Consider the following 115,343-nt stretch of genomic DNA (forward strand, 5'->3'; position numbering starts at 1 on the left):
AAAAGCATCGTGAATTTTGAAGGCATATATCGTATTCAGCCTCTCCATATTCAGGGTAAATGGTCGCTTATCAATAGTGCGTCAGATGATAAGCACTATATCCAACGGCTGCTCCGGCAATATCCCAGGTAAAATCTTTCCAGCTCCATCCACTTCCTCCCGTGCGGCTATCATAAAGCTCTTTTGTTGCTCCTAGACCTACTGAAAATAACAAGCCGAATGAACGACTGCGTGCTTCATTCCAACCCTGGTTATCTGCGTAAGCCGTGCCAGCCGCCGCTAATACCGCTGAGCCAACAAAGTGTTCGGCTTTGTCTTTACCGGTCCATTGATCATTCGCGAAATGGGTGCAGCCGGTGCAAAAAAATATAAGGCTGATGGCGGAGAGTCTGACAGAAGAGGGGAATAATGGCGTCATAAAATGGAATTCCAGATATAAAAAAGCCCGATCAGGATGATCAGGCTTTCAGTATAGCCAATTACAGAATTCGGCTGATTAATCTGTCGATTCGAATCCGCCGCAAACGGCGAATAAGCTTACGCACTTTAACCGGATAATTCGGAATACTTTCCAGTTCCATATAATGAGAGACAATTTGCGTATGCTGGCGGATCTCATCCAGTTCTTTTTGACGCTCAGTTGCCATCTCTTTATGTGGATCGTGGATCAGAATGGCATTCTCAAGATCAAGTCGCCAGGCTCGCGGATTCAGGTTATTCCCGGTAATCAGCTGCCAGCGGTCATCCACCCACATACCTTTCAGGTGGTAACTATTATCCCCATCTTTCCAGAGGCGGACAATTAATTGCCCGCTGTCGACAAAGCGTTGTAAACGGCTCAGGAAGCGGCGCAGATTGATTTCATATAAATAAGGTAAGGCACCGATGATTTTAAAAGGCTGATCTTGCGGAATATAAAAATCGTTAGCGGTTTTATCACCCACAATAATTTCAACCTGCTTACCACGACGCAGCAGATGAATGATATTACGTGCCAGCATCGCCGGCATATTGAAATAAGGGGTACACAACGTCAGCTTGTGATCGGTGCTGGCCATTAAATGGTGAATCGTGCGATTCAATTCATTCTGTTTGCCCAACCCTACAATGGGCGTGACCGCCAGTTCATCGTTACCGGCGCTGTCTTTGAAATGATAACCACTGGTGCGCAGGGTTTGGCGAAACTGACGCGTTTCGTTTTTAATCTCAATACTTTTCGGACGATCTTCACGATCCAGACGCTGAACTGCTGCAGCCGTAAGGATCGATTTCTTCATAAAGTCGACCATCGTATTTGCCAGCGCTTCATTGGTCAGCATCTGATAACGGTCATAACGATATTTTTCGTGGCGATGCAGATAAACATCATTGAGGCTCGCCCCGCTGTAGATGACCTGATCGTCAATAACGAAACCTTTAAGGTGCAGAACACCCAAAGCTTCACGTGTATTAACGGGAACGCCATAAACCGGCACAGAAAGTTCTGGGTGTTCCTTAGCCATACGACAATACCAGTCAGCATTGGTATTTGATGCCACCGCACCGATACGGCCACGCTGAGCGCGGTGCCAGTCAACCAGCACGCAGATCTCCAGCTCAGGTCGTAGCTGCTTTGCGGCATACAGAGCCGACAACACGTCACGTCCGCCATCATCGTTCTCTAAATAGAGAGCAACCAGATAAATCCGTTGGGTGGCGTTGGCAATGGCTTCGAGCAGCGCCTTACGGAAATCTGTAGGGCAATAGAGCGTTTTTACAGCACCAACTGTTTGGGGGAGTTTTGGCAGTTGAGCAAGGTGTTGTTGATGTTTATTACGTTTAAATTTTGACAACATCACAGTGCGCTTCTTCTCTTTTCAGGTAATGATTTCAGCGGCACAGATAGACTGTGGTGACCGCACAATCGGTCGATAATACCATTAGTCCTGCCGCATGTGCGCATCTTTTGCCTGTTCATCGCTCAGGCTCACGGTTTTCTGCTATAAATTCCGGCGTTTTTCCAGTGCCAGAAACAGATTAACGATTCCGTCCTGAATCTGAATATCGACATCAAATCCCAGCTTTTTGGCCAGTGTAATCATGCCGCGGTTGTTGGGCATCGTGATACCGGTCAGACGTAGCAGGCCGTGCTCTGCGGCGTAATCAATCATCTTATCCAGCAAACGTCGCCCGAGCCCCAGGCCTTTCAGATCAGAACGCACCAGTACGGAGAATTCGGCATCGATATTGTCGGGGTCAGAAACGGTTCGCGTGACTCCAATAATTTCACTTTCTTCATTCACTGTTCGAATAGCCACGAAAGCCATCTCGCGGTCATAATCAATCTGCGTCATGTTCGCCAAGTCTTCATGAGTAAACTCGTTAATCTCACTGAAATAGCGGTAATACAGATCTTCTTTGGTGACCTTCAGGATAAAGGCTTTCAGCAGCGGCTCATCTTCCGGAAGAATCGGGCGGAATAACACAGGGACACCATTCTTGAGTATAACGCGCTCTTCCAGTTCGCGTGGATAAGGCCTGATTGCCAGGCGTGAAGGCGCATCCCGGTCGCGCGTGGAAAGCTCCATCGACACATCAAGCAGGCTCACTTCACTGCCGGAAATCAGCAACGGATGGATGTCCAGCCGTTCGATTTCCGGGCAATCAATAATCAGGTTAGACACGTTAACCAGAAGCTGACTCAGGGCGGGAATATTGAGAGGATGCAGCGCATTCCGATCGCGTATTTTACCGCTCTTCAATGCCTGCACGACCTGATAGCGCGCCAGCGTCATGTTCAGGGGCGGCAGCGCAATCGCCGCCTGTCTTTCGGGGCGCCAGTCAGTTCCGCCTTCGGCCAGCATAATCAACGGGCCGAAGACAGGATCCTGCTCGACGACTACCCGTAATTCCTGAGAGCCGGGGCGGTTGGCCATCGGCTGCACCAGCAAACCCAGAATTCGTGCCTGTGGAAACGCGAGTTTAGCCCGGTCGAAGATGGCATTGGCCGCCTGTTCGACTTCACTGGGCGTGCGCAGATACAGCATGACGCCCTGAACTTCAGAGTTATGCGGAATGTCCGGCGAACGCAGTTTCAACGCGACGGGATAACCAATCTGGCTGGCAATATTTACGGCTTCAGCGCTGTCACTGGCGATCCAAGTCGGCAGCACATTCATTCCGTACGCCTGCAAAATAGCGCGGACTTCATGCGTATCAAGCTGTGTGGTGCCTTCCGCTAATGTTTGTGCAATCAGTCTGTGAGCCTGATCGGTATTCTGTTCAAGATCTGCCGGCAGCGCAGGCGTTTCTTTCAGTTGTTTCTGGTTGCGGCGATATTCCACCATATGCATAAACGCTGTCACCGCCCCTTCCGGGGTCCGGTAAGTCGGGATCCCGGCACTGCTGAACAGCTTGCGTGCTTCCTGTGAGGAAAATTCGCCGCACCAGTTTGTTAGCAGCGTAATGTATTTTCCTCGCGGATGTTTACGAACCGCTTCTATCAGCTGGCTGCCGGTGACCGTGCCATGCGCTGCCGCGCTCGGGGCGTGTATCACCAATATGGCGTCGTAATCCGTACTGTCGAGCAGCGCTGTTATGACCGACTGATACAGCTGAGGCGTGGCGTCGTCATGCAAATCTAGCGGATTAGAGGCGGTAATCGTCTTCGGCAGAACGTCAGCCAGCGCTTTTCCTGTTTCATCCCCCAGCTTTGCCAGTTTCCCGTTACGCAACAGCAGTTGATCTAACGCCATCGCCGCCGGTGCTGCGCCGTTACTGATAATGAGTAAGCGCTCACCGCGCAACGGGCGCATATGGCTCAGGGTCTCTACAGCGGAGAAGAGTTCATGCGTATCTTGTACGCGCAGCAATCCCGCACGCTGAATGGCGGCATCATAAGCTGCGTCGAGGCTGAGCGGGCTGTTCAGGAGATGCTGAGCCTGCCCGCTGCGGCCACTTTTGATGACCAGAATAGGCTTGTTGCGTGATGCGCTGCGCGAAGCAGAAAGAAAACGCCGGGCATCGCTGATATGCTCCAGATAAAGAAGGATGGCGCTGGTTTTTGTATCGCGGGCGAGGAAATCGAGCAGATCATCGACGTCGATATCCAGACTGTCGCCCAGTGAGACGAAATAGGAAAATCCGACGGCACGTTGCTGCGCCCAGTCAAGAATGGTATTGGCCACGGCGGCCGATTGCGAAATAAACGCGAGTTTGCCGGGCAGGATCGGCACCGGAGAAAAACTGGCATTCAGCTTTTGCCAGGGAGCGAGAATACCGAGACTGTTTGGCCCAAGAAGCCGCATTGTAAAACGCTGAGCGCAGGCTTTCAGTTCGGAGAACTGGCCGGGTTGAGAGGAAAGTACGATGACAGTTTTGCAACCGCGCTCGCCCAGCTGTTCCAGCAGCGCCATATTACGGTCTGCGTGCGTGCAGAGAATGGCGAGATCAGGCGACATCGGCAGACTGGCGACATCCTGCCAGGTCAGAACGCCACAGACTGCGCGGTAAGCCGGGGTGACCGGCAAAACAGGGCCGTTAAATCCGCTGTCGAGCAGATTGCGCATCATCAGATATCCCGCGCGCCCCGGTTTATTACTGGCGCCGACGACTGCAATCGACTCAGGTCGTAATAGTGCTTCTAGTCCGCGTTGGCTCATCGTCTCTCCGATTCATCATGTTCCCATGATTCTAGAGGTTTTCTTCGTTTTTTGCTGTGAGCTGATGCACCGGATGATGGGGTTTTCCTGCCAGATATTGCGTGCGGAAATGGGTAAAGTGTCGTGATAAACCTGCAGACGCCTGTGTGTCCCCGGCTTTTTCGAGTAACGCGGCGGCCACTTCAACTGTGCAATGTAATTCCGGACGCGAGGCTTCACGCAGGATATAACCGGAGCTGGCACTTACATCCAGAGAGAATACCGGCAAATTATCCAGATACGGACTTTTGCGGAACATTTTGCGTGCTTCATTCCAGGTGCCGTCCAGCATGATAAACAGCGGGGGTTTACTGCCTTCGGGGACTTCGGTAAAGACCTGACGCGGCGGTGTTGCGAAAGACGCCGGAAAAACCACGTAAGGCTGGCGCGACGGGTCAGATATGGCATCCAGCAACGCCGGATCGGTTTCGGTACGCGACCACAGGAATGCCTGCGTATCCGGTAAAACGTCCGCAATCAGGCGACCGGTATTGCTCGGCTTCATCGGTTCGGTGTCAAACATCACCAGACAGAAACGGCTGTTCGCCTGATGTATCTCACGCGTGGCGCAGATGCAGTGACGTTGAGGTAACAGGCATGCCTGGCAACGAATCGCACGGGATCCCCGGGCCAGAAAAGGGCGGGTCGAGCGGGCTAAACGCTGCTCACGCAGGCGAAGGACGGCGTTGGCTGACATAAGCATTCCGGTATTCGAAAAGCGGCTATTTTAATCACCCGCCGTTCGCTGGCAAGCAGCATCTGCTGAACGTACAAAATGGCCCGCGCTGAGGCGGGCCATCGGCAGGGCTTTATAACGGCTTATGCGTTACAATGATTCATTAAGCCAGTTATTGAAAGGTGCCTTAGGCATGGCGCCGCTCAACATATCGACCATTTTGCCTTCATTAAACACCATAATGGTCGGAATACTGCGAATACGGAACCGCGCGCTCAGTTCAGGTTCTGCTTCGGTATTAACCTTAATGAAACGGATTTTACCGGCACGTTCCTGCGCAACATCTTCAAAAATAGGCGCGAAGTTCACGCACGGGCCACACCACGGTGCCCAGAAATCGATGACAACCGGCAGGTCGTCCTGCAGATATTTGTCCAGCGTGGCGGCAGTGGCGTGAACCACATCGCCTTCAAAAAGTGCATGACCGCAGCGGCCGCATTTTGCGCCGTCGTCGATACGATCCTCAGGCAGGCGGTTGGTGGCCTGACATGATGAACAAATCGTATTCATAAAATAGCCTCTACATTGCTTAACGTGAGAATGGTATCAACCAGAACCCCGGCTTTACGCATAAAGCGGTAAACAAAACGGCTGATATGTTACTTGTATGTTGTAAGTATGGGGGCGCCACGTCACGTAAACAACGCGGTTTATTCAATGAATATGATAGTTTTTAGCTTTTGGTCGAAAGCCTGTGGCTTAGCTCACAGACATCAGGTAATCTTCGCGCCCTGCGCGTAGGTGGAGAGAAAAATGAACGATTCATTCAGTGGCAAGAACGGCAAAGTCAAAGTGATGTACGTCCGTAGTGACGACGACGGCGATAACCGCAACAACGATAAACGTCCTTCCAACAATAAAGGACGTCCGGGCGATAAACCTCGCCAGGGTTCCCGTCCTGACGATGCCCGCCGCAATGAGCGTCGCAGCAGCGATTCCCGTGGCGATTCACGCGGCCCTGCACCTCGTCGTGGTGATGATCGCCCGCGTCGTCCGGCACGTGAAGACGACGGTCCGTACTCTTCACCGTGGAAAACTGTTTCCCGTGCACCGGCGGATGAATCTGTACCGGATCACGGTGGTATCAGCGGCAAAAGTTTCATCGACCCTGAACAACTGCGTCGTCAGCGCCAGGAAGAAACACGCGTTTACGGCGAGAATGCCTGTCAGGCGCTGTTTGCCAGCCGTCCTGACGCGATTGTTCGCGCGTGGTTTGTGCAATCAGTCACTCCGCGTTTCCGCGAAGCGTTGCGCTGGATGGCGGCAAACCGCAAAGCGTATCACGTGGTAGAAGACGAAGAGCTGGTGAAAGCTTCCGGCACCGAACACCATGGCGGCGTGTGTTTCCTGATTAAAAAACGTCAGGGTCTGGATGCAGAAACCTATCTGCAATCTGCTCCTGCGAAAGACTGTGTGCTGGCGCTGGAAAACGTCGGCAACCCGCACAACCTCGGTGGTATCATGCGTTCATGTGCGCATTTTGGTATCAACGGGATGATGGTTCAGGATCCGGCTCAGCTGGAATCCGGTGCCGCCGTGCGTACCGCTGAAGGCGGCGCAGAACACGTTAAAGCCATCAGTGCGGATAACTTCCTTGATGTGCTGGCGACCTTCCGTAAAGCCGGTTACACCATCGTGACCACGTCCAGCCACAAAGGGACGGCGCTCGGTAAAGCTGAGCTGCCAGCCAAAATGGTGCTGGTGCTGGGCGAAGAAAGCGACGGCCTGTCCGACAGCGCATGGCAGCAGGGCGACCTGAGCGTGTCTATCGGCGGTACGGGCAAAGTGGAAAGCCTGAACGTTTCCGTTGCGACCGGTATTTTGCTGGCTGAATGGTGGCGTCAGAATCAGGCGTAAATCCTGATTTTCACCCATAAAAAACGGACGCCCTGAGCGTCCGTTTTGCTTTCCGATGTTTACTGATTCGTGTTAACTGACGACATGAAATCAGTGCGCACCACCGCCGCCGCCACCGCTGCTGAATGGCGGACGGGCGAACCAGATTAAGATCAGCAGTACCAGGAATGCCCCGCCGGATAACCAGAAAATCTCGTTAGCAGAGATGATGAGCCCCTGATTCGTAATTTCCCGCGCTATCCACCCGGAAGCCTGCTGATGGCTCATGCCAATCCCTTCCAACTGCTGATAAGTCTGTGTCGCTGCCGGGTTATACGGTGTGATGTTTTCGGTCAGCTGCGCATGGTGCAGCGATTCCCGGTTCGACCACATCGTCGTGGTGATTGACGTCCCGATAGACCCCGCCAGCGTACGGATAAAGTTCGACAAACTGGAGGCTGCCGCCATACGTTCCGGCGGTAATCCCGACAGAATAATGGTGGTCAGGGGCATGAAGAAGCAGCCTACCGCAAAGCCCTGAATAAACTGCGGCCATGCAGAAGCACCAAAATCCATCCCCGGTTCGAAGGTATAAGCACGCCAGAAGAAACAGTAGGCGTACATGATAAAGCTGAACGTCACCAGTTTTCGCATATCCAGACGGTGTGCGAAGCGGCCGATAATCGGCGACATCAGCACCGGCAGAATACCGACTGGCGCGGACGCCAGACCCGCCCAGGTGGCGGTATAACCATAGACCTCCTGCAACAGCTGCGGCAGCAAAACAATCGCGCCGAAGTAAAGCATGTAAGCCAGGCTGATACACAGCACGCCGATGGTGAAGTTTCGCGATTTAAACAGCGACAGGTCGACTATCGGGTGGTCATCGGTCAACTCCCAGACGACCAGGAAGCACAACGCGACCACCGCCACGACCGCCAGCACGATAATTTCTGTCGAGTTGAACCAGTCCAGCTCCTTGCCCCGGTCGAGCATCACCTGCAATGCGCCGATGCCCAGCACCAGCAACACCAGGCCAACGCTGTCGATCGGGCGGATCTGTGTGGCAGTTTCGCGGCCTTTCAGGGTTCTCAGCGTCAGCACCACGACCACGATGGCGATCGGTACGTTGATGAAGAAGATCCATCCCCAGTGGAAGTTATCACTGATATACCCGCCGAGGATCGGCCCGCAAATCGGGGCGACGATCACCGTCATCGACCAGAGTGCGAGCGCGGTACTTCGCTTGGCCGGCGGATAGTTATTCAGTAGCAAACTTTGTGATAAAGGGATCAGCGGACCTGCTACCACGCCTTGCAGCACACGGAAGAAGATCAGCATTTCCAGGCTGTTGGACATGCCGCAAAGCCAGGAGGCGAGCGCAAACAGTATCGTGGACCACAGGAACAGTTTGACTTCACCGATGCGCTTAGCCAGCCAGCCGGTGATGGGGATTGAGATGGCGTTAGCGACCCCGAACGACGTAATCACCCAGGTGCCCTGTGAGTTCGATGCACCCAGATTCCCGGCGATGGTCGGGATCGCCACGTTGGCGATCGTCGAGTCCAGCACCTGCATAAAGGTGGCCAAAGACAAAGCCACCGTCATCCAGGCCAGCGGGGCGCCTACCAGCGGTTTATTTGCCACAGAGGCCTCCGGAGGTTTTAGCCCGCATTTGCGTGAATAACATCAGCAATGATGGCATTAGCCGGAGCCAGATCCAGTGTCAGAGCTGAAGTCTGATACAGCGGTTCGGAACGCACGGTATTAGCCAGCACCAGACCATCACGGTTCTGAGTATCAACCGTCACCAGCGTGGACAAACCAATGCGCAGCGGATGTTCCGCAACTTCCTGATCGTTAAGCTCAATGCGTACCGGGAGGCGCTGAACCACTTTGATCCAGTTGCCGGTCGCATTTTGTGCCGGAAGCAGCGAGAACGCGCCGCCGGTACCCATATCCATACCGACCACTTTGCCGTGATATTTCACGTCATCGCCATACATATCACTGACCACGGTCGCCACCTGACCAATACGCATATTCGCCAGCTGTGTTTCTTTAAAGTTGGCATCAACCCAGATGTGATGAGCAGGCACAACGGCCATCAGAGACGTGGACGGGCTGATTTGCTGTCCGATCTGAACCGCGCGACGGGAAACAAAACCGTCAATCGGGCTGCGGATTTTGGTACGTTGCAGGGCGAGCCATGCGTCACGAACCTGCGCGGCGGCCTGCAAAACTTGCGGTTGCTGATCAACTGGCGTGTTCAGCACCATCGCCTGATTTGCGTTGTACTGCTGCACGGCGACATCATATTGCGCTTTCGCGGTATCCACGGCATCACGGGCGTGTTGCAGTTCTTCACGTCCAATGGCGTCAACGTTGCCCAGCACGATACGACGTTTCAGGTCAGACTGCGCCTGTTGCAGTTGCGTCGCACGCAGCGCGATATTTGCCTGGTACTGTTTGCCGTTGATGATCAGCTGATGCGTCTGGCGCACGCTGTTAGCCAGAGCCGTTTTAGAACGTTCAAACGCCTGTTCCGCATCGGTCGGATCGATAGTCACCAGCACATCGCCTTTTTTGACAAAGTCGGTGCTGTCGAAATTGACGTCAGTCACGCTGCCTGACACCTGCGCCATAATCTGAACCTGATTACCGGCAACATACGCATCATCGGTAGACTCGAAGTGACGTAATACCAGCAGCCAGTAAAACAGGTAGGCGATGGCGATAATAATGAAAATCCCGGTTAACAAGAGCATCGCGACTTTGCGCGTTTTCTTCTTATTTTTCGGAGCTTGCGGCGTTGCCTGAGTTTCGGCATTTGCGCTCATGGTCTTCTCCACACTGAGTCTTTTATTATGATTTTTGGTTCGCAGCCGGGGCCTGATAGCCTCCCCCGAGCGCACGAATGAGACTGATTTTTGCCTGCATCAGCTGACTGCTGGCGGTAAGTTGCGCCTGTTGCTGTTGCAGGAGTGCTGACTGGCTGGTTAACAGCTCATCCCGTCCGATGACGCCAGCGTTGTATCTTGCATCCGAAACGCGATACACCTCTTCCAGCGATTTAGCGGCAGAAGAAGCCTGCTGCAATTGTTCAACGCTGCTTTTCGAGAGGGTAATGGCATCCGCAGTTTGCTGGATGGCGCTCAGGATGGTCTGGTTATATGACTCAACGGACTGGTCATATAACGCGGACTCTTCGCCCAGTTTGGAACGCAGTGCGCCTGCGTGGAAAATCGGCAGCGAAATTGCTGGTGTGATATTCCAGGCTTTGCTGGCTGCTTCCAGAAGATTCGGGCTGGTGCCGCCGTAATTGGTGGTCGTCAGACCGCCAAAGGCGCTGATCGAAAGGCTTGGGTAGAACTCTTTTTTGGCCGCACTGACGCGCTGGGAATAAGATTCCACCAGATCACGCTGCGCAGTGATGTCCGGGCGTTTGCCCAGTAAATCGAGCGTCAGCTCGCCTTTCGGCGCCAGCGCTTCAGCCGGTGGTAATGCCACGGCGTGCAGCCCGTTCATCGCATCCGGCCCCTGCCCAGCCAGCGCGGAAAGCTGATGTCTCAGCTGTTCTGTCTGGGCTTTCAGGTTGATGATTTGCTGCTTAGCACTGTCGGCCTGAGCCTGTGTTTGTTGCGGAATTTCAATGCCGTAGACACCGGCCTGATACTGCGCTTTACGCAAATCCGCCAGATGCTGATTGTTATCCACTTCATGTTGCAGAACATCCTGCAAAGCCAGATTGGCCTGCAACTGATAATAGGCTGACGCGACCGAACTGGTCAGCGTCAGCGCGGCTTCTGCCTGCTCGGCGCGGGCGGAATCCACCTGTGCTTTCGCGGCATTTACCTGATTGCGATACTTACCCCACCAGTCAAACTCATAGCTCAGATTCAGCCCGAGGCTGTTGCTGCTGTCGTAAATGGGCGCTTCCGGGTAGCTGGTCAGGAACGGCGGGATCGTGTTTTTCGCTACACGTTCACGACGCGTCGAACCATTCAGGTCCAGATACGGGCCATTGGCCGCATCGGCTTCGCCCATCACGCTCTGCGCTTCGCGCACGCGAGCCGCGGCCTGACGCAATGATGGCGAGTTTTGCAACGTCGTGGTCATCAGGTTATCAAGCTGCGGATCATTAAGACTACGCCACCACTGTGGGCCGATGGTCAGAGAACTGACTTTTGCCTGCTGCAGATGAAGCTGTTGGGTATCCAGCAGCGACGACTGAGGAGCGATATTATTACTGGAGGCGCAGCCAGCCAAAATCAAAACGGCAAACAGCGGCGTAAGCCTCCAGCGAGCTTGGAGTGACATGTGTGGTTTACCTGAACAGAAATTTAGAATTGTTGTAGTGCTGTCGCATCCATCTGATCAAGGCGAGTTAACAGTTTGCGCGTCAGGGTTTCTAACTGCTTCTGCTCATCTGCGTCCAGGGTTGACCAGAGAAAATGCAGGCTCTTATGTTGAGGCGGCAGTAACTTCTGGATAAAAGCTTCACCATCGGCCGTCAGGTGTAAATGCAGACACCGGCGGTCATTGTCGCTCTCACGACGTTCAATCCACCCGCGCTTTTCCAACTCATCCGCAATACGGGTGGCATTGGTGCGGGAAGAACCCAGCGCTGAGCTTAGCTCCGATGGCTGAATACTGTGGCTTTCCTGTGCATCAAGTGTGAGCAGGGCCATAAAGAGCGTTTCGTTGATGCCTTGCGCTTTCAGCATCTTATTGCGGTTTTCCAGCAATTTACTTTGCATGTGCATACACAGGCGGGTCAGCAATATTTCCTGATAAGGAAAATCTTTTTGCTTTTTAGCCCGGAAATTTAACATGTTTTCAATTGGCGCGAACGAACTGTCCATATGAGTAGCCTCATTAGTTACAGATGACATAGTAACGATGGTAATTAATAATATCAATGTCATGAATCACCAATTCTTTAGCAATTAGTGTGTTTCATAACTCCGGTGAATTATTCGATGTTTAAAGTATTCGGCAAAGTTTGCCTGGTTGTTGCCTTACGGTAAAACACGGCCTCAGCCCGCCAGCAGCATCACCTTGAACACCAGGCCGTAGACCACGGCACCCGTCAGCGTTGCGATAATAATGCTTTTGGTTCGCCAGAAAATCAGTGCAAGCAGCGCAAAACCGGCCAGCGAAGGCAGCAATTTTTGCGTGTCACGTAGAATTTCCGGGGTGCTTGAAACGACCAGTAACGCACAAATCGAGGCGATACCGATGCTGTCGAGCACGCGGGACAGCGGGCCGCTTTTCAGCGTCCCCGACTTTTGCCGTGCGCCCAGGCGCAATGGCAAATATCGAAAGAGGTAATTGACGGCGCCGACCAGCAGACAAACCAGAATGACATTAGCGCTCATCCGGGGTGACCTCCGTGGCGCTCACTGAGGCTGCGGGTTGCAATAGGGCGGCCAGACATCCGGCACCGAGGCCGCATCCGATAGCGGCAGGAATCGACCAGAATAACAGCCCACCGAGCGCGCCGGCCAGCGAGGCAACAAACACCATGCTTTGCTGGCGCTTAAAAGCGGCGAGCAGGAAACTCATGAAAAGGGCGGGCAACATGAATCCGAGCGCAGCTTCAATGGCAGGGTAATTTTCCAGCGGGCCATTGCCGAAAAGTGCGCCGATGGCGGTGCCAAAAACCCACGAAAGCCAGGAAGAAAGCGCGATGCCACACATCCAGTTCTCGCTCCAGCTGCGTTTATCACGGACGAGTTTGGCGGTGGCGGCGGCAAAAACTTCATCGGTCAGGCCAAACGCCCAAAGTGCGGTTTTTTTACCGCTGAGTTTTCCCACAATACGGTTACGCAGCGAAGGGCCGTAGAGAACATGGCGAACGTCCATGGCCATCACGGTAAGAGCGGAAACCCAGAGAGACATCCCGGCGCTGAGCAGCGCGGTGATCACAAACTGACTGGCGCCAGCATAGATAAGTATGGAGAACAGCAGACTTTCAGCGGGCGTGAAACCGAGTTTGACGGCGCTGAGACCAAACGCAAAAGCGATAGGAAGATAACCCATCACGATAGGAAGGCTATCGGTAATACCTTGTGCGAAAGTGGAAACGCGGACGGGGTCAGGCGCTTCAAGATCAGGGTTGCTGTGCATGGTGTTTAAAACATTGTGAAAACCGGGAGGATACCGGCGAATAATTTATGGCGTAAACATTACCAGACTGTAAGTATTGTTAACACCCTTTGGTACAAATAAATTTCTAATATGATTATTCGCAAGCTAATCAGGAGGGGTGATGATTCCCTCCTGATGTAATTTCGTACGTTATCAGGCCAGCTTGTGTTTATGCCCCTTCTGCCAGACCAGTAAATTCAGTACGCACATGATGGTGCCTGCCACCGAGACCCCATACCAGCCCGCCGTTTGATAAGCCGAAGCCGACACCAGGGACCCTACCGCGCCGCCAATAAAATACGTTGTCATGTAACCTGCTGTCAGGCGGTTACGCGCTTCCGGCATCGATTTGTAAATCACGCTTTGGTTAGTAATGTGCACGCCCTGAACCGAAAGGTCCAAAATGATGATGCCGACGATCAGGGAAATCACCGAATGCTGACCGTAAGCAATCGCCGCCCAGGAGAGCAAAAGCAGCACCAATCCTGCCGTTGTCGTCAGATGCGCTTTGCCTTTATCGGCCAGATGTCCGGCGCGTGTAGCCGCCAGTGCGCCCGCTGCGCCGACCAGACCAAACAGGCCAATCACCCCTTCGGAATAGTGATACGCCGGGCCAGCCAGCAGGAACGCCATCGACGTCCACAAAATACTGAAGTTAGCAAAACAGAACATACCGATCAGCGCGCGGGTGCGTAAAACTGGCGTGTGGATAAACAGGGTGAAAATGGATTTAAGCAGTTGCGGATAGTTCAGAACCGTATGTTGCTGATGTTTTGGCAGTTTGCGCCACAACACCAGTGCCATGATAATCATCAGCGCACTGGCAACCCAGTACACCGTCCGCCAGCCGCCGAGCGTCGCCAGCGCACCGGCAACCGTCCGGGCCAGCAGAATACCCAGCAACAGGCCGGACATAATCAGCCCGACTACTTTGCCGCGCCGTTCCGGTTCAGCCAGCGTCGCCGCCAGCGGCACCAGAATCTGCGCCACCACTGAGAACAGCCCGGTCAGCGCCGTCCCCACCAGCATGATAGTCAGCGTTGGTGCCATCGCGGTGATCAGCAATCCGGCGGCGGAAAGCAGTGTCATCAGCACAATCAGGTTACGACGTTCAAACATATCGCCCAGCGGAACGATAAACATCAGCCCGCAGGCATAACCCAGCTGAGCAACGGTGACGATAAAACCGGCCTGATTAACGGAAAGGCTGAATGCACGCGCAATGGTTTCCAGCAGCGGTTGCGGATAATAGTTACTGGCAACGGCAAGCCCGGTGGCCACCGCCATCAGCATGATCAGCGCCGGGCTGAGCGTGACAGGTGTTTTTGAGTTTTTCATTATGAAAGTCAGTCTTTTTTATTGGAGATAGCGATAAGCCGCTGGTGTGAAACTTCAGGAATGCAGCAGAGGCCCAGTATCGTTCACTCTTAAATATTAAACCAATGTATAGTTTTGATTAAAACTATCTCATTTTGCGATTGATCGATGAACCTCAAACAGATCCGATTTGCCCTTGCCGTGGCGCAGGAACAGAACTTTACCCGGGCGGCGCAGCGCTGCCATACCGTGCAGTCTGCACTGAGCCACCAGATTGCAAAACTGGAGGAAGAGCTGGGCAGTACGCTGTTCGAGCGGACGTCCAGACAGGTCAAACTGACCACCGCTGGCCGTGCATTTCTGGCCCCTGCAGAGAAATTGCTGGCCGCGCAGGGGGAATTGCTCGACACCATGGAAGCCCTGAAAGGCGAAATCAGCGGTACGCTCACGGTCGGGACGATATCAACGCTGAACGCGATAGATGTGGTCGGTCAGCTGGCGCGTTTTACGCAGCGCTATCCGCGAGTGAATATCCGGCTCTACGTAGGAATGAGCGAAAAGCTGCTGGAAGACGTGCAACAGAGCCGGACCGACGTGGCCTTTGTCGGCCTGTGGCCGGGTGACAGAGCGTCGATCAAACTGCCACACCGCCAGCTTTGTGATGAACCGCTGGTGGCGCTGGTCAGCCCGAACCATGTTTACGCGCAACGTGGGACGGTGGCGTTAAGCGAGCTGGCGCAGGTGCCGCTGGTGGATTTCTATGCCGGTTCCGGTGCGCGCCGCCAGACTGATAACGCCTTCAAAGAAGCCGGAATTACCCGCCATGTCAGCTTTGAAATCGATCATATCGAGTGGCTGGAAAATATCGTCCGCCGCTCGCTCGCCGTCGGCATTGTGCCGCTTTCACGGATTCAGGCCGGCAGCGATCTGGTGTCGATCCCAATCGAAAACGCGCCGCGCCGTCAGGTTTTTTGTGTCTGGCAAACCACGATGTCCCTGGCCGGGCAACGCTTTCTTGCAATCTCCGAAGACGACACGCTGTAAACACAAAAAAACGGGCGGAGATTTCTCTCCGCCCGCGGGTTTTACTGCGTTATTTTTTGCTTACTTCGCGGCCGCAGCGGCTTCTTTCACCCAGCCATCGAACTCTTCCTGATGGGCTTTAATCCAGCCGTCGGTCTGTGCATCGATATCAGCATCCGAGTTTTTACCGGCGTGCATCGCAGCATTCTGCGCATTGATGTCTTTCAGCGGTAATTTCATGATGGCAAACAGCTTCGCGGCGGCCGGGTTTTTCTCAGCCCAGGCTTTGTTTGCCACGATATGCATAGTACTCACCGGGAAACCGTAGTTCTTGCCGTTTGGCAGTTTGGTATCGGCGTTTTTATCACCCGGCACGACGGAGAACGGCACCTGCATCCACAACACATCTTTGCCCGGGATCAGCACATTGCTGACCCAGTACGGCGTCCAGGTGTAATAGAAAATCGGTTTGCCTTCTTTGTATCGTGTAATGGTGTCGGCGATCATCGCGGAATAGTTACCCTGATTATGTGTCACGGTTTTTTCCAGACCGTACGCTTTCAGCTGTTCATTCAGTGCAGCTTCACAGCCCCAGCCCGGCGTACAACCGGTCAGATCGGCTTTGCCGTCGCCGTTGGTATCAAACAGCTTGGCGAGTTTCGGATCTTTAAGCTGTTCGATGTTGGTAATGTGATACTGCTCGGCGGTTTTCTTATCGATAAGCCAGCCCTGCGCTGCGCCGGTCACATACGTCCCTTCACGATAGAAAACTTTATCGCCACCCGCGGCTTTGTACATTTCATCATGCAACGGCGACCAGTTCACTGCGGTAAACGTGGCGTCACCGGCAGCAATGGTGGTGTAGCCGACGTTGTAATCCACTTCACGGGTCGGCTGAACGTCGTAGCCCAGTTTTTCCAGCGCCTTGTTCACCAGTTCCGTCTGAAAAGTTTCTTCGCTGATGGTGCTTTGAATCGGTGTCACGCTGACGCCTTTGCCCGGAAGATCGGCGGCGAACGTTGTGGCTGTGGCAAATGTGGTGAGGGCGGCAACCGCCCAGATTCCTGTCTTTTTCATAAATTCCTCTGAGATTTTCATCGGTTATTTCGTGGCGGCTGCGGCGGCCGCTTCTTTGATCCAGCCATCAAACGTGGCCTGGTGTGCTTTGATCCAGCCGTCAACGTGCTGCTGGATATCATCAGAAGAGGATTCCCCTTCGTGCATCTTCAGGTTTTGCGCGTTCACATCCGCCAGCGGCAGTTTCATGATGGCGAACAGTTTCGCGGCGGCCGGGTTTTTCTCAGCCCAGGCTTTGTTCGCCACGATGTGTTCGTTGTTGACCGGGAAACCGTAGTTTTTGCCGTTCGGCAGTGTGGTATCCATGTCTTTCAGCGAGCCCGGATTGGCCGAGAACGGCACGGTCAGCCAGACCACGTCTTTGCCCGGTTTCATCTCGTTGCTCACCCAGTAAGGCGTCCAGGTGAAATACAGCACCGGTTTGCCGGATTTATAGCGGGTCAGCGTATCGGCAATAATCGCCGAATAGTTGCCCTCGTTCTGTGTCACGGTGTCGCTCAGGCCGTAGGCTTTAATCTGCGTATTGATGACGGAGCCGCATACCCAGCCCGGATTACAGCCGGCCATATCGGCTTTGCCGTCACCGTCGGCGTCAAACAGCCTGGCGATTTTTGGGTCTTTCAGCTGCGACAAATCGTGGATGTGATATTTGTCGGCGGTTTTTTTGTCGATCAGATAACCCTGCGCTGCGCCGCTGATATAAGTGCCCTGACGGTAGAATTTCTGGTCGCCACCGGCGGCGTTGTACATATCTTTTTGCAGCGGTTCCCAGTTCACCGCCATGTACGTCGAATCGCCGCTGGCGATGGCGGTGTACGCGACGTTGTAATCCACTTCACCGGTTTGCTGAACGTCATAACCCAGCTTTTGCAGGGCGCGGTTAACCAGTTCGGTCTGGAAAGTTTCTTCTGCGATGGTGCTTTGCAGAGGTTTCACGACCACGCCTTTGCCCGGTAGATCAGCGGCCAAAGCGGCGGGTGTAGCGATCGATAATGCGAGGACGAGTGCCTTTAGTTGTGTTGTGCGCATGGTGAACCCTTATTCTTTTCCCCGCCATCCTTTGAGCTGCTTCTGTGTTGGCTGTCTTCATTCATCCCAGTCACTTACCTGTGTAAGCTCCCGGGCTTTATTCAGTTGCCGCCTTGACCCAGCACAAATGATTTTGGGGATTACTTTGAAATACGTAAGAGTGGACTGCGTTGTTTTAGCTTTTGAGAGTTCCCGGCAGCGAGCCGCCGGGAAAAGTGCAGTATGTGTGAATCAGGCTTTTTTAACGAAAGGCTTCATCACCAGACCAACCGGTCCGCGGGTGAACCAGCGGTGACCGCCTTTGCTGCGGCTGTCGCGGCCCATAGACTGCGTCAGGCGGTCGAGAATGATGGCGAGAATAACGATACCCGCACCACCGACCGACGCGAGGCCCATATCCAGACGACCAATCCCGCGCAGAACCATCTGACCCAGACCACCGACGGCGATCATCGAGGCGATAACCACCATCGACAGCGCCAGCATCAGCGTCTGGTTTATACCGGCCATGATGGTTGGCATTGCCAGGGGAAGCTGAACTTTAAACAGCATCTGACTCGGGCTGGATCCGAAGGATTTCGCGGCTTCGATCAGATCTTCCGGCACCTGGTTGATCCCTAGAATCGTCAGACGCACGACCGGTGGCAGGGCGAAGATAATGGTGACCACAACGCCCGGCACGTTACCGATACCAAACAGCATCACGATCGGCACCAGATACACGAACGCCGGAGTGGTCTGCATGGCATCGAGTAGAGGCCGTATAATTTTTGCCGCCCGCTGACTGCGCGCCAGCCATATTCCCATCGGTAAACCGATCAGAATACAGAAGAACAGCGAGGTCAGAACCAGTGCCAGCGTCACCATGGCCTGTGACCATGCGCCGATTGCCCCAATCAGAACCAGAGAAACCAGCGTGGCGGCACCCATGCCTACACCCGCCATCTGCCAGGCGAGCAGGGCGAAAATCAGAATGGCAATAGGCGCTGGTAATGATTCCAGACCGCTTTGAAAGCCGCTCAGCACGAAATCGACCGGCACGCGGATCCCCTGGAATACCGGACGGAAGTTGCCAACCAGCCAGTCGATCCCGTTGGTTACCCAGTGGTCGAGCGGGATCAGCGTGCTATGGAACGGATCCAGAATATTGAAATGCTGATGCTGTTCCGGTGCGACGCTCAGCCAGTCGTTGGCCTGTGCGGCGGCGTGGTGTGTGGTGTCCGGTGCGCTGGTCGCGGCATCGCTGCTGCCGCCCCACGGATCGCCACCGGCATCGGCGGGTGCGGAACTGGCTGCTGCATCAGGCTGAGGCGCAACGCCACCGCTGGCGTTATCGGCACTCCATGGATCAACGGATGCATCCAGTGGCTGAGCCTGAGCCGCCTGCGCGTGCTGAAGAATTGTATTGTTTACGGTTGAGTTGCTCATTCGTTACCCCCTTCTTTATCCAGAGCCTGAAGCAGCATGGCTTTGGAAATGATGCCGATATAGTTATTGTCCTCATTGATCACCGGTACGGCACAAGGCGCGGCGGCAACATGAGAAATCAGTTCGCTGAGCGGCATATCTGCCTGCACCGGCGCCGGAGATTCCAGCAGGGCGCTTTCCAGCGGCTGATTGGCTTTCAGCGCGGTTTTCAGGGATTCAATCGACACGACGCCGATGAATTTCTGTCCGCGTTCCAGCACATAACCATATTCGCGGTCTTCGTCTTCGAGCAGCTTGAGCGCCGCACGTGGACCAAAACCGGGGGTTTTACGAATGAGCGCGCCACGACGGCGGGCAATGTCTTTGGCGCTGAAGACCTGACTGATATCGACACCGCGGAAAAAGGTGCGGACATAGTCATTGGCCGGATTATTGAGGATATCTTCCGGCGTACCGACCTGAACCACTTCGCCGCCCTGCATAATCGCAATGCGGTCGCCGATGCGCATGGCTTCGTCGAGGTCATGGGAAATAAACACGATGGTGCGCTGATGCTGTGCTTGCAGCTTCACCAGCTCATCCTGCATTTCGGTGCGGATTAACGGATCGAGCGCTGAGAAGGCTTCATCCATCAGCAGAATGTCAGGGTTATTGGCCATTGCACGGGCTAAGCCGACGCGCTGACGCATCCCCCCGGACAATTCATCCGGATAAGAGTTGGCATAGTTTTCCAGCCCGACCTGACGCAGTGCATCCAGCGCTTTGGCATTTCGCTCTTCCACCGGCACACCGGCCAGCTCCATACCAAACGCCGTATTATTCAACACGGTGAGGTGTGGCATCAGCGCAAACGACTGAAATACCATACTGATTTTACTGCGACGCACCTGGCGTAATTTTGACTCTGAGATTTTGGCGATGTCTTCGCCGTCAATCAGCACTTCGCCGCGGGTGGGCTCTATCAGACGATTGAGAAGGCGTACCATGGTGGATTTACCGGAACCGGATAACCCCATGATGACGAAAATCTCGCCTTCTTCAATGGCCAGACTGGCATCTTTAACGCCAAGTGACAGACCGGTTTTCTCAAAAATTTCTTCTTTACCCTTGCCTGCGTCAATCATCTTGAAAGCGCGATCCGGGTTCTCGCCAAACACCTTATAAAGATTTTTTACTTCGATTTTAATTGCCATGCAATATGCATTCCTTGGATATAAATAGCCGTATCGGCTTGATGTCTAATTTTTCTGTTGAAACGTATAGTTTTTTGCCTGTTACAAAATAGTGAACGCTTTATACCCTAACACACCAAAATTCTGAGACAAGTCTCAATGTTTCTCATGAATATTCATGGTTGTGTTTCTGGTGGCGTATTTTTATGTATTACGCGCGTCTAATTTTCGTCAGCGCGGGTTGACATTTAATGACAATTTTAAGGGCTCTGTGATTATTGTTGACTACCTAATTATCTGATGCGCGTATTTCGCTAAATATATAATTAATTAATTGATTTTTAATGATTTAATGTCTTCTTATTTTGTGGGGTTTTTGGTGGTTTAAATAGTGTCAACTCGGCGGATTTAATGCAAATTTCATGGCGGTATTTGCAATGTGTAAATAGTGATTTCCGCGTGCACTGAAAGCCCTGTATTTACCTGTTGTCTGAAAGGTGAATATTTTTGGAAATAATCGCACTGTGCTGGGTGAAATGTGGGAATTTGGCCAGCGGAGCCGCTGACCGTGCAGGCTAAATTCAGAGGGGCAGAACGCCATAATTCGGGTTCAGGAAGAGGATTTTTCCTCAGTCACTATTTTCCGGTACAGGCGCCTCGGATGGCCGATATTTCCGTACTGCATCTCGACGCCGATAAAGCCAATTTCCACACAATATTCCAGATACCGGCGGCCGGTGGTTTTGCTGATCCCAATTTCTTCAACCACCTGTTCTACCGACCAGCTGACGTCGGGTTTTGCGGTGAAAACCCGCTGAACCAGCTCGAGCGTATTCGGCTCAATCCCTTTCGCTGACGGGGCTGGTGGTGTGTCGCTGGCGGGCAGATTAAACAACTTATCCAGCGCCCGCTGATCGACCACTTTCACATTGCGCAGGGTTTGCACCAGTTGCATGAAACGCTCAAGCGAGCTGCGCAGGCGGTGAAACGACACCGGCTTAATAATGTAGTCAAACGCGCCGCTGCGCATGGCGTGGCTGCACGTTTGCATATCGCTGGCCGCGGTAATGAAAATCACCGAACAGTCGAAGCTTTTGAGCAGCGGGCTGTCGATCAGATCCACGCCCTGGCCGTCTGGCAGATAATTGTCCAGTAAGACCAGCCTAGGCTGATGCAGCCGCAATAACGAACGGGCCTGTTCCAGCGTGGCGGCAATCCCGACCACGCGCAGGTTAAAATTTTGTTCGATAAAATCACGGTGCAGACCGGCAAGGTGCGGCTCGTCTTCCACAATCACGACATCGAGTGCGCTGCTGTTATTCATGTTGCTGTCCTGTTGACCTCTCTGACGGATACGGGATAAACACTGAAAATATCGTACCTTGAGGCGCATTGTCTGAGATTTCGATGCTGCCGCCCGCCTGACGGACGTAGCCGGCCACCAGATAAAGCCCGATACCGTGTTCTGCACCGGTCATCTCATCGCCGCCGGAGGGCTTCGAGGTGACACCCTGCTCAAACAGATTCGGCTTCAGGGCGTCATCGACGCCGCCACCGCGATCGGCCACCTCAATCAGCAGCTCGCGGTTCCTGTCTGAAATATACAGTTCTACCGGCGAAATCGGTGCGCCGGCTTTCAGCGTGGCGTCCACGGCGTTATCAAGCAGATTGCCGATCACAGACATCAGCTCGGTTTCGCCGATGACCGGCGGAATACGGATTAACTGGCAGGCCGGGTCAAACACCAGCTCCACGCCTTTCTCGCGCGCACTGACGAATTTCCCCAGCAGCAGCCCGCAAAGGGCAGGCGACGTGAAGCGTGCCGATACGAAATCCAGCACCGCCTGCGCGCCTTCCGACTGTGCCTGAATGTAATGCATCGCGTCATCGTAACGCTGCATTTGCAGTAAACCGGCCAGCGTCGCCGTCCAGTTCAGTTGTTCATGGCGCATGATGCGCAGACTATCGGCGTAGCGTTTCACCTGACTCAGCTGGCTGCTCAGCGTATTAATGTCATTTTTATCGCGGAAGCTGAATACCCATCCGCTTTCTTTGCCAGGCTCCAGTTCAATCGGTACGCGGTTCATGATCACCTGTCGCTGGTTGAGCACGGTTATCTGATCATGGCGGCTGTTGTTGTCCTGAATGCCGCTTTGCGTAAAGAACGCGGGCGGCGTGTGGAGCACTTCTTCCAGTGGTTTGCCGATCAGCTCGTTTTCCGGCTGACGGATATCGAGTAACTCCCGGGCGGCGCGGTTAATGGAAATCAGCTTCTTCTCAGCATTAACCGCAAATACGCCTTCATACATGGCTTCCAGCAGGGCTTTTTGCTGGCGAACCAGCAGCGCAATATCTTTGGGTTCAAGCCAGAACATCTGTTTTTTGACGTTGCGGGTAAACATCCACGAGAAAATAAACAGCAGCAATAAAAGAAGAAGACCGTATAAACCGGCCTGCGCCAGACGGTGACCGTTAATATTGTCGATGTAAGACGTGAGATAACCCACCGACACAATGCCGATGACCTGATTATTTTCGTCGAGAATCGGCGCTTTGCTGCGTAATGACACGCCGATGCCGCCCTGGCGCACCGATATAATGGTTTTCCCGGCCAGCACTTCTGCGTTATCGCCGCCAATCATCGGCAGATCTATTCTTTCCGGGGATTCCGAGTGATAAAGATGCCGCTCACGGACGTCACCAATCACGATATAGCTGGCATCACTCTTATCGCGTAACGGCTGGATAAGGCGTGCAATTCCCGGCACATTGTGACGGGCGACTTTCTCTGCCAGCCCTGGCATCAGCGCGATTTCGCTGGCCTGAACTCTGGCGCGCTGCCCCAGATCGTGATGCAGCTGGCGGTCTATGATATGAAATAAAATAGCGCCCAGCAGCGCCAGCAACAGGCAGGAAAATACCACCAGAGATAAAAAGAGCTTTACCTGAAAAGGTAATCTTAATTTCATACATCCCGCCAAAAGCCAGATATGAGGCACACATCGAATAAGCGTATCACGGCGAAAACGCCGCCGTAATCTGACATAAGCGAAGTTGTGAACGAAGAAGATAAATAGAACGCAGTTCACACAGTGATTGCAGGGTTAATAACGGAATTTACTACTTATCTGATAATCCTTATAAATTTGGACGCATTAACTCCATAAACACCATAACAACCTTTATCCCTGCGGTTTTAATTTGAACAACCTCACATCCGCCTGGCCAGCCATTTTCATATGCTCAGACCATCAATAAGAAAAGATTTCAGAACAAAGAGGCAATGTCATGAGCACAACCGACGATTCCTACATCGCTGTCAAAGAAACAAAAACTTCCGGTATGTCTGCCCGCCAAAAATGGTGGCACATTCTGGATAACTACAAGATAGGGATTATCCCGCTGCCGTTTTTCCTGCTGGCGGGCGTGCTGATCCTGCTCGATTGCCTGAACGGCAAACTGCCCAGCGATATCGTGGTGATGGTCGCGACGCTGGCGTTCTTCGGCTTTGCCTGCGGTGAATTCGGAAAGCGTCTGCCGGTGGTCGGCAAACTCGGCGCGGCGGCGATTTGCGCCACTTTTATTCCGTCCGCGATGGTGCATTATGGCCTGCTGCCGGACGTCGTGGTTGATTCAACGGTCAAATTCTATAAATCCACCAACATTCTCTATCTCTACATCTGCTGCATTATTGTCGGCAGCATTATGAGCATGAATCGTCAGGTGCTGATCCAGGGCTTTATGCGGATCTTCGTGCCGATGTTGTGCGGTGAAATCGTCGGGATGATCGCCGGAATGGCGATGGGTACCGCGCTAGGTTTACCGCCAATGCAAACCTTCTTCTTCCTGATCCTGCCGATCATGGCCGGTGGCGTCGGCGAAGGCGCGATCCCGCTGTCGATGGGCTACGCGACCATTCTGCACATGGAGCAAGGTGTGGCGCTCGGGAGGATCCTGCCGATTGTCATGCTGGGTGGCCTGACGGCAATTGTGCTGGCGGGTGTACTGAATCAGCTCGGAAAACGTTATCCGCATCTGACCGGCGAAGGTTCGCTGATGCCAGCCAAAGAAGGCAATATTGGCAGTGGAACCGATGAGTTTCAGGGCAATCCCGGCGTGAACGCCCTGGCTTGCGGCGCGCTGCTGGCGATCCTGCTGTATATGGTCGGGATGCTCGGGCAAAAATGGATTGGCCTGCCTGCCCCGGTCGGGATGTTATTTGCGGCGGTGCTGGTGAAACTGGCGAACGGCATTTCGCCGACCATCCAGCACGGTTCGATGACGGTGTATAAATTCTTCCGCTCGGCCGTCACCTATCCGGTGCTGTTTGCCGTTGGCGTGGCGATTACGCCGTGGCAGGAGCTGATCAACGCATTTACCGTACAAAACCTGCTGGTGATCGTCACCACCGTGCTGGCGCTGGTCGGCACCGGTTTTTACGTCGGGAAAAAAATCGGTATGCATCCGATTGATGTCGCGATTGTTTCCTGTTGTCAGAGCGGGCAGGGCGGCACCGGCGACGTGGCAATTCTGACCTCCGGTAACCGCATGACGCTGATGCCTTTTGCCCAAATCGCCACCCGCATCGGCGGTGCGATCAACGTTTCCGTCGGGCTTTTCGTACTGGCGAAGTTCTTCTCCTGATGTCTTCACCAACCCCTTCCGGCGCAAGGGGTTGGTTCTGCTGTAAAAAGAGAGGGAGTCTATTTTTGGACTCTTTTTAGGGTGGTTAATTTTCACGCATCGGTTATTATTTGCGCACTCAACGACGAGTCACCCGCCCTTTATGCTGGTCAACAGGTAAGGAAGAATTCTATTTTTGAGAACTGAAAAAGCGTATGTTCCGTATTAAAAATCTTGTCTCCGCATTATTATTCATCGCGTCTTTTGTATTTAGCATGAATTCCTTTGCCTTCGAATTGCCAAAGGAATTCACGTCTTTCGGGAAAAAAAATTATTCCCATGAAGAACTTTTTAAATTAAAAGACAATGTGCCTCTGTCGGATAAGAAGGGTAATCCTGACGATATTAAATCGGCATTATTGTCACAATACTCCCACTGGAAAGGTACGCATTATCACCTGGGCGGCACGACGCGCCACGGGGTTGATTGTTCCGCGCTGATGCAGCATCTCTTTAAGGATTCCCTTCATCACCCGCTACCACGTACGACGTTAGAGCAAATTAAAAACGGTAAACAGGTGAATAAAAATAACCTGCAACCGGGCGATTTGGTCTTTTTCAAAACCAATTCAGCAGAGCGCCACGTTGGGGTTTATGTCGGGGACAATCAGTTTATTCATGCGTCTAAAATTGAAGGTGTCACTATTTCATCGCTGGATAACCGGTATTGGGTTGATCATTACGAAACGGCACGACGTCTGGAATTAATGAGTTAAATCTTCTTTATTTGAAATGGCGAATAACAATTTTACTCGCCATGATTTATTAATGACGTATCAGATTATTTATCTGACGACGCCTGCCATAAATTTAATTGCCCATCCGCAACATGTTGATCAATCGCCGCCAGCTCTTCATCAGTGAAGTGCAGGTTTTCCAGCGCCCTGACGTTCTCTTCCAGCTGTTCAGGGCGGCTGGCCCCGATCAGTACGGATGTCACGCGGTCATCTTTCAGCAACCAGCTCAGTGCCATCTGCGCCATGCTCTGGCCTCGCGTTTGCGCCATGTCATTGAGCAAACGCAGGCTGGTAAGGTTTGCATCGGTCAGCATTTTTTCATTCAGCCCGCGCACTTTATTACCTTCCACCTGCATCCGGGAACCGTCCGGGATCCCGTTCAGATACTTACCGGTCAGCAGCCCCTGCGCCAGCGGCGTGAACGCGATGCAGCCCGCGCCGTTTTGTTTCAGCGTATCCAGCAGGCCGCTTTTATCTACCCAACGGTTCAGCAGATTGTAAGACGGCTGGTGGATCAGCAGCGGCACTTTCAGTTCGCGCAGCAATTCCGCCATCTTCTGCGTACGTTCCGGCGAATACGACGAAATTCCCACATACATTGCCTTACCGCTTTGCACGGCGAAAGCCAGCGCGGCAGCGGTTTCTTCCATTGGCGTTTCTTCATCGACGCGGTGCGAATAGAAAATGTCCACGTAATCCAGCCCCATGCGTTGCAGGCTTTGATCCAGACTTGCCAGCAGATATTTGCGCGAGCCGCCGGAGCCGTAAGGGCCGGGCCACATGTCGTAACCGGCTTTGGTGGAGATAATCAGTTCATCGCGGTACGACGAAAAATCCTGACGCAGCAATTTGCCAAAATTCTCTTCGGCGGAACCCGGAGGCGGCCCGTAATTGTTCGCCAGATCAAAATGCGTGATGCCTAAATCAAAGGCTTTTTGCAGCAGGGCGCGCTGGGATTCCAGCGGGCTGACATGACCGAAGCTGTGCCATAAACCGAGAGAAAGTGCAGGGAGTTTTAAACCACTCTGACCGCAGCGGCGGAATTGCATGGTTTCATAGCGCGAAGGTGAGGCCTGATACAACATGATGTTTCCTTCTTTGTTTCCTCGTCATATTTCAAGTTGCAGATGCGTTGGCTACGCTCACTCACCCTGGTCACAGAGTTCACTATGCTTCCAGGATGAGCAAGCTTGCCGCCTTCCTGCCACTCGAACTATTTAGAGAAAGTAGGGTTATTTTTGAAACACTGTTTCTATTGTAACCCTTGAAGACATTACAGCAACATCAGAAATCCCAGTCCTCGTCTTCGGTGTTGACCGCTTTACCGATCACATAGGAAGAACCGGATCCCGAGAAGAAGTCGTGGTTTTCGTCTGCGTTTGGCGATAATGCCGAGAGGATCGCCGGATTGACGTCTGCCATGCTGGCCGGGAACAGCGCTTCGTAGCCGAGATTCATCAGCGCTTTGTTGGCGTTGTAGTGCAGGAATTTCTTCACATCTTCGCTCCAGCCTACGCCGTCGTACAATTCTTCGGTGTAGCGGATCTCGTTGTCGTACAAATCCTGAATCAGATCAAAAGCCTGCTCTTTGATCTGCCGCTGACGCTCTTCACTTTCCAGCGCCAGTGCTTTCTGGAATTTATAACCGATGTAGTAGCCGTGAACCGCTTCGTCGCGGATGATCAGGCGGATCAGATCCGCAGTATTGGTCAGTTTGGCGCGGCTCGACCAGTACATTGGCAGATAGAAACCGGAATAGAACAGGAACGATTCAAGGAACACGCTGGCGACTTTCTTCATCAGCGGATCCTCACCGTCGTAATACGACAAAATGATTGCCGCTTTATTTTGCAGCGCGACGTTTTCCTCGCTCCAGCGATAGGCTTCGTCTACATCCACGGTGGCGCACAGCGTCGAGAAAATCGAGCTGTAAGAACGCGCATGCACCGCTTCCATAAAACATATATTCGAGTAAACCGCTTCTTCGTGGGGCGTCACGGCGTCTTTCATTAGCGTCGGTGCACCGACTACGTTTTGTACGGTATCAAGCAGCGTCAGGCCGGTAAATACGCGAATTGTCAGCTGTTTCTCTTTCGCACTCAGCGTCGCCCAGGACGGAATATCGTTGGATAACGGCACTTTTTCCGGCAGCCAGAAGTTGGACGTCAGACGGTTCCAGACTTCCAGATCTTTATCGTCCTGGATCTTGTTCCAGTTGATCGCTTTACTGACCGGCTGCGGCACTAACAATTGTTTTACTGCGCTCATCTTTAAGTCCTTTCAATCGGTTACAGCGTGCAGGAAACGCAGCCCTGAACTTCGGTGCCTTCCAGCGCCATCTGGCGCAGACGGATGTAATAAATGGTTTTGATGCCTTTACGCCAGGCGTAGATCTGCGCTTTGTTGATGTCGCGCGTGGTGGCGGTATCACGGAAGAACAGCGTCAGCGACAGCCCCTGATCGACGTGCTGCGTGGCTTCGGCGTAGGTATCAATGATCTTTTCCGGGCCGATTTCATACGCATCCTGGTAGTAATCCAGATTGTCGTTGGTCATAAACGCCGCCGGATAATATACACGGCCAATCTTGCCCTCTTTGCGGATTTCCACGCGGGACACGATCGGGTGAATACTCGACGTCGAATTATTGATGTAAGAAATCGAACCGGTCGGCGGCACTGCCTGTAAGTTCTGGTTATACAAGCCGTGCTGCATCACCGAGGCTTTCAGCTCCGCCCAGTCTGCAAGCGTCGGAATGTGAATGCCGCTGTCCGCAAACAGTTCACAAACGCGCGCAGTTTTCGGCTGCCATTTCGTGGCCAGCGCGTCATCGACGTATCGATCAAAGTAGGCGCCGCTGGCGTAGGTCGAATCGGCAAAGCCTTTGAAGGATTGCTGGCGTTCGATGGCAATCTGGTTCGAGGCACGGATCGCATGGAAAGCGACGGTACAGAAATAGATATTGGTGAAATCCAGCCCTTCTTCCGAGCCGTAATAAATCCGCTCGCGGCACAGATAACCATGCAGGTTCATCTGCCCGAGGCCGATGGCGTGGGAATCCTGATTTCCCTGATCGATAGACGGCACTGAGCGGATATTGCTCATATCCGATACCGCCGTCAGTGCTCGCACCGCCATTTCCACCGTATTCCCGAAGTCCGGTGAATCCATCGCCGAGGCGATATTCAGCGAGCCGAGGTTACAGGAAATGTCTTTGCCAATTTCCTGATAAGACAGGTCTTCGCCGTACACCGTCGGCGAGTTCACCTGCAAAATTTCCGAACACAGGTTGCTCATATTGATGCGACCTTTGATCGGATTGGCGCGGTTTACCGTGTCCTCGAACATCATGTACGGATAGCCGGATTCAAACTGAATTTCCGCCAGCACCTGGAAGAATTCGCGCGCGTTGATTTTGCTTTTGTGAATGCGTTTGTCATTCACCATCTCGCGGTATTTCTCGGTGATGCTGATTTCGGACATCGGCACGCCGTAAACTTTCTCGACGTGATACGGCGAAAACAGATACATATCTTCGTTGTTTTTCGCCAGCTCGAATGTGATATCCGGAATGACCACGCCGAGAGACAGCGTTTTGATGCGGATCTTTTCGTCGGCATTTTCACGTTTGGTATCGAGGAAACGCAGAATGTCCGGGTGATGCGCGTTCAGATACACCGCGCCTGCGCCCTGGCGTGCGCCGAGCTGATTGGCGTAAGAGAACGCATCTTCCAGCATTTTCATGATGGGAATCACGCCGGAAGACTGATTTTCGATGCGCTTAATGGGCGCGCCGACTTCGCGGATATTGGTCAGCATAAACGCCACGCCGCCGCCGCGTTTTGACAATTGCAGCGCCGAGTTCACCGAACGGCCGATGGATTCCATGTTGTCTTCGATGCGCAACAGGAAACACGATACCAGCTCGCCACGCTGTTTCTTGCCGCAGTTCAGGAAAGTTGGCGTGGCAGGCTGGAAGCGGCCGGAAATAATTTCATCTACAAACTGCCCGGCGAGCTGAATATCCCCGCGCGCCAGCGTCATCGCGACCATACACACGCGGTCTTCGTAACGCTCGAGATAGCGCTTGCCGTCGAAAGTTTTCAGCGTGTAACTGGTGTAATACTTGAATGCGCCCAGAAAGGTCTGGAAGCGGAATTTGTGGGCGTAAGCCCGTTTGAACAGACGCTTGATATCTTCGAATTCGTAAAGGTTCAGCACGTCGGCTTCGTAATAGCCTTCTTCCACCAGATAACGCAATTTCTCCGCCAGATCGTGGAAGAAAACCGTGTTCTGATTGACGTGTTGCAGGAAGTATTGGCGCGCGGCCAGACGGTCTTTATCAAACTGGATCTGGCCGTTAGCGTCGAACAGATTCAGCATCGCGTTAAGTGCGTGATAGTCCGGGCTGCGGGTGCCGGGGTCGGTGATTGCTAGTTCTGTCGCTGCCAAAATTCTGTTACTCCCTGTTTAACCTTTGCAACGTCTTCCGGCGTTCCCAGCAACTCAAAACGGTACAGGTAAGGAACCTGACACTTCTGGGAAATAATGTCACCGGCAATGCAATACGCTGCGCCGAAGTTGGTGTTGCCAGCGGCGATAACACCGCGGATCAACGAACGGTTATGTTCGTCATTGAGGAATCGGATCACCTGCGTGGGCACCGCGCCTTTTGCCGACCCGCCGCCGTAGCTCGGGACCAGCAAAATATAGGGTTCATCGACACGCAGTTTTGCGCCTGCTTCGCCAATCGGAATGCGAATTGCCGGCAAATCCAGCTTGCCGACAAAACGGTGAGTGTTTTCCGAAGAACTGGAGAAATACACTAACGGATGCATCCGTCAGGCCTCAGAAGGCGGTTTGCAGCTGACGCAGGGCGGAGATTTTGTCCGGACGGAAACCAGACCAGTGGTCATCGCCGGCCACAATCACCGGAACCTGCTGATAACCCATTGCACGAACCTGCCCGAGCGCCTGCTCATCCTGAGTCAAATCGACCACTTCATAAGCGATACCTTGTTTATCTAATGCACGGTACGTCGCGTTGCACTGGACACAGTCTGGTTTACTGTAAATAATAATGCTCATGATTCGTATTTCCATTTAGTAAGAAATCAGAGACAATTTTTGCCTCACCCGCTGCGCCACTGCTTCAGCCGGGAAGAGGCGCGAGATTCGGTGCCATCTTGGCGTTCCGATGCATTGAATACTAGATGTGGTGATTATAATTTTCAACCACACAATATGTAGATTTTCTAAAAATGCTTATTGCAAAAACGACAAAGCCCGCAGGAAGCGGGCTGGCGGGGAGAAACTTTTTTCTTCTGATTTTCGCGCAGAGATGTGTTTAAAAAATGCACTGTGAAAAGTGTGAAACTTACTGGCGCATACCCACAGCCAGACGGTTAAACGCATTCATCAGGCCGATAGCAAAAGTCAGTTCTGAAATTTCCACATCGCTGAAATGTGCTTTCAACGGCTCAAACGCGCTGTCCGGTGCGCCGGTGGCGGCAATCAGCGTCAGCGATTCTGACCAGGCCAGAGCGGCACGTTCGCGCTCAGAATACGCATGGCTTACCTGCCATCCCGCAAGCTGATCCAGTTTGGTCTGATTCACGTCCATTTTGCGCAGCGCTTTGGAATGCATATCCAGGCAATAAGCGCAGCCGTTGATTTGTGAAACACGCAGGAACGCCAGCTCAATAATCACGCTATCCAGCGGGCCGTTTTCCAACGCGCCGAGCGCGACTTTCATGGGTTCCATGACAGAAGAAGACAGGGAGTAGTAAGGCAAGCGAAGCGTATTCATGGTGATTTCCTGTGGTGAAATTGGATGATAAATGGATGCGCCTTGCATCTCAATGACGGCTACTTTACGCAGTATATGGTCTATACTACAGGGCCATAAAAACTCTCTTTAAGCAGGTCATGATGAGCCGCTTTAGCCTCGTTTTTTCCCTCGATCCGCAACACAAAGAACCGCTTTACCGCCAGATTTATCAGCGTGTGAAAAGGGCGATCATGGAAGGGCAACTGAAGCGCGGCAGCCGCGTGCCTTCCGTGCGAGCAATGGCCAGTGATCTGGGCGTGGCGCGTGCGACCGTTGAAAACGCCTACGGCCTGCTGACGGCGGAGGGGTTTCTGCAAAGCCGCGGGCAGGCGGGAACGGTGGTCAGCGCGCCGGAAAGTTTATCCGCGCCTGTGCCGTCGCCAGCGGCGAAATCTGCTCCGCGCAAACCGATTAACCCGATGTTGCCTTCCGTCTCGTCGTTACCTTTCCAGCTTGGGTTGCCTGCGCTCGATGCTTTTCCGCGGGCGATCTGGTCACGTATTGTGGCGCGTCAGAGCCGTCATACCAGCATGAACGATCTGGGTCATCCGCCGCTCACCGGTATTGACGCACTGCGGGCGTCGGTGGCGCGATACCTTCAGCTTTCCCGTGGCTTTACCTGTCGTCCCGAACAGATTTTTATCTGTGGCGGTTATGCGCCGGTGCTGGATCTGATTATAGGCAGCCTGCTGCAACCGGGCGACGGTGTCTGGCTGGAAGATCCCGGCTACCCGGTCACGCAGGCATTTTTCCGCGCCGCTGGCGCAGTGCCGGTTGCGGTGAATGTCGATGAAGAGGGCATGAACGTACCGCAGGCCGTAGCGCACAATCCGCACGCCCGTTTTGCCGTCGTGACGCCTGCCCATCAAAGCCCGCTTGGCGTGACAATGAGCCTCTCGCGGCGCATGGCTCTGCTGGACTGGGCTGAAAAACAACAGGCGTGGATTATCGAAGATGATTACGACAGCGAATTCCGCTATCACGGCCAGCCGTTACCGTCGCTGAAAAGCCTCGATACGCAGGGGCGCGTGATTTATGCCGGGACATTCAGCAAAGTTATGTTTCCGGCACTGCGTTGCGGTTATGTCGTGGTGCCAGAAAGTCTGGTGGAAAAAATCGAAGCCTATTGCCCGCTGCGGATCTGCGGCACACCGCCGCTGATTCAGGCGAGCATCACCGAGTTTATCGATCAGGGGCATTTTTACCGGCATCTGAAACGGATGCGGCAGCTTTACGCCGAACGGCGCGGTTATCTGGAACAAGCACTGACGGCGGCATTTCCAGCGGATGTTTTACAGGTTAGCCAACAGGCTGGTGGGATCCAGCTTTGCACCACGCTCAGCCGCGAGCTGGACGATGCGCTTATTGCCAAAAATGCGCGGGAACAGGGGCTGGCGGTGCAGGCGCTTTCCGACTGGCAGGTTCAGCGCCGCGAACGTGAAGATGCGCTGCGACCTAACGGTTTACTGATGGGCTTTCCCAATATCAGTTCTCAGGACATGGCAGAAAAGTGGGTAGTGCGGCTGGCGCAGATGGTTTCCGCTTCCGCCGACGCGGTATCATCATCCACAAAGCCAGCACCCACAAAACCAACATCTGCAAAATAGAAAACGGAGCCCGAGGGCTCCGTCATCTTTTTAGCAATCGCGCGGCAATGAGGGAGCCACGCGGGTGTTTCAGAGAATCCCGACACAGGAATGAAACACCGCAAATTGCCTCTTGCGTTATCGACGTCCCAGCAGGACACCGATAACAATACCGATAGCTGCACCGGCACCCACGCCATACCACGGGTTATCTTTCACGTAGTCGTTCGCAGACGCGGCGGCGTCACGGGCATGCTTCGTCAGCGTTTCACCGTTGAAACGTGAACGGGCATCGCGTAAAACGCCTTCAGCTTTGCTGCGGAGTTTATCCAGTTCGTCCTTGGATTTATTTCCCGCAGACTGAAGCACTTCATCCAGCGTGTCTGCCAGCAGGGTTACGTCCTGATCAATTGTCTGTTCTGATTTCTTAGCCATTCTGTCTCTCCTTGTTGTGAACTGTAGTTTTCGTTTTGCTAATGCCTTCGTTTAGCTTATTTATAAAAGCATAGACCAAAATGTTGTACCGGATGGTTCTTTGAGAACATCGGGCTATGATTCGGGGGGTTTTCAGGCCATGTGGCTGTCAGGAGAAATCAGGCGTGGCGCGGCTTTGCGTGACGCGGCTCAGATTTCTCTGCAAATGCTTTTGAGCGTTACAGCCAATAACATTTTTTGCGCCGTTTTACGTTTTATCCTCCCCGAAACCTGTTTATGCTATTGATTCCATTCGCAGCGTTTTCATCCCGGTTTTGCCCATGTCTTTAAGTACGTTTCGCTCTAACGCAATGCTCAATAAACGCATTCTGTCGTTCATGCTGTTTACTTTCGTTGTCTATCTGACCATCGGTTTGCCGCTCGCGGTGTTGCCCGGTTTTGTGCATAACACGCTGGGGTATAACTCCGTGCTGGCCGGACTGGTCATCAGTGTTCAGTATTTTTCGACCCTGATCAGTCGTCCGCATGCCGGGCGCTATGCCGATCTTCTGGGGCCGAAACGGGTGGTGATTTTCGGCCTGATTTGCTGCGCAATGAGCGGCGTTTTCTACGCTGCGGCGTTCTTCCTGACGGACTGGCCGCTGGCGAGCCTGCTTTTACTGTGTCTGGCGCGCGTTTTTCTCGGTGTAGGGGAGAGTTTTGGCAGCACCGGCACCACGCTGTGGGGCATTGGCGCGGTGGGCGCGAAGCACACCGCGCGGGTGATTTCATGGAACGGCGTGGCGACCTACGGCGCGATGGCCGTGGGCGCGCCGCTCGGCGTCATGCTCAATCATGCGTTTGGCCTGATGGGCGTGGCCGTGCTGATTGTAGTTGCCGCCGCCATTGCCGCCCTTTTGGCCTGCCTGAAAGCCGCGATTTCTGTCACCGCCGGCAAACGCATTGCCTTCAAAGCGGTGGTCGGGCGCATCTGGCTTTACGGTCTCGGGCTCGGTTTTGGCACCATCGGATTCGGCGTTATCGCCACCTTTATCACGCTCTATTATGCAGAAAAAGGCTGGAGCGGCGCGGCGTTTACCCTCACATTATTCAGCCTCGGTTTTGTCGGCGCGCGGCTGGTGTTTGGGAATATGATTAACCGCTTTGGCGGCTTGCGGGTTTCGCTGGTGTCTTTCGTCTTTGAAATCGCGGGCTTGCTGATGATCTGGCAGGGGCACGATCCGCTGTCTGTTCAGTTGGGTGCATTCCTCACCGGTTCGGGTTTTTCACTGGTTTTCCCGGCGCTGGGCGTCGAGGCGGTGAAACAGGTTCCGCCACAGAATCAGGGCACCGCTCTGGGGCTGTATTCCGCGTTTCTGGATCTTGGATTGGGGATTACCGGGCCGGTTGCCGGTTTGATTATTTCCCATCTCGGCACGCCTTCTATTTATCTGGCGGCAGCCTTTATGGTGGTGGTGGCGTGGCTGCTCACCCTCAAAATATGGATGCAAACCGGCACGCAAAAGCCCGCCGAATAGCCTTTTTCAGAGCAGGGTTTTGGGGTTTAGATAAATCCTAAATACGCTAAAACTCAGGATTTAGGCATTGTTTGGCAGGCTTATTGCGGTAAGGTCGCCTTGCGGTTAAAGAAGCGAGGAGCAACCATGTATTTACGGCCAGATGAAGTGGCGCGCGTTTTAGAAACATCCGGATTTGAACGCGATTATATTGATGATAAAGCCTACGGTTATCGCCGTGGCGAACACTATGTGTATGTAAACCGGGAAGCGCGGTTTGGCCGGACTGCCCTGGTAATACACCCGGCGATGAAAGAACGCAGTGAGCGTTTTGCCGAGCCGACGGCATCGTTTCGCAGCAGCGGCGTTTATAAAAATTTCCCGCTGGATGTCTCGAGCGATAGCGAAACGTATTACGGCATCTGCCACGGTTTCAGCTCGCGGCAGATCCTTGCAAGTTATCTGGATAACGTGTTCAGATAATCCGGGACAAACAGCGCTGCCGTTCAGTATCAGTCGGGGCAGCGCTTCCTGATGTTCCTTTCCTTATTTCAACGGCAGCAAAATATCGGTTTGCTGCGCATGTTCCGGCAATTCCTGGTCAAGATGCAGATAGCGAAAATACACCGGAAAATCCCGCAATTCCTCTGCGCTGTGCGGCAACCATTCACGGTAAAGGTAATAGACGCTGTCGCTGATGCGCTCATAAGCCCCCACGTGCCGGACCACAGCGCAACGCCCGCCCGGCAGGTTTTTCGCCACCACGCCTTGTGGATTTTCAGGCACACGTCCGTCCGATTCAGGGTCTAACTCCCCGCAAACGTCAAAGCGAAAATCTTCACCCGGCGTCACCAGCGGATCGTTGTAGGGAATACCGTATGTCCCGCGTACAGTGTAATCCGACAGCCCCGACGCTTTTCGCCATTCAATGAATTTCGCGACGGTATTGTTCACCGTCATCGGATCACCGCGATGCTCCAGCACCGCAATGCTCACTGGCGCAACCTCAATAATTTTCACATCCATATTTTCCAGCCTCTGCTGATTTTCCCTGCCGGGAAATTGAAAATGCACATGCCAGTCAACCCAGACGGGAGTTTTGCGAAACTCGCTGGGCGTCAGGCCAAAGGTGTTTCTGAAGGCACGGGAAAACGACTCCGGATTTTCAAATCCGGCATCAAATGCAATCTCAATGATCTTCTCCAGCGGGTTTTGCACCAGCCGGAAAGAGGCTCTTTTCAGCCGCATCAGCGTGATATAACGGCTGACGCTGACGCCGCAAAACTGGCTGAACTGGCGGTGAAAGTGAAACTGCGAAAAGCAGGCCACTTCACTTAACTGTTCAACCGTCATCGGGCTGTCCAGATGCGCCTCGATATAAGCAAACACCTGCTGAAAACGCCGCTGATAAAGATGAGTTTTCTCGTGATTCATTTCCGCTCCTTCAAGGCACTTACTTTGCACGGGTCGCCGCGGGCTTTCCTGACTGAGATTGCTTTTTCATCGTGAAGGCAAAAAAAATGGCCCCGCCAGGGCCATGGGTGAAACACTTCTTAACATCAGACCAGATGGATCTGATTGTAGGTTTCGTTGTAATCGCGACGAAACTGCGCCAGTTCAAAAGGCTCGATATCCAGTTCAGCAAAGTAGAACAGCGCCAGTTCGGCGTGCTCGCTGCTGAGCTGCGGCGGCAGGTGCGCGCGCACCAGAATGTTCCGCCAGCGGACAATATTTTCCGGCGAAGCATCTTTGATAAATGTCTGATAAATAAAAACAACGTAGGCCGCTTTGCGGATCTCTTCAGCATAGCCACCGCTGATGGAGCGGATAAACATCTGGCTCTGTCTTTTGCCCATTTCCAGCAGCATTGAATCAATGTAAACCGGCTTAATTTTCAACAGACTGGCGAGAGAAGCGTTCGCTTTACGGGTGTCTGCCGTCATAAACCAATAACCCACAATAAAAACCACAACAATTGCAGCAAGCATAATCCATATCATTCTGGACTCTGGCCTCCGGCCTTTTCTGGCGTGATGTGAAAGGTGCATGCAACACCCGATGCTGCGAGTTTATCTGCTAATGAAAGGAAATACGTGAAGGTGTGACAAAGAATTTACGCTCCGCGACGCCGGGAGACCTCGCGGAACGTATTCAGGGCATTAATGTGCCAGTGTTTGCTGGCATAAATACTGATAAATCTGCTGAGTATCTTTATCCGAACACAACCGCGTGCCGATGTTCAGCGTCGCTGCGCTGCCCGCAGCAACACCGAATCGCACGATGTCGTGCAGATCAGCACCGGCGGCGAGTTTGAGCGTCATCGCGCCCACCATGCTGTCACCCGCACCGACGGTACTCATTTTTTTCACCGGCGGCGGAACTACCTGGAATGCACCTTGCGCATCAACGGCCAGCGCACCCTGCGGCCCGAGTGAAACCACGACGCGCTCGGCTCCGCCTTCGCGGATAATTTTCTGCGCCGCGGCCAGCACGTCACCCGGATTTTCCAGAGGCCGCCCGACCAGGGCAGAAAGCTCATTCTGGTTTGGTTTCACCAGCGCCAGACCGCCCAGTTTCAGGCCCGCGGCCAGTGCATCACCGGAACTGTCGAGAATGCAGCGCAAACCGGCGTCCTGCGCTTTGCGGATAAGATCGGTGAGCGCGTTAATGTGCGTCCCGGGTGGCAAGCTACCGCTGATCACCAGAATTGAACCGTCAGGAATATTTTCAATTTTTGCACTCAGGCTGGCGAATTCAGATTCCGTCAACCGCGCACCGGGCATGACAAACCGGTATTGCTCACCGGTATTTTCGGTATGAACATGCAGGTTTTGCCGCGTCCAGTCCTGGGTTTGTACTGTTTCCGTGGCGATCCCTTCATCAAGAAGTAACTGCTTCAGATGCTCTCCTGTCGGGCCGCCAATCGGGAACAGCGCCGTCGCCTGCCCGCCGAGATAGACAATAGCGCGGGCAACGTTAATGCCGCCTCCGCCCGGCTCAAAGACCGGCGCGGTACAACGCAGTTTCCCTTCGGGATAAATCTTAGGTGTCAGTGTGGCACTGTCGAGTGAAGGTGCCAGAGTCAGCGTAAAAATTTTGGTCATCATCGTTCCCTCAGTTTTCCAAAAACTCCCCTGAGGTTAGCACCCTGAACTGATTTTGCAGCCTCTGAGTGCGTATTTAGTAAGCGAGATCAAACCTCCTTGCCGCGGAGCATTCTGTCACGGTAAGGTCAACGCATGTTCATCAAAAACACGTAAAAAAGAGTCAGCTTTTAAGGGAGTAAGCGATGGCCAGAAATATTGAGATTAAAGCGAAGGTTGATGATTTTTCCGCACTGTACGAAAAGATTGCGCTGATATCCGACGGGCTGCCGGACATTATCGGGCAGGATGACACCTTTTTTATCTGCCCGCACGGACGCCTGAAACTGCGCACGCTGGCGGCGGATCGTGGCGAACTGATTTTCTATCAGCGACCGGATCAGGCAGGGCCGAAAACCAGCTTCTATACGCTTTCTGAAACTCACGACCCTGACAGTCTGCGCGAAACGCTCACACTGGCCTACGGTGCGGCAGGCAGGGTTATCAAGCAGCGCACGCTTTTCATGCTCGGCCAAACCCGTCTGCATCTCGACCGCGTAAAAGGGTTGGGCGATTATCTGGAGTTTGAAGTAGTGCTCGAAGATAGCGAAACACCGGAGCAGGGCATTGCGATTGCCGAGGCGCTGCTTGAACGGCTGGGGATCGACCGGCAGGAACTGGTGGATCAGGCTTATGTCGATTTGCTTAATCAGAAAGGCAAACATCACCACGCGTAAGCCGGAAATCACGTTATGACTTGCCGCCTTCTTTTAAGCATTCGGCCATGAAGAAGGCGGCAAAGAGCGCACCGGATTACTTCGTCTCTTCCAGTGAATACGGCAGCGGATGGATACTTAAATGGCTGGTTGTATCATCGCGAACGCGCAGGCTGGCGTCGGCATCCAGATCGTTGTTAAGAACGGCCTGAACCCAGACGGTGCCATCACTGAGCTGAACCGCGGCCAGCACGGTGCCGGTTCGACGCCAGTTTTCACCAAGTTGCAGTTCAAGATCGTCAGCCGGAGCCGGTACTTTTGAGGCTTTACCGGATAACCAGTAAAGCGCGCGCTTGTTCGCGCCACGGTATTTTGCCCGTGCGACCATCTCCTGACCTGCGTAGCAACCTTTGGTGAAACTGATCCCGTCCAGCGCCTGAATATTGGTGGCCTGTGGGATAAACTGCGCGGTATTGGCGGTATCAATAACCGGGAAACCGGCTTCAATATCCAGCGCCAGCCACTGCTGGCTGTCGTTGCGCTGCGCCTGCTCACCCAGTTCTTCCACTACCTGACGGGCTTTTTCCGGGCTGGTGACAATAAGAAAACGTTCAGCGGGCAGGGAGAAATGCAGCAGAGTCGTTTCATCCTGCTGTACGACCGGCTGTTCTGCTGTTGGCAGCGTCGAGAATAACCCCGTCAGCGCAGCGCTGGCCTGAAAACCGGCCACACCGAGCAGCACCACGTCATCATCGGCGGTAAACGTAATTTTCGAAAACACGGCGTATTTCTTTATTTCGTTCAGCTGCGTGTCGCGCAGATTGCGACGCTCGATATAGGCCATGCCATCGCCACGTGTGAACAGACGCAGGTTGCTCCACATTTTCCCTTTGGCGTCGCAGTGGGCGCAAAGAATGTGATGATCGACTGGCAGAGCATCGATATCTGCCGTCACCTGACCTTGCAGGTATTTCACCGTATCGGCGCCGGTCATGGTCACCAAAGCCCAGTCTTCCAGTGAAATCAGGGTCAGCGGCAGATGCGAAGACGCTGAAGGTTTTTGCGGTGGAAAGGGGAATGCGTTAGCCATTTTCTTATCCCGGTCAATGAAATGTGACTGATGCCTCATGGTAAAAGAGCCCACAGCCTTTGAAAACAGTTATTGGTGCCTTTTACGGGATGCCTTCCAGAGAATGTAAAGCCAGTGACAGGTTTGCAGCAGGTTTTACGGCACATCACGTAGATTGACAAAACAGGGCACTGAAAAGTTACTTATGACGGCTGACGGCTGATAGAATCGCTTTCTATATAAAAGAATTCTCATTCTGTATCCCAAAAAAGAGTCTCATTATGGAAAGCAAAAACCAACTGGATATCAATAATCGTTCCCGTATTCACTGGGCCTGTCGTCGCGGTATGCGCGAACTCGATATCTCCATCATGCCGTTTTTTGAACATGAATATGATTCGCTGCCCGATGCCGACAAAGAACTGTTTGCCCGTCTGCTGACCTGTGACGACCCGGATTTGTTCAACTGGCTGATGAATCACGGCGAGCCGCAAGACACAGAATTGCAGCGCATGGTGGCCCTCATTCAGACTCGAAATAAAGCCCGTGGCCCTGTGGCGATGTGACCTCAGGGTGTCCTGGCGCAGTCAGCTCATTTCACTGGGGTCTTACGGTGGTGTGATGTTACTGATTTTGCTGGCACCCTGGCCTGCCGGCTACTGGCCGGTATGGATGACATTACTTTTGCTGGTGCTGTTTGAATGCATCCGCAGCCAGCGCCGTATTACGGCCCGCACCGGCGAAATTGTCCTGCTTGAGGATAACCGCCTGCTGTGGCGTGGCCATGAATGGCAAATTAAGCAGCCGGTCTGGATGATAAGCAGCGGGGTGCTGCTGACATTGCGTCGTGAAAAACGCAAAGGCGGGCTGGCGCAGGCGATGCGCAGCTCAAGACAGCGGCTATGGCTGGCGTCTGACAGTATGGGGCTGGATGAATGGCGGCATTTGCGCCAGATCTTGCTGAGCGGAGATCCCCGTAGCCCGGCTGAACCGGGCTGAGGTAATGACTGGTTCGTTCGCGAACAGCTACAGCAGGGCGTCCATTTCCAGCAGGATCTGCTCGCACCACTGTTGCAGGCGCTCGTCGGTGAGATCAAACTGGTTTACGTCGTCGAGCGCGAGTCCGACAAAATGTTTACCGTCGGCGCTGAGCGGTTTCGGGCTGGTGAATTCGAAACCTTCCGTCGGCCAGAATCCGATGAAGCGAACGCCCATCGGGAGCAACTGATGGTAAAGCATGCCGAGCGCGTCGAGAAACCACTCGCTGTATCCGAGCTGATCGCCCATGCCGTACATGGCGACAATTTTTCCGCGCAATTTTAGCGTAGGCAGCTCATTCCAGACGGCTTCCCAGTCTTCCTGAATTTCGCCGAAATCCCATGTCGGGATGCCGAGGATCAGGATGCTGTAATCTTCCATCTTATCGGGATCAACATCTTTAATGTTGTGCAAATCAACCAGCTCTTCGCCCAAAATATCGCGAATTTTCTCCGCGGCCATTTCGGTGTAACAGGTGCTGGAACCGTAGAAAAGTCCAATTTTCATGCTTGCTGCCATAACGTCATCAGAATACGAATGGCAGGCAGTGTAGCAGATTTGGGCGAATGAAAGGCATAATGGCGGGTGTAGTCTGCACGCAAGCAACAGGAGTCGGGATGCCAAAACAAGATAATGCAGGCCATCAGGAGATAACGCCTGAACAGGCTGCGCAAGCCGTCAATCAGGCCGATCAGAGCCTGACGGAACAGTTTCTCGATATGCTCTGGATTGAGCGCAATCTCGCAGAAAACACGCTCTCGTCTTATCGTCAGGACCTGAAATCATTGCTGGGCTGGCTGCATCACAACGAAACAGATTTGCTGCACGTCAGCGCCGAAGATTTACAATCTTTTCTGTCTGAGCGCATTGAAGGCGGCTATAAAGCGACAAGTTCTGCGCGTTTGCTCAGTGCGATGCGTCGCCTGTTTCAGTACATGAACCGCGAATCGGTGCGGCAGGATGACCCGACGGCGCTGTTGTCCTCGCCGAAACTTCCGCAGCGTTTGCCCAAAGATCTGAGTGAAGCGCAGGTTGATGCGCTGCTGGCCTCACCGGTGGTGGATGTCCCACTTGAGCTGCGTGATAAAGCCATGCTCGAATTGCTCTACGCCACCGGTTTGCGTGTCTCCGAACTGGTCGGGCTAACGCTCAGCGATATCAGCCTGCGGCAGGGCGTGGTGCGGGTTATCGGTAAAGGCAATAAAGAACGGCTGGTGCCGATGGGCGAAGAAGCGGTGTACTGGCTGGAGAATTATTTCGAGCACGGAAGACCGTGGCTGCTGAACGGTCAGTCTCTGGATATTGTCTTCCCCAGCAACCGGGCGCAGAAAATGACGCGGCAGACATTCTGGCATCGCATCAAACACTATGCGATCCTTGCCGGTATTGATGCGGAGCGGTTATCCCCCCACGTGTTGCGCCACGCATTTGCAACCCACTTGTTAAACCACGGTGCAGATCTCCGCGTTGTGCAAATGTTGTTAGGCCACAGTGACTTATCAACAACTCAAATTTATACCCATGTAGCGACTGAACGACTCAAACTGCTACATCAACAACATCATCCTCGCGCGTGACGTGCCAGGGAAAAAGGACGAAATGATGAAAAAAGGTTTAATGCTGCTGACCCTTCTGGCTGCGTGTATAAGCTCCGCGGCGCAGGCTGACGATGCTGCAATCAAAGCCACGCTGAACAAGCTGGGAATGAACAATGCCGAAATTCAGACGACACCGGTCACCGGCCTGAGCGCGGTTTCCACCGACAGCGGCGTCATTTACATCACTAATGATGGTAAACACGTTTTGCAGGGCCCGATGTACGACGTCAGCGGCAGCCAGCCGGTCAACGTGACCAATAAAGCGCTGGTGAAAAAGCTCGATGCGCTGCAAAGCGAGATGATTATCTACAAGGCCAAAAACGAGAAGCACGTGATCACCGTCTTTACGGACATCACCTGCGGCTATTGTCACAAATTGCATCAGCAAATGCAGGACTATAACGACCTCGGCATTACCGTGCGTTATCTGGCGTTCCCGCGTCAGGGGCTGAATTCCAAAACTGAAAAAGATATGCAATCCATCTGGTGTACCGGCAACCGCAAAACCAGTTTTGATGCGGCGATGCGTGGCGATGACATCACGGAAGCGACCTGCAAAAGCAGCGATATCGCGAAACATTTCGAGCTGGGCGTGCAGTTTGGCGTGACAGGCACTCCGGCCATTGTGCTGGAAGACGGTACTTTGATCCCGGGTTATCAGCCGCCAAAAGAAATGGCCGCGATGCTTGACCAGCGTGATCCTTCACATAAAACCGGTGGTTGATTTTTCGTGACCTTGCAGACTCAACTTCGCCGCCGTGAGGTGGCGACTGGCGTGGATCTTCCCGCTGAACTTTCCCCGTTATTGCGCCGGTTATATCTGGCCCGTGGCGTTAAACAGAGCAAAGAGCTGGAGCGCAGTGCGGCAGGTTTGCTGCCGTATCAGCAACTTGATGGCATCGATACTGCGGTGAAATTGCTGCAAAAAGCCCTGAGCGAGCGGATGCGCATTATTATCGTCGGTGATTTTGATGCCGATGGCGCAACCAGCACGGCGCTCACGCTGCTTTCTTTACGCAGTATGGGCTGCGGTAATCTGGATTATCTGGTGCCGAACCGTTTTGAAGACGGCTACGGCCTCAGCCCGGAAGTGGTGGAACAGGCTGCATCGCGCGGTGCGGAGCTGATCCTGACCGTCGATAACGGGATTTCATCGCACGCCGGTGTTGAGCTTGCTCACGCCAAAGGCATTCAGGTGCTGGTTACCGACCATCACCTGCCGGGCGAAACGTTGCCGGATGCTGAAGCGATCATTAACCCCAATCTGCACGGTTGTGAGTTCCCGTCGAAATCTCTGGCGGGCGTTGGCGTCGCGTTTTATCTAATGCTGGCGCTGCGCAGCGCGTTGCGCGAAAGCGGCTGGTTTGAGCAAAACAATCTGACGGTGCCGAATCTGGCGGAGCATCTGGATCTGGTGGCGCTGGGCACGGTGGCGGACGTTGTGCCGCTCGATGCCAATAACCGCATCATGGTTTATCAGGGGCTGAACCGCATTCGCGCGGGGAAATGCCGTGCGGGTATTCGTGCGCTGCTGGAAGTCGCCGGTCGTGAAGCCCGTACGCTTTGTGCCAGTGATCTGGGTTTCGCGCTCGGGCCACGGCTGAATGCTGCCGGTCGCCTCGATGATATGTCCGTCGGCGTGGCGTTATTGCTCAGCGAAGATATCGGTCAGGCACGTGCGCTGGCCAGCGATCTGGATGCACTGAACCAGACTCGTCGCGAGATAGAGCAGGGAATGCAGGTCGAAGCGCTGGCGCTGTGCGACAAACTTGAGCGCAGCACCGACGCATTACCGTACGGGCTGGCGATGTACCATCCTGAATGGCATCAGGGCGTTGTGGGTATTCTGGCTTCTCGCCTGAAAGAACGCTTTAACCGGCCGGTGATCGCGTTCGCGCCAGCGGGCGATGGCATTCTCAAAGGTTCTGGCCGCTCGATTGCCGGTTTGCACATGCGCGATGCGCTTGAACGTATTGATACGCTGAACCCTGGCCTGATGATGAAGTTTGGCGGCCACGCGATGGCGGCAGGTTTGTCTCTCGAAGAAGGCAAGTTCGACGAATTTCGCGATCGTTTCGCTGAGCTGGTCGGTGAATGGTTAGATCCGTCACACCTCGAAGGTGTGGTCTGGTCGGACGGCGAACTTTCCGGGCATGAGCTGACGATTGATACCGCAGAAATGCTGCGCAATGGCGGTCCGTGGGGACAGGCATTCCCGGAACCGACGTTTGACGGCACTTTCCGTATCCTTCAGCAAAAGCTTCTGAAAGAGCGCCACCTGAAACTGATGATTGAACCGCTGGGTGGTGGTCCGCTGCTCGACGGCATCGCGTTTAATATCGATCCGACCTTCTGGCCGGACAGCAGCATTCGCGAAGTGCAGTTGGCATACCGTCTCGATATCAATGAATTTCGGGGAAATCGCAGCGTTCAGCTGATCATCGAACATTTGTGGCCGAAATAAGCGGTTTTCATCCCGAATAAACCCTGCAAAAAAACGGCTCGTTGCTGTAAAAAGACCGCTAATTCCGTTAGAATCTGCGGTTCGAATGGCATTGGGCCAACTCCGAATCTAACGTAAGACGCGAAAAATCATGTTTGAAATTAATCCGGTTAAAAACCGCATTCAGGACCTGTCCGAGCGGACAGTCGTTCTTCGGGGGTATCTTTGACTATGATGCCAAGAAAGAACGTCTCGAAGAAGTAAACGCCGAGTTGGAACAGCCGGACGTCTGGAACGAACCTGAACGCGCACAGGCGCTGGGTAAAGAACGTTCCTCTCTGGAAGCTATCGTTGAAACCATCGATGAGTTGTTGCAGGGTGCCGAAGATGTGACCGGCCTGCTGGAACTGGCGGTTGAAGCCGACGATGAAGACACCTTCAACGAAACCATCGCTGAACTCGATGTGCTGACCGGCAAACTGGAACAGCTTGAATTCCGTCGCATGTTCTCCGGCGAATACGACAGCGCCAGTTGCTATCTCGACATTCAGGCGGGTTCCGGCGGTACGGAAGCGCAGGACTGGGCAAGCATGCTGCTGCGTATGTATTTACGCTGGGCTGAAGCCAAGGGCTTCAAAACGGAAGTGATTGAAGAGTCTGACGGCGAAGTCGCAGGCCTGAAATCCGCGACCATCAAAATTATCGGCGACTATGCGTTTGGCTGGCTGCGTACTGAAACTGGCGTTCACCGCCTGGTGCGTAAGAGCCCGTTTGACTCCGGTGGCCGTCGTCATACGTCTTTCAGTTCCGCGTTTGTGTATCCGGAAGTGGACGATGACATCGCAATCGAAATTAACCCGGCAGACCTGCGTATCGACGTATACCGCGCGTCCGGCGCGGGTGGTCAGCACGTCAACAAAACGGAATCTGCGGTACGTATTACCCACCTTCCGACCAACATTGTGACTCAGTGTCAGAACGACCGCTCCCAGCATAAAAACAAAGATCAGGCCATGAAGCAAATGAAGGCGAAGCTTTATGAGTATGAGATGCAAAAGAAAAATGCGGATAAACAGCAGCTGGAAGACAACAAGTCTGACATCGGCTGGGGCAGCCAGATTCGTTCTTACGTGTTGGATGATTCCCGAATAAAAGATTTGCGTACGGGCGTCGAAACACGAAATACGCAGGCCGTGTTGGATGGCGACCTGGATAAATTCATCGAAGCCAGTTTGAAAGCCGGGTTATAAGGAACCAACATGTCTGAACAACAACAAGCCGCTCAAGGCGCAGAAAACGTACCAGATCTTAATAACGAGCTGAAAGCACGTCGTGAGAAGCTGGCTTTACTGCGCGAATCCGGTATCGCTTTCCCTAACGATTTCCGTCGTGACAGCATCTCTGATGAACTGCATGCGAAATACGGCGAGAAGACCAACGAAGAACTGGAAGCCTTAAACGTCGAAGTCACCGTGGGTGGCCGTATGATGACCCGCCGTATCATGGGCAAGGCGTCTTTTGTGACCCTGCAAGATGTTGGCGGCCGTATCCAGCTTTACGTTGCGCGTGATGACCTGGCAGAAGGCATCTACAACGAGCAATTCAAAAAATGGGATCTGGGCGATATTCTGGGCGCGACCGGTAAACTGTTCAAAACTAAGACCGGTGAGCTGTCGATCCACTGTTCTGAACTGCGTTTGCTGACCAAAGCGCTGCGCCCGTTGCCGGATAAATTCCACGGTTTGCAGGATCAGGAAGCGCGTTATCGTCAGCGTTATTTAGATCTGATCGCCAACGACGATTCCCGTAAAACCTTCAAGATCCGTTCTCAGATCATGTCTGGTATCCGCAGCTTCATGGTGGAAAACGGCTTCATGGAAGTCGAAACCCCGATGATGCAGGTGATCCCGGGCGGTGCAGCGGCGCGTCCGTTCATCACTCACCACAATGCACTCGATATCGATATGTACCTGCGTATCGCGCCGGAACTGTATTTGAAACGTCTGGTTGTCGGTGGTTTTGATCGCGTATTCGAAATCAACCGTAACTTCCGTAACGAAGGCGTTTCTCCGCGTCACAACCCAGAGTTCACCATGATGGAACTCTACATGGCGTACGCGGATTACAAAGACCTGATCGTTCTGACTGAAACCCTGTTCCGCACCCTGACTGAATCCGTTCTGGGTAGCAGCGTTGTGCAGTACGGCGACCAGACTTTCGATTTCGGCAAACCTTTCGCCAAGCTGACCATGCGTGAAGCAATCTGCAAATACCGTCCTGAAACCAACGTGGCCGATCTCGACGACCTGGCGAAAGCGACTACGATTGCAGAATCTATCGGTATCAAAATCGAGAAGAGCTGGGGTCTGGGACGTATCGTGACTGAGATCTTCGAAGAAACCGCCGAAGCTCAGCTGATTCAGCCAACCTTCATTACTGAATACCCGGCAGAAGTTTCTCCGCTGGCGCGCCGTAATGATGAAAATCCTGAAATCACTGACCGTTTCGAATTCTTCATCGGTGGTCGTGAAATCGGTAACGGCTTCTCCGAGCTGAATGATGCAGAAGATCAGGCGCAGCGTTTTGCTGATCAGGTTTCTGCGAAAGACGCAGGCGATGATGAAGCGATGTTCTATGACGAAGACTACGTGACAGCGCTGGAACACGGCCTGCCACCGACAGCGGGTCTGGGCATCGGTATCGACCGTATGGTGATGTTGTTCACAAACAGCCACACTATCCGTGACGTGATCCTGTTCCCGGCAATGCGTCCACAAACGCAAAAATAAGCTTCGCCGGAAACAACAAAGGGCGCTCCGGCGCCCTTTTTCGTGTATGAGATCACGCCAGATGCTAACTGCTTAAAACTCCAGCGCTTATCCGCAATCACGCCTTGCTCCGTTGTCGTAACCGGTTATAATGCCAGTCGCACACCAAAGCGGGTGTAGTTCAATGGTAGAACGGCAGCTTCCCAAGCTGCATACGAGGGTTCGATTCCCTTCACCCGCTCCAAAATGTCCTCCAGTAGTATCTCAGAAAGTCCTCCAAACCCAGTAAATACGCGCTTTAAGCCACTTTATCGCTCTAGCCTTGTCCTCTGCTATCTATTGAAATCTTCCCTTGTCTGGGGGTATATATGGGGGTATCAGGTTGTTCACCCTGTAAAAATACCCCCAGCAGAGCGATGCTTTCCCCACGAGATACCCCCAAATGAAACTCAACGCCAGACAGGTAGAGACTTCCAAGCCGAAACAGAGCGGTTGCGCCTCGGCCCTAATGGCGGTGACGTGATCGTTGTTCATCATGCGCTGGCGGTGCCTGGTGCCCTCAACGATTCAAGCGAAGTTTAAGCGCTTAACCGTTCACGCCTTCTGTTACTTACCCTCGGCTATCGCCATTTTTAGCCCTGAACTGAATTCAGTGCTTGAAGATGAAAAATCCCAAAATACTAAATGCGTGGCTCTTATTGGCTAAAAAAATTTGGCTTAAGAATTCATGACTATAAGATAGCCGCTCTTATCCATTGGTTTCATGAGGGATTATGGCTAGAGCATTAGTTTGTCTGGGAGATAAAACCACGTATGGGGCGGTTTTGTCTGCGTCGTCGTCATGTTACGAAGGTAACCGGGCGCTGGCACTCACGGGGGATATGGCCTCATGCAGCAAGTGTGGCGGGGTTTATCAGATAATAGGAACCGTCTTCGATATGTCGGAGGATGGTAAGGCGTTTGTGGCGACCGGTGACCGCGTTCTCTGCGGATGCCCGAACAATGTCGTTTTTGGCTCCACGACCCAATATGTTTCCCCTGCGGGTGAGGCTTTTAGCCAGAACGCGCCAACCGGGACCGCAGCACTAAAAACCGCCGCGCCGGTTTCCCCTCCTGCGCCTCCGGCTGCCCCTGTACCGGTATTTGCAAAATCTGGCGAGCGTGGCGCGGGTAACACCGACGCGGGCACGACAGATGAATCTCACTATAATTTCGGTCATCTGTCTTTTGGTACTCCTGCCCAGCTCGAGACGGCGAAACCAGAACCAGTGCAACACGCACAGGCGGCGAAACGTAAACCAGCCAGCGGTAGCCAGAAACCGGATACCGGCTTACCCTGGTACAAACGGATGTTTGGCGCTAAACCTGACGCACCGGCGCAGGCTGGTATGCCGCTGGTAATTCCGGTGGCAACTGGCGGCGGGGCAGAACTGGCAGCGGCCGGAATGAACGCCTTGCGCGGGCTGAGTCACTTTATCGGCTCTGGCGCCGTGTTTGTTAACCCTGTCACGGTTGGCGTGGTCGGAACGTTCTATTCCAGCAAACTGAATGCCGGAGAAGACGACATACTGGCGGATAGCCAACTGGCAGCGCTGGCGGGTAAATCGGCACCGACACGTATCCGGTTTCAGTGGGTGAATGATAACTACGGGCGCTTAAAGCCGGTGGCGTATCACACTGGCGCTCATAGCGGTCTGGATCAGGTGCGTGTACGCTCGATGGAGCGAAACCGTTTTACCGGAAACTATGAGTTCTGGGCAGATGGCGCCGATAAGCCAACGATAGTCTGGACGCCGGACGAAGTGGAGTTTAAAGCGCCAGCCAATACCGGCAACCGGGACGAACCGTATTTACCCTCGACTATTACAGTATTGCCGCTACCAAGCGCTGGGGAAGTAGGCAGCACGTCAACCTCACTGCCGATCCCGGATGAAAAATCGTTTGATGATTACATCCTGGTGAACCTGCCTCACGGTATGCCGCCGATTTATATTTATCTGAGTAATGACCATAAATATTATACTCCACCAAAAGGGACTCCTCCTTTAGCTGCATTCCCAGACGCCAAAAAAGCGGTAAGTAAGACACCTATAAAGGGTGGGGGGAAGCTTCGTTATCGTTGGAAAGACTCAAAAAGCAGAATTTATGAATGGGATTCTCAACATGGAACCGTTGAAGTTTATGATAAAAGTGGGCGTAATCATTTAGGTGAATTTGATCCCGTAACTGGCAAGCAAACTAAACCTGCGGATCCCACAAGAAAGGTAGAAAAATAATGATTATTTACACTATTGATCTGTTTGATAAAAAAACAGAAGACTTAGCTTTAGAGGTTAATATTCCAGAGCATAATTTAGAGCCTATTGCAAAAATAATGAAATGGAACGAGGAGGATAAAATGGATTTTATCAATGGCATTGCTGTTTTTAGCGTAAATAAGGAGCAGGCCGAATCCTTAAGTAAGCTATTTGACACAATCTTTGATACTGATAATTACATCGTCCAGATGTCCGCAGGGGAAAACAATGAGTGATGAATCCCTGTGCCCGTGCTGTGGTGAAAAAGTATTTGAAACTTTAGGTGAGCATGACATCTGCCCGAACTGTAATTGGGAGGATGATCCCTTTCAGTCAAGAAATCCAAATCGAGGCGGAGGAGCTAACAAAATGAGTCTTAGCGAAGCCCGAGAGGCTTTTAAACAAGGCAGGAAAGTAAAGTAGGCATAAGCCAACGTCACCAAGCCCCTGACCGAATGGTAGGGGCTTTTCATTTTCCCTGTCTGAAAGAAGAGAGTTCAGGGCGCATAAGTTAGTACAAAAAACATACGGAAAAAATTCAAGCAGAAATGTTTGTGTATAGAAATGTGTATAGAATTGTCTTTTAAAACTCTTGGTTTCCCATTTTATCTGGGTTTGTTTGTGTTAGTTCTACTCCCTTTACCGCTCCAAAAGATTCTTCCTCTAAATCTAGTCATTACCAAAAAATTCACTACCCAATCACTTTTCTTCGTATTTTGTGTACGTTGCTTTTGCCTGTCAAAAATTTGATTGAATAATAGAAAAGTAAAGTAAAACAGGTGATTACTACGAGAAAGAGAGTATGAGCGGCGGGCGGGGGAATTTGGTTTAGATCAAGCAGGCTCAGGTAATTCACCCGAACCTGCTTCATTCTATGCTAACAATAATTACTTGTTCTTAGCCTGCAATCCGCGCGCGGGCAGATTATTGTTATCGACCTGCGGTAAACCGGTAGAGGCAGAAGAGGTCAGCAATCCGGTCTCAACATAGTTTTGCAGCTTCTCGCGGGTATCGGTGATATCCAGATTGCGCATGGTCAGCTGACCGATACGATCGTCAGGTGAAAATACGGAATCACCTTTCTCCATTGTCAGGCGCTCGGGTTTGTAAGTCAGATTCTCAGACACCGTATTCATGATGGTGTAGTCATTGCCACGACGCAGTTCCAGAGTCACTTCACCGGTAATTTCGCTGGCGACCCAACGCTGAGCGGAGTCACGCAGCATCAGCGCCTGAGGATCGAACCAACGGCCCTGATACAGCAGACGTCCCAGAACACGGCCATTCGCATGATATTGCTCGATGGTATCTTCGTTATGAATACCGGTCAGTAGGCGTTCGTAGGCGATGTGCAGAAGTGCCATCCCAGGGGCTTCGTAAATGCCACGGCTTTTGGCTTCGATAATACGGTTCTCAATCTGGTCGCTCATGCCCAAACCGTGACGGCCACCAATGCGGTTGGCTTCCATCATCAGCTCAACGCTGTCGTCAAAGGTCACGCCATTCAGGGCAACAGGGTAGCCGCGCTCGAAGCGGACGGACACTTCTTCCGCTTTCACGACAACATTCTCGTCCCAGAATTTAACGCCCATAATCGGGTTAACGATTTTGACGCCGGAATCGAGGAACTCCAAATCTTTGGCTTCGTGCGTTGCGCCCAGCATGTTGGAGTCGGTGGAATAGGCTTTCTCGGTCGACATTTTGTAATCGAAACCGGATTCAACCATGAACTCTGACATCTCATGACGGCCACCGAGTTCATCGATAAAGTCGGTATCCAGCCAAGGTTTATAAATTTTCAGTTCAGCATTGGTCAGCAGGCCGTAACGATAGAAACGCTCGATATCGTTACCTTTGTAAGTACTGCCGTCACCCCAGATGTTCACACCGTCTTCTTTCATCGCGGCAACCAGCATGGTTCCGGTAACGGCACGGCCCAGCGGTGTGGTGTTGAAATAAGTGACACCTGCCGTGGTGTTATGGAATGCACCACATTGAATGGCCGCAATCCCTTCCGCAACCAGTTGTTTACGGCAATCAATCAGGCGAGCTTTCTCTGCGCCGTACTCCATCGCTTTACGCGGAATGGCATCGTAATCTTCTTCATCAGGCTGGCCCAGGTTGGCCGTGTAGGCATAAGGAATCGCCCCTTTCTTCTGCATCCAAAGCAGCGCGGCACTGGTGTCCAGACCGCCGGAGAAAGCAATGCCCACGCGCTGGTTGATAGGAAGGTGCTTAAGAATAGTTGTCATCGATAAAATCCTGTATGAATTAGGTCAGTCTGGAAAAGGTCTCAATGCCTATATTAATATCGCAAAACCTACGCCGCGTAAAAGATATTTTGCATATTTATGCGCTTTTAATTGCATGACTATTTAGTAATCACGTGTGGGAAGCGTTGTTTCATTCAAAATCTCTTAAAATGTTGATGCGATATCTTTACCGGTTTTGTCTTGCAGCTATCAGGTTAAAATTTAAAGCGGGAAGCCACCAAAGTAAACCGACACAATAGGTCTTAGCTAAAAGATGCATATAAAATGCATCTTTTTAGAGAAACACGTTTCTGAAAGTGGTTTAATACTGACAGACCCTGAATTGTTTGATTAAGGAGAAACGATGCTTCGTATCCCGCAAAACTTTATTCATACGCGTTCTACGCCGTTCTGGAGCAAAGAAACTGCGCCTAAACCACTGTTTACGCATCACAACACCAAGTCTGGTGTGTACGGGCGGTTGTCGGTTATGCAAGGCGCAGTGAAGTATTTTGGTTTTCCAGACGCTGAAGCGACCGAGCCAGATATAGAAGTGATCATTGAGGCCGGAACTTTTGGTATCTCTCCGCCGCAGAAATGGCATCGCATCGAACTGATGACGGAAGACACTTATTTCAACATCGATTTCTTCGCCGATCCGCAGGTTAAGCTCGAAGGTGCTGGTCTTGGGGAAGTGGTGAATACGCATAAGGGCTGAATTATGTCTGACAGCACAAGGGCCGGGCATACATTCCTGGCAAGTCTGGGCAAAACGCGGTTGCGCCCTGGCGGCAAAGAAGCGACGGAATGGCTTATCTCCCGTGCCGGATTAGACCCGCATTCCCGCGTACTCGAAGTGGCCTGTAACCGGGCCACGACGTCGACTGAACTGGCGGCGCGTTTCGGTTGCAGTATCTTTGCCGTTGATATGGATAAAGAAGCACTTCACGTTGCGCAGGAAAGGATCCGTGCCGCCGGGCTGAGTGACAAAATTCAGCTGATAGAAGCCAACGCCACGCGCCTGCCTTTTCCCGATAACTGCTTTGGTGTCGTGATCAACGAAGCGATGCTGACGATGTATGCTGATAAAGCCAAAACGAAGCTAGTCCGTGAATATTGCCGGGTACTTAAGCCCGGCGGCATCTTACTGACGCACGATATTATGCTGACCAACGAAAAGCTCAGTAAAACAGCGGATGACGATTTACAAAAAGTCGTGAAATCCAACGTCAGCCCGATGAGCGAGCAGGAATGGAAAGCGTTGTTTCTGAATGCAGGATTTGATTCTGTTCAGACACAGCATGGCGCGATGTCCCTGATGTCACCACAAGGACTCGTCAGAGATGAAGGCCTTTTGGGGGCCGCCAGAATACTTTTTAACGGGCTGAAAAACCCGGAGAACCGGTCGCGTTTTCTCGGGATGTTCCGCTATTTTCACGCGCAGCGCCACAGGCTGAATTACATCGCCTGTTGTTCACAGAAGAAATAACGTTGCCCGGCACCTGCCGGGCATAATGCTATAAACCGTCCAGCGGCAACGCATCCAGCGGTTTGACTTCCCGCAGCACGAACGATGTTTGCATCTCTTTAATCCCCGGTAAACGCCGCACGACTTCCATCGCAAAACTGGAAAAACTGTCGAGATCTTTCGCCACCACCTGCAACAAAAAATCAGCGTCACCGGCAATCGCATAACAGGCGATTACCGCAGGCAACGCGCCGACCTGCTGCTCAAAACGCTGCGCATCTTCCTCGCTGTGGCTGTCGATTTTCACGCGGATAAACGCCAGCATTCCGAGGCCGATTTTTTTTCTGTCGATATTGGCCTGATAACCGCTAATCACGCCGCTTTCTTCCAGTTGTTTCATCCTCCGCCAGCAGGGCGACGCCGCCATGCCGACTTTTTCAGCCAGCTCCTGATTGGTCATGCGCCCCGATTTTTGAAGTTGCCTGAGAATGCGAAGGTCTGCCGGTAAAAATTCTGATGTGGACATAATCCGCCTGTTTTAGAGAATTTTTAGAAAGGAATAACCGGATTAGGGCATTTTACGGCGATAAAAGAAAGCACCTTTCAGCCGCAGGCGGTTATGATTTTTGCATCAATAATGATGAAAAAGGGCGCAAACATGGCAGACATTCTCCGGGTGGCAATTATCCTCAATCCTGATCTTCCGCCCGGTTTACTGGCGAATAGGGCGGGAGTCATTGGCATCGGTCTGGCGGCTAAATTCCCGATGCTGGCAGGTCATTCGCTGTGTGATGCAAAAGGGATGACCACTGACGTTATCTCGAAATATCCGCTGCCAATTTTACAGGCGACGCCGGATCACATTAAGGCGCTCATGTTTAAAGCACTTGAGGCACAAGGGGAGCGCAGCGTGGTGCCTTTCCCTGTGTTTGCCCGCACGATGCATACTTTTGAGGAATACGAACAGGCTTTCCCGTTGAGGGATTTATACGATGAAGTGCTGGATGGCGTCGGTTTTGTCGGACCGGAAAAGTGGATTAAATCGCTGACAGGAAATCTGAAGTTATTACGTTGAAACGATAAATAAAAAGCCCGAATGCAGGGACCGCATTCGGGCTTTATAGAAACAATCTTTCCCAATCAGCTCGTGGTTTTCAACTGCGGGTAGCGTTTGAAAATCGTCAGACACCAGACAAGCGCGATACACCCGAGCAGGCCACCGGCATAACCGACGTTGCTCATTTCCAGATGCAAACTCACCTGATTACCAATCAGCGCGCCCGCGCCGATGCCGATATTGTAAATACCGGAAAGCAGTGACATCGAAACGTCGGTGGCGTCGGTCGCCAGTGCCAGCACGCGCACCTGCATCGCCAGGCCGATAATCATCATTGCCAGCCCCCAGACGACGCAAAGTATTGAAATAGCGACCGGATTCATCGCCGCGACAAACAGTAACAACATGCTGAGCGTCACCATCAGAATCGGGCCGCTGAGCATGGCGGCCGGGAAACGGTTACCGAGCACGCTGAACAGGATACTGCCGAATATCCCAGCACCGCCGAAGATTAGCAGCAGGAACGTGGTGAAGTTTTCGCCCATATTCGCGACGGTCTGGATGAACGGCTCGATATAGCTGTACGCCGTATAGTGAGCGGTCACTATCAGCGCGGTCAGGACATACATCCCTACCAGCGCCGGACGGCGGAACAGCATCGGCACGCTTTTCAGCGAACCGGTATGTTCACTTGGCAGTGGCGGCAGCAATTTAATCAGGCAAATCAGCGTCAGCAGCGCGACGACGCCGATGCTCATGAACGTGGTGCGCCAGCCGAGATACTGACCAATCAGACGGCCGAGCGGCAGCCCGAGCACCATCGCCAGCGCGGTGCCGGTAGCTAACATACTCAGCGCCTGCGTTTTTTTACCGGCCGGGGCGACACGGATCGCCAGCGAAGCCGTAATCGACCAGAAAATGGCATGGGCGAGGGCTATACCGACGCGTGACGCGACCAGACTCCAGAAATCCCAGGCCACGACGGATAAAATGTGGCTGACGATAAACAGGACAAAAATCGCGATCAGTAAGCGCTTTCGCTCAACGTTGCGGGTCAGCAGCATCAGTGGCAGCGACATCAGCGCGACGACCCACGCATAGATAGTGAGCATCAGGCCGACCTGCGCCGTCTGCATATTGAAACTGGCGGCAATGTCGGAGAGCAACCCGACAGGCACAAATTCAGTGGTGTTGAAGATGAACGCGGCAATAGCCATCATCACAACGCGAAGCCATGCTGTCCTGCGCGAAACGGTATCTGATTGCATTGAAATTTATGACTTTTTAAGAAGGTGTAAAGATCAGGACTTCGACGCGGAAGGCCTTCTGAAAGCATAGTGTGTTTTATTTGTTCTAAAAATGAAACAGAAAATTCGCCTAACAGATAAATGTTTTGGGGACAATTTTAGTTATGGCAGATGTGACGGGCGTCACTTACTTTTTTGCCGGATGCCAGCACCAGTGCCAGGGTTCGTCAATGAATCCCCACGGATTATCCTGCGGAAAGGACATCACAAAGCCAAAGTGTGCTGCGTTGGCTTCAAGCCAGCGGAAAGCATCGGTTTCGCCGAAGATGCCGGTGACTTCGTCGCAGCCGGGAGTGTTGATGTCCACTGCGCAGCCGGTGTGATGTTCACTGCATCCCGGCGGAGCCAGCGACGTGAAGAAATCTTCCGGCGCGATCCCTGCGGCTTGCTTGCTGCGGATTAAACCGGCCTGATAATCGAGGCTGCGCCAGGCTGAAACCAGATAAATGCCCACGCCATCGGCGGCGGCCTGCTGTTTCATCTCGCGCCATGCCTGTGTGGCAGGCGCGATCAGCCGATAAATTTTACCGGTATCAGCATCCGTTTCTGCGTCCACCAGTAAGTGCTCACTGACCTCTTCGAAGTACGGCAGCGTGCGGTGCGCGATAACGGACGGGTCGATATTCAGTTCACGCAACATCAGATCGGTCCTGGCTTTCATCTCGGCATGACTCATGCCTTTTCGTTTCCGGTACGCGCAATCACGTCGTTCATCACTTCTGTCATCGCTTTACCGGCGGAGCGCATCGCCTGCTGATAGCGCGACGCGGCCGCGACAAACGCGTTAAGCAATTGCGTATCCTGCTGATGTTGCAGATATTCCGGGTGCCATTGCACACCAAGGCAGAAATCATACCCTTCACATTCAATGCCTTCGATCACGCCGTCCGGCGCATACGCGTTGACGATGCTGCCCGGTCCGACGGTTTTCACCGCCTGATGATGCGAACTGTTCACTTCATAATGATCGCGGTCGACCGAACGGCTCAGTAGTGTGCCTTCAACAATTTCAACCGGATGCCGTGCGCGTTTCTTGCCACCGGCATTTTCGGTATCCACCGTCGTGCTGTGTTCCAGCGCGTCGGGCAGTGCATCGGGAATATGCTGATGCAGCGTGCCGCCGGTTAAAACGGCCAGCAATTGCTGACCGCCGCAAATGCCCAGCAGCGGCATATTGCGCTGCATGGCGCCCTTGACGATGGCTTTTTCGAATTCAGTGCGGCCTGGTTTCAGACGAACCTGATCGCTGTTCTGCGTTTCGTTAAATAGCTCCGGCGGAACATCAAACGCGCCGCCGGTCACGACAATTCCGTCGCACAGCGCCAGATATTCGTCGGCCAGTTCTGCGTGATGCGGCAATGCCAGTGGCACCGCGCCTAGTCCTGCCAGGCTGCTCATGTAATTCTGACGTAACGCATACCAGGGAAAATCGGCGTAACCACCGGGGTCTTCACTGTCCAATGTGACACCGATGACCGGTCTGGATTGAAATTTTGTCTGCATTCTTCTGAATTCCTGCCATGAAGATGAAAAACAATCAGAAAAATCACCATATCAAGTCGGGGTCAGCGCGAACAATATAAATTATCAATAGGTCTAATTTTCAGGATTTACCTCTGGTTTTATCACCCGTTCAGGTGGTATGACAGGTTGTTTTTCAGCCTAACCCTGCGTTTTCCTGACAAAATTTCAAAATGACCTGACACTTCCTGATACTTTTCTGTCGGCGTCTTCAATATTCATTCTCATTTACCTCTTAACATTGTGGATGCCTGGAGGCAAAATTAGCGCGTATAATTCACGCGGGCGATTGAAATGGAATTTCTTAATTGCTAACGAAATCTTTACGTTGTCCTAAAAACAGCCACCTGCACTTTTAGGGATAATGCGCTGTCACTTTTGAATGAAGTACATAAGAAAATCTCTGGTTGAAGGTCTTATTTCAGCTGTTTTCTCCTCATTAATACTGCGAAACCAAGAAATTTATGCTGCCGACTGCCTCTTCTCGTTCCAAAAAACGCACCCTTGTGTGGGTTATCGTCGCCATTATCGTTGCTGCGATCCTGGTCTGGTTTTTTGCTTTCCACCAAAGCGCGTCTGATCACACGGCAAAAAAAGGGGCGGGCGGGCGCGGCGGTATGCGGGCGATGCGCGGTCAGATGATGATGGGCATGGATACGCCGGTGCAGGCAGGGAAAGCCACGCAGGCGGATGTCCCTGTTTATCTGCGCGCGCTGGGCACTGTGGTAGCGAATGCGACCGTGACGGTGACCAGCCGGGTTGATGGCCAGTTAATGAAGGTATATTTCACCGAAGGGCAGAAAGTCGCGCAAGGGCAGTTGCTGGCGCAGATTGACCCGCGCAGCTATCAGGCGACGCTGGAACAATATCAGGGCGATCTGGCGCAGAATCAGGCGCTGTCGAAAAGTGCTGAGCTGACGTTAGCGCGCTACCGCAAGCTGTATGCGCAGGATTCCTTAGCGCGTCAGGATCTGGAAAGCCAGATGGCGACGGCCGGTCAGTATGCGGGCGCTGTGAAAGCCGATCTTGCACAAATCGCGGCGGCCAAGCTGAATCTTGAATTCGCGAAAATCACCGCGCCGGTTAGCGGGCACGTCGGTTTACGTCTGGTTGATCCGGGTAATATGGTCACCAGCAGTTCCACTACCGGTATCGTCACGATCACCCAAACTCAGCCGATTGCCGTCACCTTCAGCGTGCCGCAGAGCAATCTGCAAACTTTACTCAAAGCGCTGCGCGGCGGAAATCAGCTGCCGACCACGGCGTTTAATCAGGACGGCAGCGAAGTCCTCGATCAGGGCAAACTCCAGTTTATCAGTAACGAAATTGACACCAGCACCGGCAGCATCAAGCTGAAAGCGCTGTTTGATAATGCCGATGAAAAGCTTTATCCGAACCAGTTTGTGAATGCCCGCTTGCAGGTTTCCGTGCTGAAAGATGCCACGGTGATCCCGGCGGCGGCATTGCAGCTGAGCAGCGACGGCGATTTCGTTTACGTGGTGAAAGCTGATAACACCATTGAACGCCGTTCAGTGAAATCCGGCCCGGACTTCGGTGACGATAAGGTCGCGATTTTGTCGGGTGTGAATCCGGGCGAACAGGTGGTGACCACGGGGATTGACCGTCTGACTAATGGCGCGAAAGTGCAGATCGTGACGGCCAACACCCTTGATGCCGCGGCAGCAGGCGGGTCTTCGAAAGAACGTCAGCAAAGCGGCGGCGTGGATAAAGCCACCACCGGCGCGGACAACGCTGTCGCAGGTAAAAATGAAACCGGTAAAGACAGCGGGTCTAAATGAATCCTTCACGCCTCTTTATTCTCCGGCCGGTCGCGACTATTTTGCTAATGGTCGCCGTGCTGTTATCGGGAATTTTTGCCTACAACATGCTTTCGACCTCGGCGCTGCCGCAGGTCGATTATCCGACCATTCAGGTTACCACGCTGTATCCGGGTGCCAGCCCGGACGTTATGGCGTCGGGCATTACCGCTCCGCTTGAACGCCAGCTCGGCCAGATGGCGGGGCTGAGCCAGATGTATTCCACCAGCGCCAGCGGTTCTTCAATAATTACGCTGAAATTCTCGCTGGATCTCTCGCTCGACGTCGCCGAACAGGAAGTTCAGGCGGCGATCAATGCCGCCGACAGCCTGCTGCCCAGCGACCTGCCCAATCCACCGACCTATAAAAAGGTTAACCCGGCGGATGCCGCAGTACTGACGCTGGCAGCCACGTCCGAATCGCTGCCGCTGACCAAAGTGCAGGATCTGGTGAATACCCGCGTGGCGCTGAAACTGTCGCAGATTTCCGGCGTCGGTATGGTGACACTCGCAGGCGGGCATCAGCCGGCTATCCGCGTGCAGGCCGATCCTCGCAAACTGGCAGCGCATAACATCAGCCTGGAAACTATTAACACGCTGATCGGCAACAGCAACGTTAACGGTTCTAAAGGCGGTTTCGACGGCCCGCATCACTCGATCACTATCGATGCCAACGACCAGCTGCGCACGGCGGATGAGTACGGCAATCTGATTGTGAATTATGAAAACGGCGCGGCGCTGCGTTTACGCGATGTGGCAACGTTGTCCGAAGCGCCGGAAAACCAGTACTTATCCGCCTGGGCCAACAAACAGCCGGCGATCATTATCAGCGTTCAGCGCCAGCCGGGCGCGAACGTGATTCAGGTTGTGGATGCGATTAAAGCGCAGTTGCCGAAATTGCAGGAAGCCCTGCCGGAATCGGTCAAAGTCAGCATTCTGTCTGACCGGACGCAAACTATTCGTGCGTCGATCAGCGACGTCCAGTTCGAATTGCTGTTGTCGATTGCGCTGGTTGTGATGGTCACTTTCCTGTTCCTGCGCAATGTCGCGGCAACCCTCATCCCAAGCGTTGCCGTGCCGCTCTCTCTGGTCGGTACTTTTGGCGTGATGTACCTGTGTGGTTTCAGCCTCAACAACCTCTCGCTGATGGCGCTGACTATCGCCACCGGTTTCGTTATCGATGATGCCATCGTGGTGGTGGAAAACATTTCGCGGCGGCTGGAAGAGGGCGAAACGCCGATGCAGGCGGCGCTGAAAGGCTCGCAGCAAATCGGCTTCACCATTATTTCCCTGACATTCTCGCTGATCGCCGTACTGATCCCGTTGCTGTTTATGGGCGACGTGGTCGGGCGTCTGTTCCGGGAATTTGCAATCACGCTGGCGGTGTCGATTCTGGTGTCGATGATTGTTTCCCTGACGCTGACTCCGATGCTGTGCGCCTATTTACTGCGCCACACGCCGGAAGAAAAACAGAGCAAGTTTTACCGCAAAGGCGGCGAGTTCTTCGACAAAATGATTGCCGCTTACGACCGCATGCTGATCGTCGTGCTCAATCACCAGAAGCTCACGCTGCTGGTGGCGGCCGCGACGTTGGTCTTCACCGCGCTGCTGTATGTGATTGTGCCGAAAGGGTTCTTCCCGTCGCAGGATACCGGGATGATCCAGGGTATCACGCAGGCTTCGCAGGACGTCTCTTTCAGTGAAATGGGGCGTCGCCAGCAGTTACTGACAGCGGCAATTCTTAACGATCCGGACGTCGAAAGTGTGGCCTCCACCATCGGCGTGGACGGCAATAACACCAGCCTGAACAGCGGACGTTTGCAGATCAGCCTGAAATCTTTTGATGAGCGCAGCGAGCGCGCACCGGCGATTATCGAACGCCTGAAACAGGAAACCGCAGGCGTGCCTGGCATTGAACTTTATATGCAGGCCTCGCAGGATCTGACCGTTGACGATCAGGTCACGCCTAGCCAGTACCAGTTCACGCTCGACGACGCTGACAGCGAAAATCTGGTGGAATGGACGCCGAAGTTGCTGGAAAAACTCAGCGCGCTGCCGGAGTTTAGCGACGTGGTCAGCAACCTGCAAAATCAGGGGCAGATTGCGTATGTCGAACTCGACCGCGACGCCGCTGCGCGTTACGGCATTACGGCGTCTGACGTCGATACCGCGCTGTATAACGCGTTCGGCCAGCGTCTGGTTTCCACTATCTTTACCCAGGCAAACCAGTACCGCGTCGTGCTCGAAGTGGCACCGCAGTTCCAGCAGTCTCCGGCCTCGTTTGATGATGTGTATCTGGCGACCAACAACAGCACGTCCACGTCCGGCACGGTGGCGACCACGGCGACCACAGCCTCAACGACGACGTCCGACAGCGGCGCGACCACCACCAATTCCGGTGCGACCAACGGCATGATTAAGCTGACGTCGATCGCGCAAATTCATATGCGCACCGGCGCGCTGTTGCAGGCGCGTCTGAATCAGTTCCCGGCGGTAACCGTATCGTTCAACCTGAAAGAGGGATATTCGCTGGAACAGGCGCAGCAGGCCATCAAAACGACCGTGGCGGATATCGCCATGCCGGACAGCATCACCCTGCGCTATCAGGGCGCGGCGGCGTCGTTTGAAAGCGCCACCGGCAATACGCTTTGGTTGATTCTGGCTGCGCTGCTGACGATGTATGTAGTGTTGGGCATTCTGTACGAAAGCTTCATTCACCCGGTCACGATCCTGTCCACGCTGCCGTCGGCAGCCGTCGGCGCGTTGCTGTCGCTGATCTTCGCCGGAACGGAATTCAGCCTGATCGCCCTGATCGGGGTGATCCTGTTGATCGGTATCGTGAAAAAGAACGCCATTATGATGATCGACTTTGCGCTCGACGCCGAAAACCGGCAGGGCTTATCGCCGCGCGAAGCCATTCATCAGGCGTGTTTACTGCGTTTCCGTCCGATAATGATGACGACTATGGCGGCATTGCTGGGCGCACTGCCGCTGATGCTGGCGAGCGGATCCGGCGCCGAGCTGCGTCAGCCGCTGGGGCTGGTGATCGTCGGGGGGTTAATCTTCAGCCAGATCCTGACGCTGTTCTCCACGCCGGTGATCTACCTGATGTTTGACCGATTATCTCACCGCCTTAACCCACGTCACCGGCGTGCAGCACAGCGGGCGGAATAACCGATGAACATCTCGCGTTTCTTCATCTTCCGCCCGGTCGCGACACTGCTGCTGACGCTGGCGATCCTCCTGCTCGGTTTGCTGGGGTATCGCCTGCTGCCGGTCGCGCCGCTGCCTCAGGTGGATTTCCCGACCATTCTGGTGAGCGCCAGCCTGCCGGGTGCCAGCCCTGAAACGATGGCGGCCACCGTCGCCACGCCGCTGGAAAGGGCGCTTGGGCAAATCGCCGGTGTGACGGAAATGACCTCGCGCAGCTCGCAAAGCTCCACCAGCGTCATTTTGCAGTTCGATTTAGACCGTGACATTAATGGTGCTGCCCGCGATGTGCAGGCGGCAATCAACGCCTCGCGTTCGTTATTACCCAGCAGCATGCCGTCGCTGCCGACGTATCGCAAAGCGAACCCGTCGGATGCGCCCATTATCATGCTGGCGCTGACGTCGGCCACGCGCAGCAAGGGCGAGCTGTACGATATTGCCTCCAGCCAGCTGCAACAGAAAATCGCACAGGTCAACGGCGTCGGGCAGGTTTCTCTGGTCGGTTCCGCGCTGCCGGGCGTGCGTATTGATTTGCGCCCGGAGGCGGTGACATCTTACGGTATTTCCCTCGATACCATCCGCACCGCCATTGCCAACAGCACCAGCAATCTGCCGAAAGGGTTGCTGCAAGGCGCGAATCAGTCGTGGATGATTGAAGGCAACGGCCAGCAAAGTACCGCCGCGCAGTACAAAACGCTGATTATTACTTACATCAACGGTTCTGCGATCCGCCTCAGCGATATCGCCAATGTTTATGATTCCGTTGAAGATAAATACAACGTTGGCTATTACAACAGCACGCCATCGGTGATGATTGGCGTGACGCGTCAGGCGGGCGCGAACATGCTGGAAACCATCGAAGCCATTAAAGCCGCGCTGCCGCTGATGAAAGAAAGCCTGCCGGGCGACGTCCAGCTCAACCTGGCGCTCGACCGCTCGCCGAACGTTTCCGCTTCCCTGCGTGACACCGAAATGACCCTGCTGGAAGCCACGCTGCTGGTCATTGCGGTCGTTTTCGTGTTCCTGCGCAACTGGAATGCAGTGCTGATCCCCGCGCTGGCGTTGCCGGTGTCATTAATCGGCACCTGCGCGGTGATGTATCTACTCGGCTACAGCCTGGATAACCTCTCGCTGATGGCGCTGATCATCTCGACGGGTTTCGTGGTCGATGACGCCATCGTGGTGCTGGAAAATATTACGCGGCATATTGAAGAAGGCATGGGGCCGGTGCGTGCGGCGCTGAAAGGCGCGCAGGAAGTCAGTTTTACCGTGCTCTCGATGACGCTCTCGCTGATCGCCGTTTTCATCCCGATCCTGCTGATGGGCAGTATTGTGGGGCGTCTGTTCCGCGAATTTGCGGTCACGCTCAGCGTTTCGCTGATTATCTCGATGCTGGTGTCGCTGAGCCTGACGCCGATGTTGTGCGCCCGTTTCCTGAAACGTAAACCGCCGGTAGAAAAACGTCAGCCGCGCATTTACCGGATGATCGAACGTGGCCTGAACCGGCTGCTGGCGGCATATTCCGCCGCGCTCGGTTGGGTTATGCGCCATCAGCTGATCACGCTGGTCGGCCTGTTCCTCACCGTGATCCTCAACTTCTATCTCTATACCGTGGTGGAAAAAGGCTTCTTCCCGGATCAGGACACCGGCATGCTGATGGGCATGTTGCGTGCAGATCAGAACACGTCATTCCAGTCGATCCAGCCGCAGGTGCTGAAATATAGCAAGATCATTCAGGACGATCCGGCCGTTGAGGCGGTGATGAGTTCGGCGGGCAGCGGCGGGTTTGGTGCGCGTAATACCGCCACCTTCTTCGTGCGGCTGAAAGATTTCGACAAACGTACCGCGACCGCCAATCAGGTAGCTAACCGTCTGATGATGGCGACCGCCAAAGTGCCGGGATCGCAGCTGTTCCTGATGGCCGCGCAGGATCTGCATATCGGCGGACGCAGCGCGAACGCGCAATATCAGTACAGTTTGCAGGCTGACGATCTTTCCCTGCTGCGCGAATGGGCACCGAAAGTGCAGAAAGCGCTGGCGAAGTTGCCACAGCTGACCGGCGTGGATTCGGACTCGCAGACCGGCGGGCAGGAAATCATGCTCAACATCGACCGCGATCGCGCCACACGACTCGGCGTGAACGTGAAAATGATCGACGCGCTGCTCAACAACTCCTTCAGCCAGCGGCAGATCGCCACTATTTACAAAACGCTGAACCAGTATCACGTGGTCATGAACCTGACGTCGGATTACACCAGCAACCCGGATGTGCTGCACCAGCTTTACGTGGTGACCGACGCGGGCGCGCAGGTGCCGTTATCCGCTTTTGCGACATTCAGCGGGGCGAATTCGCCGCTGTCGGTTTCGCATCAGGGCCAGACGGCGACCACGACCATTGCCTTCAACCTGGCGGACGGTTATGCGCTGGAAGATGCGCAGGCCGCGCTGAAAACCGCCATGGCGCAGATTGGTTTGCCGGACACCATTCACGGGAGTTATGCCGGTACGGCTCAGGCATTTGAAGCGCTGACCAAAACCATGCCGTGGCTGATTCTGGCGGCGCTGGCGGCGGTGTATATCGTGCTCGGTGTGCTGTATGAAAGTTACATTCATCCGCTGACCATTCTTTCGACGCTGCCGTCGGCCGGTCTGGGCGCGTTATTACTGATGTTGCTGACCAATACTCAGCTGACGGTGATCGCACTGATCGGGATCCTGCTGCTGATCGGCATCGTGAAAAAAAATGCGATCATGATGATCGACTTTGCGCTGGATGCCGAACGACGGCTCGGACTATCGCCGCAACAGGCGATCACCCAGGCCTGCCTGATGCGTTTCCGTCCGATCCTGATGACCACGCTGGCGGCCTTCTTCGGGGCGTTACCGCTGGCGCTGGGCAGCGGCGGCGACGCGGATCTGCGCAGTCCGCTGGGTCTGGCAATCGCCGGGGGGCTGGCGCTGAGCCAGATCCTCACCTTATTCACCACGCCGGTGGTTTACCTGTATATGGATCGCACCAGCCGCGCGACGCACCGCTTATGGCACCGGTTGCGCCCGCATGCGACACCGCCGGAGGTCAGCTCTAATGACTGATAAAACAATGAATTCTTACCCAGAAGCGAATCTGATGACTCTGCAAAAAACGCGTTCTCTTGTGTTTCGTCTTGCGCCGCTGGCGCTGGCTCTGCTGGTCAGCGCCTGTGCCGTCGGCCCGGATTACAAACGGCCTGACGTTGCGATGCCGGTGGCGTTTAAAGAAGCCAAAGGCTGGACGGCGGCTGTTCCGAAAGATAACCAGAGCAAAGGCGAATGGTGGTCGGTTTATCAGGATCTGCAGCTTTCTTCCCTGCTGAGCCAGGTACAGATTTCTAACCAGAACGTCGCGCAGTATGCCGCGCAGTACCGCCAGGCACAGGCGCTGGTGACGCAGGCGCGTTCTGATCTTTACCCGTCCGTAGACGCGACTGCAGGCAGCACGCGCAGCGCCACGTCATCGTCCGTTTCCAACAAACAAACCGCGCAGCTCAGCGCCAGCTGGGAGCTGGATTTGTGGGGCAAACTTCGCCGCACGGCGGAAGAACAGGATGCCAGCGCGCAGGCCAGCAAGGCCGATCTGGCTGACGCGACGCTCAGCGCCCAGTCCGAACTGGCGCAGGATTATTTCCAGCTTCGCGTCATGGATCAGCAAATTGTGTTGTATAAACAAAGCATTGATGCGTATCAGCGTTACCTGACCGTGATTCAGAATCAGTACGCGGGCGGCAATACGTCGCGTGGCACGCTGGCACAGGCGCAGACGCAGCTCGAAAGCACCAAAGCCTCCGCGCTCGACCTGCAATGGCAGCGCGCGCAGCTGGAACATGCGATTGCGGTGCTGATCGGCAAGCCACCGGCCCAGTTCAGCCTGGCGGCGAGCAACGTGAAACTGAACCTGCCGCCGATGCCGGATGCAGTACCCTCGCAACTGTTGCAGCGTCGTCCTGACGTTGCTGCTGCCGAGCGCACGATGGCGTCTTCCAATGCCGCGATCGGTGTCGCCACCGCTGCATACTTCCCGGATCTGACCCTCAGCGCGACCGGCGGATACACCGGATCCGCGCTGCATAACCTGTTCTCTCTGCCGAACCGCGTCTGGTCGCTGGGCCCGGAACTTAGCATGACCGTGCTCGATTTCGGTGCCACGCGCGGAAAAGTCGCGCAAGCTGAAGCCGCGTATGACGCCGACGTTGCCAGCTATCGCCAGAGCGTGTTAACCGCGATGCAGGAAGTGGAAGATTATCTGGTGGAACTGCACACGATCGACACCGAACTTGTTGCCCGACAGAACGCCGCCGACTCCGCGAAAGAATCCGCGCGCGTCACCTACAACCAGTATCAGGCCGGGATGATCGACTATCTCGACGTCGCCACTACCGAAAACACCAGCCTGACCCAGCAGCAAAGCGTGCTCTCGCTGCAAAGCACCCAGATGGTCACCAGCGTCAAGCTGATCGCCGCATTAGGCGGTGGCTGGAACGGGGATGTGGGAAAGTGATTTGAAATGAAGGCATCTCTACAGCAAAGACACATTTTTGTGGCCTTGGTGTAGAGATGACATTGCGAAACCTATACAAAAAATAATACCCGCTGACATCAGACAGGCATCCTTCATCTTCTTTTCCTGACCGTTGGGCAACTCAAGACTCTGTAAATCTCTCCGCTTAGCTCTTCTCAAACCTCATCAGCGCCCATTTTTGTTTACTTCCGTTTTGCCTTTCAGGCTATGAGCAGCGTCACTATTTAATCAGTTTTTTGCATTTACTCTGAATATAGAAAAGGTGACTGAATATGTTTCTTGAAGAGCGTCGGCAGCAGATTCTGGAGTATCTGGATAATTACGAGCGGGTGACGGTCAAGCTTTTGGCCTCCCTGTTTACCGTCACCCGGGAAACCATTCGCAGTGACCTCAATGCCCTGGCGGCTGAAAAATTGGTTCAACGCTGTCACGGAGGTGCAGTGGTCATTCGCCGAAGTTTGCAGTCGAAACTGATCACCGAGACCGGCGATAACTTTGAAGTGTTGCTAAAACGTCTGCAAAGCCAAAAAAGAAAGCAGGCCGGCCAGCAAAATAAAGGAAAGAACATGAAAGGTAAGGTCTGCATTCTGGGGTCATTTAACGTCGATATAGTAGCGAAAGTTGAACGCTTTCCAAAAGGCGGAGAGTCTCTGTTGGCGGTGGGCAGCACGCTCGGTCCTGGGGGCAAAGGAGCGAATCAGGCCACCGCTGTCAGCCGCGCCGGTGCTAAGGTACATTTCGTTTCCAAAGTGGGCAAAGACCAGTTCAGCCAGTTTGCTTACGACCACCTTACGTCATCGGAAATTCACTCTTTTACCCTATATCAGTCAGAAACCGAGCCGACCGGCAACGCCATTATTTATGTATCACAGGAAAATGGCGAGAACATGATTGCCATCTATTCCGGCGCTAATAAAACCATTAGTGAAGATGAAGTGGCGGCGATCGCGCCCGAGCTTGAAAACTCGGATGTGTTGCTGGTGCAGCTCGAAAACAATTTCTCTGCCACGTTTAACGCGATGAAGCTGGCTAAGGCGCTTGGGGTGAAAGTGATCCTCAATCCGGCTCCTTTCTCAACCCATGCGCTTGAGTGTCTTGAATATGTTGACGTGATAACGCCTAACGAAACCGAGGCATCGCAGTTGTCCGGCATTGACGTACAGGATTTAGCCAGCGCCAAAGAAGCGGCACAGCGCATCGTCAGTCAGGGTGCGAAGCGGGTCATTATTACTATGGGCGCGCGCGGCGCGCTGCTGCTCGACGGTAATCAGTTCCAGCATATTCCTGCCTTCCCTGCACTAAGTGTAGACACTACCGGAGCCGGTGATGCCTTTAACGGGGCGCTGGCCTCGGGGATTGCGAATGGGCAAAGTCTGGTTCAGGCCGCGACTTACGCTTCGGCGTTTGCCTCCCTGGCGGTAGAGCGCGAAGGCGCATCGAATATGCCTGATCACGCGCAGGCATTAACGCGTTTAATGCAGCGATGAAATGCTGCATTCACGGTGAAGTGTGTTGTTGCGGCTGCTACCTTGATTCTCAACGTAGCGGTCACGTAATCGGTTACGTCTGATGCCTGCGGGCATTTAAGGAGCATTGATGAGTAAAAGTATTGAAGGTATTGTGCCTGTGATGCTGACCCCTTTCACCGAAGATAATCAAATTGACTACCCGGGTCTGGCTCGTTTGATCGACTGGTACCTTGAGAAAGGGGTCGACGCGCTGTTTGCCGTTTGTCAGTCGAGCGAGATGCAATTTCTGACTTTGGAGGAGCGCGTTGAGCTGGCCGAATTTGTGGTGAAGCAAGTGGCTGGCCGCGTGCCGGTGATCGCTTCCGGGCACATCAGTGACGATATCAACGACCAAATCAGTGAACTGAGCGCGATGGCGAAAACCGGTGCCGATGCGCTGGTGCTGGTCACCAACCATCTTGATCCGAAAAATCAGGGCAGCGAAATCTTCTTTGCGACACTGGACAAGCTGCTGAGCGCGCTGCCGGCGTCTATGCCGCTGGGCCTGTATGAGTGCCCGGCGCCGTATCGCCGCCTGTTGACCGACGACGAGCTGACCTACTGCGCCAACTCGGGACGTTTCGTGGTTTTGAAAGATGTGAGCTGTGACCTTGAGACCGTGACACGCCGCGTTAAGCTGGTGGCGAACACGCCGCTGAACATCATCAATGCGAATGCGGCGATTGCTTATCCCGCGATGCAGGCGGGTTCAAAAGGTTTCAGCGGCGTGTTCACCAACTTCCATCCGGAACTTTATAGCTGGCTGTACCATAAAGCTGCCACTCAGCCTGAGCTCGCCAACGAGCTGGCTATTTTCCTGTCACTGGGGGCGGTGACTGAAACGCTGGGCTATCCGAAGAATGCCAAAATTTACCATCAGCGTTTAGGGACATTCGACAGCGAATTCTGCCGCGTGAATAAAGATAACGTGCTGGAGAAATTCTGGGGACTGACTGTGTTATTGGATCAAATCCAAAGCGGTACAGCGCTGTGGCAGAAAAAAATCGCCGCCGTATAAGGTGTGATAATTGTCAGTTATTTATGCGGATGAGGTGTCATCTCATCCGCTGAATAATGGCTTGTAATGCCGTCTGGTCGGTTTTTTTTTAAGAGTAGAGATGTTCTGACGTTATAAATTCTTACCTGTGATCTGACCCTCAATATAAAGAAAAATATAAAAGGATCCCTCAACATGATCGTATGTTGCCTGCGAGATTGGGAACGTGAAAAATTAGCGTTCCATCCGATTATTAATAAAGGTATTGAGTATATTACTCAAACCGAATTTTCAACGTTAACACCAGGGAAATTCGACATCATTCCGGGCAAGATGTTTTGCCTTCTTCAGGAAATGAATACAGTTCCTAGTAATGAAATGCGAGCTGAGTCACATTTTAAGTTTGTGGATATTCAGTTTCTCCTGCAAGGGGAGGAAACCCTCGGTGTAGCACGCGGTACGTCGGGACATGAGGTGGTAGAAGACCGGGCAGATGAGCATGATATTGTATTTTATCAGGACACCAGGAATGAATCATTCATTCATCTGGAACCTGGTATGTTTGCCATTTTCTTTCCGCAAGATTTACATCGCCCTTGCTGTCATTCTCAAAGAGAGTCATTTATTCGTAAGGCCGTGATTAAAATTCACCTGAGCCTGTTCGATGATGGCTTATTTATGAATAACCGATAGTGGATAATTAAAATTATGAAAGATGCGACATCTTCCCTCAATGTAATACGGGAAAAAAATGCCACCCCTGTTGTTTCTCGTTTACGCTGGGGAATTATTTTTATTTTGTTAATGGCGGCGGTAATTAATTATCTCGATCGCGCGAATTTAAGTATTGCTAACACCACTATCGCTAAAGAATTTGGTTTCAGCCAGACGGAAATGGGGCTGCTGCTGTCGGCATTTCTGTGGCCTTATGCGCTGGCCAATCTGCCTGCGGGTTGGCTGGTTGACCGTTTTGGCCCAAAAAAAATGTTCTCGTGGGGTGTGGGTCTTTGGTCAACCTTCACGGTCATGGCCGGTTTCATTAATGGCTATTCAACGTTTTATGCACTGCGCGTGCTGCTGGGCATCTCAGAGTCGCCATTCTTTACGTCCGGCATCAAGATTACGCATCGCTGGTTCTCCGATAAAGAACGCGCATTGCCGACCTCAATCATTAACACCGGCTCACAGATTGCTAACGCGATTGCTCCGCCTATTCTGACCGTGCTCCTGTTGACGCTCGGCTGGCGCGGGATGTTTATTGCGATTGGTCTGGCGGGTATTCCACTGCTGCTGGTGTGGCTGAAGTTCTACCGTAATCCAACCGAACGCGAAGAGAATGAGATCCACGCTGATTCTCAGCGGGTTCAGCAACCGTTGCCCAACGCTAACGGCAACAACAAAGCGAGCTGGGGGGCGCTGTTCAGGCATAAAACCACCTGGTTCATGGTGATCGGCAACTTCTCTATTATGTTCACCATCTGGGTTTACCTCACCTGGCTGCCGGGTTATCTGGAGAAATCGCTGGGTTTCAGCCTGAAACAGACGGGCTGGCTGGCAGCTATCCCATTCCTGGCAGGGATTTTGGGGGTGCTATGCGGTGGTACGCTTTCTGACCGTCTTATCCGTCGCGGTGTGAAAACCATTACGGCGCGTAAAGTCCCTATCGTAGCCGGTGCTGCGCTGGCAGCCTGTTTTGTTGCGCCGATCCCGTTTGTGCATAACACCACATTAAGTATCGCGCTGTTGTCGATTGGCTACTTCTTCTCGCAGTTACCCCAAGGTGTCATCTGGACGCTGGCCTCGGACATTGCGCCGAAAGAGCAGGTGGCATCTATGGGCGCAATTCAGAACTTTGGGGGCTTTCTGGGCGCAGCCTGTGCGCCAATTGTGACCGGAATTATTCTGGATGCGACCGGGCAGTTCACCAATGTATTCTTCCTCGGTGCCGGTTTACTGATGCTGGGTGCGTTAAGCTACGGGCTGTTTGTGAGAAAGCCGATCTTGGTAATGATGTCGACATCCTGAAATTTGCGGACAGCCTGACACTTCAATCCTTAGTGAAAGGCTGAAAGGGGGCCGGTTTTACCCCGCCCCCTTATTCACCTATTTCCCGGCTTTACGTGCCTTAGCCACATCGCCTGGCGTGACTTCTGCGGCCTGGTTTCCCCAGCTGGCGCGCAGAGTATTGGTTAACTCAGCGGCTTGCTGATCGGTGAGCGTCCAGCCATAACCCGGCATCGTGTTGGACATATGCTCTGCGGTCACAGGCGTCTGGCCGCCGTTGAGGATCACCCGCAGCAGAGTTTGCGGATCTTCTGAATTCACCGTCAGATTGCCCGCCAGCGCAGGAATGGCAAACACCTTACCTTCGCCATTCATCCCGTGGCAGGTTGAACAATAGCGCATAAAGGTTTGCTGTCCGGCAGGCGTCGAAACGGCAGGTTTAGCCGGTTTTTGCGGCGTTTCCACTTTAAGACTCAGCAAATAAACCGCCATGCTGTTGAGATCGGCGTCGGTCATAAATTGCGTACTGTTGGTGATCACGTCACCCATCGGGCCGCTGACGGCATCATGGGTGTTGCGACCGGTTTTCAGCAGCGTCACCAGTTCTTCCTGGCTGATGTTCAGCTCACGTAACGAAGGTACAGACCAGCCATCGACTTCACCGCCGCTCAGATACACCGGGTTTTGCTGATCACCCGCTTTCTCCTGCTGCGCCCAGCCCCGCGGCGTGTGGCAGGCACCGCAGTGTCCGGCACCTTGCACCAGATACGCCCCGCGGTTCCATTGCGCACTCTGTTCTGACTGGGGAATATATTCGCCATCTTCGAGGAAAACGCTGTTCCAGACGTGCATCGGCCAGCGAATGGATAACGGCCAGCTGATGTTATTGTCGCGGTTGGCGACCGGCTCCGGTTTCACTTCTTTCATCAGATAGTCATACAGCGCGCGCATGTCCTTTTCGCTCATTTTTACGTAGGAGGTGTAGGGCATCGCCGGATAAAGTGCATGACCGCTTTTGGCGATGCCTTTGCGTAACGCTTTATCGAAGTCTTCGAAACGGTAGTTGCCAATTCCGTGCTGAATATCCGGGGTGATATTGGTGGAGTAAACATCCCCGATCGGTGTGGCGAAACGTACGCCACCGGTCAAGTTCTTGCCATCTGGCGCGGTATGGCAGGCCGCGCAATCGGCTGATTTGGCGACGTACTCCCCTTGGGACATGGCAATCGCTGAGCCCGCTATCGCCATCAGGGTGGCGAAAATCATCAGATTTTTCATGCGTTATCCTTCTTCATTGCCGTCAGTTCATTCACCGCGCGCCATGCCTGATCTACCGCCGAGTTGGCGTACGGACTCCAGTCAGAATCGGAGTTCGCAATGGTAATTCGGCCAACCGGCTGACGGGCAAGATGAATGGTTTTCTGCGACTGTTCTTCATCGTCGAACATCCCGCTGAGGAAGTAGGAATAGCCGTGCGACCAGCGGTTTACGGTGATCGCCATGATGTCACGCTGATGGTCGAAACCGGCCTCGCCGAACATGCCCTGAAGCTGCTCGCGGATCATTTTTTCGTGAACGTCGAACGGGGTGCCGAGTAACAGGGCGCGGCCTTTACGCGACTGTTCGCGCGGGCTGAGGCCGCTGCCCGGCAAGGTCGGGACGTAAACCATATGCAGGCCAATCGGCTGATTCGGGTCGCGCGGGTGCTGATAACCGCCCATATCGACCGGATAATCCAGCTTCACGCGGCTGTAAGGCGCGGCGGGGGAGTAAATCTCGTGAACGCCCAGTTTGATAAACGGCTGCCAGTTGCGGATCACGACTTTCGAATACACCAGCGGTGCTTTGACATTCTCTTTCAGCGCCGCTTTTTGCGCTTCGGCAATTTCAGGCACCAGATACGGGATCATCATGTTGTAACCGGCCATCACCGCCTGTCCGGCTCGAACCCGGTGCAGCGTGCTGCCGGTCATGTACGTCACGTCAACCGCCGGTTTTCCTTCATGCACAACGTTGGCGACGTGCATTCCGGTGCTGTTGAGGCGCAGGCGCACCGGCTGCCCGGCCTTATCCAGCTGGCTGTAATCAAATTTCGCCAGCACGATATCTTCCATCGTATTGCCGCGCGCCACTTGCGGGATCAGATGCCGCACCATCAGACGTGCTAAACCGGCGTTACCGTCGGGGAAGTGGAAAATATACGGCTGGTCGAGGTCTTCCAGCGATTCGGCATCCAGCGGCGGTAATCCCATATTTTCCAGCCCCGGCAGGGCGCAGATACGCGCATCGCTGCACGACGTCGCATCAATCCCGACGGCCTGAAAATCATTGGTACGCTGCTGGAAATAACGGATCGCCACTTCGCTCAGTCCGACTTTTTCGCGCAGGAATTGTGTATAGCTGTGCCCGTCAACCCAGGCGACTTTCTCTTCCTGACTCATGCCGTGCAGATAATCTTTTGCTTCGGTGTGCAGGGCGATCAATGCCTTGCGGTCGGATTCCGGCAGCGGGAAATCACTGATGAAAGCCTTGATATCGCGGCCATTCAGGCGATCTGGCGGAATGTCATCGGCCACCGCACGGCCCGGATCGCCGCTGACAATTTTATCTACACCAAAGTTTTTACGGTCAAAATACACGCCACGGCTCAGATGCAGATCCGGATAAAACGTCTGGTCGAAATCTTTTGCCATCGTTTCGATATCGACGTTCAGCGTTTTCAGTAATCCCATCGCCACCGGGCTGAAATTGGTGCGCGGCGACTGAAAAGATTCGCTGCCGCCATAGCCGAGCAACATTTTATCCTCGACGTGGAATTCATTACGTTTCGCGTGTCCGCCGAAATCATCATGGTTATCCAGCAACAAAATGCGCTGTTGTTTTCCGTGCTGTTCCTGCCAGAAACACGCGGCCGCCAGCCCGCTGATCCCGGCTCCGACCACCACCAGATCGAACTCATCCTCGACAGGCAAACCGGAGGGATCGACCTTTTTACCTTCGCGCCCGAGAATGTGCGCGGCTTCGTAAGATCCCTGATGATTCCCGCGTAAACCGGTGAGCGAAGGCGGGTAATACAAAGACTGTGCAGCGGTTTGCGGCGAAGCCCGCAGCGCCTCGAACGGCGTCATACCGGCAGTGACGGTAATCGCCACACCGTTTAAAAAATCACGACGAGTGATGCCCATATTGTTTCCTCAAAATTACACCATCAACCCGCACGGAAGCCGTGCAGCAAAAGTTCTGTGCTTACAAAATGTCTCTGTTGTTTAACAAATTTAACATAAAGAGCGACTTAGGAAGAGTGATAGCGGGCGCAAATGAGGAAACAACGTTTATCTCTACAGCAAAGACATATTTATGTGTCATTGCTGTAGAGATTGAATTTTGGTCATGGGAGGTAAGGTTGCAGGCAGTTTGTTATCCCGTACACTAGTGGTGCTCGTCAGTAATAAACTTCTGAAAAATCCATTTTTAAAGGTTCGCCAACGGTTTGTGTAAATATACAGGCATAACGTATAGCCTCAATTTTTTAAAAAGGAATTTATTAAAATGGCAATTCCTGCCTATTTATGGCTTAAAGACGATGGTGGAGCGGACATCAGAGGATCGGTTGATGTACATGGTCGTGAAGGAAGTATCGAGATTATTGGTTTATCCCATGCCCTTGAAATCCCAACTGACTCCAATACAGGGAAAATTACAGGAACCAGAATTCATCATCCTTTCGTATTTGATAAAGAAATAGATTCATCGAGTCCTTATCTTTATAAAGCTGTTACTTCGGGAGAAACGTTTAAATCCGCTGAGATAAAATGGTATCGAATTAACGATGCCGGGCAGGAAGTCGAATATTTCAATGCGAAGCTGGAGAATGTAAAACTGGTGTCATTATCGGCAATGATGTATGACGTGAAAAGCCCTAATTTTGAAAAACAGGGACACATTGAATGTGTGGAGCTGCGTTACGAAAAAATAACCTGGACTTACACTGAAGGTAACATCATTCATTCAGACTCATGGAATGAACGAGCAACCGCATAAGGATGATTTATGACCTGGACATATAAACAAAGCACCGGTGAATTATTTCATGATGGAGTATTCATCGAACGGGGATATTCAGGCGTCCTGACAAATAAAAATAACCCAGATCGTCAGCATGTCAAAGGGATGGGACCCCTTCCCCAGGGGACATATCGGGTGGGTATTGCAACGAGTTCAAAGGGACCACTTACGATTGAACTGCATCAAACCTCGGGTGAATCCTATGGCAGGAGCTTATTTCGCGTACACGGTGAGAGAAGAAATGGCCCGGCCGGGTTTGCTTCTACAGGTTGTATCATTATGAGCAACCCTACCCGCCGTCTGATAAGAGGAACCTCAGAAACATTAGAGGTAGTGAGATGAGAATTCTTCCCTTACTTTTTCTCGCTCCAATAATGGTATTTGCTTCAACTACACCGAAAGATATAAGGGCAAGTGTTCAAAAATATGGGAGCAACAGTTTTGCATCCAAAATAACAGCAGAAGACTGGTCCGAGACGATTAAAAAAATCTCCACGGGTGACAATGAATGGCTATTGTTAGTCCCGGATTTAGCGACTGTAGTGAATCTACAGCAATCCAATCAACTTTCTGGTGCTCTCTATTACGCCCTGGATGCTAACGCAAAAGAAACGCTCAAAGTGATGTCAATTCTCGACAAGCACCATTACAAGTATCAGCAAGGAACGGATATAGCCTGTGTCCCGCCGTTTGACAAAATAACGAATGGCGACATGGAAATATATAATCGCATCCGCCTTTCTTTACTGGATACAGGACCTCAGGCCGCGACGTGCCTTTGGATAATGGAAGGTTGGGTCGAAGAGATCAAAGCAAACGAGGCTCGAAAATCCTCATAGAACCAGTTAAAATGTTCGTTCATAGCCCGGAGTCATTCGGGCTATTTTCCAATTTTTGAATGGCTTAAAATTTTGTCATTTTATCTCTATACAAGGGCGATAAAAAGTGTCTTTGTTGTAGAGCTTTTTTCGGGAATAGTAGCAAAAAATAGTTGGAGATGGGCTGCAAGGCAGCCCTAAAAGAATCAATGCTTGGTGGTTCAGTCGAAGGTTGTGGAGAGTTCGACGAGATCGAAGTATTCGTGGAACTTAAGTTCAATCGACCTTGTTTTATTAATATTCCAGCTCATTTTTAGCAATGAATCTATATTCATATCACGTGATACACCTCCATCACCCCAAGTTAACTCTACTGAGTTACCCATGTTGTTTACGAAAGATGTTGCTTTTTCCATCTTTACAATTTCAATTGAAGACGTAATGTAATCAATTACATTCACGCATACTTCTTCATTACTGAATGGGTTAGGGGCTTTTCTTAAGAAATCATGGTCATCAAAGAAGTGTATCATGCTAACATCAGTTTTTTCTCTTGATAAATCTGATTTTATATTTATTTCACTATATAGGCTGGATTTTAATTCATCTCTTGTTAGTGCGTCTTTAATTATTTTTGTATCAAACGTTTCTGTATATTTTATTTTTTTATATAGTGTGTTTTCTTTGTCAAAAAAATACATCAGTATCATTAAAAGAAAAGGGTCGAATTTTTTATCTTCTACAAGGATTATATCACTAACGCGATCAAAATATTTAATTGAGTTTCTTAGGTTTACTCTAAATGCATCGAGTATATCTGAGCATATTATTATGAAGTAATGAAAGTTAATAGGTTGTGGTGTAATGTTTTTAGTTGTTTTTTGATAATTGACTTTTAATTCACCCACTGCTCTGGATGCTAATAAACCTTTTGTTTTTGGTACGGTAAGTATATATCTTCTGTCAAAAAAACGTCCCAAATATTGTTGCGCATCAAAATCTTGGCCATAAATAACTTTGATGGAATGTTGTAGTTGATCAGTGTCAGTCGAAATGAAGAATACTAAGCCTTTTACATTGAAAATATGTTTCACTATTTCAAGTAAATTTATCGCATAATTTGGACGGCAACGATCCAGTTCATCTATAAAGATAAATATTGGCAAGTCTTTATTCATTGCATCTTTTTGTTTTATAAATCTAACCCACTCGGCGAGATCTTTCCTTATATCTTCAATCACTGCACTTTTTTCTTTGTGAGTATCAATGAGGTTTTCTGTTGCAGATTTTGCTATTTCAGACAGATCGTCAATGCCTGTAGTTTTTTTAACTATTCCCTGAATAACAGCCGGAGCAATACCTCTTAAAAGCACGCCCACTTTTTTCTCTGTTTTCTTCAATAAAGTTATAAATTTATCTGACTGATCGCCGAGCTGGTCTGAAATACTCGAGAAAATCGCCAGCAACGGTTCATCCGAGAAATCCTGTTTCCAGGCATCAACATAAACTGTCGGGTGCTTATCTTTGATGGTTTGCGCTAAGCGGCGGGTAAAATGCGTTTTCCCTGCTCCCCACTCGGCGTTGATATTGATGACCAGATTTGAGGTTTCTCCCCTGCGGGCAGCAACTTCATAAAGAAATTTGGCGTACTTGGCGCGGTCAAGATTATCCGGGGGAAGCTTCTCATTCAGGTATTCAACCTCAGCACTCCAGTCCCAATTCAAACTCATTCTCTTATCCTTATCAGAGTAGAAAGATCGTCGTCGCTTTCGCGAAATATATTTTATTTGTCATTATGTTTTCCAACCTATCAATATTACATTTCATCTTACCTATCAATGACCTGATCATATATTCCCGGATTCTATCTCGTTTTGGGATTATTTTTCTGTCGGTTTACTCTTCCTGCGTAGACGTTTTCTTACTCATCAATCAAAGGAAAGGATCCTCCATCAATAACCCACAGAATTACACCGACTGGCATCAGGCAGACATCATTGCGGCACTGCGTAAAAGTGGGACGACGCTGGCGGCGGTTTCGCGTGGTGCGGGGCTGAGTTCATCGACGCTATCGAATGCGCTTTCGCGGCCGTGGCCGAAAGGAGAGAAGGTGATTGCGCAGGCGCTGAATGTGCATCCGAGTATTATCTGGCCGAGCCGTTATTTTAATGCGCAGGGTGAGATGGTGGAGAAAATCATGCGGGGAAACCGCTAAACCTCGAGGCTTCGCCGCAAAGGCGGCAGCGAACAAAAACGCCGGCTTCCGTCGGCGCTTCCTGTCAAACCAAAACGTTTACTCCTTCCAGCCACCCCCCAGCGCTTTATACAAACTGATGTCCTGATTCAACTGGGCGAGTTGTGTGGTGATCAGCGTTTGCTGTGCGGAATACAGCGAACGTTGCGCGACCAGTACGCTCAGGTAGTTGTCGATGCCGCCTTTGAAACGCATCTGCGAGAGATCGTAGTTGCGCTGGTTGGCGTCGGCGTCCTGTGTGCGGGCCAGCAGTTCATCTTTGTAGGTCGCCTGACCGGCTAAGCCGTCAGACACTTCCTTGAACGCCGTTTGAATCGCTTTTTCATAGTTGGCGATGTCGATTTTTTTGGTGTCTTTGGCAATGTCGAGGTTCGCCTGATTCACGCCGCCGTCAAATATTGGGATATTAACTGAGGGCATAAATGACCACGCGCCGGTGCCGCCGTCGAAGAGTTTACTCAGGCTGCCGCTTTCAGAACCGGCGGTGCCGGTCAGCGTAATGCTGGGGAAGAACGCCGCGCGGGCTGCGCCGATGTTGGCGTTGGCCGCCTTCAGGGTGTGTTCCGCCGCAATAATATCCGGGCGACGCGTCAGCAGGTCAGACGGTAAACCGGCGGGCGTCTGCGGGAATTTCCAGTCCTGTTGCAGCGTGGCACCGGCCAGCAGGTTTTGCGGGATCGTCGTGCCGACTAACAATGTCAGCGCGTTGACGTCCTGACGGACCTGACGCGTGTACTGCGCGATATCGGCCTGCGCCGCCCGCACTGTGGTTTCCGCCTGCACCAGATCCTGTGAGGTGCTGATACCCGAATCGTAGCTACGCTTGGTCAGTTCGTAGGATTTGTTCTGGCTGTTGGCCGTATTGATCGCCAGTTTCAGCAGATCGTTATCCGCAGCCAGGCTCAGATAGCCGGACGCCACTTCGGAAACCAGCGAGATTTGCGTGGCGCGCTGCGTGGCTTCGGTGGCGAGGAAGGTTTCCAGCCCCTGATCGCGCAGGCTGCGCACGCGGCCAAACAGATCCACTTCATAAGACGTCACGCCGAGATTGGCGCTGTATTGCTGATACGTCACCGGCCCCGACGTTTGTGTTGAATACAATCCGCCCGGCAGATGCTGGTTGGTTTCACCGGCGCTGGCATTAAGCGTTGGCAGCAGGGCGGCGCGGTCAATCTGGAAGGCGGCGCGAGCGGTGTCGACGTTTAACGCCGCGACCCGTAAGTCGCGGTTGTTATTCAGGGACATGCCGATCAGTTGGTTCATGGCCGGTTCATTGAAGAACGCTTTCCAGCCGATATCCTGCGCGGCGCGGGTGTTAGCGCCGTTTCCGGCGCTCCAGTTGCTGGCGACCGGCAGGGCAGGACGCTGATATTTCGGTTCCAGCGTACAGCCTGCCAGCAGGGTGAGTGAAAACGCGCCAATCACGGACAGCGCGAAATGCGGTTTATTCATGGTGTGTTGCCTCAGTCGCCGGAAGCGCCTTGTCTTGTTTCTTTGATTTACGCGTGAACAGGTTTACTACCGTCACGTAGAACATCGGGACGAAGAAAATCGCCAGGAAGGTGGCGGTGATCATGCCGCCCACCACCGCTGTACCAATGGAGTGCTGGCTGCCTGCACCCGCCCCGCTGGAAATCGTCAGCGGGAATACGCCGAGAATAAAGGCCATCGAGGTCATAATGATCGGGCGGATACGCAGCTTGGCGGCTTCCACAGCGGCATCAATAATCGACATTCCCTCCTTCTCGTGCAGCTCTTTGGCGAATTCGACAATCAATATGGCGTTCTTCGCCGCCAGCCCGACGGTGGTTAACAGCCCGACCTGGAAGAAGACGTCGTTGGATAATCCGCGCAGCAATACCGCGCCGATCGTCCCGAGTATCCCCAGCGGAACGACCAGCAGCACCGAGAACGGAATCGACCAGCTTTCATACAACGCAGCCAGACACAGGAACACCACGATGAGCGACAGGGTGTACAGCGCCGGCGTCTGCGAGCCGGAGAGTTTTTCTTCATAACTCAGGCCGTGCCACGCCACTTTGTAGCCCTGCGGCAGTTTGGCGGCGATTTCCATGACGGCTTCGTTGGCATCGCCCGAGCTGTAGCCCGGAGCCGGTGCGCCCATCAGTTCCACCGAGGAAACCCCGTTGAAACGCTCGTAACGCGGTGAACCGTAAACCCATTTACCGCTGCCGAAGGCGCTCCACGGCACCATATCGCCACTGGTATTACGGAAATACCAGTTGTTCAGATCCTCAGGCGTAACGCGGGACGCCGCTTTGCCCTGGATGTAAACGCGCTTCACGCGGTTGTTGTACATGAACTGGTTCACGTACGCCGACCCCCAGGCCGCCGACAGCGTGTTGTTGATGTCGTCGAGGCTCAGACCCAGCGCCTGCGCGCGTTCGTCGTCGATTTCCAGCTGGTATTGCGGTTCGTCTTCCATCCCGTTCGGGCGAACGGCGGTCAGGCGTTTATCCTGCGACGCCATTTGCAGGAACTGGTTACGCGCGGCCATCAGGGCTTCATGCCCTTTGCCGTTGGTGTCCTGAAGGAAGAAGTCAAAACCGGTGGCGTTACCCAGTTCCATCACCGCAGGCGGAACGAAGGCAAACACCCGGGCGTCTTTGATGGTGGCGAAATGCCCCATCGCTCGGCCCGCCAGCGCCTGGACTTTCTGCGCGGCGTCCGGACGTTGTGCCCAGTTTTTCAGCTGGACGAACGCAATGCCTACGTTCTGTCCGCGACCGGCGAAGCTGAAGCCGTTGGCGGTGAACACCGACGAGACAATGCCGCCTTCTTTATCCATCAGGTATTCGCGGACGTTATCGAGCACTTCCTGCGTGCGCTGTGATGAGGCGTTGGCCGGTAACGTGGCCTGAATCAGCATGACGCCCTGATCTTCATCCGGCAGGAATGTCGTCGGCACGCGGGTGAACATAAACCCGGTGGCAATCACAATCAGCAGGTAAATCAGCATAAACAGACGACGGCGGGAGATGACTGTGCCGACGGCGCGGGTGTAATGCATCGCGCCTTTGTCGAAATTACGGTTAAACCAGCCGGAGAAGCCTTTCTGCGATTTCTCCTCATCGTTGTGTTTGATGATGGTGGCACACAGCGCCGGGGTGAAAATCAGTGCCATCAGAACGGAAAGCGCCATCGCGGAGACAATGGTAATCGAGAACTGACGGTAGATGATGCCGGTTGAGCCGCCGAAGAACGCCATCGGCACTAATACCGCCGACAGAACCAGCGCGATCCCGAACAGGGCGCCCTGAATCTGTTTCATCGACTTAATCGTCGCTTCTTTTGGCGATAACTTTTCTTCCGTCATCACACGTTCGACGTTTTCCACCACCACGATGGCGTCATCCACCAGCAGGCCTATCGCCAGCACCATCCCGAACATTGTCAGGGTGTTAATGGAGTACCCCGCGGCGGCCAGAATGCCGAAGGTGCCGAGCAGAACGACCGGCACCACCAGCGTCGTAACCAGCGTGGCGCGCAGGTTTTGCAGGAACAGCAGCATGACGCAGAACACCAGCACGATGGCTTCGATCAGCGTTTTCACCACTTCTTCAATGGAGGCGCTGACCACCGGCGCGGTCTGGTACGGGAATTCTACTTTCACGCCCGCAGGCAGGGACGATTCCAACCCGGCGACCGTGGCTTTAACGGCTTTGTCGGTATCAAGCACGTTCGCGCCGCTCGCCAGACGCAGGGCGATGGCGGTTGACGGTCTGCCGTTAAAGGTGGAAGAGATGGAGTAACTTTCCGGGCCCAGATCCACATTTCCGACATCGCTCAGGCGTACCTGAGAACCGTCGGCGTTCACTTTCAGCAGCACATTTTTGAACTGGTTAATGCTGTCAAAACGCGTTTTACCAATGATGGTGGCGCTGACTTTGCTGTCTTTCACCGTCGGTAATCCGCCGAGAGAACCGGAAGAAACCTGCACGTTTTGCGCTTCAATGGCCGCGCTGACATCACTGGGTATTAACTGATATTTATAGAGTTTCGCCGGATCTAACCAGATGCGCATCGCGTATTCTGAACCGAGCACCAGGAAGTCGCCGACGCCTTTGGTGCGGACAATCGGGTCTTCCAGTTTAGTGACCAGCAGGTTACTCAGATCCGAGTTACTCATTTTGCCATCGGTCGAAATCAGGCTGACCAGCAGCATGAAGTTGGCCTGGTATTTGGCAATACGGATACCCTGATTGACCACTTCAGTCGGCAACTGTGATTCGGCCAGAGACACTTTGTTCTGCACCTGAACCTGCGCGATATCCGGGTTAGTCCCCTGATCGAAGGTGGCAATAATGGTGGCACTGCCGTCGCTGTTACTTTGCGATTCGATGTAACGCAGGTTGTCCAGCCCGTTAAGTTGCTGTTCGATAACCTGAACGACGGTATTCTGCGCGGTTTCCGCCGAAGCACCCGGATAGGTGACGCTGACGGAAATCGCCGGAGGGGCAATATTCGGGTACTGGTTGATCGGCAACTGCATGATCGACAGCGCACCGGCGATCATGATGACGATAGCGACAACCCAGGCGAATATGGGACGATTAATAAAGAAAGTAGACATTCAGCTCACCCGTTATTGCGCGGAAGGATCGGTCATCGCGAGATTAGCCTGTTCGGCAGGGGCGCTGGCCGGGCGCTCGGTGGCGTTCACTTTGGCACCGGCTCTGACGTTTTGTAATCCGTCGGTGATCACTTTATCGCCGTTCTTCAAGCCCTGATTTACCAGCCAGAAGCCATTCATCATCTGGCCGGTGGTGATCGAACGCTGCTCGACGGTGTTATCGGCTTTCACCACGTAAACGTATGGCGCGCCTTTCACGTCGTGCATGATCGCTTCCTGCGGCACGAGGATCCCTTTGTCATCTACGCCCTGTTGCAGCTCGGCGTGAACAAACATGCCCGGCAGTAATTCGTCGTGCGGATTCGGGAATGAGGCGCGCAGTGTCACGGAACCGGTGCTTTGCGACACGGTGACTTCTGAGAATTCCAGTTTGCCCGGCAGGGCGTATTTGCTGCCATCTTCCAGCGTCAGATTGGCCTGTGCGGCATTTTCACCGGCGGACTGTAATTTGCCGGAAGCCAGCGCGCGACGCAGTTTGAGCAAATCGAGTGAGGATTCGTTCACATCAACGTAGATAGGATTGAGCTGGTCGATGGTGGTCATTGACGTGCTTTGCCCGCTGGTGACGAGCGCACCTTCGGTGGACAACGAACGGCCAATGTGGCCGGAAATCGGCGCGTACACTTTGGTGTATTGCAGATTCACGCGGGCCGTTTCGACATCGGCGGCGGCTTCGCGCTCGGCGGCCACGGCGTCGTCATATTGCTGACGGCTGACTGCTTGTGCTTCGACCAGCGGTTTGTAGCGGCGCGCGGTGGCATCGGCGCTCTTCCATGTCGCCATCGCGCGGTCATAGGCCGCCTGATAGGTTGACGGATCAATCTGATAAAGCTGCTGACCGGCTTTGACTTCGCTACCTTCCACAAACAGACGTTTCTGGATTACGCCGCTGACCTGCGGACGAACTTCGGCGCTGCGCACCGCAGTTGTACGGCCGGGCAGGCGGGTGGTTAACGTGACGGGCTGGCTGTGCAGAGTGACGACATTGACCGCAGGCACTTGTGCCACCGGAGAGGCTGAACCGGCGGAACCATCACATGCGGAAAGCAGTACAACCGTACTGACAGAAAGAAACTTCAGGCGCATAGAATTCACTCTTTTTGGGGAATTGAGAATAACCATTCTCAACAAGTCCCCCACTATACGAGAGCGCCACAATTCTCTGTGTAAGGTTATTGTCATGACGAATGTTTTGATGTTTCGAAATAACAGGTAAATGTTGCGGCATAACCCCTTGTATTATTCAGGGTTTAATGTTTTCGTGCAGTCGCATAGGGCAGGATATTCATTACTTAGCAAACTAACCAATAAGGCTTAAGCGGGATTTTCAGCAGAATCGTCTGAACGTAAATGAATTGTTGTAGCGCGGATAAGTGTGATCTGGATCAAACAAATTTATACATTTTAACCTGCCGTTTACCCGAAAAGGCTGAAGGTTCTGGCGGTCTGCCGTTACCTTAGGACCCGAGAGCGAGCAGTTCTCACATTTGCTTGTTGCCAGCCGTACTGAACGACGGCCAGTCGCAACCCCCGTGCCCACAGTCCGATGTGGGCTTTTTTTTATTCGGATCCCCACCCGTTTTCTTCCCGCAAAACTGTGATCCCTTTCATACTCCTGACCTCTATGTCTATACAACTATACATTCTGTGACTTAACTCAATTAACGGCTGATTTTTAGCCACCCAGTTGAGGGATTTCAGATGATTAAACTTGGCAGCAAAATTCACGATCTGGGCAAAGCCCTGATGACGCCTATCTCGGTGATTGCCGCCGCCGGGATCTTCTTAGGGCTGGCGGCCGCGTTACAGAATCCGGCGGTGACCGGTGAAACCTTCGCGCAGATGAAAATCTTACAGCTAGTGATCGGATTTATCCGCCAGGTTTCCGGCGCGTTATTCGCCAATCTTCCTCTGTTCTTTGCCGTTGCGACCGCGATGGGTCTGGCCAATGCAGAAAAGGCCACGGCAGCCTTTTCCGCAGTGATCGGCTTCGTCGGGCTGCACGTCGGGGTGAATTACAGCTTGCTGGCGCAGGGAATTTCGCCGGACACCATTACCGTGGCGAAGCTCACCGCCCAAGGCATGACCGAAACAAACGCGATGATTTACGCCGCCGAATTCACTAACACGCTGGGGATTTTTACCTACAACATGAGCGTGCTGGGTGGTGTGCTGGTCGGGCTTATCACCATGTGGCTACATAACCGGTTCTATACGATAGTGCTGCCGACGGCGATTGCGTTCTTCGGCGGGCGTCGTTTCGTGCCGATTATTACGATCCTCGTGTTGCCGATTGTCGGCGTCATTATGTCGCTGATCTGGCCGACGATTGCGCAGGGGATTCAGTGGGTTGGCGAACTGATTGGCCGGACAGGAGAAGCCGGAACGTTTATTTATGCCACGTCGGAGCGGCTGCTGATCCCAACCGGTTTACATCACATCATCAATGAAACCGTGCGCTTTACGCCGATTGGCGGGGTGACGACGGTGGATAACCAGAGCATTGTCGGCGCACTGAATATCTTTAACGCCGCGCTGGCCAATCCGGGGATGATCCCCGACGCCGTTACGCAGCAGGCCACGCGGTTCCTCGCGCAGGGGAAAATTCCGGTCATGATGTTTGGTTTACCGGCCGCCGCGCTGGCGATGTATCACTGCGCGCGCCCTGAACATAAAGGTCGCGTGAAAGCGCTGATGCTGGCGGGCGGGCTGGCGTCCTTTACTACCGGGATCACCGAACCCCTCGAGTTCTGCTTTATCTTCGTGTCGCCGGTGTTGTATATCCTGCACGCCGTGCTGACGGGGCTTTCGTTCGTACTGATGCAGATGTTCCATGTGATGATCGGTAACGTGCAAGGTGGGGCGATCGACTTCCTGATCTTCGGCGTACTGGGCGGCAGCAAAACGCACTGGTGGTATCCGCTGATCCTTGGGATCATCTATGCGCCGGTTTATTACTTCAGTTTCCGCTGGGTTATTTTGCGTATGCAGGTGAAAACGCCGGGGCGTGAAGATGAAAATGATGCTGAAGAACGTGCAAAACCGGCGCAGGGAACCGGCGAGAAAACCAAAAATATCATTATCGGCCTGGGAGGTGAGGGGAATATTACCGCCGTCGACTGCTGCTTTACCCGTTTGCGGGTGAAGGTAAAAGATATGGCTCAGGTGCAGGACGGCACGTTAATGAAAACCGGTGCGGCGGGGGTGAAACGGATCACCGAAACGGATGTTCACGTTATTTACGGCCCGCAGGTTGAACAGGTGGCGAATCTCGTGAAGGCGGAGTTGTCAGGCATCGCCTGATGGCCGCTAGCTTTTAACTTTGGCATGGACGCTGAAGCTGTAGTTTTTTTGGTTGTAATAGACGTCGGACACTTCAAACAGCGTGCCGTCGGTAAATGACACCACGGCATGCGAGTGCAGCACCGGCTGGTCGCGTGAGAGATGCAGCGCAAGGCGGATTTGGTTGGAAGGCAGTTCGGCGGAAATCAGTTTTGTGCTGCCCGCTGGCTGGAAACCTTTGGATCGCAGATAGGCGTATTTTGAAGACGTCATCGCCGCCCGATTGATATCCGGCAGATTTTCAGCACGCATCCAGCACTGTTCATACACAAACGGCTCATCGCCCAGCAGCCGCAGACGGATCATAAAATACACGTCAGTCCCTGCCGGAATATTCAGCTCGCGGGCAATTTCGTCGCTGGCGGGCATACGGCGAAATTCCAGTACCTGATTTTCGATGCGCTGATTATTTTCCTGCGCGACTTCGCTGGCGGTCAGATGGCGGTCGAGCGGCAGGACGATTTTCTGCTGTTCGCCGGGTTCAACCACGAACGTGCCGCGTCCGCGAAAACGCGCCACGCGTCCCTGACGCACCAGATAGTCCACCGCTTTGCGCGCCGTCATGCGCGATACACCGTAGATCTCGCATAATGCGGCTTCCGTCGGGATCGGGTCACCGGGTTTGATCTCGCCCGCGCTGATTTTCTCGGTAAGTTGCTGTTCGATTTGCAGGTAAAGCGGTGTGAACGAGTTTTTATCTATTTTCATCAGACCTGAACCTCCGTATTAAAAAAATCACTTAAAGAGAATTGTATAGTCAGGTATACATTTGAACCAACCAGACTGTTGATTTTCTGTGCGAAATGGGTTTCAGCACACAAAAAAGAAAGGTTGCTGACATCAGCAACCTTTCTGCATTTTGAAACCACAGGGCGGTGGTGTCAGCGTTTACTCAGGCAAAATCGCCGAAGAGGTGAATCCGCACGGGCCATTTTCCTGATTTTTGAACCGCCAGCAGTGCTGATGGTACTTCGCCACCGTATTGCGGTGCGCCACACTGATGACCGACGTGCCCGGCAATTCGCTTAACAGCAGCGCGTAAACCTGTTGCTCGGTTTCGTCATCCAGCGCGCTGGTGGCTTCATCGAGGAACAGGGTGTCCGGTTTGATCAACAAAGCACGTGCAAACGAGAGACGCTGCTGTTCACCCGGCGACAGACGCTGGCTCCAGTTGGCGTAATCGTCCAGAATTTCAACCGTAGCCAGGTGCGGCAGGCGGCATTGTTCCAGCACGCGTTGCAGCTGTTCGTCAGTATATTCGCGGCTGGCGTCAGGGTAACTCAGCGCATCGCGCAGCGTACCAATCGGGATATAACTGCGCTGCGGCAGGAACAGATAACTTTTCCCTTCTGCCAGCGTGATTTTGCCGGACCCGTAAGGCCAGATACCCGCAATAGCGCGCAGCAACGTGGATTTACCGCAGCCGGAAGGGCCGGCAATCAGCACGCGCTCACCCGGCTTCATGGCTGCAGAAACGTTGCAGAACAGCGGATTCCCGTTCGGCAGATTCAGCGTCAGCTGATCCAGTTGCAAGGCATGTTCCGCGCTTTTCTCCACGCTGATCCCGCGTGGCTGGGCATTCACCTGGTCAATCGCCGCATTAAAACCGGCAAGACGGTTAACGGTAGCTTTCCAGCTGGCCAGATCGGTAAATGCATCAATAAACCAGGATAATGAGCCCTGAACCTGACCGAACGCCGAGGCGATTTGCATCAGCGCACCCATCTGGATCGCACCGGAGAAATAACGCGGTGACGCCACCAGGATCGGGAAGATATTGGCGAACTGGCCGTAGAAGTTTGAGGCAATATTCAGGCGACGGGTGATACGCATGATCGACCACCAGTTGGTTTTGATAGAATCAAACTTGCCGGAAAGTTGCTCGTGCTCGTTTTTCTCGCCGTGATATAACGCAATCGCGTCGCTGTTTTCACGGATACGAATCAGCCCAAAACGGAAGTTCGCCTCGAACCATTCCTGATTAAACCCGAGTTTGACCAGCGGTTTACCGATCCACCAGATAATGAAGGAACCCAGCGCGGCGTACAGCAGGGCGAACCACAGCATATAACCCTGAATTTCGAAATGATGCCCGCCCAGTACGAAGCTCAGCGGCCCGCTGATGGACCACAAAATAAAGACAAACGAGAACAGCGTAACCACGCTCGACAGCAGCCCGAGCACCAGTGAAAGCGTGCCGCTGGTCAGCGCATTGAGATCAGACGCAATACGCTGATCGGGGTTATCCACCTGATGCTGATACTCCGTGTAATAATAGGCGTGATTGGTCAGCCACTTCTCCATATACTCTTCGGTCATCCAGCGACGCCAGCTCATTTGCAGGCCCTGCGTCAGGTAAACGCGGTAAACCGCAATGATAATGAAGAGCAGCGCCAGCCAGGTAAATTTGAACAGCTGGGCTTTGAAAACCGGATAGTTTCTGTTTTGCAGCGCGTCATAAAACACGCGGTTCCATTCGTTTAGCAGCACGCTGATGTAGACGGTTGCCAGTGAGAGGATAACGATAGTGGTCAACATGCCCCAGGCTCGCCACTTTTCTTCTGAGCGCCAGTAAGGCTTAATTAACTGCCAGACGGCGCCCCATTGCGCCGATTTCCCAGGTTTTTTAGTCATAATAGCCATTAGTCATCGATATGTTGTGAAGTCAATCATCCCAGAATGAGTGTCTCAGTGCGATAGGGCAATGAACCACTTGTAAGGATGTTTTTCCAGCACGAAGCTCTGTAGACCACAAAAGTAGAAGGATGTTTGATGAAAGTCGCAGTGAATTTACTGCTGGTGGCAGGATGTTTTGCCAGTGTTCAGGCGTTTGCTCAGATTGATGAACCTGATATTGCGAATGATTGCGTAAAAGCGGGTATCTACGCGGCAGCCGGAAAAGTGGCGTACCAGCAAGGGGATATCGCCAAAGCGCGGGATATTTTCCGTAATCAGGTAGCCTGGAGTGAGTTTTGCCACAAACCGCAGGACCAGATCGCGACGGCTTACAACAATATCGCGCTGACCTACATAAAGGAGGGCGATTACCTGAAAGCCAAAGCCTGGCTGATGCTTGCACCTGCGGATAAAAAATCACAATTCAATCTCAAACAGATCCAGCCAAAACTGGATGCCATGCCCCAGCCTGCGTCCCCGGCGGGCGTCTACTGGCAATACGCCGGTTTTGGCAGCTGGAATCTGGTGGAAGTCAAAGCGGAAGAAGCCCAGTTTAAAATCGATTTCACCGGCATGTACATGGGGCAGATGTCATTGTACTACGGCCCGAACACCGGCGATTTCTCCGTTGTGACGGCGGTGAAAGATCACCACGCGGTTTACCACGAAGCCGACGACGCAGAAGCGGGTGGCGGCCAGTGCAGCGTGGATATGAAATTTGATGCCGCCAGCGTCATGCTGCACACCACTGGCGACTGCGGTTTCGGGCAGAACGTGCGCGCCGAAGGGCAGTTTGTCAGGGTGACGCAGTAGGGTGAATTATTGCTCTCAGTAATTCGGGTGCCATATCTGGCACCCGATCTCACACTATTATTCCGCCGTTTCCGCCGGATGAGGGCCAAAGCGGTTATCTTCAGGATCGCTTTTGAAGAACATCAGTATGAAGTTAAACACGGGGCAGAGGATCCACCAGCCGCTGTAACCGGCATCGTGATTGTGGCGCACAACGAGCGCCAGAGAAGGCAGAAACATGAATACAGAGTAGAGGGTATACATAATCCATTCATCGCCAAAGAGCAGGGTAATCAAAGTTATACCTACTGAAATAAGGGCATTGAATACAGCAAACCACCAATATTCTCTTCTTTTCGCGCGACCAGAAAATGTGGCGTAACTTTTTATTGCCTTGATATACCAATTCATAATATTCCTTTATATAAATTGAGGTGGGTAATCCCAGAATAAATAGGATTTCCCCGTACCTTTTTTGGGGAAGTGTAATACCGTGGGGAGTCTAATAGGGGAAAGTGATGCTTCAATTACTGATTAATACTATGTTGTTGTTTAATAATGAGTTTTTCGGCTGTTTAGGAAATGTAGATGACTAACACTATGATAAATAGATAAGACGAGGTTTCTGTATTTTCTGAAGATTAACAAACGGCGATAAATAATATCGCCGTCAAAAGTTATTCAGTATTTAAAAAGAGGATTTACTGCGGCCACTTCATTTCGCCTTTCAATACTTTTGCACTCAGCTGTAAGGAAGAATCGTCTTTCAGCTGCGGGTAATGCTTTTTCATTGCGGCAACCAGCGCGGCGGAATCTTTAGCTTTTGGCAGTTCTTTTTCCAGCGTCAGCAGATAGTTGCGGGTAAATTTCACCGCTTCAGGCGTCTGAGATGCACCCGGCAGGAAATGCCCCGGCACCACGACGGACGGTTTCAGTGCAGTGATTTTATCCAGCGCTTCGACCCACTGTTTGCGCGATGTCGTGGTTTGGGTATCGGCAGTCCAGATATGCATGTTATCGCCATTCACCAGCACACCGCCGACGACGGCTTTCAGCGACGGGATCCACACGAACGTGCGCTCGGCATCCACGCCCTGAATTTCAAACTTGTGGCCTTCCAGCTCAAAAGAGTTGCCCTTCAGTGCAACCGGAACGACGACCGATTTCGGCGCGTTGTCTTTCAGTTGCGGGCCCCAGAAAGCGACTTTGCCGTCTTTAGTGGCATTGATCTGATCGACGGTTGCCTGCGTGGCGATAATTTTTGATTCCGGGAAAGCTGCGTGGATCACGTCCAGACCAAAGTAAAAGTCCGGATCCGACTGGCTGATGTAGACAGTCGTCAGCTTTTTGCCGGTTGCCTTGATCATCTCCACCAGTTTCTGCGCATCATTGCGCTGAAACTGCGCGTCGATCAGCACCGCGTCTTTTTCGCCGGTAATAATTTCAGAAGACACCGGAAATACGCTTTTTTCACCGGGGTTATAAACGTCCATTTTCAGCGCGGTGGCGGCATGAGCAGACAGGCTGCTGCCCAACAGGGCGGCGATCAGGGTAAGGGGTTTCAGAGACAGGCGCATAGCATTTCCTCAGAGAGCAAAAATAATAACGTTCAATAAGCATCTACTGTACGTTGCATAATCCGTGAGAAAAACCGGATAATGCGCAACTGTTTGTTGCATAAACCGGACGAATAATGGACAGAATTACCGCTGCACAAGTCTTTGTTGCCATCGTGGAACGCGGAAGCATGATCAATGCTGCCGAGTCGCTGAATATGTCGCGGGCGATGGTGACGCGTTATTTGTCGGAGATGGAAAAGTGGTCGGGTGCGCGCCTGCTGCACCGTTCCACCCGCAAGCTCAGCCTGACCGACGCCGGTGAAAACACGTTGGCGCGGTGCCGGAAAATGTTATCGGTCGCGGCGGAAATGGGCAGCGTGGCCGATACCGGCAGTGAAGCGCTGCGCGGCTTACTGCGCCTGAGTTGTTCACAATCTTTCGGGCAGGGCGCGGTGGTGATTGCCGTCAGCGAGTTTTTGCGGCGTCACCCGCAGGTGAGCATTGATCTTCAGCTGGAAAGCCGGGCGATCAATCTGGTGGAAGACCGCATCGATCTGGCGCTGCGCATCACTAATGATCTGGATCCGAACCTGATTGCCCGGCCACTGGCGATGTGTCCCTCGGTGGTGTGTGCCTCTCCGGCGTATCTTGCTGCGCAGGGAACGCCGCAGCATCCGCAGGATCTGAGCATCCACAACTGCCTGACGTACACCTATTTTGGCAAAAGCCTGTGGCAGTTTGAGCATCAGGGCGAAAAAGTGACGGTGCCGGTGAGCGGTAATCTGAGCGCTAATGAATCGCTGGTCTTGCTGACCGGCGCGGTGGAAGGCGCGGGGATCGTCATGCAGCCTTATTATTCGGCGGCGCCGCTGATTGCCCGCGGGCAGCTGGTTTCTTTGCTGGAGGCCTGGCAGCCGCAGGAAATGGGCATTTATGCGATTTACGCGTCACGGCGGCAGATGCCTGCGGCGCTGCGTGCCTTGCTCGATTTTCTGGTGGATTGGTTTAAAGGGCATCCGCGCTGGCTGTCTCTGACGGATGAAAAGCGCTGAGCCGCCGCGCAAGATGCTTACTGGAATCGGTTCCTTTTCCGCTTTTGTCGTATTTTTTGCAATATATTGTTATGTAAAGATTAATCCGGATATCGGATGTTTTGCATCCAGCCAGGGCACAGACTGCGTCTGGTCAAAAGTGTGATCCACGTGGTATTTAAACCAATCCGGCGGAATGCCGGAGCTTTTAATCATAACTAAAATATCCGGAGTTTTTATGCCTGTCGCACTCCTGGCACTGGCGCTAAGCGCATTTGCCATCGGTACCACCGAATTCGTCATCATGGGGCTGTTGCCCAATGTAGCGGGTGATCTGAATGTCAGCATTCCTTCCGCAGGCTGGTTAATCAGCGGCTATGCGCTGGGCGTGGCTATCGGCGCGCCAATCATGGCCGTGCTGACCGCCAAACTGCCGCGCAAGAAAACCCTGCTGCTGCTGATGAGCATCTTTATTATCGGCAACGTGATGTGCGCGTTGTCCTACAGCTACGGCTTCCTGATGCTGGCGCGCGTGATCACCGCACTTTGCCACGGCGCATTCTTCGGGATTGGCGCAGTCGTGGCGGCCAGTCTGGTAGCACCGAACCGCCGTGCTTCTGCGGTGGCGCTGATGTTTACCGGCCTGACGCTAGCGAACGTGCTGGGTGTTCCGCTGGGCACCGCACTGGGTCAGGCTTTTGGCTGGCGTTCAACTTTCTGGGTTGTTGCCGTCATAGGCGTGGCGTCGCTGTTTGCGCTGTATAAAAAACTGCCGAATAAGAAAGAAGAAGAACCGACGGATCTGCGTAAAGAAATACGTGCGCTGGGCAGCCTTGGTTTGTGGCTGTCGCTGTCGATCACCATCTTCTTTTCTGCGGCGATGTTTGCGCTGTTCACCTATATCGCGCCAATCCTGACCGAAATTACCGGCGTTTCTGAGCACGGCGTCAGCTGGACGCTGCTGCTGATTGGCCTTGGCCTGACCATCGGTAACGTGGTCGGCGGACGTCTGGCGGATTGGCGTCTGGGCGTTTCCCTGACCATGACTTTCCTGCTGATCGCCGTGTTTTCCGTGCTGTTCAGCTTCACCAGTGTGCATCTGGTGGCCGCGGAAATCACGCTGTTTATCTGGGCAATGGTCAACTTCGCCGCCGTTCCGGCCTTGCAGGTGAACGTGGTGACGTACGGCAAACACGCGCCAAATCTGGTGTCGACGCTCAATATTGCAGCCTTCAACGTGGGTAACGCGCTGGGTGCCTGGGTGGGCGGCGTGGTAATTGAACGCGGGCTGGGCCTGAGCGTTGTCCCGCTGGCGGCGGGCGGTTTGGGCACTGTCGGCTTTGTATTGTGCGTCATTACCTTCCGCCGTGCGGCGAAAAAGGCGGAGAAAGCCGTCGCGTAACGCGCAAGAAATGTGATGAAAAGGCCACGCAGAATGATTTCTGCGTGGCCTTTTTGCTATTGGAATTGATAGAAATGCGCTGACAAGAAGGCTAATTAACCGTTTATTTCACGCCGTGCAGGGGACTGACAACACTTCTTCCTCGTTCCAGTCTTTCCCTGTGGCCTTGATAATCTTCAAGAAGAATGGCGATAAACAGACTATCCAGTAAGTTAAGCTGAACGATTCTGGCTATCGCATTTTGCCCCAGTAAAGGGCCGCTCATTGCCGGGCTGAAGATAGACAAATCTGAGCACTGTGAAAGCGCTGAGCCATCGTCATTGGTAATACAAATTATTTTCGCGCTGTGTGACCTTGCGGTATTGGCTGCACTGACCATTTCCCGGGTATCGCCCGTTTGCGATATCGCGATAACCACATCATTCTCATCGAGCTGGCTGGCCACCATTAACATCAGATGAAAGTCACTGTACGAGTGGCTAATGATGCCAATGCGCAGAAGCTTATGCTCAAAATCCATCCCCACTGAAGCGGAGCCGCCGACGCCAAAGATTATCACTCGGCGTGCATTGAATATCAGTTTTGCCGCCTTACCGATAGTGTCTGAGTCTGCGACTGAGCGGGCTTCCTTCAGAACCTGGATACTGTTCGAAAATACCTTATCGAGCACCGTATCAATGCTGTCATGCTCCGTCACTTCTTCTTCACGTTCATACGGCAACGCATTGAAATAACTGAGCAACGCCGTTCTTAATTCCCTGAACCCCGAAAATCCGATTTTTTTGGCGACTTTAACCAGCATCGGTTCTGATACTTCAAGTTTCGTCGCAACTTCACGCAGACTCGTTTCCGGGCAAATATTTCCTTTTATTATCAGCCACTCAGCAATGCGCCGTTCAGTCGGATTCAACTGTGACAGGGACATTTTTATGCGTGCACCTATTGCAAGCGCGCTGTCTGCATCCTGATTAATGCTCTGTTTGCGGGTCATTTCTACACCATAAAAGTGCTGGGGAGTTTTGCCAGAGACTAGCACAAGGTTTCGCTCTGTTGAATCTAATAACGAAGGCTCTTTGTCTTTAATTTACACATAAATAAATAATCGTGAAATTAATTTTTTAGAATCACTGTAGGCATTCCTCTTTCTTCCCAAAGAAAACCTTATTTTTGCAGTTTAATCCTTCGATTATTATGGGTTCACTGTATTTTAAAAAAATGTGAAGTTGATCGGGTAGGGAAGTTGACATTGCCATTACTTCACAATAATAATGTTTATCGTGAAGTAATGGGTGTGCGGAAACAACAGGCGTCGTTGTTTAGTGTCCGCATAGGATCCACTGTTGTGTCCTTGTGGGATAAAAATAAAACTATGAAAACAAACAGTTTTGGTTCTCTACAGCGCATCGGGCGGTCATTCATGCTGCCGATCGCTTTACTGCCGGTCGCGGGGTTACTGCTTGGAATTGGGGCCTCATTTACAAACCAGACGACCATCAGTTCATATGGTCTGGAATCTCTTCTCGGTAATGGCACGGTACTTCACATGCTGCTTACCGTAATGAAAAGCGCGGGCGGTATTGTCTTCTCTAATCTGCCGCTGCTGTTTGCCATCGGTGTGGCGATGGGTATGGCGAAGAAAGAGAAAGATGTCTCCGCGATTTCCGGGGCAATTGCTTTTTTAATTATGCATTCCACTATCAACGCTATGCTGGAATTGCACGGTCTTCTGGCTCCCGGTGCTCTTCCAGAAGGTTCACTTGGCATGACGCTCGGCATTAATTCGCTGCAAATGGGCGTTTTTGGCGGGGTTATTGTTGGGTTGGGTGTTTCTGCCCTGCATAACCGTTTTTATCGCATCGAATTACCCACCACGTTTTCGTTCTTTGGAGGGACGCGCTTTATCCCGATTATCTCAGCCCTGACGTATCTGGTAGTTGGCATTTTGATGTTTTATATCTGGCCGACAATTCAGGCAGGAATATTGTTACTGGGAGGGGGGGTTAATCACGCCGGATACGCAGGGACGTTTTTCTTCGGATTGTTCGAGCGCGCACTGATTCCGTTTGGCCTTCATCATATTTTTGTCCTGCCGTTCTGGCAGACAGGGCTCGGTGGGACCGAGATTATTGATGGCGTGGCAGTGTCTGGCGCACAAAATATTTTCTTTGCTGAACTGGCAAGCCCGCATACGCAACAATTCTCTGTTGAAGCGACCCGTTTTATGTCAGGGAAGTTCCCGTTTTACCTGTTTGGTATTCCCGGGGCTGCACTGGCGATTTACCATACTGCTAAACCTGAAAAACGTAAGTTGGTATTAGGTTTGCTTTTATCGGCTACGTTAACGGCGGTCGTCACTGGTATCACGGAACCTATCGAATTTTCGTTCCTTTTCGCCGCTCCACTGCTTTATATCGTGCATTGCTTTATTGCCGGTTTCTCTTTCATGCTTTGCCATATTTTTGATGTCGGCGTCGGGCAAACATTCTCTGGCAGCCTGATTGACTTCATCCTGTTCGGCGTAATGCAAGGGAATACAAAAACTCACTGGATTAATGCGGTGTTAATCGGTATTCCGCTATTCCCTATTTATTATTTCAGCTTCCGGTTCATGATTTTACGGTTTAATTTCAAAACACCCGGCCGTGAAGATGAAAAAGAAGAAACCAAACTTTATACCCGTAAAGATCTCGAAGCGCGTGATGGTCAGTCTGGAACACAAACTTCGGTTACCGAAAAAGATGCCGTTTCAGCATTAATTGTTTCGGGACTTGGCGGAGCGATCAATATAGAAGATGTTGATTGCTGTGCCACACGGCTGCGCATTACCGTCATTGATGAAAGCCTGGTAGATGACAATATATTGAAAAGCTCAGGTGCCAGAGGCGTTGTCAGAAAGGGGACCGGTGTACAGATTATTTATGGCCCGCACGTGACACTGATTAAATCTAATCTGGATGACTGTCTGGCTTTAGCTCAATAAATACAAAAATTAGTTACGATATTAAAATTTTAAGTTAGAGGTTAAAATGAAAATTGCAATCGGTTGTGACCACGTTGGTATTATCCTGAAACCCGCTATTACTGAACATCTTATTGCGCGCGGAATAACGGTCCTGGATAAAGGAGCTAACAGCACTGAACGAACTGATTACCCCATTTATGGTAAAGCCGTTGCGGAAGCCGTTATTTCCGGCGAAGCTGACCTGGGGATCGTAATTTGTGGTTCAGGTGTTGGGATTTCGATTGCTGCCAATAAAGTGAAAGGGATCCGGGCGGTGGTGTGTAGCGAGCCCTATTCCGCGAAATTGTCGCGCTCGCACAATAACACCAATGTGCTCTCGTTCGGTTCACGCGTCATCGGTTCAGAACTGGCGAAAATGATCGTGGATGCCTGGCTAGATGCGGAATTTGAAGGCGAGCGTCACCAAACGCGTGTTGAGATGATTGCAGACATCGAGAAGGAATGAACATGAGCGCACAATTTTGCCCGTCCCTGATGTGCGTTGATTTTTCACGCCTCGGTGAGGAGTTGAGTCAGCTGGAAGCGGCGGGTGCCGCAATGTTCCACATTGACGTGATGGACGGCCAGTTTGTCCCCAATTTTGCGCTTGGCCCGGAAGATATAAAGGCCGTATCAAAGCTGGCGACGATTCCTTACGACGTGCATCTGATGGTGACGAATCCGGATCCTTATATCGATCGCTTTGCTGAACTGGGTTGTAGCATTATTTATGTTCACGCCGAAGCACCGGTTCATTTACACCGAACTTTGAGCAATATTCGCAGTAAGGGAATTAAAGCCGGCGTGGCTATTAACCCCGGAACGTCTCTGAACGTACTTGAAGAAGTACTGGATGTTGTGGATGTGGTGATGATTATGTCGGTCAACCCGGGTTTTGCCGGGCAGCCTTTTATTGCTGCTTCGGTGAGTAAAATTCGTCGACTGAAAGCCATGTTACAACAACATCAGAGCAATGCTCAGATTGCGGTCGATGGGGCCATTTCTCCTGATGTCGTCAGAACGCTGGGAGCGGATGTCGATATGTTTATTTTAGGAACAGCGGGTTTATTCCGCAAAGACATGTCCTACTCGCAGGCGATGACTGTTCTTTGCGAACACATTGAGTTATCCCGGTGTTATTAAAGTGACAGAGCGTAAACATAGGAAAAGAACATGAGTTTCTCAGAAAAATTTTTGTGGGGCGGTTCTTTATCCGCTGCTCAATGTGAAGGTGCCTGGGATGAAGATGGGAAAAGCCCGGTTCAGGTAGATTTTGGTGATCCGGGATCAACAACTGACAGGCGATATATCCATTATATTAATAAAGAGGGATCAAGAGGTAAAATGAGGCAGTTTGATCATTTACCCGAAGGCGCTAAGTATCAGATATTTGATGATGTCAGATATACCAATCATATCGGTATCGATTTTTACCATAGATATAAAGAAGATATTGCATTATTGGCAGAAATGGGATTTACCACATTTAACACAACCGTCTCCTGGGCCAGGATATTCCCAAAGGGTGTGGAAGGTGGCGTGAATAAAGCAGGTGTTGAATTCTATCGCGATGTATTTAAAGAGTGTCGTAAATATGGCATGGATCCCGTTATTACATTATATAAATACGATGAGCCAGTTTATTTAGAAGAAACCTACAAAGATTGGACAAACAGGGAGATGATTAACCAGTTTGTCGAATTTGCGAGAGTTTGCTTTACTGAATACAAAGGTTTGGTCAATAAATGGTTAACCTTTAATGAAATCAATATTCTTTTACATTTCGACGTAAAAGAAGGTAAGCAAGTTGCTTATACAGAATTGCATAATCAAATGGTCGCTTCGGCAAGAGCGACAATCGTTGCGCATGAAATAGATCCCACTATCAAAGTGGGATGCATGGTCGCAGGATATTGTTCATATGCTTATACTTGCGATCCCGAAGATGTCATCGAAAATTATAAAATTTTCCAAAATTTATTTGGATACTGTGCAGATACGATGGTCAGAGGATATTATCCTTCCTATGCTCCACGTATCTGGAAAGATAACGGCGTGAGTTTAGTGGTGAGTGAACAGGATAAGAAGGATTTACTGGCAGGTAAATCAGATTTCTTAGCCTATTCGTATTACATGTCTAATGTATTCACAACCCATAAAGATGAGGGGGAATCATTGGGCGGTGCTGGCGTACAGCATTCCATTGTAAATCCCTATTTAAAAGCAAGTGATTGGGGTTGGCAAATCGATCCAACGGGTTATGAATATTTTCTGCACTTCATTTATGACCGTTACCAAATCCCATTGTTTGATGTAGAGAATGGACTTGGAGCTCATGATACAGTCGATGCTGACGGATTAATTCATGATACTTACCGTATTGATTACCACAGAAGTCATATTAAAAGTTTAATGAAAGCCAGAGAAGAGGGTGTCGATATTTTCGGTTATACCTCCTGGGCACCCATTGATTTAGTTTCATTCACAACGGGTCAGATGGATAAACGATATGGTTTCATTTATGTCGATATGAATGACGAAGGTGAAGGGGATCTTCACAGGGTTAAGAAAGATTCATTTTATTGGTACAAAAAATGTATTGAATCAGATGGGAAAGATTTGGATTAATCGATTGGGGCTTATTAAATAACTCATCTGACGTGGATTATTTCAAATAAATAGCCTCCGGCCTCGCCGGAGGTGGACTAAGCCAATCTCAAATCCCGACGACCACCTCGAGGCGTTCTGCGAACCGTTGTGCCTGTTGATGACAATGTTCGGTAAACGTCGTGACCAGCGCGGAAGCGGGGCGGTGCAGCGGTTTGATCAGACTGACGGTAAACGGCACGGCGACGCTGAATTCGCGGATCACCAGGCCGTGATCGCGCTCGGCATAGTCCAGCGCCGTCAGCGGATTGACCACTGACACGCCCGCGCCTTCGCGTACCATACTGCACACCGAGGCGGCGCTGTGTGTTTCCATCACCAGTCGCCGGGCAACCTGCTGCTCAGCGAACAGCGTATCCAGCAACTGCCGGTAGCTGTCGGTGGCCGACAAACTGATGAAGTTCAGGCCGCTGAAATCCTGCGGCGTCAGGCGCTTTTTCGCCGCCAGCGGATGTCCTGCGGGCAGCACGCAAACTTCGTTGAGCGTCAGCAGCGTCTGGCGTTCAGTACCGGCGGGTGTCTGGGTGTTTTCCGTCAGCCCCAGATCATGACGCTGCGCCGACAGCCACTCTTCCAGCAGCGGTGATTCCTGCGGAACGATGTTAAAACTGACGTCAGGATACTTGTCGAGAAACGGTTTACATACCGCCGGTAACAGCGACTGGCTGAAAACCGGCAGACAGGCGATCGACAGTTGCGCCTGCTCAAACTGGCGGATCCCTTCCGCTGCGCTGATGATCCGGTCCAGCCCGTAATACGATCGCTGCACTTCTTCAAACAGCCGCAAACCCTGCACCGTCGGGTATAAACGCCCGCGAAGACGCTCAAATAACTGGAGATCCAGCAGCTTTTCACAGCGCGCCAGCTCACGGCTGACCGTTGGCTGTGAAGTATTGAGCAGCGCGGCGGCTTCGGTCAGGTTGCCGGTGGTCATCACGGCATGAAAGATTTCAATGTGGCGCAAGGACAGAGCGGGCATGGGCTTATCGCATTCCGGCAAGGTATTTAACCATATCATAAATGAATAGACTGGCCTGAAATAGATATTTTATCGCCACTTCATTTGCCGTCATACTGAACGAAATATGAAAGCCTTCATCTGACGGAAAATCTTATGCCACGCGCCCTAAACGATACGTCCACTGCACTTAACGCCACGAATTTACTGGCGATTGTGCAACAATTTGGTTGCCCGGTCTGGGCATATGACGCTGAAATTATTAAACAGCGTATCGCGCACTTACGTGATTTTGACGTGATCCGCTTTGCGCAAAAAGCCTGTTCGAATATTCATATTCTGCGCCTGATGCGCGAGCAGGGCGTGAAGGTGGATTCGGTATCGCTGGGCGAAATAGAACGTGCTCTGGTGGCCGGTTTTATTCCGGGGCGTGAAAACAGTGAAATCGTGTTCACCGCCGATGTGCTGGATCAACCGACGCTGGAACGCGTGACGGCGCTGGATATCCCGGTCAACGCCGGTTCCATTGATATGCTTAGCCAGATTGGTCAGCACAAATCCGGGCATCCGGTGTGGCTGCGCGTGAATCCGGGCTTCGGCCACGGTCACAGCCAGAAAACCAATACCGGCGGTGAGAACAGTAAACACGGGATCTGGCATGCCGATTTACCGCAGGCGCTGGCTGAAATTGCCCGTTACGGCCTGAAACTTGTGGGCATTCATATGCACATCGGTTCCGGCGTGGATTACGGCCATCTTGAGCAGGTTTGTGATGCGATGGTTCGCCAGGTCATTGAAACCGGGCAAGATATTGAAGCGATTTCTGCGGGCGGCGGGTTGTCGATTCCGTATCATTTTGACGAAGAATCTATCGATACCGGCCACTATTTTGGTCTGTGGAACCGTGCGCGTGAGCAAATTGCGGCACACCTCGGGCATGAGGTTAAACTGGAAATCGAACCGGGGCGTTTCCTGGTGGCGGAATCCGGCGTGCTGGTGGCGCAAATCCGCGCGGCGAAAAACATGGGCAGTCGCCATTTCGTGTTGTGTGACGCCGGGTTTAACGATCTGATGCGTCCGGCGATGTACGGCAGTTATCACCATATTTCACTGTTACCGGCAGATGGCCGTGACCTCAGCGGTCAGCCGCTGACGGAATCCGTGATTGCCGGGCCTTTGTGTGAATCCGGCGACGTGTTTACCCAGCAGGCAGGCGGCGGCGTTGAAACCTTCCCGCTGCCACCGGTGCAGATCGGGGATTATCTGGTATTCCACGATACCGGCGCATACGGCGCATCGATGTCTTCCAACTACAACACCCGTCCGCTGCTGCCGGAAGTGCTGTTCGAAAATGGCGTTCCGCGATTGATTCGCCGCCGTCAAACGGTAGATGAACTGATTGCCCTGGAGCTGTAATTTTTTTGCTCCCTCCCCTGCGAAGGGGAGGGCTGGGGTGGGGTATTACAACAAAATCATGATGTTGATGTTTACGTTAGCAGCCGTTTTGCCATTAATACCCGCTCCCGGCCTCCCTTCGCAAAGGGAGGAGCAAAAAAACGGAAAACGCCCTCTTCATCGCAGAGGAGGAAGTTTATTTCTCAAACATCTCTTTGCGCAGCAACACAATTTCTTCCGCCAGTTCGCGGCACAGCATGGCGGTCATCAGATGATCCTGCGAATGCACCATAATCAGATTGACCGGTATTTTCCCTACGCCTTCATCCAGCCCGATCAGCTGCGTCTGCACTTTGTGCGCGACGCGTGCCGCATCGTCTGAGGCTTTCAGCATGGCATCGGCCTGCTCCCATTCCTTTTTGCGGGCGTGCTGAATCGCCATCATCGCGTTAGATCGCGCTTCCCCGGCGTTGATCAATAACTCCATTACCGTTTGTTCCAGATCGAATTCCATCGACATCTCCAAAATTGGTATACCAGAAAGGGGTGAATTCATCATATTGGAATTCCAATATTCACATGTGAGAACGCTGTCACAGAAATTAATTCGTATTCCGCTATTTTTTGGCATGCCACATTGCGTAAATTGTCGCAAAACAGAAATCACGGAATGTTTCACAGAAGCGGAATCTGACTTTACATTCGCGCCATACCTTTATCCTCTGATACTTAAAAAGGTCAATGCGAAACAAACACCTGCAAAGCAACACACAATATTAAAAGAGGTGGTGTCATGTCATTGAAAGACCGTTTTATCGATTCTCTCGGGGGATTCGCGAATACCTTTAATAGCCTCAGATACATCATGGCGATTAAGGCTTCTTTTATCACGCTAATGCCGGTCATTATCGTGGGGGCATTCTCAGTTTTAATTTCAAATATGGTCATGGATCCGAAAAACGGATTAGCCCACTTTGAAATGTTCTCCTGGCTGGCGACGCTCAAACCGATCATGAGCAGTATTAACTACGCCACGCTGAGTTTCCTGACCATCGGCGCGGTATTTTTAATTGGTATTGAACTGGGAAAAATTAACGGCTCGCGTTCGTTATTTCCCGGCCTGCTGGCGGTGATTTGTTTTATTGCCGTGACGCCGACGACCGTCGATATGATGGTCAACGGCCAGATGCAGGAAGTGAAAGACGTGCTGGCAAAACAATTTTCAGACACCAAAAGCCTGTTCCTCGGCATGTTTATTGCCATTCTCTCGGTAGAGATATATTCCCGCCTGGAAAAGGTGAACGGCCTGCGCATTAAAATGCCGGAAAGTGTGCCGCCGAACGTTTCCGCATCGTTTTCCGCGCTGATCCCCGCGATTATTACTGTGGTTATCGTTGCCAGTTTCGGCTTCGTTTTCCATCGCGTGACCGGCATGTATTTGTACGACGCGGTGTATCAGGTTATCCAGCGCCCGCTGGAATCGGTGATGCAAAGCCTGCCGGGTATTCTGCTGCTGATGTTTGTCGCGCAGCTGTTCTGGGTTATTGGTATTCACGGCAATCAGATGATTAAACCCATCCGTGAGCCGCTGCTGCTGGGCGCGATCATGGTGAACATGACGGCGTTTGAGCAGGGACATGAAGTGCCGAACATCATCACCATGCCGTTCTGGGATGTGTACATGAGCATCGGCGGTTCCGGCTGCACTATCGGGCTTTTGCTGGCGGTCATGCTGGGAACGCGCCGCAAAGAAATGCGCGAAATCGCCAAATTATCCATGGGGCCAGGCTTCTTCAACATCAATGAACCGGTGATTTTCGGCATGCCGATCATGCTCAATCCGATTCTGGCGATCCCGTTCATCATCACGCCGCTCATCACCGGCACTATCGGGTATTTCGCGACCAGCCTGGGTTTTGCCGGACGCGCCGTGGTGATGGTGCCGTGGACCACGCCGCCGATCATCAACGCCTGGCTGTCGACCGCCGGTTCGATGGGCGCGGTGATTACCCAAATCGGTTGCATCGTGGTGGCGGTATTGATTTATCTGCCGTTCGTCAAAGTGGCTTCGCGCCGCGCAGAACAGGCGCAGATAGACGCTATTGCGCAGCAGCAAAAACGCGCTGCAACGGCCTGAATTCGCGACAATGAGGAAAATTATGAGCAAGGTTTCCATCACCATTCCTGACGGATTTATTCTCGGTGCGGCGGCTTCCGCGTGGCAAACCGAAGGCTGGAGTGGCAAAAAGGGCGGACAGGATTCGTATCTGGATCTCTGGTACAAAAATAACCGCCACGTCTGGCACAACGGCTACGGCCCGGCGAAAGCCACCGATTTCATCAACCGCTACCGGGAAGACGTGGCGCTGATGAAAGCCAGCGGGCTGAGCCATTACCGCACCTCGGTCAACTGGTCGCGATTTCTGACTGACTATGAACTGGGCACCGTCGATGAAGAATATGCGGCATACATCGGAAATCTTCTGGATGAGATGAAGCGCAACGACATTGAGCCGATGTTGTGCCTCGAACATTACGAATTACCGGCGTATCTGCTTGAAAAATATGACGGCTGGAGTTCGAAAAAAGTCGTTGAGCTGTTTGTCCTGTACGCGGAAAAAGTGCTTGAGCGCTTCGCCGGAAAAGTCAGCCGCTGGTTCACTTTCAACGAGCCGGTAGTGGTGCAAACCCGCGTGTATCTGGACGCAATCCGCTGGCCGTTCGAGCAGAACACCGGTAAATGGATGCAGTGGAATCACCACAAAGTGCTGGCAACCGCCAGAGTCGTCGAGCTGTTTCACCGTAAAGGTTACGGTTCGCACGGCACGATGGGCGTAATTTTAAACCCGGAAGTGACGTACGCCCGTTCTGCGGCGGCGCACGATCAGAAAGCGGCGCATTTATACGATTTGTTCTATAACCGCGTATTTTTAGACCCGATGATTAAAGGCGAATACCCGCAGGAATTGCTCGATTTGCTGCAAAAGCACGACGTGCATTTTGATTATTCAGAGCAGGAACTGGCGGTTATCCGTAATAACACGGTGGACGAAGTGGGCATTAATTTGTATTACCCGCACCGTGTTAAAGCGCCGTCCCGCGAATGGAATAAAGAGACGCCATTCCATCCGGCGTTTTACTACGAACATTTTGAACTGCCGGGTCGCCGGATGAATAAATCCCGGGGCTGGGAAATTTACCCGAAAATTATTTACGATTTTGCAATGCGCATTAAAACGGAATACGGAAATATTTCGTGGTTTATTGCTGAGAACGGAATGGGGATTGAAAATGAAGGCCAGTTCCGTGATGCCAACAACGGGGAAATTCAGGACGATTATCGTATTGAATTTATTACCGAACATCTTTACTGGACATTAAAGGCGCGGGAGGACGGCGCAAATTGTCAGGGATATATGCTCTGGGCTTTTACTGATAACGTCTCGCCGATGAATGCGTTTAAAAACCGTTACGGGCTGATCGAGATTGATCTTGATAACAACCGTGATCGCCGTCAGAAGAAATCATCTCACTGGTTTAAATCGCTGAGTGAAAGTGGTGTGTTGTCTTTAACACTGGACGATGAAGATAAACAACCCGAGGAAACATTATGAAACGACTCGTTTTAGCTTGTTCGGCAGGGATGTCCACTTCCCTTGTGGTCACCAAAATGGAAAAAGAAGCCGCCGCCCGCGGGCTGGAATTTAAGATTTACGCCATCCCGGAAAATAATCTGCGCGACGAACTTGAGGCCTACGGACGTGACATTCAGGTCGTGCTGTTAGGGCCGCAGGTGCGGTTCAAACTGGCGGAAAATAAAAAGCTGACGGATGAACACAACATTCCCATCGCCGTGATCGACATGGTGGCATACGGAACTCTGAACGGCGCCAAAGTGCTGGATCAGGCATTAAGTTTGATACACTGACCCTTCAGCGTATGTCCATTGGCTCTGGCTTTGGAGCCAATTTGTCAGTCTTTGCATCAGGGTGAATGTGTGGATAAAGGTGTGGTTTCGCAGGACAGAAAGCAGTATCAGGAAATCGGGCACGACCTGCGCGAGCAAATCAAGCAGGGGAATTTTGCTGTGGGTTCCCGCCTGCCGCCAGAACGTAATATGGCTGAAACCTACGGTGTCAGCCGGACTATCGTGCGCGAAGCCCTGCTGATGCTGGAACTCGAAGGCACGGTGGATATCCGTCAGGGCTCCGGCGTTTACGTGATCCGCATTCCTTCGCAGGAAGAGGGCGAAGACGAGCTGATGTATCAGGGGCAGATTGGCCCGTTTGAAATTTTACAAGCGAGGCAGTTGCTTGAAAGTAACATTGCCGCGTTTGCCGCCAAAATGGCGACTAAAGCAGATATCGAAAACCTGCGCCGCACGCTGGAGCAGGAACAAATCGCGATCGTCGCCAATGACGAAAGTGGCGATAACGACCGCCTTTTTCACCTGCTGATCGCCGGTGCCACGCAGAACCAGATGCTGCTCGATTCCGTCAAAAATATCTGGATGCACCGCGACTCCAGCCCGCTGTGGAAACAATTACACAGCCACATCGCCACGCGCGGTTACCGGCTGAAATGGCTGGCAGATCATCAGAATATTTTGGCCGCACTGCGCCGCCGCGACGTGATGGGTTCGTATCAGGCCATGTGGCAGCACATGGAAAATGTGAAGAACACGTTGATGGAGCTTTCTGACGTTGATGCGCCTGAGTTCGACGGCTATCTGTTTGAATCTGTGCCGATTTTTCAGGGGAAACTGGTCTGAGCATGAAGATCGTCAATCTCAGCGAGCGCCCGGAATTTCAGGAAACCGTCACGGACTGGCTGTGGAAAGCGTTTGGCAGCGAAAACAGCCGGGCGTTTTTTGAAAGCATAGTGCAGAGCAGCCTGCGCGGCGCGGAATTGCCACAAACCTTTATCGCGCTCGAGGGCGAAACGCTGGCGGGAACGGTCGGATTATGGCGCTGCGATTTGATTAGCCGTCAGGATCTCACGCCGTGGCTGGCGGCGCTGTACGTGGATGAAGGTTTCAGATCGCGCGGGTTAGGGCAGGAATTGCAGGCCTTCGTGCTGGAACACAGCCGCCGCAGCGGCTTTTCCGAACTCTATCTCTACGCTGAATTTACAGGCTACTACGAACGTTTTGGCTGGAAATACATCGGCGATGCGCTGGATTACCCCGACAAACCCGTCCGCGTTTACCAGCAATTCCTTTAATTCCCCGGAGCACTCACCGAGTGACGGCGCACCAGCGTCGGGCTGAACATGTGAGTGGTTTCGGGCAACGGCTGGCCGTTTGCCAGCGCTAACGCCAGCTGCGCAGCCTGATTCGCCATCGCGACAACCGGATAACGCACCGTGGTCAGACGCGGGCGCAGATAGCGCGAAATCAGTACGTCATCAAACCCGATCAGAGAAATTTCCCCCGGCACATCAATGCTGTTATCGCTTAGTACCGAAAGCGCACCGGCGGCCATCGGGTCGTTGTAGCAGGTCACGGCGGTAAAACTTTTGCCCAATCCCAGTAAGTCCGCCATCGCTTTTTCGCCGCCGATTTCATCGGGTTCGGCGTAGGCAATCAGTTTGTCATCGACAGGAATATTGTGTTCTGTCAGCGCGTCAATGTAGCCCTGAAGACGGTCGCTGGCATCGGAAATGCCGTGGTTGGAACACAAAATGGCGATGCGCTGATGCCCGGCCTGAATCAGATGGCGGGTTGCCAGCCACGATCCATAGCGGTCATCAAGCGCAATGCAGCGCTCCTCGAAACCGGGCAGCGTGCGGTTGATCAGCACCATGCCGGGAATTTGCTGCATCAGGCTGGTCAGTTCATCTTCCGGCAGCATTTTGGCGTGAACCACCAGCGCCGCGCACCGGTGACGGATCAGCTGTTCGATGGCCTGACGCTCTTTTTCCACGTTGTGATAACCGTTACCAATCAGCAGGAAATTGCCGGTCGCATAGGCCACCTGTTCAACGGCTTTGACCATCGCGCCAAAAAAAGGGTCGGACACGTCGGCCACAATCAGGCCCAGGGTTTCGGTGGCCTGCTGTGCCAGGGCGCGGGCGTTGGCATTCGGATGATATTGCAGATGCTGCATGGCGTTCTGTACGGCTTCCCGCGAGCTTTCACTGGCTTTCGGGGAATGATTTATCACGCGTGAAACGGTCGCAACCGATACGCCTGCCAGTTTTGCTACATCCTTAATCGTTGCCATAACACTTCCGCTATTCCGTGAGGGTAATCGTTTACACTGCCCAGTTTTGCGGAAAAGGCCGATGGCTGCAAGGATGTCGATCGCAACTTTTCGATGCAAGAGGCATGTAACGGGAAAAGAATGCCGTCTTTAACGGAAATCGCAGCCTGAAAGAGCCGAAATGGGTTTGATTAAGATGATTTGTTCTTTGAATTGAGAACGGCGTGAATGTTATTTTTAATGCTGTTCACCCGCGCTGAGAAAAAGAAGAAATGTCGATAAAACGTTACCCGCAACTGGCTCACTGGGGCGCGTATACCGCCGTGGTGGAAGATGGCCGCCTGATCCGCTGCGAGCCTTATTCCGCCGATGCTGATCCTTCACCTTTACTCGATTCGATTGCGCCGCTGGTGTATTCGGAAAAACGCATCCGCAAACCGGCGGTGCGCCGTTCCTGGCTGCAAAAACGCGAAAACAGCGATCGATCGCTGCGCGGGCGTGAAGATTTTGTTGAAGTGGACTGGGATCTGGCGCTGGATCTGGTCGCTGAAGAGAATAAACGCGTGCGCGACCGCTACGGTGCATCCGGGATTTTCAACGGCTCTTACGGCTGGTCTTCTGCGGGGCGCTTACACCATGCCCGTTCGCTGGTGCGCCGTTTCTATTTCACCGGCGGCGGCGGTGTGGATCAACAGGGCAATTACAGCTGGGGCTCGGCGCAGTTTTTCCTGCCGTATGTGATTGGCACATTTACGCCACTGACCGGGCGCGTCACGTCGTGGCCGAGTGTGGTGGAACACGCGGAAATTTTGCTGGCCTTCGGCGGTCTGGCGCTGAAAAACGCGCAAGTGGCGTCCGGCGGCGCAGTGGAACATACGCTGAAACCGGCGCTGGAACAGTTGGCCAAAAAAGGTACGCGGGTGATTAACATCAGCCCGATGCGCGATGACTGCCCGGAGTTTGTGAATGCCGAGTGGATCCCAATCCGTCCGAACACTGACGCGGCGCTGATGATGGCGATTGCCTATGAGATTCAGCGCAAAGATGCACAGGACGATGCGTTTCTGGCCAGCCACTGCGTGGGGTATCCGCAGCTCGCAGCGTATCTGCGCGGTGATACCGACGGCGTGGCGAAAACGCCGGAGTGGGCGAGCCACATTACCGGTGTTCCGGCTGAACGTATTGCGCGGCTGGCGGATGATCTGACGGGCGTCCGCAGCTTTATTACCTGTTCGTATTCCGTGCAGCGCGCCCATCGCGGCGAACAGCCGTACTGGATGATGATCGCCATTTCCGCCATGCTCGGGCAGGTCGGTTTGCCGGGCGGCGGCTTCTCGTTTGGTCACGGTTCGATGAACAGCGTCGGTAATCCGCGTTTTGACACGCCGGGGCCTGCCGTCAGCGCCGGGCCGAATCCTTCCGGTTTGTCGATTCCCGTGGCGCGCATCAGCGACATGTTGCTCAACCCCGGTCAGCCGTACGAATTCCAGGGTGAAACTTTGAATTACCCGGATATTCATCTGGTCCACTGGGCGGGCGGTAATCCGTTCCATCATCATCAGCAGCTCAACCGTCTGGTCGAAGGCTGGCAGAAACCGGACACCGTGATCGTGCAGGATAACGTCTGGACACCGGCGGCGCAGATGGCCGACATCGTGCTGCCGGCGACCACCTCGCTTGAGCGCAATGATATCGGCGGTTCTTCGCGCGACCGTTTCGTCCTGGCGATGCATCAGGCCGTCGCGCCGCAGCATCAGGCGCGTAACGATTTTGATATTTTCGCCGATATTGCCGACCGTCTCGGTTACCGCGAACAGTTCACGCAGGGGCGCAACGAAGATCAGTGGCTGCGCCATATTTATCGTCAGTGCGGTGAAGCGCAGAAAGGCACCGGCGTGGAATGGCCGGACTTTGAAACGTTCTGGGAACGCGGTTTTGTTGAATTGCCGACGCCGGAAAAAGATTACGTGTTCTTTGAAGAATTCCGCAAAAGCCCGCGTGCGAATCCGTTGGGCACACACAGCGGAAAAATTGAATTATTCTCCGAAACTATCGCCGGATACGGTTATGAAGATTTCGCCCCGCACCCGGAATGGCAGCCGCCGGTGGAGTGGCTGGGCGCAGAAACGGCCAAAGAGTGGCCGCTGCATCTGATTTCCATTCAGCCGAAAGACCGGTTGCATAGCCAGCTCGATCAGTCGCCGCTGGCGCAGTCGAACAAAACGGCGGGGAAAGAAACGCTGTTTATGCACCCTGAAGACGCGGCCAGCCGCCAGCTGAACGACGGCGACCGGGTGAAAGTGCATAACGCGCGCGGCAGCTGTCTGGCCGGGGTTTCGTTCAATGACGGCATTACGCGCGGCGTGGTGCTGATGTCCACTGGTGCCTGGTTTGATCCGGGCTTTGGCGGTAAATGGCAGGAAACCGAACAGGCGGGAAATCCGAACGTGCTGACACTGGACATCGGCACGTCGCGTTTAACGCAAGGGCCGAATGCGATGAGTTGCCTGGTGGAAGTCTCACAATCCGCATTAAATGACTAAAATCGGGGCTATTTTCACCACTGGTTACACTTTGCGGAATTATGTTTCGATTGCCTGCTGGCTGAGGTTCGTGCAAACCAGCTAAATTGAACGTCCCAGAGGTATTGATTGGTGAATCATCAACGTGCTCTGCATGTTGATACCGATTAAATTTGCACCAACCTACGCGGATGCGTAGGTTTTTTTTTGCCTAAAACCTGACAACCTCATCAGGCTCCTCCTAAACTCTCATCTGACTGTCGTGATTCTTCCGCCGCTTATAGTATGCTGTTTCCCCAACCTTTTTCTTTCAAGATCAGGGATGACACATAAGGAGATGGCAAACATGTATAACTTTCTTTTCGCCGCGTTCAGGTGGCTGTTCCGCATAGCGTTCCGGGTGACCGTCACGCCGGCGAAATCCTCATTTAATTACCCGCGTTTACTGCTCACGCCCAACCATGTCTCTTTTATAGACGGCATGCTGCTGGTGCTTTTCCTGCCGGTCAAACCGGTATTCGCGGTGTATTCCAACATTACTGATACCTGGTTTATGCGCTGGCTGAAGCCTTACGTGGACTTCATGCCGCTGGACCCGACCAAACCGATGGCGATTAAACACCTGATCCGCGAAGTGGAGAAGGGGCGTCCGGTGGTGGTTTTCCCGGAAGGGCGCATTACGGTTACCGGTTCATTAATGAAAATTTACGACGGCGCGGCCTTTGTGGCGGCGAAGTCACAGGCCACGGTGATCCCGATCCGCATTGACGGCGCAGAATTTACGCCGTTTGGTCGCCTGTTCGGCAGTTTCAAAATCCGCTGGTTCCCGAAAGTGACGATCAATGTGTTACCGCCGGTGACGATCCCTATGCCGGAAGCCGCGCGTTCCCGTGACCGCCGCGTGCTGGCCGGTGAGCAACTGCATAAAGTGATGATGCAGGCGCGCATGGAAACCCGCGAGCCGGAAACGTTGTATCAGGCGTTTCTGTCGGCGCAAACCCGTTATGGTCGCCGCAAACCCTGCATTGCCGATATTTCTTTCAAGGAAGATTCTTATCAGGGCCTGCTAAAAAAATCCCTTGGCGTCAGCCGTATCCTGCAACGGTTTACCCGCGAAGGGGAACACGTCGGGATGCTGCTGCCAAATGCCACAATCATGGCGGCGGCGCTGTTCGGCGCGTCGATGCGCAACCGTATTCCGGCATTGCTCAATTACACTGCCGGCGCGAAAGGGTTGCAAAGCGCCATGAAAGCGGCGCAAATCAAAACGATCATTACGTCCCGCCAGTTCCTCGAAAAAGGGAAACTGACGCATCTGCCGGAGAATGTCCCGGAAGCTAACTGGGTATATCTGGAAGATTTAAAAGATACCGTCACGTTACAGGACAAACTGTGGATCCTGCTCCACCTGATTTTCCCGCGTCGAGCCATGCTGCCGCAACAGGCTGACGATGCCGCGCTGGTGCTGTTTACTTCCGGCTCCGAAGGCAACCCAAAAGGCGTGGTGCATTCCCATGCAAGCCTGCTGGCAAACGTCGAGCAAATCCGCACGGTGGCAGATTTCACCCCGCGCGATCGTTTCATGTCCTCCCTGCCGCTTTTCCATGCGTTCGGGCTTACCGTCGGTCTGTTAACGCCAATCATGACCGGCGCGCGCGTGTTCCTGTATCCGAGCCCGCTGCATTACCGCATCGTGCCGGAGCTGGTCTACGATCAGAACTGCAACGTGTTGTTCGGTACGTCGACCTTCCTTGGCAACTATGCCCGATTTGCACATCCTTATGATTTTGCCCGTTTGCGCTATGTCGTTGCAGGCGCGGAAAAACTGGCGGAAAGCACCAAGGAAATCTGGCAGAACAAATTCGGTATCCGCATTCTAGAAGGTTATGGCGTGACCGAATGCGCGCCGGTGGTGGCGATTAATGTGCCGATGGCGGCGAAAGTGAACACCGTCGGTAAGATTTTGCCGGGAATGGAATCACGTCTGATTAAAGTGCCGGGCATTGAAGAGGGCGGGCGCTTGCAACTGCGTGGTCCGAACATCATGAAAGGCTATCTGCGCGTCGAAAATCCTGGCGTACTGGAAGCACCGCAGGCCGAAAATGCCGACGGCGAAATGCAGGCGGGCTGGTATGACACCGGCGATATCGTCACGCTGGATGATAAAGGTTTCTGCGCCATTCGTGGGCGTGTGAAACGTTTTGCCAAACTGGCCGGTGAAATGGTGTCGCTGGAAAGCGTCGAGCAACTTGCCATCAACGCTTCACCGGATAAACAACATGCAGCGACGTCCCGCAGCGACAGCAGCAAAGGCGAAGCATTGGTGCTGTTTACCACCGACCCGGAATTACGCCGTGATGCCCTGAGCAAAGCCGCCCGCGAACTGGGGCTGCCGGAACTTGCGGTGCCGCGTGATATTCGTGTGGTTAAAGCCTTGCCGTTGCTGGGCAGCGGTAAACCTGATTTTGTCACCCTGCGCCAGATGGCAGAAAACCCGGAGAGTGAGGCATGAGCCAACCTTCTATGGCGGCAGCGCCGCTGATGTCGAAAAGCATGACGGCGGTGATCGTCGCGCAGTTTCTGTCTGCGTTTGGCGATAACGCGCTGCTGTTTGCTGCGCTGGCGCTGATCAAACAACAGCTCTATCCCGACTGGAGCCAGCCGGTTTTGCAGATGGCGTTTGTCGCCACCTACATCATTCTCGCGCCGTTCGTTGGTCAGTTCGCTGACAGCTTCTCGAAAGGCCGCGTGATGATGGTTGCTAACCTGCTGAAACTCGGCGGCGCGGCGGTGATTTGCGCCGGGCTGAACCCGTTCCTCGGCTATACGCTGGTAGGGATCGGCGCGGCGGCGTATTCACCGGCCAAATACGGCATTCTGGGCGAAATCGCCAGCGGCGAGCAGTTGGTGAAAGCCAACGGCATGATGGAAGCCTCTACCATTGCGGCGATACTTCTCGGATCGGTAGCCGGTGGCGCGCTGGCTGACTGGAGCATTCTGGCGGCACTCGGCATCTGCGTGCTGGCGTATGGCGCGGCGGTCGCAGCGAACTGGTTTATTCCCAAGCTGACACCGGCGCGTCCGGGGCAATCCTGGAACCCGGCCAACATGACGAGGACGTTTTTCTCCGCCTGCAAAACCCTGTGGCAGGATGGCGAAACCCGCTTTTCGCTGGTCGGTACCAGCCTGTTCTGGGGCGCGGGCGTGACGCTGCGTTTCCTGCTGGTACTGTGGGTGCCGGTGGCGCTCGGCATTACTGATAACAAAACGCCGACGCTTCTGAATGCGATGGTCGCCATCGGTATTGTGTTTGGTGCTGGTGCGGCGGCGAAACTCATCCGCCTTGAAACAGTGAAACGCTGTCTGCCTGCGGGTGTGGCGATCGGAATTGCGGTCGTCGTATTCGCCCTGCAAACCAGTATGCTGAGTTCTTACATAGTGCTGGTGGTTGTCGGGATCCTCGGCGGTTTCTTTGTGGTTCCGCTTAACGCGCTGTTACAGCATCGCGGTAAAATTTCCGTCGGTGCCGGTAATGCGATTGCGGTTCAGAATCTCGGCGAGAACACCGCGATGTTGCTGATGCTCGGCTTGTATTCGCTGGTGGTGATGGCGGGTGCGCCGGTCGTGGCAATTGGTATCGGCTTCGGCGTGGTGTTTGCGCTGGCGATTGCCGCCCTGTGGATCTGGAAGAACATGCAGAAACGCCGTTTGGCGTGATAAACATCCCAAAAGTAAAAGGGCGCTGAGCGCCCTTTTTTATGTCTGAAATCCGGCGTTACGGTGCCGGGATCGTGAAGCGTTTGTGGATTTCTTCCAGCTCAACCAGAATATCGCCTTCAAGCGTCAAATCTTGGCTGTCGATGTTGATCTTCAGCTGTTCCAGCGTGGTTGCGCCCAGTAGCGTACTGGCGACAAACGGTTGCTGGCGCACGAAGGCCAGAGCCATCTGCGAAGGATCCAGATTGTGTTTTTTCGCTAACGCCACGTATTCCGCGATCGCCGCTTCGGACTGCGGTGAAGAATAACGGGTGAAGCGGCTGAACAGCGTATTACGGGCATTCGCCGGCTTCGCGCCGTTCAG

100 protein-coding genes and 1 tRNA gene (1 of these 101 running past the window's edge) are annotated in these 115,343 nt (G+C 52.9%); 51 read left to right on the forward strand and 50 right to left on the reverse strand.

The features are described from left to right. Positions 1-70 precede the first annotated feature (70 nt). From ACLBVC_RS16530 to trxC, 5 genes are all read right to left on the reverse strand, one after another. The gene (locus ACLBVC_RS16530; protein WP_410150542.1) at positions 71-418 is read right to left on the reverse strand and encodes a YfiM family lipoprotein; all 348 of its coding nucleotides are present in this window, start codon (positions 416-418) and stop codon (positions 71-73) included. 61 nt (positions 419-479) lie between these two features. Then, complete coding sequence (gene pssA, locus ACLBVC_RS16535; RefSeq protein WP_410150543.1) at positions 480-1,835, reverse strand: CDP-diacylglycerol--serine O-phosphatidyltransferase; 1,356 nt, start codon at positions 1,833-1,835, stop codon at positions 480-482. Positions 1,836-1,979: 144 nt separating this feature from the next. Next, positions 1,980-4,640: a bifunctional acetate--CoA ligase family protein/GNAT family N-acetyltransferase gene (locus ACLBVC_RS16540; protein WP_410150544.1), complete on the reverse strand. Its 2,661-nt coding sequence runs from the start codon at positions 4,638-4,640 to the stop codon at positions 1,980-1,982. A gap of 31 nt (positions 4,641-4,671) precedes the next feature. After that, positions 4,672-5,376, reverse strand: coding sequence for a tRNA-uridine aminocarboxypropyltransferase (locus ACLBVC_RS16545; RefSeq protein WP_410150545.1), 705 nt, complete (start codon positions 5,374-5,376; stop codon positions 4,672-4,674). Positions 5,377-5,505: 129 nt separating this feature from the next. Continuing rightward, positions 5,506-5,925, reverse strand: a complete 420-nt coding sequence (trxC, locus tag ACLBVC_RS16550) for a thioredoxin TrxC (protein ID WP_104924510.1) — start codon at positions 5,923-5,925, stop codon at positions 5,506-5,508. A 243-nt stretch (positions 5,926-6,168) separates the two neighbouring features. On the opposite strand from trxC, the gene ACLBVC_RS16555 reads away from it, so the two are divergent. After that, positions 6,169-7,272, forward strand: a complete 1,104-nt coding sequence (locus ACLBVC_RS16555; protein ID WP_152324846.1) for a tRNA/rRNA methyltransferase — start codon at positions 6,169-6,171, stop codon at positions 7,270-7,272. A gap of 90 nt (positions 7,273-7,362) precedes the next feature. Here the strand turns inward: ACLBVC_RS16555 and emrB are convergent, their stop codons facing one another. The 7 genes from emrB to ACLBVC_RS16590 form a co-directional block, all read right to left on the reverse strand. Then, positions 7,363-8,898 (reverse strand): multidrug efflux MFS transporter permease subunit EmrB, encoded by a 1,536-nt coding sequence (emrB, locus tag ACLBVC_RS16560; protein WP_410150546.1) that lies wholly within the window; start codon positions 8,896-8,898, stop codon positions 7,363-7,365. Positions 8,899-8,915: 17 nt separating this feature from the next. After that, a complete protein-coding gene (emrA, locus tag ACLBVC_RS16565; protein WP_410150547.1) occupies positions 8,916-10,091 on the reverse strand; it encodes a multidrug efflux MFS transporter periplasmic adaptor subunit EmrA in 1,176 nt (391 codons plus the stop codon). Between the two features lie 25 nt (positions 10,092-10,116). After that, on the reverse strand, positions 10,117-11,571 hold the full coding sequence (locus ACLBVC_RS16570) for an efflux transporter outer membrane subunit (protein ID WP_410150548.1): 1,455 nt from the start codon (positions 11,569-11,571) through the stop codon (positions 10,117-10,119). 23 nt (positions 11,572-11,594) lie between these two features. Further along, positions 11,595-12,116 carry a transcriptional repressor MprA gene (gene mprA, locus ACLBVC_RS16575; protein ID WP_104924515.1) on the reverse strand — a complete coding sequence of 174 codons (522 nt, stop codon included), beginning with the start codon at positions 12,114-12,116 and terminating at the stop codon, positions 11,595-11,597. A 174-nt stretch (positions 12,117-12,290) separates the two neighbouring features. Continuing rightward, positions 12,291-12,632, reverse strand: coding sequence for an L-valine transporter subunit YgaH (ygaH, locus tag ACLBVC_RS16580; RefSeq protein ID WP_410150549.1), 342 nt, complete (start codon positions 12,630-12,632; stop codon positions 12,291-12,293). Next, positions 12,622-13,383 (reverse strand): AzlC family ABC transporter permease, encoded by a 762-nt coding sequence (locus ACLBVC_RS16585; protein WP_410150550.1) that lies wholly within the window; start codon positions 13,381-13,383, stop codon positions 12,622-12,624. Before ACLBVC_RS16585 ends, ygaH begins: the two co-directional genes overlap by 11 nt. A gap of 174 nt (positions 13,384-13,557) precedes the next feature. Further along, positions 13,558-14,742, reverse strand: a complete 1,185-nt coding sequence (locus tag ACLBVC_RS16590; protein ID WP_410150551.1) for an MFS transporter — start codon at positions 14,740-14,742, stop codon at positions 13,558-13,560. 147 nt (positions 14,743-14,889) lie between these two features. Here ACLBVC_RS16590 and ACLBVC_RS16595 point away from each other — a divergent pair, with 147 nt between their 5' ends. Then, positions 14,890-15,765, forward strand: a complete 876-nt coding sequence (locus tag ACLBVC_RS16595) for a LysR family transcriptional regulator (RefSeq protein ID WP_410150552.1) — start codon at positions 14,890-14,892, stop codon at positions 15,763-15,765. 60 nt (positions 15,766-15,825) lie between these two features. Here ACLBVC_RS16595 and proX (ACLBVC_RS16600) read toward each other — a convergent pair whose 3' ends face one another. The 6 genes from proX (ACLBVC_RS16600) to ACLBVC_RS16625 all read right to left on the reverse strand — a co-directional run bounded on the left by proX (ACLBVC_RS16600) (position 15,826) and on the right by ACLBVC_RS16625 (position 23,419). Beyond that, positions 15,826-16,821: a glycine betaine/L-proline ABC transporter substrate-binding protein ProX gene (gene proX, locus ACLBVC_RS16600; RefSeq protein ID WP_195815673.1), complete on the reverse strand. Its 996-nt coding sequence runs from the start codon at positions 16,819-16,821 to the stop codon at positions 15,826-15,828. Positions 16,822-16,845: 24 nt separating this feature from the next. Next, positions 16,846-17,850 carry a glycine betaine/L-proline ABC transporter substrate-binding protein ProX gene (gene proX / locus ACLBVC_RS16605; protein WP_410150553.1) on the reverse strand — a complete coding sequence of 335 codons (1,005 nt, stop codon included), beginning with the start codon at positions 17,848-17,850 and terminating at the stop codon, positions 16,846-16,848. Between the two features lie 231 nt (positions 17,851-18,081). Next, positions 18,082-19,278 (reverse strand): glycine betaine/L-proline ABC transporter permease ProW, encoded by a 1,197-nt coding sequence (gene proW / locus ACLBVC_RS16610; protein ID WP_410150554.1) that lies wholly within the window; start codon positions 19,276-19,278, stop codon positions 18,082-18,084. Then, positions 19,275-20,471, reverse strand: a complete 1,197-nt coding sequence (proV, locus tag ACLBVC_RS16615) for a glycine betaine/L-proline ABC transporter ATP-binding protein ProV (protein WP_195815676.1) — start codon at positions 20,469-20,471, stop codon at positions 19,275-19,277. The genes proW and proV overlap by 4 nt, the downstream gene beginning before the upstream one ends. Positions 20,472-21,060: 589 nt before the next feature. Further along, complete coding sequence (locus tag ACLBVC_RS16620; RefSeq protein WP_410150555.1) at positions 21,061-21,774, reverse strand: response regulator; 714 nt, start codon at positions 21,772-21,774, stop codon at positions 21,061-21,063. After that, positions 21,767-23,419 (reverse strand): ATP-binding protein, encoded by a 1,653-nt coding sequence (locus ACLBVC_RS16625; protein WP_410150556.1) that lies wholly within the window; start codon positions 23,417-23,419, stop codon positions 21,767-21,769. Before ACLBVC_RS16625 ends, ACLBVC_RS16620 begins: the two co-directional genes overlap by 8 nt. A gap of 319 nt (positions 23,420-23,738) precedes the next feature. Between ACLBVC_RS16625 and ACLBVC_RS16630 the strand changes: the two genes are divergently transcribed. Further along, positions 23,739-25,094, forward strand: coding sequence for a 2-hydroxycarboxylate transporter family protein (locus ACLBVC_RS16630; RefSeq protein WP_410150557.1), 1,356 nt, complete (start codon positions 23,739-23,741; stop codon positions 25,092-25,094). Between the two features lie 194 nt (positions 25,095-25,288). Continuing rightward, on the forward strand, positions 25,289-25,849 hold the full coding sequence (locus ACLBVC_RS16635) for an NlpC/P60 family protein (RefSeq protein ID WP_410150558.1): 561 nt from the start codon (positions 25,289-25,291) through the stop codon (positions 25,847-25,849). Between the two features lie 65 nt (positions 25,850-25,914). On the opposite strand, the gene mgrA is transcribed toward ACLBVC_RS16635, so the two are convergent. The 6 genes from mgrA to ACLBVC_RS16665 all read right to left on the reverse strand — a co-directional run bounded on the left by mgrA (position 25,915) and on the right by ACLBVC_RS16665 (position 31,678). Then, positions 25,915-26,955, reverse strand: a complete 1,041-nt coding sequence (gene mgrA, locus ACLBVC_RS16640) for an L-glyceraldehyde 3-phosphate reductase (RefSeq protein ID WP_410150559.1) — start codon at positions 26,953-26,955, stop codon at positions 25,915-25,917. A gap of 199 nt (positions 26,956-27,154) precedes the next feature. After that, positions 27,155-28,138: a class 1b ribonucleoside-diphosphate reductase subunit beta gene (gene nrdF / locus ACLBVC_RS16645; RefSeq protein ID WP_013574094.1), complete on the reverse strand. Its 984-nt coding sequence runs from the start codon at positions 28,136-28,138 to the stop codon at positions 27,155-27,157. A gap of 20 nt (positions 28,139-28,158) precedes the next feature. After that, complete coding sequence (gene nrdE / locus ACLBVC_RS16650; protein ID WP_410150560.1) at positions 28,159-30,321, reverse strand: class 1b ribonucleoside-diphosphate reductase subunit alpha; 2,163 nt, start codon at positions 30,319-30,321, stop codon at positions 28,159-28,161. Beyond that, positions 30,303-30,707, reverse strand: a complete 405-nt coding sequence (gene nrdI / locus ACLBVC_RS16655; protein WP_410150561.1) for a class Ib ribonucleoside-diphosphate reductase assembly flavoprotein NrdI — start codon at positions 30,705-30,707, stop codon at positions 30,303-30,305. The genes nrdE and nrdI overlap by 19 nt, the downstream gene beginning before the upstream one ends. A gap of 10 nt (positions 30,708-30,717) precedes the next feature. Further along, positions 30,718-30,957: a glutaredoxin-like protein NrdH gene (gene nrdH / locus ACLBVC_RS16660; protein WP_101079325.1), complete on the reverse strand. Its 240-nt coding sequence runs from the start codon at positions 30,955-30,957 to the stop codon at positions 30,718-30,720. A gap of 289 nt (positions 30,958-31,246) precedes the next feature. Continuing rightward, positions 31,247-31,678 carry a carboxymuconolactone decarboxylase family protein gene (locus ACLBVC_RS16665; RefSeq protein WP_410150562.1) on the reverse strand — a complete coding sequence of 144 codons (432 nt, stop codon included), beginning with the start codon at positions 31,676-31,678 and terminating at the stop codon, positions 31,247-31,249. 122 nt (positions 31,679-31,800) lie between these two features. On the opposite strand from ACLBVC_RS16665, the gene pdxR reads away from it, so the two are divergent. Next, positions 31,801-33,306, forward strand: a complete 1,506-nt coding sequence (gene pdxR / locus ACLBVC_RS16670) for a MocR-like pyridoxine biosynthesis transcription factor PdxR (RefSeq protein ID WP_410150661.1) — start codon at positions 31,801-31,803, stop codon at positions 33,304-33,306. Between the two features lie 117 nt (positions 33,307-33,423). On the opposite strand, the gene ACLBVC_RS16675 is transcribed toward pdxR, so the two are convergent. After that, a complete protein-coding gene (locus ACLBVC_RS16675) occupies positions 33,424-33,720 on the reverse strand; it encodes a DUF883 family protein (protein ID WP_152324869.1) in 297 nt (98 codons plus the stop codon). 320 nt (positions 33,721-34,040) lie between these two features. Between ACLBVC_RS16675 and ACLBVC_RS16680 the strand changes: the two genes are divergently transcribed. Both ACLBVC_RS16680 and ACLBVC_RS16685 read left to right on the forward strand, forming a co-directional pair. Beyond that, the gene (locus ACLBVC_RS16680; protein ID WP_410150563.1) at positions 34,041-35,237 is read left to right on the forward strand and encodes an MFS transporter; all 1,197 of its coding nucleotides are present in this window, start codon (positions 34,041-34,043) and stop codon (positions 35,235-35,237) included. 126 nt (positions 35,238-35,363) lie between these two features. Continuing rightward, on the forward strand, positions 35,364-35,699 hold the full coding sequence (locus ACLBVC_RS16685) for a DUF2002 family protein (RefSeq protein WP_410150564.1): 336 nt from the start codon (positions 35,364-35,366) through the stop codon (positions 35,697-35,699). A gap of 63 nt (positions 35,700-35,762) precedes the next feature. On the opposite strand, the gene ACLBVC_RS16690 is transcribed toward ACLBVC_RS16685, so the two are convergent. The 3 genes from ACLBVC_RS16690 to pfkB form a co-directional block, all read right to left on the reverse strand. Continuing rightward, positions 35,763-36,650 carry an AraC family transcriptional regulator gene (locus tag ACLBVC_RS16690; protein WP_410150565.1) on the reverse strand — a complete coding sequence of 296 codons (888 nt, stop codon included), beginning with the start codon at positions 36,648-36,650 and terminating at the stop codon, positions 35,763-35,765. A gap of 125 nt (positions 36,651-36,775) precedes the next feature. After that, on the reverse strand, positions 36,776-37,216 hold the full coding sequence (locus ACLBVC_RS16695; protein WP_152324873.1) for a DUF1198 domain-containing protein: 441 nt from the start codon (positions 37,214-37,216) through the stop codon (positions 36,776-36,778). A gap of 159 nt (positions 37,217-37,375) precedes the next feature. Further along, on the reverse strand, positions 37,376-38,320 hold the full coding sequence (gene pfkB / locus ACLBVC_RS16700) for a 6-phosphofructokinase II (protein WP_410150662.1): 945 nt from the start codon (positions 38,318-38,320) through the stop codon (positions 37,376-37,378). Between the two features lie 185 nt (positions 38,321-38,505). On the opposite strand from pfkB, the gene ACLBVC_RS16705 reads away from it, so the two are divergent. Next, on the forward strand, positions 38,506-39,036 hold the full coding sequence (locus ACLBVC_RS16705) for a class IV adenylate cyclase (protein WP_410150566.1): 531 nt from the start codon (positions 38,506-38,508) through the stop codon (positions 39,034-39,036). Positions 39,037-39,112: 76 nt separating this feature from the next. On the opposite strand, the gene ygfZ is transcribed toward ACLBVC_RS16705, so the two are convergent. After that, on the reverse strand, positions 39,113-40,105 hold the full coding sequence (gene ygfZ / locus ACLBVC_RS16710; RefSeq protein ID WP_410150567.1) for a tRNA-modifying protein YgfZ: 993 nt from the start codon (positions 40,103-40,105) through the stop codon (positions 39,113-39,115). 278 nt (positions 40,106-40,383) lie between these two features. Here ygfZ and sdhE point away from each other — a divergent pair, with 278 nt between their 5' ends. Both sdhE and ACLBVC_RS16720 read left to right on the forward strand, forming a co-directional pair. After that, entirely contained in the window at positions 40,384-40,650 is a 267-nt protein-coding gene (gene sdhE / locus ACLBVC_RS16715; RefSeq protein WP_152324902.1) for an FAD assembly factor SdhE, read from the forward strand. Further along, the gene (locus ACLBVC_RS16720) at positions 40,631-41,083 is read left to right on the forward strand and encodes a protein YgfX (protein WP_410150568.1); all 453 of its coding nucleotides are present in this window, start codon (positions 40,631-40,633) and stop codon (positions 41,081-41,083) included. The genes sdhE and ACLBVC_RS16720 overlap by 20 nt, the downstream gene beginning before the upstream one ends. 27 nt (positions 41,084-41,110) lie before the next feature. Here the strand turns inward: ACLBVC_RS16720 and fldB are convergent, their stop codons facing one another. After that, a complete protein-coding gene (gene fldB / locus ACLBVC_RS16725) occupies positions 41,111-41,629 on the reverse strand; it encodes a flavodoxin FldB (RefSeq protein WP_195815691.1) in 519 nt (172 codons plus the stop codon). Positions 41,630-41,739: 110 nt separating this feature from the next. Here fldB and xerD point away from each other — a divergent pair, with 110 nt between their 5' ends. From xerD to ACLBVC_RS16770, 9 genes are all read left to right on the forward strand, one after another. Then, positions 41,740-42,699, forward strand: coding sequence for a site-specific tyrosine recombinase XerD (gene xerD, locus ACLBVC_RS16730; protein WP_410150569.1), 960 nt, complete (start codon positions 41,740-41,742; stop codon positions 42,697-42,699). 25 nt (positions 42,700-42,724) lie between these two features. Then, positions 42,725-43,444 (forward strand): bifunctional protein-disulfide isomerase/oxidoreductase DsbC, encoded by a 720-nt coding sequence (gene dsbC, locus ACLBVC_RS16735; protein ID WP_410150570.1) that lies wholly within the window; start codon positions 42,725-42,727, stop codon positions 43,442-43,444. Between the two features lie 6 nt (positions 43,445-43,450). Next, a complete protein-coding gene (gene recJ, locus ACLBVC_RS16740) occupies positions 43,451-45,184 on the forward strand; it encodes a single-stranded-DNA-specific exonuclease RecJ (protein WP_410150571.1) in 1,734 nt (577 codons plus the stop codon). 130 nt (positions 45,185-45,314) lie between these two features. Beyond that, positions 45,315-46,413, forward strand: a protein-coding gene (gene prfB / locus ACLBVC_RS16745) for a peptide chain release factor 2 (protein ID WP_195815695.1) whose coding sequence is annotated in 2 segments (ribosomal slippage) — positions 45,315-45,389 and positions 45,391-46,413 — 1,098 coding nt in all. Because the reading frame shifts where the segments join, the coding sequence is not laid out codon by codon here. Between the two features lie 9 nt (positions 46,414-46,422). Then, the gene (lysS, locus tag ACLBVC_RS16750; protein ID WP_410150572.1) at positions 46,423-47,952 is read left to right on the forward strand and encodes a lysine--tRNA ligase; all 1,530 of its coding nucleotides are present in this window, start codon (positions 46,423-46,425) and stop codon (positions 47,950-47,952) included. A 149-nt stretch (positions 47,953-48,101) separates the two neighbouring features. Further along, positions 48,102-48,175: transfer RNA gene (locus ACLBVC_RS16755), tRNA-Gly, on the forward strand. Between the two features lie 529 nt (positions 48,176-48,704). Next, positions 48,705-50,207: a colicin E3/pyocin S6 family cytotoxin gene (locus ACLBVC_RS16760; RefSeq protein ID WP_410150573.1), complete on the forward strand. Its 1,503-nt coding sequence runs from the start codon at positions 48,705-48,707 to the stop codon at positions 50,205-50,207. Then, on the forward strand, positions 50,207-50,464 hold the full coding sequence (locus ACLBVC_RS16765; protein ID WP_104924547.1) for a DUF7683 domain-containing protein: 258 nt from the start codon (positions 50,207-50,209) through the stop codon (positions 50,462-50,464). The genes ACLBVC_RS16760 and ACLBVC_RS16765 overlap by 1 nt, the downstream gene beginning before the upstream one ends. After that, positions 50,457-50,651 (forward strand): CPCC family cysteine-rich protein, encoded by a 195-nt coding sequence (locus ACLBVC_RS16770; protein WP_410150574.1) that lies wholly within the window; start codon positions 50,457-50,459, stop codon positions 50,649-50,651. Before ACLBVC_RS16765 ends, ACLBVC_RS16770 begins: the two co-directional genes overlap by 8 nt. Before the next feature lie 464 nt (positions 50,652-51,115). Here the strand turns inward: ACLBVC_RS16770 and argG are convergent, their stop codons facing one another. Beyond that, on the reverse strand, positions 51,116-52,480 hold the full coding sequence (gene argG, locus ACLBVC_RS16775) for an argininosuccinate synthase (protein ID WP_410150575.1): 1,365 nt from the start codon (positions 52,478-52,480) through the stop codon (positions 51,116-51,118). Positions 52,481-52,844: 364 nt separating this feature from the next. On the opposite strand from argG, the gene ACLBVC_RS16780 reads away from it, so the two are divergent. Together ACLBVC_RS16780 and ACLBVC_RS16785 are read left to right on the forward strand one after the other, a co-directional pair. Further along, a complete protein-coding gene (locus tag ACLBVC_RS16780) occupies positions 52,845-53,198 on the forward strand; it encodes a DUF1971 domain-containing protein (protein ID WP_410150576.1) in 354 nt (117 codons plus the stop codon). Positions 53,199-53,201: 3 nt separating this feature from the next. Next, positions 53,202-53,969: a class I SAM-dependent methyltransferase gene (locus tag ACLBVC_RS16785; RefSeq protein WP_410150577.1), complete on the forward strand. Its 768-nt coding sequence runs from the start codon at positions 53,202-53,204 to the stop codon at positions 53,967-53,969. 28 nt (positions 53,970-53,997) lie between these two features. On the opposite strand, the gene ACLBVC_RS16790 is transcribed toward ACLBVC_RS16785, so the two are convergent. Beyond that, a complete protein-coding gene (locus ACLBVC_RS16790; protein WP_410150578.1) occupies positions 53,998-54,474 on the reverse strand; it encodes an Lrp/AsnC family transcriptional regulator in 477 nt (158 codons plus the stop codon). 132 nt (positions 54,475-54,606) lie between these two features. Here ACLBVC_RS16790 and ACLBVC_RS16795 point away from each other — a divergent pair, with 132 nt between their 5' ends. Then, positions 54,607-55,023 carry a DUF2000 domain-containing protein gene (locus tag ACLBVC_RS16795; RefSeq protein WP_410150579.1) on the forward strand — a complete coding sequence of 139 codons (417 nt, stop codon included), beginning with the start codon at positions 54,607-54,609 and terminating at the stop codon, positions 55,021-55,023. Positions 55,024-55,088: 65 nt separating this feature from the next. Here ACLBVC_RS16795 and ACLBVC_RS16800 read toward each other — a convergent pair whose 3' ends face one another. The 3 genes from ACLBVC_RS16800 to ACLBVC_RS16810 all read right to left on the reverse strand — a co-directional run bounded on the left by ACLBVC_RS16800 (position 55,089) and on the right by ACLBVC_RS16810 (position 57,815). Beyond that, positions 55,089-56,273, reverse strand: coding sequence for a sugar transporter (locus ACLBVC_RS16800; RefSeq protein WP_410150580.1), 1,185 nt, complete (start codon positions 56,271-56,273; stop codon positions 55,089-55,091). A 166-nt stretch (positions 56,274-56,439) separates the two neighbouring features. Next, on the reverse strand, positions 56,440-56,973 hold the full coding sequence (locus ACLBVC_RS16805) for a M15 family metallopeptidase (protein WP_410150581.1): 534 nt from the start codon (positions 56,971-56,973) through the stop codon (positions 56,440-56,442). Positions 56,974-56,984: 11 nt separating this feature from the next. Then, positions 56,985-57,815, reverse strand: a complete 831-nt coding sequence (locus ACLBVC_RS16810) for a gamma-glutamyl-gamma-aminobutyrate hydrolase family protein (protein ID WP_410150582.1) — start codon at positions 57,813-57,815, stop codon at positions 56,985-56,987. A 482-nt stretch (positions 57,816-58,297) separates the two neighbouring features. Between ACLBVC_RS16810 and ACLBVC_RS16815 the strand changes: the two genes are divergently transcribed. From ACLBVC_RS16815 to ACLBVC_RS16850, 8 genes are all read left to right on the forward strand, one after another. Next, positions 58,298-59,632 carry an MdtA/MuxA family multidrug efflux RND transporter periplasmic adaptor subunit gene (locus ACLBVC_RS16815; protein ID WP_410150583.1) on the forward strand — a complete coding sequence of 445 codons (1,335 nt, stop codon included), beginning with the start codon at positions 58,298-58,300 and terminating at the stop codon, positions 59,630-59,632. Continuing rightward, positions 59,629-62,823, forward strand: coding sequence for an efflux RND transporter permease subunit (locus tag ACLBVC_RS16820; protein ID WP_410150584.1), 3,195 nt, complete (start codon positions 59,629-59,631; stop codon positions 62,821-62,823). The genes ACLBVC_RS16815 and ACLBVC_RS16820 overlap by 4 nt, the downstream gene beginning before the upstream one ends. A gap of 3 nt (positions 62,824-62,826) precedes the next feature. Next, positions 62,827-65,952 carry an efflux RND transporter permease subunit gene (locus ACLBVC_RS16825; RefSeq protein WP_165061685.1) on the forward strand — a complete coding sequence of 1,042 codons (3,126 nt, stop codon included), beginning with the start codon at positions 62,827-62,829 and terminating at the stop codon, positions 65,950-65,952. A gap of 34 nt (positions 65,953-65,986) precedes the next feature. Then, on the forward strand, positions 65,987-67,393 hold the full coding sequence (locus tag ACLBVC_RS16830; protein WP_410150663.1) for an efflux transporter outer membrane subunit: 1,407 nt from the start codon (positions 65,987-65,989) through the stop codon (positions 67,391-67,393). Positions 67,394-67,686: 293 nt separating this feature from the next. After that, entirely contained in the window at positions 67,687-68,901 is a 1,215-nt protein-coding gene (gene rbsK, locus ACLBVC_RS16835) for a ribokinase (RefSeq protein WP_410150585.1), read from the forward strand. A 109-nt stretch (positions 68,902-69,010) separates the two neighbouring features. Further along, positions 69,011-69,940: a dihydrodipicolinate synthase family protein gene (locus tag ACLBVC_RS16840; protein ID WP_410150586.1), complete on the forward strand. Its 930-nt coding sequence runs from the start codon at positions 69,011-69,013 to the stop codon at positions 69,938-69,940. A 174-nt stretch (positions 69,941-70,114) separates the two neighbouring features. Then, positions 70,115-70,612: a YhcH/YjgK/YiaL family protein gene (locus tag ACLBVC_RS16845; RefSeq protein WP_410150587.1), complete on the forward strand. Its 498-nt coding sequence runs from the start codon at positions 70,115-70,117 to the stop codon at positions 70,610-70,612. Between the two features lie 15 nt (positions 70,613-70,627). Then, entirely contained in the window at positions 70,628-71,944 is a 1,317-nt protein-coding gene (locus ACLBVC_RS16850; RefSeq protein ID WP_410150588.1) for an MFS transporter, read from the forward strand. Between the two features lie 78 nt (positions 71,945-72,022). On the opposite strand, the gene ACLBVC_RS16855 is transcribed toward ACLBVC_RS16850, so the two are convergent. Then, a complete protein-coding gene (locus tag ACLBVC_RS16855; protein WP_410150589.1) occupies positions 72,023-73,201 on the reverse strand; it encodes a c-type cytochrome in 1,179 nt (392 codons plus the stop codon). Continuing rightward, entirely contained in the window at positions 73,198-75,108 is a 1,911-nt protein-coding gene (locus ACLBVC_RS16860; protein WP_410150590.1) for an NAD(P)-binding protein, read from the reverse strand. The genes ACLBVC_RS16855 and ACLBVC_RS16860 overlap by 4 nt, the downstream gene beginning before the upstream one ends. 364 nt (positions 75,109-75,472) lie before the next feature. Between ACLBVC_RS16860 and ACLBVC_RS16865 the strand changes: the two genes are divergently transcribed. From ACLBVC_RS16865 to ACLBVC_RS16875, 3 genes are read left to right on the forward strand one after another with little or no spacing between them, the layout of a single operon-like run. Next, on the forward strand, positions 75,473-75,964 hold the full coding sequence (locus tag ACLBVC_RS16865; RefSeq protein WP_410150591.1) for an Hcp family type VI secretion system effector: 492 nt from the start codon (positions 75,473-75,475) through the stop codon (positions 75,962-75,964). A gap of 9 nt (positions 75,965-75,973) precedes the next feature. After that, positions 75,974-76,330 carry a tlde1 domain-containing protein gene (locus tag ACLBVC_RS16870; protein ID WP_410150592.1) on the forward strand — a complete coding sequence of 119 codons (357 nt, stop codon included), beginning with the start codon at positions 75,974-75,976 and terminating at the stop codon, positions 76,328-76,330. Beyond that, positions 76,327-76,827 (forward strand): hypothetical protein, encoded by a 501-nt coding sequence (locus ACLBVC_RS16875; protein ID WP_410150593.1) that lies wholly within the window; start codon positions 76,327-76,329, stop codon positions 76,825-76,827. Before ACLBVC_RS16870 ends, ACLBVC_RS16875 begins: the two co-directional genes overlap by 4 nt. Before the next feature lie 200 nt (positions 76,828-77,027). Here ACLBVC_RS16875 and ACLBVC_RS16880 read toward each other — a convergent pair whose 3' ends face one another. Then, the gene (locus ACLBVC_RS16880) at positions 77,028-78,536 is read right to left on the reverse strand and encodes a KAP family P-loop NTPase fold protein (protein ID WP_410150594.1); all 1,509 of its coding nucleotides are present in this window, start codon (positions 78,534-78,536) and stop codon (positions 77,028-77,030) included. A 221-nt stretch (positions 78,537-78,757) separates the two neighbouring features. On the opposite strand from ACLBVC_RS16880, the gene ACLBVC_RS16885 reads away from it, so the two are divergent. Continuing rightward, the gene (locus ACLBVC_RS16885; protein WP_410150664.1) at positions 78,758-79,021 is read left to right on the forward strand and encodes a helix-turn-helix domain-containing protein; all 264 of its coding nucleotides are present in this window, start codon (positions 78,758-78,760) and stop codon (positions 79,019-79,021) included. A gap of 78 nt (positions 79,022-79,099) precedes the next feature. Here the strand turns inward: ACLBVC_RS16885 and ACLBVC_RS16890 are convergent, their stop codons facing one another. From ACLBVC_RS16890 to ACLBVC_RS16900, 3 genes are read right to left on the reverse strand one after another with little or no spacing between them, the layout of a single operon-like run. Further along, positions 79,100-80,512 (reverse strand): efflux transporter outer membrane subunit, encoded by a 1,413-nt coding sequence (locus tag ACLBVC_RS16890; RefSeq protein WP_410150595.1) that lies wholly within the window; start codon positions 80,510-80,512, stop codon positions 79,100-79,102. Continuing rightward, positions 80,505-83,654 (reverse strand): efflux RND transporter permease subunit, encoded by a 3,150-nt coding sequence (locus ACLBVC_RS16895; RefSeq protein ID WP_410150596.1) that lies wholly within the window; start codon positions 83,652-83,654, stop codon positions 80,505-80,507. Before ACLBVC_RS16895 ends, ACLBVC_RS16890 begins: the two co-directional genes overlap by 8 nt. 12 nt (positions 83,655-83,666) lie before the next feature. Continuing rightward, on the reverse strand, positions 83,667-84,800 hold the full coding sequence (locus ACLBVC_RS16900) for an efflux RND transporter periplasmic adaptor subunit (protein ID WP_410150597.1): 1,134 nt from the start codon (positions 84,798-84,800) through the stop codon (positions 83,667-83,669). A 615-nt stretch (positions 84,801-85,415) separates the two neighbouring features. Between ACLBVC_RS16900 and ACLBVC_RS16905 the strand changes: the two genes are divergently transcribed. Next, entirely contained in the window at positions 85,416-87,017 is a 1,602-nt protein-coding gene (locus ACLBVC_RS16905) for a PTS transporter subunit EIIC (protein ID WP_410150598.1), read from the forward strand. 6 nt (positions 87,018-87,023) lie between these two features. Here the strand turns inward: ACLBVC_RS16905 and ACLBVC_RS16910 are convergent, their stop codons facing one another. Next, positions 87,024-87,764, reverse strand: coding sequence for a GntR family transcriptional regulator (locus ACLBVC_RS16910; RefSeq protein ID WP_410150599.1), 741 nt, complete (start codon positions 87,762-87,764; stop codon positions 87,024-87,026). Between the two features lie 180 nt (positions 87,765-87,944). Further along, the gene (locus tag ACLBVC_RS16915; protein WP_410150600.1) at positions 87,945-89,699 is read right to left on the reverse strand and encodes an ABC transporter ATP-binding protein/permease; all 1,755 of its coding nucleotides are present in this window, start codon (positions 89,697-89,699) and stop codon (positions 87,945-87,947) included. Between the two features lie 129 nt (positions 89,700-89,828). On the opposite strand from ACLBVC_RS16915, the gene ACLBVC_RS16920 reads away from it, so the two are divergent. Then, positions 89,829-90,545 carry a tetratricopeptide repeat protein gene (locus ACLBVC_RS16920; RefSeq protein WP_410150601.1) on the forward strand — a complete coding sequence of 239 codons (717 nt, stop codon included), beginning with the start codon at positions 89,829-89,831 and terminating at the stop codon, positions 90,543-90,545. Positions 90,546-90,602: 57 nt separating this feature from the next. Here the strand turns inward: ACLBVC_RS16920 and ACLBVC_RS16925 are convergent, their stop codons facing one another. Both ACLBVC_RS16925 and ACLBVC_RS16930 read right to left on the reverse strand, forming a co-directional pair. Continuing rightward, positions 90,603-90,935: a DUF805 domain-containing protein gene (locus ACLBVC_RS16925; protein ID WP_410150602.1), complete on the reverse strand. Its 333-nt coding sequence runs from the start codon at positions 90,933-90,935 to the stop codon at positions 90,603-90,605. Between the two features lie 290 nt (positions 90,936-91,225). Further along, positions 91,226-92,101: an MBL fold metallo-hydrolase gene (locus ACLBVC_RS16930; protein ID WP_410150603.1), complete on the reverse strand. Its 876-nt coding sequence runs from the start codon at positions 92,099-92,101 to the stop codon at positions 91,226-91,228. Between the two features lie 116 nt (positions 92,102-92,217). Between ACLBVC_RS16930 and ACLBVC_RS16935 the strand changes: the two genes are divergently transcribed. Continuing rightward, a complete protein-coding gene (locus ACLBVC_RS16935) occupies positions 92,218-93,135 on the forward strand; it encodes a LysR family transcriptional regulator (RefSeq protein ID WP_410150604.1) in 918 nt (305 codons plus the stop codon). 217 nt (positions 93,136-93,352) lie between these two features. Next, positions 93,353-94,516, forward strand: coding sequence for an MFS transporter (locus tag ACLBVC_RS16940; protein ID WP_410150605.1), 1,164 nt, complete (start codon positions 93,353-93,355; stop codon positions 94,514-94,516). Between the two features lie 103 nt (positions 94,517-94,619). Here the strand turns inward: ACLBVC_RS16940 and ACLBVC_RS16945 are convergent, their stop codons facing one another. Further along, a complete protein-coding gene (locus ACLBVC_RS16945; RefSeq protein ID WP_410150606.1) occupies positions 94,620-95,507 on the reverse strand; it encodes an SIS domain-containing protein in 888 nt (295 codons plus the stop codon). Between the two features lie 378 nt (positions 95,508-95,885). On the opposite strand from ACLBVC_RS16945, the gene ACLBVC_RS16950 reads away from it, so the two are divergent. From ACLBVC_RS16950 to ACLBVC_RS16965, 4 genes are read left to right on the forward strand one after another with little or no spacing between them, the layout of a single operon-like run. Continuing rightward, the gene (locus ACLBVC_RS16950; protein WP_410150665.1) at positions 95,886-97,496 is read left to right on the forward strand and encodes a PTS transporter subunit EIIC; all 1,611 of its coding nucleotides are present in this window, start codon (positions 95,886-95,888) and stop codon (positions 97,494-97,496) included. 46 nt (positions 97,497-97,542) lie between these two features. Continuing rightward, positions 97,543-97,983 (forward strand): ribose 5-phosphate isomerase B, encoded by a 441-nt coding sequence (gene rpiB, locus ACLBVC_RS16955; RefSeq protein WP_410150607.1) that lies wholly within the window; start codon positions 97,543-97,545, stop codon positions 97,981-97,983. A gap of 2 nt (positions 97,984-97,985) precedes the next feature. Next, a complete protein-coding gene (gene rpe, locus ACLBVC_RS16960; RefSeq protein ID WP_410150608.1) occupies positions 97,986-98,660 on the forward strand; it encodes a ribulose-phosphate 3-epimerase in 675 nt (224 codons plus the stop codon). Positions 98,661-98,690: 30 nt separating this feature from the next. Next, complete coding sequence (locus ACLBVC_RS16965; RefSeq protein WP_410150609.1) at positions 98,691-100,145, forward strand: glycoside hydrolase family 1 protein; 1,455 nt, start codon at positions 98,691-98,693, stop codon at positions 100,143-100,145. Positions 100,146-100,233: 88 nt separating this feature from the next. Here ACLBVC_RS16965 and ACLBVC_RS16970 read toward each other — a convergent pair whose 3' ends face one another. Further along, positions 100,234-101,163: a LysR family transcriptional regulator gene (locus ACLBVC_RS16970; protein ID WP_410150610.1), complete on the reverse strand. Its 930-nt coding sequence runs from the start codon at positions 101,161-101,163 to the stop codon at positions 100,234-100,236. A gap of 135 nt (positions 101,164-101,298) precedes the next feature. Between ACLBVC_RS16970 and lysA the strand changes: the two genes are divergently transcribed. Then, on the forward strand, positions 101,299-102,558 hold the full coding sequence (gene lysA, locus ACLBVC_RS16975) for a diaminopimelate decarboxylase (RefSeq protein WP_410150611.1): 1,260 nt from the start codon (positions 101,299-101,301) through the stop codon (positions 102,556-102,558). Positions 102,559-102,733: 175 nt separating this feature from the next. Here the strand turns inward: lysA and ACLBVC_RS16980 are convergent, their stop codons facing one another. Then, complete coding sequence (locus ACLBVC_RS16980) at positions 102,734-103,051, reverse strand: PTS lactose/cellobiose transporter subunit IIA (RefSeq protein WP_195825507.1); 318 nt, start codon at positions 103,049-103,051, stop codon at positions 102,734-102,736. A 279-nt stretch (positions 103,052-103,330) separates the two neighbouring features. Between ACLBVC_RS16980 and ACLBVC_RS16985 the strand changes: the two genes are divergently transcribed. From ACLBVC_RS16985 to ACLBVC_RS17005, 5 genes are all read left to right on the forward strand, one after another. Further along, positions 103,331-104,674 (forward strand): PTS sugar transporter subunit IIC, encoded by a 1,344-nt coding sequence (locus tag ACLBVC_RS16985; RefSeq protein WP_410150612.1) that lies wholly within the window; start codon positions 103,331-103,333, stop codon positions 104,672-104,674. 22 nt (positions 104,675-104,696) lie between these two features. Continuing rightward, positions 104,697-106,151 carry a glycoside hydrolase family 1 protein gene (locus ACLBVC_RS16990; protein ID WP_410150613.1) on the forward strand — a complete coding sequence of 485 codons (1,455 nt, stop codon included), beginning with the start codon at positions 104,697-104,699 and terminating at the stop codon, positions 106,149-106,151. After that, the gene (locus tag ACLBVC_RS16995; RefSeq protein WP_101079257.1) at positions 106,148-106,465 is read left to right on the forward strand and encodes a PTS sugar transporter subunit IIB; all 318 of its coding nucleotides are present in this window, start codon (positions 106,148-106,150) and stop codon (positions 106,463-106,465) included. The genes ACLBVC_RS16990 and ACLBVC_RS16995 overlap by 4 nt, the downstream gene beginning before the upstream one ends. 69 nt (positions 106,466-106,534) lie before the next feature. Beyond that, positions 106,535-107,308, forward strand: a complete 774-nt coding sequence (locus ACLBVC_RS17000; RefSeq protein WP_410150614.1) for an FCD domain-containing protein — start codon at positions 106,535-106,537, stop codon at positions 107,306-107,308. 2 nt (positions 107,309-107,310) lie between these two features. Further along, a complete protein-coding gene (locus ACLBVC_RS17005; RefSeq protein WP_410150615.1) occupies positions 107,311-107,760 on the forward strand; it encodes a GNAT family N-acetyltransferase in 450 nt (149 codons plus the stop codon). On the opposite strand, the gene galR is transcribed toward ACLBVC_RS17005, so the two are convergent. Then, the gene (galR, locus tag ACLBVC_RS17010) at positions 107,757-108,761 is read right to left on the reverse strand and encodes an HTH-type transcriptional regulator GalR (RefSeq protein WP_410150616.1); all 1,005 of its coding nucleotides are present in this window, start codon (positions 108,759-108,761) and stop codon (positions 107,757-107,759) included. The genes ACLBVC_RS17005 and galR overlap by 4 nt on opposite strands. A gap of 251 nt (positions 108,762-109,012) precedes the next feature. On the opposite strand from galR, the gene ACLBVC_RS17015 reads away from it, so the two are divergent. The 3 genes from ACLBVC_RS17015 to lplT all read left to right on the forward strand — a co-directional run bounded on the left by ACLBVC_RS17015 (position 109,013) and on the right by lplT (position 114,979). Continuing rightward, positions 109,013-111,283, forward strand: coding sequence for a molybdopterin guanine dinucleotide-containing S/N-oxide reductase (locus ACLBVC_RS17015; RefSeq protein WP_410150617.1), 2,271 nt, complete (start codon positions 109,013-109,015; stop codon positions 111,281-111,283). 325 nt (positions 111,284-111,608) lie between these two features. After that, on the forward strand, positions 111,609-113,774 hold the full coding sequence (aas, locus tag ACLBVC_RS17020; protein WP_410150618.1) for a bifunctional acyl-ACP--phospholipid O-acyltransferase/long-chain-fatty-acid--ACP ligase: 2,166 nt from the start codon (positions 111,609-111,611) through the stop codon (positions 113,772-113,774). Beyond that, on the forward strand, positions 113,771-114,979 hold the full coding sequence (gene lplT / locus ACLBVC_RS17025; RefSeq protein ID WP_410150619.1) for a lysophospholipid transporter LplT: 1,209 nt from the start codon (positions 113,771-113,773) through the stop codon (positions 114,977-114,979). Before aas ends, lplT begins: the two co-directional genes overlap by 4 nt. Positions 114,980-115,037: 58 nt before the next feature. On the opposite strand, the gene ACLBVC_RS17030 is transcribed toward lplT, so the two are convergent. After that, positions 115,038-115,343, reverse strand: the 3' end of a protein-coding gene (locus ACLBVC_RS17030; protein WP_104924593.1) for an NADP(H)-dependent aldo-keto reductase. The gene runs 735 nt beyond the window's last position; the window shows 306 of its 1,041 coding nt (coding positions 736-1,041); its start codon lies beyond the right edge, outside the window — the gene reads right to left on this strand; its stop codon occupies positions 115,038-115,040.

The sequence above is a fragment of the Rahnella selenatireducens genome (assembly GCF_046449555.1).
Lineage (GTDB): Bacteria > Pseudomonadota > Gammaproteobacteria > Enterobacterales > Enterobacteriaceae > Rahnella > Rahnella selenatireducens.

Bases quoted from the DNA above. Each gene is read 5' to 3' on its own strand.
- dsbC (WP_410150570.1), top strand. From the start codon at position 42,725: ATGAAAAAAGGTTTAATGCTGCTGACCCTTCTGGCTGCGTGTATAAGC.
- ACLBVC_RS16990 (WP_410150613.1), top strand. From the start codon at position 104,697: ATGAGCAAGGTTTCCATCACCATTCCTGACGGATTTATTCTCGGTGCG.
- ACLBVC_RS16845 (WP_410150587.1), top strand. From the start codon at position 70,115: ATGATCGTATGTTGCCTGCGAGATTGGGAACGTGAAAAATTAGCGTTC.
- ACLBVC_RS16540 (WP_410150544.1), bottom strand. From the start codon at position 4,640: ATGAGCCAACGCGGACTAGAAGCACTATTACGACCTGAGTCGATTGCA.
- ACLBVC_RS16665 (WP_410150562.1), bottom strand. From the start codon at position 31,678: ATGAATACGCTTCGCTTGCCTTACTACTCCCTGTCTTCTTCTGTCATG.
- ACLBVC_RS16935 (WP_410150604.1), top strand. From the start codon at position 92,218: ATGGACAGAATTACCGCTGCACAAGTCTTTGTTGCCATCGTGGAACGC.
- ACLBVC_RS16840 (WP_410150586.1), top strand. From the start codon at position 69,011: ATGAGTAAAAGTATTGAAGGTATTGTGCCTGTGATGCTGACCCCTTTC.
- ACLBVC_RS16900 (WP_410150597.1), bottom strand. From the start codon at position 84,800: ATGCGCCTGAAGTTTCTTTCTGTCAGTACGGTTGTACTGCTTTCCGCA.
- ACLBVC_RS16630 (WP_410150557.1), top strand. From the start codon at position 23,739: ATGAGCACAACCGACGATTCCTACATCGCTGTCAAAGAAACAAAAACT.
- ACLBVC_RS16545 (WP_410150545.1), bottom strand. From the start codon at position 5,376: ATGTCAGCCAACGCCGTCCTTCGCCTGCGTGAGCAGCGTTTAGCCCGC.
- ACLBVC_RS16815 (WP_410150583.1), top strand. From the start codon at position 58,298: ATGCTGCCGACTGCCTCTTCTCGTTCCAAAAAACGCACCCTTGTGTGG.
- ACLBVC_RS16585 (WP_410150550.1), bottom strand. From the start codon at position 13,383: ATGCACAGCAACCCTGATCTTGAAGCGCCTGACCCCGTCCGCGTTTCC.
- ACLBVC_RS16635 (WP_410150558.1), top strand. From the start codon at position 25,289: ATGTTCCGTATTAAAAATCTTGTCTCCGCATTATTATTCATCGCGTCT.
- ACLBVC_RS16905 (WP_410150598.1), top strand. From the start codon at position 85,416: ATGATTAAACTTGGCAGCAAAATTCACGATCTGGGCAAAGCCCTGATG.
- proW (WP_410150554.1), bottom strand. From the start codon at position 19,278: ATGAGCAACTCAACCGTAAACAATACAATTCTTCAGCACGCGCAGGCG.
- ACLBVC_RS16940 (WP_410150605.1), top strand. From the start codon at position 93,353: ATGCCTGTCGCACTCCTGGCACTGGCGCTAAGCGCATTTGCCATCGGT.
- ACLBVC_RS16625 (WP_410150556.1), bottom strand. From the start codon at position 23,419: ATGAAATTAAGATTACCTTTTCAGGTAAAGCTCTTTTTATCTCTGGTG.
- aas (WP_410150618.1), top strand. From the start codon at position 111,609: ATGTATAACTTTCTTTTCGCCGCGTTCAGGTGGCTGTTCCGCATAGCG.
- lysS (WP_410150572.1), top strand. From the start codon at position 46,423: ATGTCTGAACAACAACAAGCCGCTCAAGGCGCAGAAAACGTACCAGAT.
- ACLBVC_RS16790 (WP_410150578.1), bottom strand. From the start codon at position 54,474: ATGTCCACATCAGAATTTTTACCGGCAGACCTTCGCATTCTCAGGCAA.
- rpiB (WP_410150607.1), top strand. From the start codon at position 97,543: ATGAAAATTGCAATCGGTTGTGACCACGTTGGTATTATCCTGAAACCC.
- ACLBVC_RS16705 (WP_410150566.1), top strand. From the start codon at position 38,506: ATGGCCAGAAATATTGAGATTAAAGCGAAGGTTGATGATTTTTCCGCA.
- ACLBVC_RS16970 (WP_410150610.1), bottom strand. From the start codon at position 101,163: ATGCCCGCTCTGTCCTTGCGCCACATTGAAATCTTTCATGCCGTGATG.
- ACLBVC_RS16530 (WP_410150542.1), bottom strand. From the start codon at position 418: ATGACGCCATTATTCCCCTCTTCTGTCAGACTCTCCGCCATCAGCCTT.
- pfkB (WP_410150662.1), bottom strand. From the start codon at position 38,320: ATGACCAAAATTTTTACGCTGACTCTGGCACCTTCACTCGACAGTGCC.
- ACLBVC_RS16555 (WP_152324846.1), top strand. From the start codon at position 6,169: ATGAACGATTCATTCAGTGGCAAGAACGGCAAAGTCAAAGTGATGTAC.
- ygfZ (WP_410150567.1), bottom strand. From the start codon at position 40,105: ATGGCTAACGCATTCCCCTTTCCACCGCAAAAACCTTCAGCGTCTTCG.
- ACLBVC_RS16920 (WP_410150601.1), top strand. From the start codon at position 89,829: ATGAAAGTCGCAGTGAATTTACTGCTGGTGGCAGGATGTTTTGCCAGT.
- ACLBVC_RS16875 (WP_410150593.1), top strand. From the start codon at position 76,327: ATGAGAATTCTTCCCTTACTTTTTCTCGCTCCAATAATGGTATTTGCT.
- ACLBVC_RS16910 (WP_410150599.1), bottom strand. From the start codon at position 87,764: ATGAAAATAGATAAAAACTCGTTCACACCGCTTTACCTGCAAATCGAA.
- proV (WP_195815676.1), bottom strand. From the start codon at position 20,471: ATGGCAATTAAAATCGAAGTAAAAAATCTTTATAAGGTGTTTGGCGAG.
- ACLBVC_RS16870 (WP_410150592.1), top strand. From the start codon at position 75,974: ATGACCTGGACATATAAACAAAGCACCGGTGAATTATTTCATGATGGA.
- ACLBVC_RS16690 (WP_410150565.1), bottom strand. From the start codon at position 36,650: ATGAATCACGAGAAAACTCATCTTTATCAGCGGCGTTTTCAGCAGGTG.
- nrdI (WP_410150561.1), bottom strand. From the start codon at position 30,707: ATGCATCCGTTAGTGTATTTCTCCAGTTCTTCGGAAAACACTCACCGT.
- ACLBVC_RS16595 (WP_410150552.1), top strand. From the start codon at position 14,890: ATGAACCTCAAACAGATCCGATTTGCCCTTGCCGTGGCGCAGGAACAG.
- ACLBVC_RS16925 (WP_410150602.1), bottom strand. From the start codon at position 90,935: ATGAATTGGTATATCAAGGCAATAAAAAGTTACGCCACATTTTCTGGT.
- ACLBVC_RS16795 (WP_410150579.1), top strand. From the start codon at position 54,607: ATGGCAGACATTCTCCGGGTGGCAATTATCCTCAATCCTGATCTTCCG.
- argG (WP_410150575.1), bottom strand. From the start codon at position 52,480: ATGACAACTATTCTTAAGCACCTTCCTATCAACCAGCGCGTGGGCATT.
- pdxR (WP_410150661.1), top strand. From the start codon at position 31,801: ATGAGCCGCTTTAGCCTCGTTTTTTCCCTCGATCCGCAACACAAAGAA.
- ACLBVC_RS16570 (WP_410150548.1), bottom strand. From the start codon at position 11,571: ATGTCACTCCAAGCTCGCTGGAGGCTTACGCCGCTGTTTGCCGTTTTG.
- mgrA (WP_410150559.1), bottom strand. From the start codon at position 26,955: ATGTTGTATCAGGCCTCACCTTCGCGCTATGAAACCATGCAATTCCGC.
- proX (WP_410150553.1), bottom strand. From the start codon at position 17,850: ATGCGCACAACACAACTAAAGGCACTCGTCCTCGCATTATCGATCGCT.
- ACLBVC_RS16805 (WP_410150581.1), bottom strand. From the start codon at position 56,973: ATGAAAGCCAGGACCGATCTGATGTTGCGTGAACTGAATATCGACCCG.
- trxC (WP_104924510.1), bottom strand. From the start codon at position 5,925: ATGAATACGATTTGTTCATCATGTCAGGCCACCAACCGCCTGCCTGAG.
- ACLBVC_RS16850 (WP_410150588.1), top strand. From the start codon at position 70,628: ATGAAAGATGCGACATCTTCCCTCAATGTAATACGGGAAAAAAATGCC.
- ACLBVC_RS16590 (WP_410150551.1), bottom strand. From the start codon at position 14,742: ATGAAAAACTCAAAAACACCTGTCACGCTCAGCCCGGCGCTGATCATG.
- nrdH (WP_101079325.1), bottom strand. From the start codon at position 30,957: ATGAGCATTATTATTTACAGTAAACCAGACTGTGTCCAGTGCAACGCG.
- emrA (WP_410150547.1), bottom strand. From the start codon at position 10,091: ATGAGCGCAAATGCCGAAACTCAGGCAACGCCGCAAGCTCCGAAAAAT.
- ygaH (WP_410150549.1), bottom strand. From the start codon at position 12,632: ATGAGCGCTAATGTCATTCTGGTTTGTCTGCTGGTCGGCGCCGTCAAT.
- ACLBVC_RS16825 (WP_165061685.1), top strand. From the start codon at position 62,827: ATGAACATCTCGCGTTTCTTCATCTTCCGCCCGGTCGCGACACTGCTG.
- ACLBVC_RS16930 (WP_410150603.1), bottom strand. From the start codon at position 92,101: ATGCGCCTGTCTCTGAAACCCCTTACCCTGATCGCCGCCCTGTTGGGC.
- ACLBVC_RS16770 (WP_410150574.1), top strand. From the start codon at position 50,457: ATGAGTGATGAATCCCTGTGCCCGTGCTGTGGTGAAAAAGTATTTGAA.
- ACLBVC_RS16945 (WP_410150606.1), bottom strand. From the start codon at position 95,507: ATGACCCGCAAACAGAGCATTAATCAGGATGCAGACAGCGCGCTTGCA.
- lplT (WP_410150619.1), top strand. From the start codon at position 113,771: ATGAGCCAACCTTCTATGGCGGCAGCGCCGCTGATGTCGAAAAGCATG.
- ACLBVC_RS16895 (WP_410150596.1), bottom strand. From the start codon at position 83,654: ATGTCTACTTTCTTTATTAATCGTCCCATATTCGCCTGGGTTGTCGCT.
- ACLBVC_RS16965 (WP_410150609.1), top strand. From the start codon at position 98,691: ATGAGTTTCTCAGAAAAATTTTTGTGGGGCGGTTCTTTATCCGCTGCT.
- pssA (WP_410150543.1), bottom strand. From the start codon at position 1,835: ATGTTGTCAAAATTTAAACGTAATAAACATCAACAACACCTTGCTCAA.
- ACLBVC_RS16760 (WP_410150573.1), top strand. From the start codon at position 48,705: ATGGCTAGAGCATTAGTTTGTCTGGGAGATAAAACCACGTATGGGGCG.
- ACLBVC_RS16855 (WP_410150589.1), bottom strand. From the start codon at position 73,201: ATGAAAAATCTGATGATTTTCGCCACCCTGATGGCGATAGCGGGCTCA.
- mprA (WP_104924515.1), bottom strand. From the start codon at position 12,116: ATGGACAGTTCGTTCGCGCCAATTGAAAACATGTTAAATTTCCGGGCT.
- ACLBVC_RS16620 (WP_410150555.1), bottom strand. From the start codon at position 21,774: ATGAATAACAGCAGCGCACTCGATGTCGTGATTGTGGAAGACGAGCCG.
- ACLBVC_RS16865 (WP_410150591.1), top strand. From the start codon at position 75,473: ATGGCAATTCCTGCCTATTTATGGCTTAAAGACGATGGTGGAGCGGAC.
- ACLBVC_RS16685 (WP_410150564.1), top strand. From the start codon at position 35,364: ATGTATTTACGGCCAGATGAAGTGGCGCGCGTTTTAGAAACATCCGGA.
- fldB (WP_195815691.1), bottom strand. From the start codon at position 41,629: ATGAAAATTGGACTTTTCTACGGTTCCAGCACCTGTTACACCGAAATG.
- ACLBVC_RS16675 (WP_152324869.1), bottom strand. From the start codon at position 33,720: ATGGCTAAGAAATCAGAACAGACAATTGATCAGGACGTAACCCTGCTG.
- ACLBVC_RS16810 (WP_410150582.1), bottom strand. From the start codon at position 57,815: ATGCAGACAAAATTTCAATCCAGACCGGTCATCGGTGTCACATTGGAC.
- galR (WP_410150616.1), bottom strand. From the start codon at position 108,761: ATGGCAACGATTAAGGATGTAGCAAAACTGGCAGGCGTATCGGTTGCG.
- proX (WP_195815673.1), bottom strand. From the start codon at position 16,821: ATGAAAAAGACAGGAATCTGGGCGGTTGCCGCCCTCACCACATTTGCC.
- nrdF (WP_013574094.1), bottom strand. From the start codon at position 28,138: ATGAGCGCAGTAAAACAATTGTTAGTGCCGCAGCCGGTCAGTAAAGCG.
- lysA (WP_410150611.1), top strand. From the start codon at position 101,299: ATGCCACGCGCCCTAAACGATACGTCCACTGCACTTAACGCCACGAAT.
- ACLBVC_RS17005 (WP_410150615.1), top strand. From the start codon at position 107,311: ATGAAGATCGTCAATCTCAGCGAGCGCCCGGAATTTCAGGAAACCGTC.
- ACLBVC_RS17015 (WP_410150617.1), top strand. From the start codon at position 109,013: ATGTCGATAAAACGTTACCCGCAACTGGCTCACTGGGGCGCGTATACC.
- ACLBVC_RS16785 (WP_410150577.1), top strand. From the start codon at position 53,202: ATGTCTGACAGCACAAGGGCCGGGCATACATTCCTGGCAAGTCTGGGC.
- ACLBVC_RS16830 (WP_410150663.1), top strand. From the start codon at position 65,987: ATGACTCTGCAAAAAACGCGTTCTCTTGTGTTTCGTCTTGCGCCGCTG.
- xerD (WP_410150569.1), top strand. From the start codon at position 41,740: ATGCCAAAACAAGATAATGCAGGCCATCAGGAGATAACGCCTGAACAG.
- ACLBVC_RS16995 (WP_101079257.1), top strand. From the start codon at position 106,148: ATGAAACGACTCGTTTTAGCTTGTTCGGCAGGGATGTCCACTTCCCTT.
- rpe (WP_410150608.1), top strand. From the start codon at position 97,986: ATGAGCGCACAATTTTGCCCGTCCCTGATGTGCGTTGATTTTTCACGC.
- ACLBVC_RS16890 (WP_410150595.1), bottom strand. From the start codon at position 80,512: ATGAATAAACCGCATTTCGCGCTGTCCGTGATTGGCGCGTTTTCACTC.
- ACLBVC_RS16915 (WP_410150600.1), bottom strand. From the start codon at position 89,699: ATGGCTATTATGACTAAAAAACCTGGGAAATCGGCGCAATGGGGCGCC.
- ACLBVC_RS16800 (WP_410150580.1), bottom strand. From the start codon at position 56,273: ATGCAATCAGATACCGTTTCGCGCAGGACAGCATGGCTTCGCGTTGTG.
- ACLBVC_RS16880 (WP_410150594.1), bottom strand. From the start codon at position 78,536: ATGAGTTTGAATTGGGACTGGAGTGCTGAGGTTGAATACCTGAATGAG.
- ACLBVC_RS16780 (WP_410150576.1), top strand. From the start codon at position 52,845: ATGCTTCGTATCCCGCAAAACTTTATTCATACGCGTTCTACGCCGTTC.
- ACLBVC_RS16985 (WP_410150612.1), top strand. From the start codon at position 103,331: ATGTCATTGAAAGACCGTTTTATCGATTCTCTCGGGGGATTCGCGAAT.
- ACLBVC_RS16980 (WP_195825507.1), bottom strand. From the start codon at position 103,051: ATGGAATTCGATCTGGAACAAACGGTAATGGAGTTATTGATCAACGCC.
- ACLBVC_RS16860 (WP_410150590.1), bottom strand. From the start codon at position 75,108: ATGGGCATCACTCGTCGTGATTTTTTAAACGGTGTGGCGATTACCGTC.
- ACLBVC_RS16765 (WP_104924547.1), top strand. From the start codon at position 50,207: ATGATTATTTACACTATTGATCTGTTTGATAAAAAAACAGAAGACTTA.
- rbsK (WP_410150585.1), top strand. From the start codon at position 67,687: ATGTTTCTTGAAGAGCGTCGGCAGCAGATTCTGGAGTATCTGGATAAT.
- ACLBVC_RS16950 (WP_410150665.1), top strand. From the start codon at position 95,886: ATGAAAACAAACAGTTTTGGTTCTCTACAGCGCATCGGGCGGTCATTC.
- ACLBVC_RS16680 (WP_410150563.1), top strand. From the start codon at position 34,041: ATGTCTTTAAGTACGTTTCGCTCTAACGCAATGCTCAATAAACGCATT.
- ACLBVC_RS16695 (WP_152324873.1), bottom strand. From the start codon at position 37,216: ATGATATGGATTATGCTTGCTGCAATTGTTGTGGTTTTTATTGTGGGT.
- ACLBVC_RS16820 (WP_410150584.1), top strand. From the start codon at position 59,629: ATGAATCCTTCACGCCTCTTTATTCTCCGGCCGGTCGCGACTATTTTG.